Annotated in this window: 82 protein-coding genes and 1 pseudogene; 38 read left to right on the top strand and 45 right to left on the bottom strand. The window is 61.3% G+C overall.

Annotation, left to right across the window (positions count from 1 at the left end; genetic code table 11):
- Nucleotides 1-1,011: 1,011 nt before the first annotated feature.
- Nucleotides 1,012-1,353: a hypothetical protein gene (locus Aeroheme_RS08295; RefSeq protein ID WP_411167060.1), complete on the bottom strand. Its 342-nt coding sequence runs from the start codon at nt 1,351-1,353 to the stop codon at nt 1,012-1,014.
- A 9-nt stretch (nt 1,354-1,362) separates the two neighbouring features.
- On the opposite strand from Aeroheme_RS08295, the gene Aeroheme_RS08290 reads away from it, so the two are divergent.
- The 4 genes from Aeroheme_RS08290 to Aeroheme_RS08275 all read left to right on the top strand — a co-directional run bounded on the left by Aeroheme_RS08290 (nt 1,363) and on the right by Aeroheme_RS08275 (nt 5,542).
- Entirely contained in the window at nt 1,363-1,647 is a 285-nt protein-coding gene (locus Aeroheme_RS08290) for a hypothetical protein (protein WP_411167059.1), read from the top strand.
- A 342-nt stretch (nt 1,648-1,989) separates the two neighbouring features.
- Nucleotides 1,990-2,646, top strand: a complete 657-nt coding sequence (locus tag Aeroheme_RS08285; RefSeq protein ID WP_111911540.1) for a Bax inhibitor-1/YccA family protein — start codon at nt 1,990-1,992, stop codon at nt 2,644-2,646.
- 249 nt (nt 2,647-2,895) lie between these two features.
- Nucleotides 2,896-5,031 (top strand): YccS family putative transporter, encoded by a 2,136-nt coding sequence (yccS, locus tag Aeroheme_RS08280; RefSeq protein ID WP_411167058.1) that lies wholly within the window; start codon nt 2,896-2,898, stop codon nt 5,029-5,031.
- Between the two features lie 154 nt (nt 5,032-5,185).
- Nucleotides 5,186-5,542: a TusE/DsrC/DsvC family sulfur relay protein gene (locus tag Aeroheme_RS08275; RefSeq protein WP_043132186.1), complete on the top strand. Its 357-nt coding sequence runs from the start codon at nt 5,186-5,188 to the stop codon at nt 5,540-5,542.
- Between the two features lie 113 nt (nt 5,543-5,655).
- Here Aeroheme_RS08275 and dedD read toward each other — a convergent pair whose 3' ends face one another.
- From dedD to Aeroheme_RS08240, 7 genes are all read right to left on the bottom strand, one after another.
- Complete coding sequence (dedD, locus tag Aeroheme_RS08270) at nt 5,656-6,441, bottom strand: cell division protein DedD (protein ID WP_163148642.1); 786 nt, start codon at nt 6,439-6,441, stop codon at nt 5,656-5,658.
- Nucleotides 6,442-6,618: 177 nt separating this feature from the next.
- Entirely contained in the window at nt 6,619-7,875 is a 1,257-nt protein-coding gene (folC, locus tag Aeroheme_RS08265) for a bifunctional tetrahydrofolate synthase/dihydrofolate synthase (protein ID WP_411167057.1), read from the bottom strand.
- A 2-nt stretch (nt 7,876-7,877) separates the two neighbouring features.
- Nucleotides 7,878-8,741, bottom strand: a complete 864-nt coding sequence (accD, locus tag Aeroheme_RS08260; protein WP_025327347.1) for an acetyl-CoA carboxylase, carboxyltransferase subunit beta — start codon at nt 8,739-8,741, stop codon at nt 7,878-7,880.
- 118 nt (nt 8,742-8,859) lie between these two features.
- Nucleotides 8,860-9,669: a tRNA pseudouridine(38-40) synthase TruA gene (gene truA / locus Aeroheme_RS08255; RefSeq protein WP_171276364.1), complete on the bottom strand. Its 810-nt coding sequence runs from the start codon at nt 9,667-9,669 to the stop codon at nt 8,860-8,862.
- Nucleotides 9,670-9,817: 148 nt separating this feature from the next.
- A complete protein-coding gene (locus Aeroheme_RS08250) occupies nt 9,818-11,917 on the bottom strand; it encodes a FimV/HubP family polar landmark protein (RefSeq protein WP_411167056.1) in 2,100 nt (699 codons plus the stop codon).
- 315 nt (nt 11,918-12,232) lie between these two features.
- Complete coding sequence (locus tag Aeroheme_RS08245; RefSeq protein WP_111911552.1) at nt 12,233-13,249, bottom strand: aspartate-semialdehyde dehydrogenase; 1,017 nt, start codon at nt 13,247-13,249, stop codon at nt 12,233-12,235.
- Nucleotides 13,250-13,402: 153 nt separating this feature from the next.
- A complete protein-coding gene (locus Aeroheme_RS08240; protein WP_411167055.1) occupies nt 13,403-14,524 on the bottom strand; it encodes a 4-phosphoerythronate dehydrogenase in 1,122 nt (373 codons plus the stop codon).
- A 292-nt stretch (nt 14,525-14,816) separates the two neighbouring features.
- On the opposite strand from Aeroheme_RS08240, the gene Aeroheme_RS08235 reads away from it, so the two are divergent.
- Nucleotides 14,817-15,539 (top strand): phosphatase PAP2 family protein, encoded by a 723-nt coding sequence (locus Aeroheme_RS08235; RefSeq protein ID WP_411167054.1) that lies wholly within the window; start codon nt 14,817-14,819, stop codon nt 15,537-15,539.
- A gap of 84 nt (nt 15,540-15,623) precedes the next feature.
- On the opposite strand, the gene Aeroheme_RS08230 is transcribed toward Aeroheme_RS08235, so the two are convergent.
- Nucleotides 15,624-16,445, bottom strand: a complete 822-nt coding sequence (locus tag Aeroheme_RS08230; RefSeq protein ID WP_171276369.1) for a MetQ/NlpA family ABC transporter substrate-binding protein — start codon at nt 16,443-16,445, stop codon at nt 15,624-15,626.
- 336 nt (nt 16,446-16,781) lie between these two features.
- On the opposite strand from Aeroheme_RS08230, the gene Aeroheme_RS08225 reads away from it, so the two are divergent.
- Nucleotides 16,782-17,516 (top strand): NYN domain-containing protein, encoded by a 735-nt coding sequence (locus Aeroheme_RS08225; RefSeq protein WP_411167053.1) that lies wholly within the window; start codon nt 16,782-16,784, stop codon nt 17,514-17,516.
- Nucleotides 17,517-17,524: 8 nt separating this feature from the next.
- Nucleotides 17,525-18,064, top strand: a complete 540-nt coding sequence (locus Aeroheme_RS08220; RefSeq protein ID WP_411167052.1) for an isochorismatase family protein — start codon at nt 17,525-17,527, stop codon at nt 18,062-18,064.
- A 2-nt stretch (nt 18,065-18,066) separates the two neighbouring features.
- Here the strand turns inward: Aeroheme_RS08220 and modF are convergent, their stop codons facing one another.
- The gene (gene modF / locus Aeroheme_RS08215; RefSeq protein WP_411167051.1) at nt 18,067-19,530 is read right to left on the bottom strand and encodes a molybdate ABC transporter ATP-binding protein ModF; all 1,464 of its coding nucleotides are present in this window, start codon (nt 19,528-19,530) and stop codon (nt 18,067-18,069) included.
- Between the two features lie 302 nt (nt 19,531-19,832).
- Between modF and Aeroheme_RS08210 the strand changes: the two genes are divergently transcribed.
- Nucleotides 19,833-21,710 (top strand): S8 family serine peptidase, encoded by a 1,878-nt coding sequence (locus Aeroheme_RS08210; protein ID WP_234570874.1) that lies wholly within the window; start codon nt 19,833-19,835, stop codon nt 21,708-21,710.
- 18 nt (nt 21,711-21,728) lie between these two features.
- Nucleotides 21,729-22,190, top strand: a complete 462-nt coding sequence (locus Aeroheme_RS08205) for a serine protease chaperone (RefSeq protein ID WP_234570876.1) — start codon at nt 21,729-21,731, stop codon at nt 22,188-22,190.
- 247 nt (nt 22,191-22,437) lie between these two features.
- Here the strand turns inward: Aeroheme_RS08205 and ppsA are convergent, their stop codons facing one another.
- A complete protein-coding gene (ppsA, locus tag Aeroheme_RS08200; RefSeq protein WP_411167050.1) occupies nt 22,438-24,810 on the bottom strand; it encodes a phosphoenolpyruvate synthase in 2,373 nt (790 codons plus the stop codon).
- 308 nt (nt 24,811-25,118) lie between these two features.
- Here ppsA and Aeroheme_RS08195 point away from each other — a divergent pair, with 308 nt between their 5' ends.
- The gene (locus tag Aeroheme_RS08195) at nt 25,119-25,931 is read left to right on the top strand and encodes a pyruvate, water dikinase regulatory protein (protein ID WP_106886479.1); all 813 of its coding nucleotides are present in this window, start codon (nt 25,119-25,121) and stop codon (nt 25,929-25,931) included.
- A 110-nt stretch (nt 25,932-26,041) separates the two neighbouring features.
- Here Aeroheme_RS08195 and Aeroheme_RS08190 read toward each other — a convergent pair whose 3' ends face one another.
- A complete protein-coding gene (locus tag Aeroheme_RS08190) occupies nt 26,042-26,335 on the bottom strand; it encodes a hypothetical protein (RefSeq protein ID WP_411167049.1) in 294 nt (97 codons plus the stop codon).
- 355 nt (nt 26,336-26,690) lie between these two features.
- On the opposite strand from Aeroheme_RS08190, the gene Aeroheme_RS08185 reads away from it, so the two are divergent.
- Nucleotides 26,691-28,067: an amino acid permease gene (locus tag Aeroheme_RS08185; RefSeq protein WP_307764868.1), complete on the top strand. Its 1,377-nt coding sequence runs from the start codon at nt 26,691-26,693 to the stop codon at nt 28,065-28,067.
- A 227-nt stretch (nt 28,068-28,294) separates the two neighbouring features.
- Here Aeroheme_RS08185 and Aeroheme_RS08180 read toward each other — a convergent pair whose 3' ends face one another.
- The 9 genes from Aeroheme_RS08180 to Aeroheme_RS08140 all read right to left on the bottom strand — a co-directional run bounded on the left by Aeroheme_RS08180 (nt 28,295) and on the right by Aeroheme_RS08140 (nt 56,430).
- Entirely contained in the window at nt 28,295-28,996 is a 702-nt protein-coding gene (locus tag Aeroheme_RS08180; RefSeq protein WP_139744668.1) for an SIMPL domain-containing protein, read from the bottom strand.
- Nucleotides 28,997-29,051: 55 nt separating this feature from the next.
- On the bottom strand, nt 29,052-29,609 hold the full coding sequence (locus tag Aeroheme_RS08175; RefSeq protein WP_411167048.1) for a hypothetical protein: 558 nt from the start codon (nt 29,607-29,609) through the stop codon (nt 29,052-29,054).
- A 90-nt stretch (nt 29,610-29,699) separates the two neighbouring features.
- Nucleotides 29,700-47,135: a retention module-containing protein gene (locus tag Aeroheme_RS08170; RefSeq protein WP_411167047.1), complete on the bottom strand. Its 17,436-nt coding sequence runs from the start codon at nt 47,133-47,135 to the stop codon at nt 29,700-29,702.
- A gap of 269 nt (nt 47,136-47,404) precedes the next feature.
- Entirely contained in the window at nt 47,405-49,330 is a 1,926-nt protein-coding gene (locus Aeroheme_RS08165; protein ID WP_106886470.1) for an EAL domain-containing protein, read from the bottom strand.
- A 3-nt stretch (nt 49,331-49,333) separates the two neighbouring features.
- Nucleotides 49,334-50,104: a transglutaminase-like cysteine peptidase gene (locus tag Aeroheme_RS08160; protein WP_404839001.1), complete on the bottom strand. Its 771-nt coding sequence runs from the start codon at nt 50,102-50,104 to the stop codon at nt 49,334-49,336.
- A 99-nt stretch (nt 50,105-50,203) separates the two neighbouring features.
- Nucleotides 50,204-51,535, bottom strand: coding sequence for a TolC family outer membrane protein (locus tag Aeroheme_RS08155; protein ID WP_139745157.1), 1,332 nt, complete (start codon nt 51,533-51,535; stop codon nt 50,204-50,206).
- 35 nt (nt 51,536-51,570) lie between these two features.
- Complete coding sequence (locus tag Aeroheme_RS08150; protein ID WP_025327371.1) at nt 51,571-52,986, bottom strand: HlyD family type I secretion periplasmic adaptor subunit; 1,416 nt, start codon at nt 52,984-52,986, stop codon at nt 51,571-51,573.
- On the bottom strand, nt 52,979-55,123 hold the full coding sequence (locus tag Aeroheme_RS08145; protein WP_106886467.1) for a type I secretion system permease/ATPase: 2,145 nt from the start codon (nt 55,121-55,123) through the stop codon (nt 52,979-52,981). The genes Aeroheme_RS08150 and Aeroheme_RS08145 overlap by 8 nt, the downstream gene beginning before the upstream one ends.
- 371 nt (nt 55,124-55,494) lie before the next feature.
- The gene (locus Aeroheme_RS08140) at nt 55,495-56,430 is read right to left on the bottom strand and encodes a TIGR01212 family radical SAM protein (protein WP_111912630.1); all 936 of its coding nucleotides are present in this window, start codon (nt 56,428-56,430) and stop codon (nt 55,495-55,497) included.
- A gap of 600 nt (nt 56,431-57,030) precedes the next feature.
- Between Aeroheme_RS08140 and gltB the strand changes: the two genes are divergently transcribed.
- Entirely contained in the window at nt 57,031-61,488 is a 4,458-nt protein-coding gene (gene gltB, locus Aeroheme_RS08135) for a glutamate synthase large subunit (protein WP_411167046.1), read from the top strand.
- Between the two features lie 12 nt (nt 61,489-61,500).
- Nucleotides 61,501-62,916, top strand: coding sequence for an FAD-dependent oxidoreductase (locus Aeroheme_RS08130; RefSeq protein ID WP_139745159.1), 1,416 nt, complete (start codon nt 61,501-61,503; stop codon nt 62,914-62,916).
- Nucleotides 62,917-62,998: 82 nt separating this feature from the next.
- Here the strand turns inward: Aeroheme_RS08130 and Aeroheme_RS08125 are convergent, their stop codons facing one another.
- The 4 genes and pseudogenes from Aeroheme_RS08125 to soxR all read right to left on the bottom strand — a co-directional run bounded on the left by Aeroheme_RS08125 (nt 62,999) and on the right by soxR (nt 66,055).
- Complete coding sequence (locus Aeroheme_RS08125) at nt 62,999-63,760, bottom strand: amino acid ABC transporter ATP-binding protein (RefSeq protein WP_411167045.1); 762 nt, start codon at nt 63,758-63,760, stop codon at nt 62,999-63,001.
- A complete protein-coding gene (locus tag Aeroheme_RS08120; protein WP_193353976.1) occupies nt 63,757-64,413 on the bottom strand; it encodes an amino acid ABC transporter permease in 657 nt (218 codons plus the stop codon). The genes Aeroheme_RS08125 and Aeroheme_RS08120 overlap by 4 nt, the downstream gene beginning before the upstream one ends.
- A gap of 57 nt (nt 64,414-64,470) precedes the next feature.
- Nucleotides 64,471-65,192: pseudogene (locus Aeroheme_RS08115) on the bottom strand (amino acid ABC transporter substrate-binding protein).
- A gap of 404 nt (nt 65,193-65,596) precedes the next feature.
- Nucleotides 65,597-66,055 carry a redox-sensitive transcriptional activator SoxR gene (gene soxR, locus Aeroheme_RS08110; protein WP_411167231.1) on the bottom strand — a complete coding sequence of 153 codons (459 nt, stop codon included), beginning with the start codon at nt 66,053-66,055 and terminating at the stop codon, nt 65,597-65,599.
- A gap of 72 nt (nt 66,056-66,127) precedes the next feature.
- On the opposite strand from soxR, the gene Aeroheme_RS08105 reads away from it, so the two are divergent.
- A complete protein-coding gene (locus Aeroheme_RS08105) occupies nt 66,128-67,120 on the top strand; it encodes a questin oxidase family protein (protein WP_411167044.1) in 993 nt (330 codons plus the stop codon).
- A 141-nt stretch (nt 67,121-67,261) separates the two neighbouring features.
- On the opposite strand, the gene Aeroheme_RS08100 is transcribed toward Aeroheme_RS08105, so the two are convergent.
- From Aeroheme_RS08100 to Aeroheme_RS08090, 3 genes are all read right to left on the bottom strand, one after another.
- A complete protein-coding gene (locus Aeroheme_RS08100) occupies nt 67,262-67,915 on the bottom strand; it encodes a DUF2913 family protein (RefSeq protein WP_139745161.1) in 654 nt (217 codons plus the stop codon).
- A 91-nt stretch (nt 67,916-68,006) separates the two neighbouring features.
- Nucleotides 68,007-69,302: a DEAD/DEAH box helicase gene (locus Aeroheme_RS08095; protein ID WP_162520135.1), complete on the bottom strand. Its 1,296-nt coding sequence runs from the start codon at nt 69,300-69,302 to the stop codon at nt 68,007-68,009.
- Between the two features lie 274 nt (nt 69,303-69,576).
- A complete protein-coding gene (locus Aeroheme_RS08090) occupies nt 69,577-70,227 on the bottom strand; it encodes a DedA family protein (RefSeq protein ID WP_411167043.1) in 651 nt (216 codons plus the stop codon).
- Between the two features lie 387 nt (nt 70,228-70,614).
- Between Aeroheme_RS08090 and Aeroheme_RS08085 the strand changes: the two genes are divergently transcribed.
- Both Aeroheme_RS08085 and Aeroheme_RS08080 read left to right on the top strand, forming a co-directional pair.
- Nucleotides 70,615-71,544 (top strand): autotransporter domain-containing protein, encoded by a 930-nt coding sequence (locus Aeroheme_RS08085; RefSeq protein ID WP_234569368.1) that lies wholly within the window; start codon nt 70,615-70,617, stop codon nt 71,542-71,544.
- A gap of 41 nt (nt 71,545-71,585) precedes the next feature.
- On the top strand, nt 71,586-72,482 hold the full coding sequence (locus Aeroheme_RS08080; protein ID WP_411167042.1) for an NERD domain-containing protein: 897 nt from the start codon (nt 71,586-71,588) through the stop codon (nt 72,480-72,482).
- A gap of 66 nt (nt 72,483-72,548) precedes the next feature.
- On the opposite strand, the gene Aeroheme_RS08075 is transcribed toward Aeroheme_RS08080, so the two are convergent.
- The 6 genes from Aeroheme_RS08075 to dapB form a co-directional block, all read right to left on the bottom strand.
- Nucleotides 72,549-73,718 carry a DUF1615 domain-containing protein gene (locus Aeroheme_RS08075; protein ID WP_163137951.1) on the bottom strand — a complete coding sequence of 390 codons (1,170 nt, stop codon included), beginning with the start codon at nt 73,716-73,718 and terminating at the stop codon, nt 72,549-72,551.
- Nucleotides 73,719-73,860: 142 nt separating this feature from the next.
- A complete protein-coding gene (locus tag Aeroheme_RS08070) occupies nt 73,861-74,766 on the bottom strand; it encodes a diguanylate cyclase domain-containing protein (protein ID WP_411167041.1) in 906 nt (301 codons plus the stop codon).
- Between the two features lie 270 nt (nt 74,767-75,036).
- A complete protein-coding gene (leuA, locus tag Aeroheme_RS08065; RefSeq protein WP_411167040.1) occupies nt 75,037-76,695 on the bottom strand; it encodes a 2-isopropylmalate synthase in 1,659 nt (552 codons plus the stop codon).
- A gap of 527 nt (nt 76,696-77,222) precedes the next feature.
- Entirely contained in the window at nt 77,223-80,447 is a 3,225-nt protein-coding gene (gene carB / locus Aeroheme_RS08060) for a carbamoyl-phosphate synthase large subunit (RefSeq protein ID WP_163149216.1), read from the bottom strand.
- Nucleotides 80,448-80,463: 16 nt separating this feature from the next.
- The gene (gene carA / locus Aeroheme_RS08055; protein WP_408752756.1) at nt 80,464-81,600 is read right to left on the bottom strand and encodes a glutamine-hydrolyzing carbamoyl-phosphate synthase small subunit; all 1,137 of its coding nucleotides are present in this window, start codon (nt 81,598-81,600) and stop codon (nt 80,464-80,466) included.
- 668 nt (nt 81,601-82,268) lie between these two features.
- Complete coding sequence (gene dapB, locus Aeroheme_RS08050) at nt 82,269-83,081, bottom strand: 4-hydroxy-tetrahydrodipicolinate reductase (RefSeq protein WP_411167039.1); 813 nt, start codon at nt 83,079-83,081, stop codon at nt 82,269-82,271.
- 313 nt (nt 83,082-83,394) lie between these two features.
- Here dapB and Aeroheme_RS08045 point away from each other — a divergent pair, with 313 nt between their 5' ends.
- The 4 genes from Aeroheme_RS08045 (at nt 83,395) to serA (ending at nt 88,086) form a co-directional block, all read left to right on the top strand.
- Nucleotides 83,395-84,741, top strand: coding sequence for a Na+/H+ antiporter NhaC family protein (locus Aeroheme_RS08045; RefSeq protein WP_139745169.1), 1,347 nt, complete (start codon nt 83,395-83,397; stop codon nt 84,739-84,741).
- A gap of 337 nt (nt 84,742-85,078) precedes the next feature.
- The gene (locus Aeroheme_RS08040; RefSeq protein ID WP_411167038.1) at nt 85,079-85,675 is read left to right on the top strand and encodes a 5-formyltetrahydrofolate cyclo-ligase; all 597 of its coding nucleotides are present in this window, start codon (nt 85,079-85,081) and stop codon (nt 85,673-85,675) included.
- 171 nt (nt 85,676-85,846) lie between these two features.
- The gene (rpiA, locus tag Aeroheme_RS08035) at nt 85,847-86,500 is read left to right on the top strand and encodes a ribose-5-phosphate isomerase RpiA (protein ID WP_025327396.1); all 654 of its coding nucleotides are present in this window, start codon (nt 85,847-85,849) and stop codon (nt 86,498-86,500) included.
- Between the two features lie 353 nt (nt 86,501-86,853).
- Nucleotides 86,854-88,086: a phosphoglycerate dehydrogenase gene (serA, locus tag Aeroheme_RS08030; protein WP_025327397.1), complete on the top strand. Its 1,233-nt coding sequence runs from the start codon at nt 86,854-86,856 to the stop codon at nt 88,084-88,086.
- A gap of 84 nt (nt 88,087-88,170) precedes the next feature.
- On the opposite strand, the gene Aeroheme_RS08025 is transcribed toward serA, so the two are convergent.
- Entirely contained in the window at nt 88,171-88,551 is a 381-nt protein-coding gene (locus Aeroheme_RS08025; protein WP_106886448.1) for a diacylglycerol kinase, read from the bottom strand.
- A 141-nt stretch (nt 88,552-88,692) separates the two neighbouring features.
- Between Aeroheme_RS08025 and Aeroheme_RS08020 the strand changes: the two genes are divergently transcribed.
- Together Aeroheme_RS08020 and aac(6') are read left to right on the top strand one after the other, a co-directional pair.
- Nucleotides 88,693-89,757, top strand: a complete 1,065-nt coding sequence (locus Aeroheme_RS08020; protein WP_408779300.1) for a 3-deoxy-7-phosphoheptulonate synthase — start codon at nt 88,693-88,695, stop codon at nt 89,755-89,757.
- A gap of 6 nt (nt 89,758-89,763) precedes the next feature.
- Nucleotides 89,764-90,222 (top strand): aminoglycoside 6'-N-acetyltransferase, encoded by a 459-nt coding sequence (gene aac(6') / locus Aeroheme_RS08015; RefSeq protein ID WP_408779299.1) that lies wholly within the window; start codon nt 89,764-89,766, stop codon nt 90,220-90,222.
- Nucleotides 90,223-90,244: 22 nt separating this feature from the next.
- Here the strand turns inward: aac(6') and Aeroheme_RS08010 are convergent, their stop codons facing one another.
- The 3 genes from Aeroheme_RS08010 to Aeroheme_RS08000 all read right to left on the bottom strand — a co-directional run bounded on the left by Aeroheme_RS08010 (nt 90,245) and on the right by Aeroheme_RS08000 (nt 92,860).
- Entirely contained in the window at nt 90,245-91,030 is a 786-nt protein-coding gene (locus Aeroheme_RS08010; protein WP_411167037.1) for an ATP-binding cassette domain-containing protein, read from the bottom strand.
- Nucleotides 91,017-92,024 (bottom strand): vitamin B12 ABC transporter permease BtuC, encoded by a 1,008-nt coding sequence (gene btuC / locus Aeroheme_RS08005; protein ID WP_139745173.1) that lies wholly within the window; start codon nt 92,022-92,024, stop codon nt 91,017-91,019. The genes Aeroheme_RS08010 and btuC overlap by 14 nt, the downstream gene beginning before the upstream one ends.
- A gap of 86 nt (nt 92,025-92,110) precedes the next feature.
- Entirely contained in the window at nt 92,111-92,860 is a 750-nt protein-coding gene (locus Aeroheme_RS08000; RefSeq protein WP_168235349.1) for a substrate-binding periplasmic protein, read from the bottom strand.
- 112 nt (nt 92,861-92,972) lie between these two features.
- On the opposite strand from Aeroheme_RS08000, the gene Aeroheme_RS07995 reads away from it, so the two are divergent.
- From Aeroheme_RS07995 to glgC, 3 genes are all read left to right on the top strand, one after another.
- Nucleotides 92,973-93,329, top strand: a complete 357-nt coding sequence (locus Aeroheme_RS07995) for a DMT family protein (protein ID WP_010675200.1) — start codon at nt 92,973-92,975, stop codon at nt 93,327-93,329.
- Between the two features lie 55 nt (nt 93,330-93,384).
- Entirely contained in the window at nt 93,385-94,524 is a 1,140-nt protein-coding gene (gene tapW, locus Aeroheme_RS07990; protein WP_106886444.1) for a type IVa pilus ATPase TapW, read from the top strand.
- Nucleotides 94,525-94,835: 311 nt separating this feature from the next.
- Nucleotides 94,836-96,107 (top strand): glucose-1-phosphate adenylyltransferase, encoded by a 1,272-nt coding sequence (gene glgC / locus Aeroheme_RS07985; protein ID WP_111912664.1) that lies wholly within the window; start codon nt 94,836-94,838, stop codon nt 96,105-96,107.
- 103 nt (nt 96,108-96,210) lie between these two features.
- Here the strand turns inward: glgC and Aeroheme_RS07980 are convergent, their stop codons facing one another.
- Genes Aeroheme_RS07980 through Aeroheme_RS07970 form a run of 3 tightly spaced genes read right to left on the bottom strand, consistent with a single transcriptional unit; the run spans nt 96,211 to nt 98,991 of the window.
- On the bottom strand, nt 96,211-96,453 hold the full coding sequence (locus Aeroheme_RS07980; protein WP_163153777.1) for a FeoC-like transcriptional regulator: 243 nt from the start codon (nt 96,451-96,453) through the stop codon (nt 96,211-96,213).
- A 43-nt stretch (nt 96,454-96,496) separates the two neighbouring features.
- Nucleotides 96,497-98,767, bottom strand: coding sequence for a Fe(2+) transporter permease subunit FeoB (feoB, locus tag Aeroheme_RS07975; protein ID WP_411167036.1), 2,271 nt, complete (start codon nt 98,765-98,767; stop codon nt 96,497-96,499).
- Nucleotides 98,764-98,991: a FeoA family protein gene (locus Aeroheme_RS07970; RefSeq protein ID WP_025327407.1), complete on the bottom strand. Its 228-nt coding sequence runs from the start codon at nt 98,989-98,991 to the stop codon at nt 98,764-98,766. Before Aeroheme_RS07970 ends, feoB begins: the two co-directional genes overlap by 4 nt.
- 119 nt (nt 98,992-99,110) lie before the next feature.
- On the opposite strand from Aeroheme_RS07970, the gene Aeroheme_RS07965 reads away from it, so the two are divergent.
- The 7 genes from Aeroheme_RS07965 to Aeroheme_RS07935 all read left to right on the top strand — a co-directional run bounded on the left by Aeroheme_RS07965 (nt 99,111) and on the right by Aeroheme_RS07935 (nt 104,486).
- Nucleotides 99,111-99,440: a translation initiation factor gene (locus Aeroheme_RS07965; RefSeq protein ID WP_163149208.1), complete on the top strand. Its 330-nt coding sequence runs from the start codon at nt 99,111-99,113 to the stop codon at nt 99,438-99,440.
- Nucleotides 99,441-99,696: 256 nt separating this feature from the next.
- A complete protein-coding gene (locus tag Aeroheme_RS07960; protein WP_234568446.1) occupies nt 99,697-100,254 on the top strand; it encodes a TMEM165/GDT1 family protein in 558 nt (185 codons plus the stop codon).
- Nucleotides 100,255-100,464: 210 nt separating this feature from the next.
- Complete coding sequence (locus Aeroheme_RS07955; protein WP_408752749.1) at nt 100,465-101,403, top strand: DUF2157 domain-containing protein; 939 nt, start codon at nt 100,465-100,467, stop codon at nt 101,401-101,403.
- Entirely contained in the window at nt 101,396-102,403 is a 1,008-nt protein-coding gene (locus Aeroheme_RS07950; protein WP_411167035.1) for a DUF4401 domain-containing protein, read from the top strand. Before Aeroheme_RS07955 ends, Aeroheme_RS07950 begins: the two co-directional genes overlap by 8 nt.
- Nucleotides 102,400-102,897, top strand: coding sequence for a GDYXXLXY domain-containing protein (locus Aeroheme_RS07945; RefSeq protein WP_139744178.1), 498 nt, complete (start codon nt 102,400-102,402; stop codon nt 102,895-102,897). Before Aeroheme_RS07950 ends, Aeroheme_RS07945 begins: the two co-directional genes overlap by 4 nt.
- Nucleotides 102,898-103,060: 163 nt before the next feature.
- Nucleotides 103,061-103,834: a substrate-binding periplasmic protein gene (locus Aeroheme_RS07940; RefSeq protein ID WP_411167230.1), complete on the top strand. Its 774-nt coding sequence runs from the start codon at nt 103,061-103,063 to the stop codon at nt 103,832-103,834.
- A 373-nt stretch (nt 103,835-104,207) separates the two neighbouring features.
- Entirely contained in the window at nt 104,208-104,486 is a 279-nt protein-coding gene (locus tag Aeroheme_RS07935; RefSeq protein ID WP_408752747.1) for a hypothetical protein, read from the top strand.
- 263 nt (nt 104,487-104,749) lie between these two features.
- On the opposite strand, the gene Aeroheme_RS07930 is transcribed toward Aeroheme_RS07935, so the two are convergent.
- Together Aeroheme_RS07930 and Aeroheme_RS07925 are read right to left on the bottom strand one after the other, a co-directional pair.
- Nucleotides 104,750-105,037, bottom strand: coding sequence for a hypothetical protein (locus tag Aeroheme_RS07930; RefSeq protein ID WP_139751440.1), 288 nt, complete (start codon nt 105,035-105,037; stop codon nt 104,750-104,752).
- Between the two features lie 113 nt (nt 105,038-105,150).
- Nucleotides 105,151-106,191 (bottom strand): sensor domain-containing diguanylate cyclase, encoded by a 1,041-nt coding sequence (locus Aeroheme_RS07925; RefSeq protein WP_171268873.1) that lies wholly within the window; start codon nt 106,189-106,191, stop codon nt 105,151-105,153.
- A 1,417-nt stretch (nt 106,192-107,608) separates the two neighbouring features.
- On the opposite strand from Aeroheme_RS07925, the gene Aeroheme_RS07920 reads away from it, so the two are divergent.
- The gene (locus tag Aeroheme_RS07920) at nt 107,609-109,462 is read left to right on the top strand and encodes an ATP-binding protein (RefSeq protein WP_411167034.1); all 1,854 of its coding nucleotides are present in this window, start codon (nt 107,609-107,611) and stop codon (nt 109,460-109,462) included.
- A gap of 692 nt (nt 109,463-110,154) precedes the next feature.
- Here Aeroheme_RS07920 and cysS read toward each other — a convergent pair.
- Nucleotides 110,155-111,531 (bottom strand): cysteine--tRNA ligase, encoded by a 1,377-nt coding sequence (gene cysS, locus Aeroheme_RS07915; RefSeq protein WP_411167033.1) that lies wholly within the window; start codon nt 111,529-111,531, stop codon nt 110,155-110,157.
- 203 nt (nt 111,532-111,734) lie between these two features.
- Here cysS and Aeroheme_RS07910 point away from each other — a divergent pair, with 203 nt between their 5' ends.
- From Aeroheme_RS07910 to Aeroheme_RS07895, 4 genes are all read left to right on the top strand, one after another.
- A complete protein-coding gene (locus Aeroheme_RS07910) occupies nt 111,735-112,232 on the top strand; it encodes a peptidylprolyl isomerase (RefSeq protein WP_025327420.1) in 498 nt (165 codons plus the stop codon).
- The gene (locus tag Aeroheme_RS07905) at nt 112,222-112,935 is read left to right on the top strand and encodes a DUF4269 domain-containing protein (RefSeq protein ID WP_411167032.1); all 714 of its coding nucleotides are present in this window, start codon (nt 112,222-112,224) and stop codon (nt 112,933-112,935) included. The genes Aeroheme_RS07910 and Aeroheme_RS07905 overlap by 11 nt, the downstream gene beginning before the upstream one ends.
- Entirely contained in the window at nt 112,932-113,660 is a 729-nt protein-coding gene (gene lpxH / locus Aeroheme_RS07900) for a UDP-2,3-diacylglucosamine diphosphatase (RefSeq protein WP_411167031.1), read from the top strand. The genes Aeroheme_RS07905 and lpxH overlap by 4 nt, the downstream gene beginning before the upstream one ends.
- Nucleotides 113,661-113,779: 119 nt before the next feature.
- Nucleotides 113,780-114,028, top strand: a complete 249-nt coding sequence (locus Aeroheme_RS07895; protein ID WP_106887912.1) for a GlsB/YeaQ/YmgE family stress response membrane protein — start codon at nt 113,780-113,782, stop codon at nt 114,026-114,028.
- Nucleotides 114,029-114,235: 207 nt separating this feature from the next.
- On the opposite strand, the gene Aeroheme_RS07890 is transcribed toward Aeroheme_RS07895, so the two are convergent.
- Nucleotides 114,236-114,859 (bottom strand): glutathione S-transferase family protein, encoded by a 624-nt coding sequence (locus Aeroheme_RS07890; RefSeq protein ID WP_411167030.1) that lies wholly within the window; start codon nt 114,857-114,859, stop codon nt 114,236-114,238.
- Between the two features lie 240 nt (nt 114,860-115,099).
- On the opposite strand from Aeroheme_RS07890, the gene Aeroheme_RS07885 reads away from it, so the two are divergent.
- Nucleotides 115,100-115,249 carry a hypothetical protein gene (locus Aeroheme_RS07885; protein ID WP_163135033.1) on the top strand — a complete coding sequence of 50 codons (150 nt, stop codon included), beginning with the start codon at nt 115,100-115,102 and terminating at the stop codon, nt 115,247-115,249.
- Nucleotides 115,250-115,343: the final 94 nt, after the last annotated feature.

The following is a 115,343-nucleotide window of genomic DNA, read 5'->3' as shown; positions in this document are numbered from 1 at the left end:
GTTCCAATTCATGCCCTCACCTCGATTTAAATAACTCCAATCGAGACTCGCAAACAGCATTAAACTCTGACATCCACATAATATCCATCAAATAGATGAATTAAAAGACAAGAACACAGATCAAAAAACCACAGCGGCATTAAAAACAGCATTAAATCCAAATGAAGTATCAGTGGCGACAGATAATCCGTTCATGGGAACGATCCCTCGATATATTCGATCGAGATTGGCCGACAAAAAAAAGTTTGCGATCATAAAAAAAACTTTTTTTATAAGTAATAACTGAACTCTGACTTAATGAAATTTAAATTAAGATATTCAGAAGCTGGCTCATGGATATAATGATTGGTTTATTGTTGATTTACATTTAAATAACACTTTTCCAATAAAATATATCGCCTCAGAATGAGGGAGCATTTGAGGCCTTAGTTCGACAGACTCAATAACCTGCACCACCGCCCATTTTCCTTTCTCCATCGCTTGCGGCTGTTCTTGTCATCCATATCAGGGGCCGGCTGGCGAGTTTCTTCCTTGCATGACGCCATACAGCGGCTCGTACTAAAAACGGCTTCAGGCGACATCCAATGGGGGGTTATCGGGGAGGCGAGATTGGGCGATCAAGCGAGGCTTGGGCGTGAGAGATCAGGACCCTCATCGCTCTGCATATATACGTCGGTTGCACCTCGGTGATGGGCGCCGACAAGAAAAAGGCCCTTTGCGGGTCTGTCTGAGCAGCAGGCCAAGCGGCCTATGCGGGGAGCGGCGGACACAGCAAAGCCCGGACAACCTCGGCCGGGTCTATGAGTGAAGCGGCGCCTGCCCTGGCGCCATCCGACAAGACAAGAAGGCCGGATCCCGCGCCCGGTTGCGTGCAAACGGCCACCCGAAAATGGCCGGGCCCAACCCCGCAGGGCGTCGCTGTCCGCCTCCACTCTTCACCTTCACTCTTCGCCTCCACTCTCCACCTTAACTGCCCGCCTTCATTACCTTTATTGATTGCCCATCCCCTGCTCATTGCCCGTAATAGTGTTCCAGCAGCGCGTCGGCTTCGGCCACGGAGATCTGCATCTGGGGCCAGCGCTCGCCCTTCTCCCTGATAGTCAGCAGGCTCTCCTTCTGGGGGCGAAGCTGGCTGCCAAGCCGCCGGTTCAGGGCCTCGTAGTGGGCGATGACAGCCTGCCGGCTGAAGAGGCCCGGGGTCAGATCCAGCCGGTAGCCCCGAAACAGCTGCTGCAACCCCTGATAGACCGCCAGGTGATAGACAGAGTGGTGGTCTTCTTCCTCGAAGTAGCGGCTGGTGACGTGCAGGTTGTAACCGGGGCGCGCCGCCACGCTGCGGGCAAACTGCCGCAACTGATCCCGGTGAAACTCGGATCGACCAAATCCCGACGTAAAGGGGTTGTTGGCTACAGCGACAAACGGCGAGGCGGGGTGCTTGAGCGGGGCAAGCAAGGCCCGCTCGATGCGCTGGTAGTTGGCCGGATAATCGAACCACAGGCTGGCCTCGATGGCGATCTAGCCCTGGAACTGGCCGCTGTCTCTGGCCACCGCATCCAGTGTCAGCAGGCCGCCGAGGGAGTGGCCCACCAGCAGGGCTGCGGAGGCGGTGCCATAGTCCCGCTCGATAAGCGCAGCATCTCCCTGTAGGAGGCCGCGAGCACGCGGGTTACAGCCATGTCGCGAACTTCATCACGGCGTTTCGCAAGCTGTTTGGCAATTCGCCCAGACAGGTCTCCCTGCACGGGCGGGCACACACTGAGTCGCCGCCGTAGCCAACCGGCACCAAGGTCTGTACATCCACCCGCCCCTTGCCGCTCGCGCTGCTTCATCCTCTTGTTCATGCGCAATACATCTTTGCTCTGGAATAGTAGAGGCGACACAGTTGGGGGGCGCTTGAAATCAGCGCTCGTCATCCACACATTCAGTGCATACAATGCGTTAACGAAGCGGAATCTGCCGCCTCACCCCGGAAATCAAGAGGACACCAAGATGGATACCCGTTCTATCTACACTGGCACCCAGAGTGCCGCGCGTGACACCAACAAGGTGCTGCGCAACACCTATATGCTGCTCTCCCTCACTCTTGGCTTCTCTGCCGTGGTGGCCGGGGTCGCCACCGTGATGAACATGCCGCCCCTGCACTGGGCCGTGTTCCTCATCGGTGTCTATGGTCTGATGTTCCTGACCGAGAAGAACCGTGACAACGGCATGGGGCTGGTGTTCACCTTCGCCCTGACCGGCCTGCTCGGCTACAGCCTGGGCCCCATCATCAACATGTACATGAACAATGGTGGTGGTGAGATAGTGATGACCGCGCTCGGCGGCACGGCGCTCACCTTCTTCGGGCTGTCTGCCTATGCCCTGACCACCAAGCGTGACCTCTCCTTCATCGGCGGCATGCTGTTCGTCGGTTTCTGGGTGCTGCTGGTGGCCATGGTCGCCAACATCTTCCTGCAGATGAGCGCCCTGAGCCTGGCCCTGTCTGCCATGTTCATGCTGTTCTCCTCTGGCGCCATACTGCTGACCACCCAGCAGATAGTGCGCGGCGGCGAGACCAACTACATCTCCGCCACAGTGACCCTGTATGTCTCCATCTACAACATCTTCCTGAGTCTGCTCAGCCTGCTTGGCGGCAACCGCAACTGATGAAAAACCCCGCTTCGGCGGGGTTTTTATTGGCTCCTGTTTCTGTCAGGATAAGTTGCAAATCAAGGATATGAAGCAAAGTGGCCCTGATCCAAATCAGGGCCACTTCGTTACCGACGAGTTATGCTGTCACTTTCGTTTCGCTCAAGGGTTGCGTCTATCCCATGCCCATGGACTTCTCCAGTTTGCTGCGTCGCCTGCTGACCGACAGCCATATCCATTTCATTTCGCTCAAGGGTGGTGCCTAGCATGCCCATGGATTTCTCAGGTTTATTGCGCCGTCTGCTGACCGACAGCCACATCTACTTCGCTCTCAAGGTGCTGCTGGCCATCCTGGGGCTGCTCGCCTTCGCCCTGGTCACAGGGGACATCCAGCTCACCGTGCTGCTCTCCCTCGGGGTAGTGGCAGGGGCCATCGCCGAGACAGATGACAGCCTGTGGGGCCGGGTCAAGAACCTCGCCATGACGCTGGTCTGTTTCCTGTTTGCCTCCCTCTGCGTGCAGTATCTCTTCCCCACCCCCTGGCTGTTTGCCCTTGGGCTCGCGGGCTCCACCTTCATCTTCGTGATGGTGGGGGCGCTGGGGCAGCGCTACGCCACCATCAGCTTCGGCTCCCTGCTTATCGCCATCTACACCATGCTGGGTGCCGCCAAGGCGCCGGATCTCTTCTACCAGCCGCTGGCGCTCGGTGCCGGCGCCCTCTGGTACGGACTGGTGTCGCTGGTCTGGCTCTGGCTGCTGCCCTACAAGACACTGCACGAGCAGCTCGCCCAGAGCTATTTCGCCCTCGGCCGCTACCTGCTGGAAAAATCCCGCTTCTTCCCGGCGGACGAGCACGGCGCACAGGCCATTCGCCACAACCTGGCCCAGCTCAACATCAACCTGGTCAATGCCCTGAACCTGACCAAGACGGCGCTCAATGCCCGCCTCAGCACCCGCCATCAGGCGGCGCCCGAGCTCGCCGGCCTGCTGCGGCTCTACCTGCTGGCGCTGGAGATCCAGGAGCGGGCCACCTCCAGCCACTACCCCTACAGCAAGCTGGAGGAAGAGCTCAAGCAGGGCATAGTGCTGGACGGCTTCCAGGAGGTGTTCCTGCAGCTCTCGGAGGCGTGTCAGCGGCTCGGTTACGCCATCCTGGTGCACAAGCCCTATGCCCATCACAAGCGCATCCACTGGACCCTGGAGGCCCTTGGCGATCAGCTGGAGTTCACCCATCTCAAGCAGCACTATCCCAAGACCCTGCTGACGCCGATGAAGTTCCTTCGCCGCAACCTCTCCAGCATCAACGAGCTGCTGGCCAGTGCCGAGGAGCTGCAAAACCCCGCCTCCCCTCCCGCCAGCCTGCCGCCCCTGGCGAGGCCTGCCTCCTTGCCGCTGCTGACCCTGCTAAAACAGCACCTGACCCCGAACTCCATGGTGTTTCGCCACGCCCTGCGGCTGTCGCTGGGCCTGGTGGTGGGTTACGGCATCTTGCAGGCCTTCAGCCTGGACAAGGGCTACTGGATACTGCTGACGGTGCTGTTCGTCTGTCAGCCGAGCTACAGCGCCACCCGACGCCGTCTGGTACAGCGGATGCTCGGTACCTTCGCCGGCATATTGATAGGCGTGCCCGTGCTCTGGCTCTTCCCCGAGCTGCACCTGCAACTGGGGATCATGGGGCTGGCCGCCTTCCTGTTCTTCACCCAGGTGCGCAGCAACTACAGCGCCGCCGTCTGCTTCATCACCCTCTATGTGCTGATGGCGTTCAACCTGCTGGACGGCATCGGCTTCGCCATCCTGGGACCACGCCTGCTCGATACCCTGCTCGGTTGTTTGCTCTCCTACGCCCTGGTGGCCTGGCTCTGGCCGGACTGGCAATACAAGCGGCTGCCGACCCTGATTGCCAACTCCCTCTCCGCCAATGCCCGCTACCTGTCGGCTGTGCTCGCCAGCCTGCACCGCCAGCGCGACGAGTCCCTCGACTACCGGGTGGCCCGCAAGTGTGCCCACCTAGCCGACAGCGAGCTGGCCATGGCCTGGCAGAGCATGCTGGTGGAGCCGAGCAAGCGCCGCCGCTTCCTCGATCTCTGCTTCACCCTCACCTGGCGCAACCACGCCCTGCTCTCCTACATCTCGGCCCTCGGGGCCCATCGGGACAGGCTGGAGCCCATTGAGGGCCTTGACGAGATCAGCCGCCACATCAGCCATACCCTGGAGCGGGCCGCCGGCCATCTGGCGGGGGAGATGCCGGCCCAGCTCGAAGGATCATGTCCGGCCATAGCCCCGGACAGCAGCGAGGAGCAGCTGATGCTGACCCAGCAGCTCAATCTCATCAGCCAGCTGGCGGATGAACTGCTGATGCTGGCCAACGACGGCCAACTGCTCACCCGGCAAGGCAACGCCTGAGGGGTGAAGGAAGACAGCAGTCCAGATAGCGCTCACCAGGCGGGGCGACGGCCCCGCCTGGTGAATTCTGTGCCTTGGCGCGCCTTGGCCGGTTGCTCGCCGAAGATCAAGGCGCTACCATGCCCGCCCAATCCCGACAGCCCGAGGAGCCTCCATGTCCGAGCACCCGTCCGAACACCATCAGCTGCATTTCAACGGCCAACTCATCGAGACCGATGCCAAGGGCTATCTGCGCCACAGCGAAGAGTGGAGTGAAGCGCTGGCGCTGGTATTGGCCGAGCAGGAGGGCATAGTGCTGGAGGAGCCGCACTGGGAAGTGGTGCGCTTCGTGCGGGCCTTCTATCTGGAGTTCAACACCTCCCCCGCCATCCGCGCCCTGGTCAAGGCGATGGAGAAGCAATACGGCCCCGAGAAGGGCAACAGCCGCTATCTCTACAAGCTGTTCCCCGAGGGGCCTGCCAAGCAGGCCACCAAGATTGCCGGCCTGCCCAAGCCGGTGAAGTGCATCTAAAAACCCGCCCGGCCTCTCGCCACGAGAGACCCTGAACGGGCGCCAAAAAAATACCGCGCCCATCTGTGAAATGAGGCGCGGTATTTTTCTGTTCGGCGTTCGTCAAACCCGCCTTAGGGGTTGTAGGCCACCACTGAGCCGCTCAGCCCCGTCATCTGGCTTATCCTGCTCTGCATGCCCTGCAGCTTGGCCTTGGAGACATCCGGCCCGATAAAGACCCGGTTGATCTGCCCCTGCACCGGGGTTCTCGGCGAGGTCTGGGCCGAGTAGCCGGCCGCCCTCAACTTGCCCACCAGGGCATTGACGCTGTCAGCATTCTTGAAGGCGCCAAGCTGCAGGATCCAGCTGCCCTGGGCCGGGGCTGCCGCCGCGGGTGCCGGGGTCGCCGCCTGGGTCGTCATCTTGCTCGCGATTAGATCGTCCATGGACTTGATCTGACCCACCTGCGGCTTGCTCTCCACCGGCTTCTTCACCTCGACCGGCTTGGGGGGCACCGGCTTGGGCTTGGGTTGCTCCACCGGTTTCTTGGCCACCACCTCGGGCTTGGGCACGGGTTTGGGCTCAGGCTTGGCCGCAACCTGGGTCGCTGGTTGTGCCTGGGCGGCAGCAGAGGCCTGATTGGCGGCCAGGGTCACCGTATCCCCAATCTCTTCTACCTGCCACTGGGTGGCGGCAGAGGCCTGCTGCTGGCTCGCTAGGTGATCGGCCGGCAGGGTGCTGGCGGCAGAGACCTGCAAGGCGGGCTTGGCGGGCTCAAGCTCAGGGCGCAGCGGGATCTTGGCAAACGCCTCTTCCTTCTGCTCCAGCTTGTTGCCGTCCATCAGGTCCGGCAGAAAGATGACAACCAGGGCGACCAGGATGACGGTCCCCACTAATCTGTTTTGAAACTTCGAAGCCAAGTTAATTTCCACCCATGTTACTTAAACTCAACTGCAATCTTGCGGACATCCACGATGAACGGTCCCCAGCAGCCATGCTGTTTTGCAACCTCGCAGCCAAGTTAATTTCCACCCATGTTACTTAAACTCAACTGCAATCTTGCAGACATCGACGATGCGAAGAGCAGGTCGGGCAGCTCAGGCGCTCGCCGCCAGCACGTCGGCGACAGTGTAAAACGAACCAAAGACGATGACCATATCATCAGGACTCGATGCGACCAGGGCAGCCCGATAAGCCGCGCTCACGCCGTCAAAGGTCGCCGCCGGGCCCTGCCCGTCCCCGAGGGCAACCGCAAGCTGCTCTGCAGTGGCGGCGCGCGGGCCTGTGAGGCTTGCCAGGAACCACTGGTCGATGAGGCCATCGAGTTCGGCGAGCGACCCCGCCATGTCCTTGTCTTTCAGCATGCCGACCACGGCGCGGCGCACGCCGGTACAGGGCATCTTGCGCAATTGAGCTGCCAGATAGGCCGCCGAATGGGGATTGTGGGCCACATCGACGATGACCAGCGGCTCGTCTTGCAGCCGCTGCATCCGCCCCGCCAGCCGGGCATTGGCCAGCCCTTCACGGATCGCGGACTCCGCCAATGGCAAACCGAGGGATTCCAGCGCCGCCAGCACGGTCACCGCGTTCATCAGCGGCAGGGCCGGTTTGGGCAGCCCCAGCCAGTGGTTCAGACCGTGGTAATCCCAACCGGAATCCTGCTCATCGCCGTGGAAGTCGCGGCCGACCTGACGCAGACAGGCACCGAGGCGCTGCGCCTCTGAGGCTATGGTCGCTGGGGGATTGGGCTCGCCGCTGATGGCAGGTTTGCCTGCGCGGTAGACGCCGGCTTTTTCCACCGCCACAGCTTCTCGGGTATCCCCGAGCCAGTCGCAGTGATCGAGCGCAATGGAGGTAATCATGGCCACATCGGACTCCACCACATTGGTGGCGTCGAGCCGGCCGCCCAGCCCCACTTCCAGCAGCAGCACATCGGGGGCGGCGCGGCAGAAGAGCCACAGGCCCGCCAGGGTGGCGAACTCGAAGAAGGTGAGCGCTATCTCGCCGCGAGCGGCTTCCACCTCGGCAAAGGCGGCGCAGTGCTCGCTGTCAGAGAGCTCGGCCCCGTCGATACGCACCCGCTCGGTAAAGCGCAGCAGGTGCGGCGAGGAGTAGACCCCTACCTTGTAACCGGCGGCCATCAGTATGCTGGCGGCCATGGCACAGGAGGAGCCCTTGCCGTTGGTGCCCGCCACAGTGATCACCTTGAACGGCAACCGGGTGAGACCCATGCGCCGGGCGACGGCGCCGACCCGCTCCAGCCCCATGTCGATATTGACCGGGTGGATCTGTTCCAAATAAGAAAGCCAGTCGACCAGCGACCGGCTTTGAGATTGTTGCATGTGCGAACTCATGTTCAGTCTTCGATGACCTGAGTGTTCATCAGCTTGGCCAGCAGGCCGGCCAGACGGTTGCGCATTTCGCGCCTGTCGATGATGAGATCGATGGCGCCCTTCTCCAGCAGGAACTCGGAGCGCTGGAAGCCTTCCGGCAGCTTCTCGCGCACTGTCTGCTCGATGACGCGGGGACCGGCGAAGCCGATCAGCGCCTTGGGCTCGCCCACGTTGATGTCACCCAGCATGGCCAGACTGGCGGAGACGCCCCCCATGGTGGGGTCGGTCAGCACAGAGATGAAGGGCAGGCCCGCCTTGGTGAGGCGATCGAGCGCCGCACTGGTCTTGGCCATCTGCATCAGGGAGAAGAGCGCTTCCTGCATCCGCGCCCCACCGGAGGTGGAGAAGCAGACCAGGCCGCGGCCTTCCTTGATGCACTCCTCGACGGCGCGCACGAAGCGGGCACCGACCACGGAGGACATGGAGCCACCGATGAAGGAGAACTCGAATGAACAGGCGACGACCGGCACCCCCTTGAGGGTCCCCTTCATCACCACCAGCGCATCTTTTTCTCCCGTCTCTTTCTGAGCGGCAGACAAACGATCCTTGTAGCGCTTGGAATCCTTGAATTTCAAGATGTCCTGCGGCTCCAGCTCGGCACCGACTTCGGTGCGGCCCTGCTCGTCGAGGAAGCTCTCGAGGCGGGCGCGGGCGCTGATCCGCATATGATGATCACACTTGGGGCACACTTCGAGATTGCGCTCCAGTTCTGCCCGGTAGAGCACCTGTTCGCAAGCGGTACACTTGGTCCACACCCCTTCCGGAATGTTGTGACGACGCGGTGTAGTGATCTTGCTCTTGGGAAGGATCTTCTCAAGCCAGCTCATGGAATTCCTTAATGCTTTTGTGCCTGACAAAACGCATCGGGCCTTGATTGTTCAATGACTTACGGCTCGATGGCAATAAATGACGGATCATTAAACCACAAATTTTCGGGCCCAGTTACTAAAAACTGGTCGTACCCGGTGCCGAGTCCGGCAGCCACAGCGGGCCGAGCGGCAACTGCGGCAGGCCAAACTCTGCCGGGTAATCCACGTCCACCAGATAGAGCCCCCCCGCCTTGGCGGTCGGCCCCGCCAGATTGCGATCCTTTGCCGCCAGCACCTCGGCTATCCACTCCACCGGTTTGAGGCCCTGCCCCACCAGCAGCAGGGAGCCGGTGATGTTGCGCACCATGTGGTGCAGGAAGGCGTTGGCCTTGATGTCGAGCACTATGTAGGGGCCGGAGCGGCTGACGCACAGGTGGGTCACATTGCGCCAGGGGGTGTTGGACTGGCAGGCGATGGCGCGGAAAGTGCTGAAGTCGTGCTCCCCGAGCAGGCTCTGGCCCGCCTGGTGCATCAGCTCGGCGTCTATGGTCTCGTGGTAGTGGCTGACGCCGCTGCCGAGAATGGCCGGGCGGAAGTTATGGTTGTAGATGACATAACGGTAGCGACGGGCGGTGGCGCTGAAGCGGGCGTGGAAGCTCTCGTCCACCTCCTTGACCCAGCGCACGGCGATGTCAGGGGGCAGGTTGGAGTTGAGCCCCAGGGTCCAGGCGCCCTCGGCGCGGTTCGCCTCGGTATCGAAGTGGATCACCTGACCGGTGGCGTGCACCCCGGCATCGGTACGGCCGGCGCACTGGATGGAGACGGGATGGTTGGCGATGCGGCTGAGGGCTTTTTCCAGTTCGGCCTGCACGCTGATCACTTCGCGCTGACGCTGCCAGCCGAAGTACCGGCTGCCGTCGTATTCAATACCTAGGGCAATTCGCATGGATGAATCTTGTCTTGTGGGGAAGGGATGAAAGAAACGGGCCGGATTATACGCCCTTGGGCCCAAAAGTCCCAGTTCGTACCGGCGACCAAAATGAAAGAGGGCAGCCCGCGGGCTGCCCTCTGTGTTCATCAGCGGCAAAGGGAGATCACCCCAGGCGCCTGAGCAGCTTCTCGGCTTCGCTGCGCTGGTGCTCGCTGCCCTGGGCCGCCGCCTCTTGCAGCAGCTCGCGGGCGCTCTCCTTGTCGTCGATCTCGAGGTAGGCCCGGGCCAGATCCAGCTTGGCCCCCACGCCGCCGTCATCGGCATCCACATCGAACCCGGTGGACTCCGGCAACACCTCGGGGAAGCCATCCAGCCCCACATCCAGGGAGAAGCCCTGGTAGGGCTCCTGCTCGGTGCTGCTGGCGTTGGCCTCGGCCAGGAGCTTGTCTATCTCCACGTAGTCGTTCGCCTGCGCCTGTTCACGGGGTGTCAGATCGCCCTGATGGGACTCCACCTCGGTGAAGGCATCCTCGAAGTCGGCCAGGGCCAGCTCGTTGGGATCCCAGGCCGGCGGTTGGGCAGCGCCCTTGGCCTGCGTCGGTTCGAGTCCGAGCTCGGCCAGCATGTCATCGATATCATCCTTGCCATAGGCGTCGTCGCCTCGGGCGTCGGTGGCAGGCTCGTGGAAGTCGGTCTCGAGATCGCTGAGATCAAAGTTGGCGAGGGCCCCATCGCGCTGGCTTCTGCTCTGCGCCTGCGCCTGGCTGAGATCGGCCTCGAGGTCGGCATCCAGCTCGGCAAACAGGGCCGCTTGCAGCTCCTCCTCGCTCATGATCTCGTCGCTGGCCCGGGCCTTGGCCTCGGACTCGCCGGAGAGATCCAGCTCAGGGGCCAGGGGCAGACCGAAGTCTCCCTCGTGGGCCAAGTCGAGCTCGGGCACCAGATCCGGATCCCGGTTGGCCGTCGTCACCGCAGGCTCCACATCGAAGGCGGACAGGGCCATCTCATCATCGCTGAAGATGACGTCAGTCGGGGCCTTGGCCCCCTCCTGGCTGCCATTGCCACCCGGCTCATTGAGATCCGGCATGGGGTGCATGGGCTCGTCATCGGCGATGCCGACCGTCATCAGCTGGTCAAACTCGCTGCTCTCCTCCCCCATTACCATGGAGGTGGACTCCGACAGGCTCTTCTCCTGCTCTTCCAGCTCGCGGCGGGCGCGGGCCCGCAGCCAGAGCGTCACCAGCGCCAGCACCAGCAGTACGGGCAGCAAAATGATCATGGCGAGGTTCAGCGGCGAGGCGAGCAGCTCCATCACCCAGTTCTGCTTGGGTTCGGGGGCCACCACGGGCGGCACCGGCTTGGCCTTGAGCTCTGCCACCTCTTTTTGCAGCGCGGTCTGATCCTGCAACTGGGCCTTGAGGGTCTCCACCTCTTCGGTCAGGGACTGCAGCCGCAGCTTGAGCCTGTGGTTCATCTCGGTGACCTGACCGAGCTGCGCGTTGGCATCTTCCAGCGCCAGCGCCATCTCGGTGGAGGGTTTGCCCACCACGGTCGCGGCACTGACCGGCAAGGGGGCCGGGGCAGCGGTTGGCGCGGCAGTACTTGCCGCCGGGGCCGGCTCGACCGCCTTGGCGATCGCCGTCACCTCGGTCGCCGCCTGGGGCGCGCTCACCTTGGGGGCGGCCGTCGGAATGGGGGCCGCCTTGGCCACGGCCTTGGCCGGCGCGCTGGCCGCCGGCTTGGTCGCCACCGGATGGGGCTGCTTCTCGGCCAGGTATTTGGGGCTCAGCCCCTTCCAGCTGGCGTTGTCGCTGTTGAAGCGGCGACGGGCCTCGGCGTCCGTGATGCGGCCCGCCTCGGCGGCGCTGGGCAGCAGAATGCGGGATCCCACCAGGATGTGGTTGATGTTGCCGTCGGCAAAGCTCTTGGGATTCTTGTCATAGATCGCCACCATGGTCTGGTAGACGGTCACCCGATTGGAGGGGCGATGCTTGCTCGCCAGACTCCAGAGGGTATCGGTAGAACGGACAGGGCCATAGCTGCCTGCCGCCGCGCTGGGCGCCTGACGCACCATGGGCTGTGCCCTGGGAGCCGGCTGGACCGGTGCCACGGGCTGGGCCTGAGGTTGAACGACAGGAGGTGCGGCACCGTCCGGGCCCTTGAGCTCGACAAAGAAAGGCTCTCGCCCCGCCTCATCGGCCTGAGCCGTGCCCAGAAGACCCAATGCGAGTATCGTTGCCAGCGTTATGCGGGAATGTCCCATATTCGTTCCTTCGTATGATGGCCCTATCACATTGAAAAATCTGGATAGTTACCCCAAAACAATCGGCTCAATATAAATCAGGCGCCGGTCTCAAGCCAGCGATCCGACATATTTCCCGTCCGGCGCCTATCAGGTGCGAGCCCGATCCAGGCCAGACATGAGTCCCAGATCTGAACCCGAGTGTAGAAAAAAACCTAGCTCACTGATATCACGCGACATTCTTAAAACCGGAGAGTGCGCCCCCGGTCACATCCCTAGCCTCTCAGTCACCTCCTAGGGCAGGGTTCCCTCCCCGCCACAGGCCACAACAGGGCCTCAGAGGTAGTCGCGCACCAGCAGTTCGGCGATCTGCACGCTGTTGGTCGCCGCGCCCTTACGAACGTTATCGGCCACGATCCACATATTGATACCGCTCGGATGAGAAATATCCTGGCGTACCCGGCCGACCAGCACCTCGTCCTTGCCGGTGCCGTCGCGCACCGGGGTCGGGTAGTCGGCATCGTCTTCGAACAGGGTGACACCCGGGGCATTGCGCAGCAGCTCCTTGACCTGCTCGGCATCCAGCGGCTGGTGCAGCTCGACGTGGACCGCCTCGGCGTGACCGTAGAAGACGGGCACCCGCACGCAGGTGGGGTTCACGGCTATGCTGGCATCCCCCAGGATCTTCTGGGTCTCCCACACCATCTTCATCTCTTCACGGGTGTAACCGTTGTCGGTGAAGCTGTCGATCTGCGGGATCAGGTTGAAGGCGATCTGCTGCGGGTAGAGGGTCGGCTCCACCGGACGGCCGTTGAGCAGATGGGCAGTCTGACCGGCCAGCTCGCTCACCCCTTCCTTGCCGGAGCCGGAGACGGACTGGTAGGTCGCCACGTTGATGCGGGCTATGCCCACCTCGTCCTGCAGGGGCTTGAGGGCAACCAGCATCTGTATGGTGGAGCAGTTGGGGTTGGCGATGATGTTGCGATTGCGAAAATCCGCCAGGGCATCCGGGTTCACTTCCGGGATCACCAGGGGGATGTCTTCGTCGTAACGGAAGCAGGAGGTGTTGTCGATGACGATGCAGCCCTGCTCGGCCGCGATGGGCGCCCACTTGGCAGAGACCTCGGCCCCGGCGGAGAAGAGGGCGATCTGCACCTGGCTCCAGTCAAACTCCTCGACATCCTTGATCTCGATGTTCTTGCCGCCAAAGCGCACGGTATCACCGGCGCTGCGGCTGGAGGCCAGGGGATAGAGGGTGGCGACCGGGAAGGCACGCTCCTCCAGGATCTCGATCATGGCCTGACCCACGGCGCCGCTCGCGCCCAGTACAGCTACGTTGAATTGTTGACTCACTGATGTTCTCTCCTGTGATATTGCCCGCCGATGAGGCCGACCGGGTCGGCATCAGGGGTGGCAAGCGTGATCTGTCTGATGGTCGGCCGGCAGGGTGCCGGGCCGAAACGGATGGCCCCGATTTGGTGATCGGAGCCCCGCATGAATTCCGGTTTATTTTTGCGAGATGGCAAAGCCCAGCCGGGCCAGCCTGTCGCAGGCGAAGGGGCCGCTGACCTGCAAGGAGGAGAGCTCGCGCCGCTCCGGATAGTCCTTGCGCTGCCCATCGAAGCTGCCAGGCACCCCAATCCGGTTGCGAAAGCGGGCATCGTCCCGGCGCACGTCATAGATGAGGTGGACCAGCTGCTTGATCAACCCCTGATCGGCGGGCTGACCCGGCGTCAGCTCACGCACCTCGGGGGCGGGCAGCAGGGATTGCAGATCCTGGCGCGGCATACGCCCCAGCTGCTGGCAGAGCGCCTGATAGAGCATCCAGGTGCCGCGGGCCTTGCCCTCTAGGCTGTAGCCCGCGATGTGCGGGGTCGCGAGCTCGGTATGGGGCACCAGGGCCTTGAGCGGCTCAGGCTCCCCTTCCCACACGTCCATCACCAGCCGCAATGGCTCGTCACCCAACTGGCGGGCGAGCAGCGCCTGGTTGTCCCACACCTCCCCCCTGGAGGCATTGATGAGGATCTGCCCGGCCGGACGGGCGACTATCTCGCGCTCCCCCAGCAAGTGGAAGGTGGCGTCCTGCCCCTCCCGGGTCAGGGGCACATGGAAGCTGACGATGTCGGCCGAGAGTGCCGTGGGGTAGTCAACGAAGCCGGCGGCGTCTTCCAGGCGGGCCCGCGGCGGATCGCAGCGCAGCACCCGCATACCGAGCGCCTCTGCCTTGCCCGCCACGCACTCCCCTGTGTTGCCAGCGCCGATAACGGCGAGGCTCATCTGATCGAGGCTGAGCTCATGGCGCTCCGCCAGCACCAGCAGGGCCGAGAGCACATAGTCGCCGACCGAATACTTGTTGCAGCCGGGGGCGCTGAAGAAGGGGATGCCCCGCTCGGCCAGGAGCGCGGTGTCGATGTGATCCGTGCCTATGGTGGCGGTACCGACGAAACCAAGCCGCGGGCAGTCGGCGAGCAGCCCGGCATCGACCCGGGTCACCGAGCGCACCAGCAGCACGTCGGCATCCTGCAGATCCGCCGCCCCTATCTGCCGCCCCGGCAGGGGGACGACCTCGCCAAATTCGGCAAACAGCTCGCAGGCATGGGGCATATTTTCATCAACGACGATCTTCATCGGCTCTCTTCTCATCCACAACCGGCCACAGGCGCGCCATTCTAGCCCAAGCGGGCCGATTTTTCAGAGACTTGTTCTCGGGCTGCCATAGATGAAGGAAGCACGCTTTCTTGGGGCCACAGGTTGCCAGGGCGTCGAAGGGGCTTCCCGGGCATCCACAGTTGGGGCGCGGCACTCATATGTAACAACATGTTGCCCTCGCGCACCCCGGCTTGACCAGGGGGGCCGGGCTGGCACAATGACGCCTCCTTATCATCTGCCCCTGTCATGCGCACCTGTTACGAGCCCTCTCATGCCGACTCATGCCTCTTCGTTGCCACGCCGTCAGGTGCTAGGTTTCAACGCCATACTGCTGCTGCCGCTGTTGCTGCTCGTCTGCCTGCCCTGGCAACCCTTCATGACGAGTGCCCTGCAATCGGACTGGCTCTGGTGGCCCTATGCCCTCACCCGCATGGTGGACCTGCCCGGCCTTGCCATCACCATCGCCGCCCTCTTGCTGCTGACCCGACACAAGCTGACGCTCGGCCACACCGCCCTGCTGGCCCTCGCGGGCGCCCTCTTTGCCGCGCTCGCGAGCGACTGGCTCATCAAGAGCCTCATCAAGCAGCTGACCGAGGAGCCAAGGCCCTATCTGCTCTGGCTGGAGAGCAAGGAGCTTATCCCCGCCATCCGCCAGTTCTATGCCGGCAGCAGTACGCTTCGCAGTGAACAGGTCCACGCCGCGACCCAGTTGCTGGCGCTGCCCGCCTGGCTAGGCCACCACTGGCAGACGGAGGTGAACTACGCCTTCCCCTCCGGCCACAGCATAGCCGCCATGAGCCTGGCCCAGTTCTTCGGGCTGATCTGGCTGGCCCGCGCCCCCACCGGGGTCTGGCTGCTGCCGCTCTGGGCCATCGGCATCGGCCTGTCGCGCACCCTGATCGGCATGCACTGGCCCCTGGACGTGCTGGCGAGCGCCCTGCTTGGCAGCCTCACCGCCCTCGTCGCCGCCCGCTGGTGGCTGCACCACTACTGATTCTCCCAGATAAAAAAACGGGCACCCTGGTGCCCGTTTTTTTATCGCAGGTGCTGCTTTCAGCCCTCAGCCCTGGCTCTGCTCTCAGCCCTGGCTCTGCCAGCCCTGAGGGTACTTGTAGCCGACGAAGCGCTTGGCGGCATAGGCCTTGAACTCGGGGGAGTTGTAGGCGGCCGCCACATCCTTGGCGAATGGCTTGTCCGCATCGGCCCCTTTGACCACCACCCAGTTGATGAAGTCATAGCTGCGCTCGAGGAAGAGCCCGGAGCTGAAGGGGATCCCGCTCGAGGCGGCGAAGTTGCCGTTGATGACGGAGAAGTCCACATCTTCACGGGAGCGGGGCAGTTGCGCCGCCTCCAGCAGCACCAGCTTGATGTCGTGTGGATTGCTCACCACATCGAACTCGCTCGCCTTGAGGGGGTTGATCCCCTCTTTCAGGGTGAGCCAGCCCAAGTCCTGCAGCATCAGCAGGGCCCGCGCCTGGTTGGTGGGGTCGTTGGGAATGGCGACTGTGCTGCCCTCTTTCAGGGCCTTGAGATCCCCCAGCTTGCCGGCATAGAGCCCCATTGGACCGGTCGGCACCTGGGTGATGGGGGCCAGGGAGAGGCCCCTGTCTTTGGAGAAGCTGTCCAGATAGGGTTTGTGCTGGAAGCAGTTCACATCCAGCGAGCCGTCCGCCAGGGCGATGTTGGGGGTCACGTAATCGGTGAACTCCACCAGTTTGACCTTGTAGCCCTTGGCCTCCAGCTGCGGCTTGATGGAGTCGGTCACCATGTCGGCAAAGTCCCCGACAGTGGTGCCAATCACTATCTCTTTCTTCGCCTCATCGATGGCAAAGGCTGACAGCGGCAGGCTGCTGGCGAGCAGCGCGAGGGCGGAGAGGGTGAAGAAGGAACGACGCTGCATAGAAACTCCCTGTCAAAATGGTCATCAAAGTGGTGGGGCTGCGCTGTCATCATCAAGGTCGACACCGCAACCATCTAGCCATCCAAACGGCTAATTGAGGACACCATAACAGAGCTTTTCCCCTTCGCCAAGCAACAAAACCGGGCAAGCTTGGCCAGATGGCGGTGAAGTCCCTCCGGCCCCGAGCTGAAAATCTTTGATAACGCACGCAGTTATCGCGTTTGCCCCCTCCCCGCTTGAGGCACAACTGGCCTATTGTGGTGGTGTGATGTTGGAGTTGCAGTATGAGGCGGGATAATTCTAGATTTTTATAAAAATTAAATGACAGGAGGCCATTTGAAAGATAAGGAAAAAATCGCGGTGTTTATTGATGCCGATAATGCTCCAGCGAGCAAGATCGAGAATGTATTGTCTGAACTCGCTCGCTATGGCGTCGTCAATATTCGAAAAGCATATGGCAATTGGAAAAACCCGACACTCAAAGGGTGGGAGGAAATACTGCATGAATTTGCCATTCAGCCAGTACAGCAGTTTGATCTGACCAAGGGAAAAAATGCCACAGATATGGCCTTGGTTATTGATGTGATGGACGTACTCTATACCAAGGATGTCGACGTCATATGCCTCGTCTCTTCAGATTGCGATTTTACTCCTCTAGTCACTCGCTGTCTGGCTGATGGTAAATTTGTGATTGGATTTGGTGAGCGCAAGGCATCAATGCCATTCGTCAATAGTTGCTCTCGTTTCCTCTATTTGGATACAGAACTTCAGGAGACTCAAGAAGAACAGCCGATTCCAAAGCAGGCTAAAAATCTAAAGAGTGATACACGACTAATTAATTTACTGAGACAAGCGATAGAGGCCGTAGAAGAAGGTGGTGGCTGGGCAAGACTAAGCCCTATTGGTAGCCATATATCAAATCACGCCTCATTTGATCAACGAAATTATGGTTTCAAAAAACTCAGTGACCTTTTTCTAGCTATTGATCTATTCGAAATGAAGAAGACTGACAATTCAGTATTATGGGTCAGAGACAAGAAACGGGCGACTCAGCTAAGCAAGCCAAAATAGGAGCAACCATGCTGACCATTTCTACCACCGGCCTGTTGGTCGTCGATATCCAGGGCAAGCTGGCCCGTCTGGTCGAGGGGAGCGAGTCGCTCATCGCCAACACGGCCCGACTGGTGCAGGGAGCCAAGGCGCTGGGGTTGCCGGTTGTCTGGCTGGAGCAGAACCCGGACAAGCTCGGGGCCACAGTGCCCGAGTTGCAGCCGCAGCAGGCAGACGCCCTTGTGCTGCCGAAGTACAGCTTCGGCGCCCTGGGGGAGCCGACGGTCGCCGCCGCCCTGGCCGGAACCGGGGTCAGTCACTGGCTGGTATGCGGCATCGAGGCCCATATCTGTGTCTACCAGAGCGTGCTGGGGCTGCAGGCAAGCGGCGCCCGGGTCTCTTTGGTGGTGGATGCGGTGTCATCCCGCACCGCCGCCAACCGGGATCTCGCCATCAGCCAGCTGGCGGCCCGAGGCGCAGCCCTCACCTCGGTGGAGATGTGCCTCTTTGATCTGATGGGAGATTGCCGCCATCCGGCATTTCGCCAGATACTGGCACTCGTCAAATAGGCCTAGGCAGACCCCTTCCCCAGCTTCTCCTGCAGATAGCGATAGCCCCCGGCGCCGTTTGGCACGAAACTCAGCCGGTGGCTGAGGCCGGGGGGCGCATCCTCGGGGTGGTGGGAGACGAACAGCAACTGGGTGCCTTCCCCTATGAGGCGCACCACCATCTCCCGCACCAGGTGGCGGTTCAAAGGATCCAGCCCCTGCAGGGGCTCATCCAAAATGAGCAGCGGCGGATGCTTGACCAGGGCTCGGGCAATCAGCACCAGGCGCTGCTGACCAAAGGAGAGGGCGTGGAAGGGCAGCGCCCCCTGATCCTTTAGCCCCAGCAGTGCCAGCCACTGGTTGGCGAGCGCCAGCTGGCGATCCCCCGGGCGGGTATAGAGGCCGATGGAGTCATAAAAGCCGGAGAGGATCACCGTCTGCACCGAACAATGGACGCGATAGTCCAGGTGCAGGGCCGGGCTGACCAGGCCGATGTGGCGCTTGATCTCCCAGATGCTCTCGCCACTGCCCCGGCGCACCCCGAACAGGCGCAGATCATTGCTGTACCCCTGCGGATGATCCCCTGTGATGAGGGCGAGCAGGGTCGACTTGCCGGCGCCGTTGGGCCCCACCAGTTGCCAGTGCTCCCCCTCGGCAATGGTCCAGTCGAGCCCGTCGATGATGACTTGCTCCCCGTAGGCGACGCGCAGGGCGCGCATCTGCACCCGGGGGCCGGCGGGCAGGGGCGTGGGTGCCTGGAGCGGCGGGGGCAGCTGCGGACTCTGCCCCTCGGCCCGTGCCAGCTGGGCCACCTCCTGACTGCCGAGCACGGCGTCACGCTCCCCCGCCAGCAGCAGGCGGCGTTCCCCGAGCAGGCCGAGGTGACTGGCGAAGGGGGGGATCTCGTCGAAGCGGTTGACGATCACCACCAGACGTTGCCCCTGCGCCACCAATTGCGCCAGCAGCGACATCAGATCCCTGCGCGAGCCCTGATCCAGGCCATCGAAGGGCTCGTCCAGCACCAGCAGCTCGGGTTGTCCCAGCAGGGCGCGGGCCAGCAGCAGCTTGCGCCCCTCCCCGCTCGAGAGATGGCGATAGGGGCGATCCCACAGGGACTCGATGCCGAAGCGCGCCAGCAGTGCGCGTGCCCGGGTCTCCTCTCCCCCTTCCTCCAGCATCAGGGTCGACACCCGATAACCCGCCTCCTCCTCTTCCCCCAGCATGTCGGTGTTGCGCCGCTGCCAGTCCAGCTCCCCCAGCCGCTGTTGCGACTCAAACGAGAGGCGCTCGGCCCTCACCCCGCCAGTCACCCCCCCTGCACGGACGGCCAGCTCGCCGCACAGGGCAGAAGCCAGCGCCGTCTTGCCACTGCCGTTGCTGCCGACGAAGGCCCAGCACGCCTGAGGCGCCAGGGTGAGGTCGGGGATGAAGAGGGTCTGGTCGCCGTGAAGAGCCAAGCTGGCTGATTGCCACTGCAAAAGAGTCATGGATCCGTCCTGAGTGCTGTTTGCCCTTACCTTAACAGGGATAGCGACCAGCGGCAGCCTTGGCAGGTGGTGAGGGGCGCTTGACAACAGGCCCTTCTATCGACAAAAAGATCATTAGCATTGAATGCGAATGACTCTCAATGAAACACGTAATCTGCCCCATTGATACCCCCATATGGGCTCGAATGAGATTTCTTTGAGCCCCATCTCAACTCCGAAATGAGAGCCTTTTGAATCGTCTTTTCTCATGTATAGATGCCCGTCGCACCTCGGACGGTGCGCCCTTAAGATGGAGTTTATCAATGAGAAAAACATCGTTAGCATTGGCAATCACGGCCCTGCTCTCGGCCCTGCCTGTCGTCTCGGCTCAGGCTGCCGAGAGTTGTACCCCCCTCACCGGCAGAGAAGTCGACATGGATACCGGCCGCACCAGCGCACAGCGCTGCCTGCCCGGCATCAACCCCTTGCAGGACCAGCAGTGGCACCTGCTCAACAGTGGCCAGCATGCCTTCAGTGCCCGTGGCGGCGTGGCGGGCAATGACCTCAACCTCTGGTGGGCCCACCGCACAGAGGTGCTCGGCCAGGGGATCAATGTGGCCGTCGTGGACGACGGTCTGGCCATAGCCCACCCGGATCTCGCCGACAACGTCCGCCCCGGTTCACGTAACGTGGTGACCGGCAGCGACGACCCGACGCCGACCGATCCGGACAGTGCCCACGGCACCTCTGTCTCCGGCATCATAGCCGCGGTCGACAACGTCATCGGCACCCGGGGCGTGGCCCCCCGTGCCCAGCTGCAAGGCTTCAACCTGCTCGACGACAATAGCCAGCAGTTGCAGCAAGACTGGCTCTATGCCCTCGGCAACAGCCAGGCCAGCCGCGACAACCGCGTCTTCAACCAGAGCTACGGCATGAGCCTGGTCGACCCCCAGGGGGCCGGCGGGCTCAACCAGGTGCAACTGGATCGCCTGTTCGAGCAGATGACCCTGAAGGCGCAAGGGGCCGCTTACATCAAGGCCGCGGGCAACGGCTTCAGCCGCATTGCCGCCGGCAACTATGTGCTCAACCGCACCGGCGGCGAGCTCAGACTGCCGTTTGAAAACAGCAACATAGATCCTTCCAACAGCAACTTCTGGAACCTGGTGGTCAGTGCCAGCAACGCGGACGGCGTGCGCTCCTCCTACTCCAGCGTCGGCAGCAACGTCTTCCTGACGGCCCCGGGCGGCGAGTATGGCACCGCCTCACCGGCCATGGTCACCACGGATCTGCCCGGCTGCGACCTGGGCTACAACCGTACCGATCGTCAGAGCGCCAACCGGCTGCACGGCAACCTGGCGCTGGATGCCGGCTGTGACTACAACGGCACCATGAACGGCACCTCTTCGGCCACCCCCAACACAGCTGGCGCCATGGCGCTGCTGATGTCAGCCTATCCGGACCTGTCGGTGCGGGATCTGCGGGATCTGCTGGCACGCAACGCCACCCGCATCGATGCCAATCAGGCAGCGGTCACACTGAGCTACACAGCCGCCAATGGTCAGCAACGCCGGGTGACAGGGCTGGAAGGCTGGGAGCGAAACGCCGCCGGGTTCTGGTTCAACCCGACCTACGGCTTTGGCCTCATCGATGTGAACAAGGCCCTGGCGAGCGCCGCCACCCACAACCCCTTGCCGGCGCTGGTACAGCTGCCGTGGCAGAAGGTCACTGTGCAAGGTAACGCCCAGGGCGCCATCCCGGATCTGGGCAGCAGCCCGACCACCTCCAGCACCCGGGTCGAGCAGGCGCTCACGGTGGAAGCGGTGCAGGTGCAGGTCACCCTTGATCACCAGCGACTGCCCGATCTGCTGATCGAGCTCATCTCGCCCTCCGGCACCCGCAGCGTGCTGCTCAACCCCAACAACAGCCTGGTGGGTCAATCCCTCGACCGGCAGCAACTGGGTTATGTGCGCACCAAGGGGCTGCGCGACATGCGCATGCTCTCCCACAAGTTCTACGGTGAATCGGCCCAGGGCGAGTGGCAACTGGCGGTGACCGACGTCGCCAGCGGCACTCGTCAGGTCTCGCTGCTCAATCGCAGCACCAACACCCGCACAACACTGACCGAGCGCAACAACAGCCAGCCGGGTCAACTGCTCAACTGGTCCCTGCGGGTGATCGGCCATGAAGCAGCTTCCCTCTAATCGCACAGGAGTCACAACATGAAACACAGCTTACTCAGCCTTGCCCTGGCAAGCCTGCTGGCCTCGGTTTCCGCTCAGGTCACGGCCCAAGAGTCGGTGGTTATCGAGGGCAAGCAGTACAGCACCATAGAGGTGAACGGCCAGACCTACCTCACGCCGGACAACGGCAGCAAGAAGCGCGTCGCCCGCAGCCTGGATGGCAAGGCGGCACAACCTGGCCTGCGCAGCGGTGACGTCTTGCTGCAAGGGGTCGCCAGCCCTGAGCTCACAGTCAGCGGAACCCTGCTGATCGAAGCCGACGAGCCTCAGGCCAGGGCACTGGCCACGCGCCACGGTCTGAGCTTCAAGCAGAGCAGTGGCGGCATCGCCCTGCTGGAGGCCAAACCCGGCACCGATCTGAACGCCATCAGCGCCCGGCTCCAGCAGGAAGGCGTGAAGGTGCAGATCGAACTGGCCGGCGCCGAGCAGCAGCCCAGGTGAAGCACGCCTCGCACTGAAGGCGTCATCTCATCGAGGGGGCCATGGGCCCCCTCGTCTTTAGCCACTACACCGCCGCAACCTCATCCTCCAATGCCCACCCAGCGATAACACTCCCATATAGAGCGAGAGAGATTAGGTCCAATTCATCTTGCATGAACGCATCATCAACACAGCACCATATTGGTAATAAAAAACGGCACCGAGAAGGTGCCGTCATGGATTATGGTAGGGAGCTGCCTGTGCTGGCTCAGCCAGCCTTATTCTGCTCGGCCAGATAGAGCCAGGTGTCGACCACGGTATCCGGGTTGAGCGACACAGAGTCGATGCCCTGCTCGACCAGCCAGGCGGCGAAGTCCGGGTGATCCGACGGGCCCTGGCCGCAGATGCCGACGTACTTGCCCGCCTTGCGTGCGGCCTGGATGGCCATGGCCAGCAGCGCCTTGACCGCCTCGTTGCGCTCATCGAACAGGTGGGCGATGAGGCCCGAATCCCGATCCAGACCCAGGGTCAACTGGGTCATGTCATTGGAGCCGATGGAGAAGCCGTCGAAGTGTTGCAGGAACTGATCCGCCAGCAGGGCGTTGGAGGGCAGTTCGCACATCATGATGACCTTGAGGCCCCGCTCGCCGCGGCGCAGGCCGTTCTCCGCCAGGATATCCACCACCTGCTCCGCCTCGCCCACGGTGCGCACGAAGGGGATCATCACCTCGACGTTGGTCAGGCCCATGACGTCACGCACCCGCTTCATCGCCTCGCATTCGAGGGCGAAGCAGGGACGGAAGCTGTCGGCGATGTAGCGGGACGCGCCACGGAAGCCGATCATGGGATTCTCTTCATGTGGCTCGTAGCCACGGCCCCCCACCAGGTTGGCGTATTCGTTGGACTTGAAGTCCGACATCCGCACTATGACCCGCTCCGGCCAGAAGGCGGCGGCCAGGGTGGCGATCCCTTCACTCAGCTTGGCCACGTAGTATTCACGGGGGCTGTCGTAACCGGCGATCATCTTGGCTATGGTGGCCTGCAGCTCAGGGCTCTGCTTGTCGAATTCCAGCAGCGCCTTGGGGTGCACCCCTATCATGCGGTTGATGATGAACTCGAGACGGGCCAGACCCACACCGGCGTTCGGCAACTGGGCAAAATCAAAGGCCCTGTCCGGGTTGCCGACGTTCATCATGACTTTGATGGGCAGGCGCGGCATGTTGCCCACCTCGGTCACCGCCACGTCGAAGTCGAGCTCGCCGTCGTAGATGAAGCCGGTATCCCCTTCCGCGCAGGAGACGGTGATGAGCTGACCCACCTCGATGCGGTCGGTGGCATCGCCACAGCCGACCACGGCCGGAATGCCGAGCTCACGGGCTATGATGGCGGCGTGGCAGGTGCGGCCACCCCGGTTGGTGACGATGGCGGAGGCCCGCTTCATGATGGGCTCCCAGTCCGGATCCGTCATGTCGGTGACCAGCACGTCGCCGGGCTGTACCTCGTCCATCTGGCTGATGGAGGAGATGACCCGCGCCGGGCCCGAGCCAATCTTGTGGCCGATGGCACGCCCCTCGATCAGCACATTGCCGGATTGCTTGAGTGCAAAACGCTCGAGCGTATTCGCCTCCTGGCGACTACGCACGGTTTCCGGACGGGCCTGGACTATGTAGAGCTGACCGTCCTGACCATCCTTGGCCCACTCGATGTCCATGGGGCGGCCGTAGTGCTGTTCTATGATGAGGGCCTGCTTCGCCAGCGCCATCACTTCCTCATCCGTGATGCAGAAGCGGTTGCGCTCGGCATCCTGAGTGTCGACTATCTTCACCTGACGGCCGTGACCGGCGTCCTCGGAGTAGGTCATCTTGATGAGCTTGGAGCCCAGCGTCTTGCGCACCACGGCGGGGCGACCCGATTTCAGGGTCGGCTTGTGGACATAGAACTCGTCCGGGTTGACAGCCCCCTGCACCACCATCTCGCCGAGACCCTGGGCGCCTGTGATGAAGACCACATCGTTGAAGCCGGATTCGGTATCCAGGGTGAACATGACGCCGGAGGCGGCCAAGTCCGAGCGCACCATGCGCTGCACCCCGGCGGAGAGGGCCACGCCCTTGTGGTCATAGCCCTGATGCACCCGGTAGGAGATGGCGCGGTCGTTGAAGAGCGACGCAAACACATGCTTGATGGCGGTCATGACAGAGTCTATGCCGCGCACGTTGAGGAAGGTCTCCTGCTGACCGGCGAAGGAGGCGTCCGGCATGTCTTCGGCCGTGGCGGAGGAACGCACCGCAAAGGAAGCCTCGAGGCCAGCGCTCAGCTTGTCATAGGCCTCGCGCACCGCCTGCTCCAGCGCAGGCTGGAAGGGGGCGTCCACCACCCAGTCACGGATCTGCTGACCAGCCCGGTTGAGGGCGGCGATGTCGTCTACATCCAGGCTGTCGAGCAGGTCGTGGATCTTGCCGTTGAGGCCGCTTAACTCCAGAAACTCGTTAAACGCAAAGGCGGTGGTCGCAAAGCCGCCCGGCACGGACACGCCGGCACCGGAGAGGTTGCTGATCATCTCGCCAAGGGATGCATTCTTGCCGCCGACGCGCTCTACGTCCTGCATACCGAGCTGTTCGTACCAGAGTACGTACTGTTGCATTTGCATGTCTCCAGGTTGGTGGGCCAGGGTGTCAACGCACCAGCTGTGCCAAGTCGTGTGTTTTTGTTAGTGTCTGTTGCCAACGACCATGAAAACGTTTTCTACTTATTGTCAAAAAAATCCCCGAGCAAGAGTTGGGGATGGCCGTTTGACACAGGCATTCTACAATACCGACACAAAAAGGTAACGACTCAGGTTTGCAAGCGAGTTCACAACTTGGGAATGGCAGACCTGTTGACAAAAGAGATATGGTTTCGAGAGATACTGATTGCTCGCAACCCCCCAGGAGCACACCACAGGAGTCCGCTGTGCACACCGTATTCTATGTATCCGACGGCACCGCCATCACCGCCGAGGTGTTCGGTCATGCCGTATTGAGCCAGTTTCCACTGGTCTTCGAACAGGTCACCATCCCCTTCGTGGAGACCCTGGAAAAGGCGCGCCAGGTGCGGGCCCGCATTGATGAACAATTTCGCCAGACCGGGGTGCGCCCCATACTGTTTCACACCATAGTCGACCCCCAGGTGCGGGAAGAGGTGCTCAAGGCCCAGGCCAGCAGCCACGATTTTCTCAACACCTTCGTGAGCCCCCTCGAGCAGGAGCTCGGGATCAAGGCCGAGCCCAGGCTCCACCGCACCCACGGCATGGAGAACCGCAAGCTCTATGACGATCGCATAGAGGCAGTCAACTTCGCCCTCAGCAATGACGACGGCATCACCACCAAGGAATATGACGAGGCCGACATCATCCTCATCGGGGTCTCCCGCTGCGGCAAGACGCCGACCAGCCTCTACCTGGCACTGCAGTTTGGCATTCGTGCCGCCAACTACCCCTTCATCGAGCAGGACATGGGCTCGCTGGAGCTGCCCGCCCCCCTCAAGGCCAACCGCCACAAGCTGTTCGGTCTCACCATAGCCCCCCAGCGGCTGCACGAGATCCGCAACCAGCGCCGCGCCAACAGTCGCTACTCCTCTCTCGAGCAGTGCGAGCAGGAGCTGGCAAGCGTGGAGCGGCTGTTCCGCCAGGAGGCGATCCGCTTCCTCGACACCAGCTCCCACTCGGTGGAGGAGATCAGTGCCAAGATCCTGGAGGCAACCGGCCTTCGCCGCCAACTCTGCTAGCCCGCATGAAAATAGCCATATCAAGCACTAATCAGATTGGCGAGTGGCAAGATAATAAGACAGCAAGACAGGGAGAAATGACACCGGCGGAACCGTCGGCGTCATGAGGATCAGGGGCGAGGACGGGAGCCGGGCTTGTTGAGCTCCCGGTTGTTCATCAAGAAGCCATGAAAACGCAGCAAACCGTGGTGTTTGCGTACCCGCTCGCTCAACCAGCAGGCGGGTAGCAGGCCAAGCCCGGCGGCGAGCGTCAGCACCATGGCGACGTTGTTAACCAGATAATCCGCCCCCTGCCATCCCCAGACCATCAAGCAGGCCGCTGTCATGGTCAACAACATAGGGGAGAGCCAGATCCCCAGCCAGAGCGTGGCGAGCAGCAAGCCACCGACAATACCTTCGATCATATGAGTCCTTCCTTGAAAAGGGCTACTAGCTCATCAAACCACCACCAGGTCAATAGCACCAAAACCAACTGACCATAAAACCAGCAATCACTTCCAAAACCCCTTCCCAGATCATGAAAAACCTGAACATTGGCCACAAAGCAAACCAATGATGAGGAAAACAGGTGCACGAGCGGTCAATTATCACTATTCTGCTCGGGTTGGTAGCCGCCATAAAAAACAGTGCGCGGCAAACCGTAACGATATTAATACGGATTTCGTCACGTTTTCGGCACAAGATGCCGTGCCGGGCACAGGAAGTGCCATGGCAGACGAGGCGCGAGACGAGTGAATTCAGCGACGTAAGGAAGGAAGAATGGATCTTCAACAAGACGGCGAAGAGCTCAAGCGCGGCCTGAAAAACCGCCACATCCAGCTCATCGCACTGGGCGGTGCCATAGGTACCGGCCTGTTCCTCGGCATTGCCGACACCATCAAGATGGCAGGCCCCTCGGTGCTGCTTGGTTACGCCATCGGCGGCTTTATCGCCTTCCTCATCATGCGCCAGCTCGGCGAGATGGTGGTGGAAGAGCCGGTGGCCGGTTCATTTAGCCACTTCGCCTACAAGTATTGGGGTGACTTTGCCGGCTTCGCCTCCGGCTGGAACTACTGGGTGCTCTATGTGCTGGTGAGCATGGCGGAGCTGACGGCGGTCGGTATCTATGTGCAGTACTGGTGGCCCGAGATCCCGACCTGGATGTCGGCGGCCTTCTTCTTCGTGCTGATCAACGCCATCAACCTCTCCAACGTCAAGGCGTTCGGCGAGATGGAGTTCTGGTTCGCCATCATCAAGGTCGTGGCCATCCTCGGCATGATAGGTTTTGGTGGTTACCTGCTGTTCTCCGGCACCGGCGGTCCCGAGGCCACGGTCAGCAACCTGTGGGCCCAGGGCGGCTTCTTCCCCAACGGGGTGGGCGGCCTGGTAATGGCCATGGCCTTCATCATGTTCTCCTTCGGTGGTCTGGAGCTGGTCGGCATCACGGCGGCAGAGGCGGACAATCCCGAGAAGAGCATTCCCAAGGCCACCAATCAGGTGATCTACCGCATCCTCATCTTCTACATCGGCGCCCTGACCGTGCTGCTCTCCCTCTATCCCTGGGGCAAGGTGGTCGAAGGCGGTAGCCCCTTCGTGATGATCTTCCATGCTCTCGACAGCAACCTGGTGGCCAACGTGCTGAACCTGGTGGTGCTGACTGCCGCGCTCTCCGTCTACAACAGCTGTGTCTACTGCAACAGCCGCATGCTGTTTGGCCTGGCCAAGCAAGGCAACGGTCCCAAGGCCCTGCTCAAGACCAACAAGAGCGGTGTTCCCCTGACCGCCATCACCATATCGGCAGCGGCCACCTTGCTGTGCGTGCTGATCAACTACCTGATCCCGGGCAAAGCTTTCGGCCTCTTGATGTCCCTGGTGGTCTCCGCCCTGGTCATCAACTGGGCCATGATCAGCCTCGCGCACCTCAAGTTCCGCAAGGTCAAGGCTGCCGAAGGGGTGACGACCAAGTTCAAGGCGCTCTGGAGCCCCTTTGGCAACTACCTCTGCCTCGCCTTCATGGCCGCCATCCTGGTGATCATGTACATGAACGACGGCACCCGCATCTCGGTCGAGCTGATCCCGGCCTGGGTACTGGTGCTGGGTCTGGGCTATCTGTTCAAGCAGAAGCGCCAGGAACGGGTCGCCACCAATCTGGGCTAAGCCTCCCTGCTCCTCTTGCAAAAATGCCGGTCAGTGACCGGCATTTTTTTATGCGTCAGATCCCCTGGCATGGGCGAAGTCGTCCATCACTCCCCTGCCCCGGGCCTGCCCAGATAAGAGCGTCCTCTGGGCGTTGCCATTCAGCTTCCATGATCAGGGCCTCCATAACGACAAACCCGAGGCAGAAGCCTCGGGTTTGGAGAGATCAGGGCCGGTTGAAGGGTCCATCATTCCAGCAGGAATACGGCTTCCACGTTGTCCGTGATGCTGATCTGCTGCTGTTGGTAGCTGTTCTCCGCCATGTCGGCGGCAGGGGCCGCTGCAGCCTTCATGGCTCGGCTATAGACCGGCATGGGGGAGCTGTTGCGATACTCGACGCTGTACACCTTGCCAAGCTTCATGCCAAAGGCCTTGGCCAGGGATTCCGCCTTGCTGGTGGCATCTGCCACAGCACCAAGACGCGCCTGCTCCTTGATGACCTGTGGCGACTTGAGGCCGTACTCAATCTGGGAAACGGATTCCAGACCCGCCTTGAGGGCGGTGTCCATCAGCTGGCTCAGCTTGTCGAGCTGGTAGAGTTTGACCGCCAGCTGGCGCTGGGCACGGTAACCGACCATCTCGGGCTGCTTGTTCTGCGGATACTGGTACTCGGGGGAGATCACCAGATTGCCGGCCTCCACATCGCTGCGCTTGATGCCGAGGCTCTCCAGTTGACCAAAGAAGGCGGCAACCTTGGTATCCACCTGCTGCTTGGCCTTGATGCCCTGTTTCTCCAGGGCGGTCACGGCGACGTTGAGCGTCAGCATGTCGGGCTCTGCCTTCTGCTCAGCGTAACCGCTGACCACCAGATGGGGAGCCTGGGGCACCTCGATGGCAAGCAGCGGGGCACTGACAACGAGCGCAGACAGGGTAAGAAGGGGACGCCACATAGAAAAAACCTCCATCGATTAGATGGAGGTCATTATGCACGTCGTCGATTGGGATTCATATATCGTGCAATGGAGGGATCTGCTCCAGCACCTGATTGGTCATGTCGATATTGATGCTGATCTCTCCTCCAAGGGGATTGCCATGGCTCGCGATCACGGACGACGGAACTTCGGCCCCGAGCAGAGACTCATCCTCGAAATGGAATGAATCCCACGACAGAACGTGACCCTGGGATGGCATGCTCGGCTCGGAAGCCGTCACCACCGCCAGACTACTCCAGTCAAGCTCTTCACCATGGCTGAGCAGCCCCTGCAAGGAGTTGTCGCTCAAACTCTGCAGTGAATATTCCTGCTGCCCCCACTCATGGCCAACCAGCACCACCATGTGAGGCAAGGGAGCATCCTCTGCCGGCGTGAAGCTGATGTTGGAGGCGGCAAAGTCCACATTGAGCAGCCCCGCCACATCGCCATCCTCACTCTCCAGCTCCAGACCATTGAGCTTGTCACCCGTCATCGCGGCCTGATAGCCAAAGCGGCCGGAGCAGACGATGTTGTCCTGCCCGTCCCAGCTATAGCGAATGCCATCGATGTCGACCCAGTTGAATGGCCCCATATCTTCCTCACTACGTCAATGTTGCCTATCTTAACGTCCTTCCCGTGTCAGCAACAGAGGGCAGGCAAGCCCGCCCTCTGTACATGCTGTCTACGGATGTGGATCCACCTTGAGGTTACCATCATCGAGCAGTTGCTTGATGATGTCCTGGTTGGAACCAGATGAGAAGCTAGGTGCATTCTGGAAGAGCACAGTCAACTGATCCCCGCCAGCAGTACCACCATTGGTGTCTATGGTCAGCGTGTTATTTGCCGTATCAAAGGTCAGATAACTGTTGAGCGTACCGGCCAAGACACTGTTGTTGGCGCTGGCAGGCACATCGACCAGCAACTGGGACAAGTCCAGCACATCGCTGTTGGCATTGCTGCCACTCAACCCCAGAGTGAAGTCGGCTATCTTGTCGATGCTGCCATCGGCCTCGCCAGCCAGCCACTTGAAGGTATCGTGCCCGGCGCCACCGGTCAGGGTATCTGGACCCAGGCCACCGATCAGCGTATCGTTGCCGATGCCGCCATCCAAGATATCGGTACCCACCCCTCCCAACAGGGCATCATTGCCTGCATCGCCATACAGGGTATCGTTCCCAGCGCCCCCTTCTATGTGGTCATGACCCCCATTGCCATGAATGGTGTCATTACCGCCATAACCCAACAGCACATCATCGCCTGCCGTTCCGTTAAGGTTGTTATCAGCACCGGTGCCTTCTATCGGAGTCGGCACAGCGGCAGCTGTGGCTCCAATGTTGATGGTCAGCTGGGCGGTGTCCTGATCACCATCGTTTTGCATGACCTGATAGGTGAAGACATCAGATTGGCCGACATTACTCAGGTTCGAGAGCGGAGTGTAGGTATAGGCACCATCACTGTGAATCTCGAGGGAACCATAGAGCCCGGCAACCGTCTGACTGGTGGTAACAGAGGTATAACTGCTGCCATTCCAGATCTTGAGCACAGCGTTCTCGCTGCCCAGAGCATCTACCGCCCCCCAGGGATCGCTGCTGTACGGGTTGTGATTGGGGTCGGTCAGCACATTGCCCTGAGCAGCCATGATGGCAATGGCGGCGGTGGCGGCGGCTGTGATGTTGAGTCTGATATTGTCCAGTTGCAAGGTTGAGTCACTGTTTCCAGAACCATCATTGACCGAGAAATAGACCCGATAACGAGTGTTTGCATCCAGTGTTGCTGTTGTGACCGTTGTCATTGAAGCGGGGTTGCTAGACAGATTGCCACTCAAACCTGCACCGGAAAGCTGGATCCAGTTAGCACCATCAAACTTGTAGAGGTTCCAAGTCACTGTATCGCTATTATTCACATTGTCTCTGTCGTACTGGAAGCTTAGCGTTGTCGCCAGTGTCGAACTCGTGACAAACTCCGGGGTCAAAAGCTGCGCTGCCCCTGCGCCATCATCATTCGAGTCGACCAGTAGCAATACACCACCGTTTACGCTGCCATCTAACGTTGAGCTGTTTAAGGTACTGACGACCCACTTGTCTCCATTACCTGCAACCGCCGTAGCGATAGTGCTTGACCCCAAATCGATCACACTGGTGCCGGTGCTGTCAGTGTCATATATCCAGGGATTATACCCAGCCCCGCTGTTGTTCGAGTTGGTGACATCACCGAAGTCAGCAAGGGTTGTTGTAGTCACCGCCCCTGGCACCATGATCTGATACACCAGCGCCTCATTGCTGTTGTCATAGACGGTGACCTCACTGGAATCCGTGGTGATCATATTCAACACCCCTGTCTTCACATCCCCATCGGCATCGCTGATGGTGTAACGGAAGGTTTCGGTGTAGTCATTGGCCACATCCAGCGACAGGCTGTAACTGTAAGCCCCGGTTAACAAATTGACCGAGAGAGTGCCCCCCCCATGAGTCGGAATAGTCAGCACATGGGTAGTAGCGTTATAGCCGGAATAAGCCGTGGTGTAGATAACATCCGGTGTCGCCGGGTTACCATCGGCATCGTGGGAAATACTGGTAATGGGCAAGGCGGCAGGACCGTCCGCACCAAAGGCCACCCCAGCATCGATCAGCAGGTTGCCCGTAGTCGGCACTTGCACAGTCCCCGAGAGGGTGCTGGCCAACTGACTCAGGTCCGTCACTATGATGGCAGGCTGATCTGTTCCCGTAGCGCCGTTGTAGGAAATAGGCTCCAATGCTGGCGCCGTCGCCCCGCCCCCCATCCCCAATGCATAGGCCTGGACATCATTGTTGGTCAGGAAATTCTGCCAAGCAGTCTGTTCAGCCGCATTGATACCGTTGTTTCCCGTCCCGACCACACCGGGCCAGCTGGTGCTTTCGGTAGGCTCACCATCGGAGAGGAAATAGAGCACGCTCTGTCCGCCAATGATCTTCCCTGCCGAATCATATGCCGCCATCGCCTTGATCAAAGCATCGTCATAATCAGTGCCGCCGTTACCCAAGGTATCGGTAATGTCATCGATCACATCCAGTGCCTGAGCTGCCGTCAACCAGATATCCCCCGAGCCGAGGAAGTTGGTGGTCGCCGTACTGGCAAACCCCACCAGACGCACCATCACATTGCCCAAGTCATCATAATCGTTGATCAACTGCAGGATGGAGGCCCTGGCAACGGCCATCCGGGTAGCAAATCCAGGTGCCTCTGCATCGAAGTCCATACTGCCCGAGGTATCCAATATGATCATCAGATTGGTACCAGGGTTAGAAAACTCTTCTACCCGGGTATTCAGCTCTACCGGTTGAACCGGCACGTCATCCACGATACGCACGATGAGCTGGTCGCTGCCACTGGTGCCACTCACCCCGTTCACCGTGATGGTCACGCTGTCGTCAAACTCCGTCAGCGTGGCGCCTGCCTTGCTGTCGTTGTCGATGGTCGCGCTCAAGGTGTAGCGGTAGTTCACCGTCCCGCCGCTGGCTGTCCCGCTGTAGCTCAGCAGGGTCAGTATTCCCTCCCCAGTGTTCACACTCTGCGTGCCATTGAAGCCCTGCAGTTGCGCCAGGGTGTACGTGGTGCCTCCTATCACCACGTTCAAGATGCCGTCCGAGGCCGATACCGTGAAGCTACCCGTCACCGTTTCAGTCGTGGCCCCCGCATTCGACCCGTTCGGATTGAGACCCGATTCGTATACCAGGTGGTCAGGACCGCTCGCTACCGCCGTCACCACGCTAGAGGTGTCGTTCGACCCCTTGATATTAATGGTCAGCTTGGCGATGCTCTCGTCACCGTCCGCGTCCTTCATGGTGTACCAGACGTCATAGCTCTGGTCGAAGGCCGACGTCAGCGCCTGGGTCGCCGGACGGCTGTTGTCCAGCGCATAAGTCCAGCTGCCATCGCCGTTTTGCACGAAGGTACCGTAGGTCGTCAGCGCGGTGACTGCCGCACTGTTGTTGTGCCCGGTAGCGCTCCAGCCCACGAAGGCCGCCGGGGTGTCTGCCCCCACGGTGTCGTTGCTCAGCACGTTGCCGTTCAGGCTGCCCGCCACGTCTTCGGTGACGCTACCGCCGTTCTCATCCTTCGCCGTCGGAGTGTCATCCACGATACGCACTATCAGCTGGTCGCTGGCACTGGTGCCACCTACCCCGTTCACCGCAATGGTCACGCTGTCATCAAATTCCGTCAGCGTGGCGCCTGCCTTGCTGTCGTTGTCGATGGTCGCGCTCAAGGTGTAGCGGTAGTTCACCGTCCCGCCGCTGGCTGTCCCGCTGTAGCTCAGCAGGGTCAGTATTCCCTCCCCAGTGTTCACACTCTGCGTGCCATTGAAGCCCTGCAGTTGCGCCAGGGTGTACGTGGTGCCTCCTATCACCACGTTCAAGATGCCGTCCGAGGCCGATACCGTGAAGCTACCCGTCACCGTTTCAGTCGTGGCCCCCGCATTCGACCCGTTCGGATTGAGACCCGATTCGTATACCAGGTGGTCAGGACCGCTCGCTACCGCCGTCACCACGCTAGAGGTGTCGTTCGACCCCTTGATATTAATGGTCAGCTTGGCGATGCTCTCGTCACCGTCCGCGTCCTTCATGGTGTACCAGACGTCATAGCTCTGGTCGAAGGCCGACGTCAGCGCCTGGGTCGCCGGACGGCTGTTGTCCAGCGCATAAGTCCAGCTGCCATCGCCGTTTTGCACGAAGGTACCGTAGGTCGTCAGCGCGGTGACTGCCGCACTGTTGTTGTGCCCGGTAGCGCTCCAGCCCACGAAGGCCGCCGGGGTGTCTGCCCCCACGGTGTCGTTGCTCAACACGTTGCCGTTCAGGCTGCCCGCCACGTCTTCGGTGACGCTACCGCCGTTCTCATCCTTCGCCGTCGGAGTGTCATCCACGATACGCACTATCAGCTGGTCGCTGGCACTGGTGCCACCTACCCCGTTCACCGCAATGGTCACGCTGTCATCAAATTCCGTCAGCGTGGCGCCTGCCTTGCTGTCGTTGTCGATGGTCGCGCTCAAGGTGTAGCGGTAGTTCACCGTCCCGCCGCTGGCTGTCCCGCTGTAGCTCAGCAGGGTCAGTATTCCCTCCCCAGTGTTCACACTCTGCGTGCCATTGAAGCCCTGCAGTTGCGCCAGGGTGTACGTGGTGCCTCCTATCACCACGTTCAAGATGCCGTCCGAGGCCGATACCGTGAAGCTACCCGTCACCGTTTCAGTCGTGGCCCCCGCATTCGACCCGTTCGGATTGAGACCCGATTCGTATACCAGGTGGTCAGGACCGCTCGCTACCGCCGTCACCACGCTAGAGGTGTCGTTCGACCCCTTGATATTAATGGTCAGCTTGGCGATGCTCTCGTCACCGTCCGCGTCCTTCATGGTGTACCAGACGTCATAGCTCTGGTCGAAGGCCGACGTCAGCGCCTGGGTCGCCGGACGGCTGTTGTCCAGCGCATAAGTCCAGCTGCCATCGCCGTTTTGCACGAAGGTACCGTAGGTCGTCAGCGCGGTGACTGCCGCACTGTTGTTGTGCCCGGTAGCGCTCCAGCCCACGAAGGCCGCCGGGGTGTCTGCCCCCACGGTGTCGTTGCTCAACACGTTGCCGTTCAGGCTGCCCGCCACGTCTTCGGTGACGCTACCGCCGTTCTCATCCTTCGCCGTCGGAGTGTCATCCACGATACGCACTATCAGCTGGTCGCTGGCACTGGTGCCACCTACCCCGTTCACCGCAATGGTCACGCTGTCATCAAATTCCGTCAGCGTGGCGCCTGCCTTGCTGTCGTTGTCGATGGTCGCGCTCAAGGTGTAGCGGTAGTTCACCGTCCCGCCGCTGGCTGTCCCGCTGTAGCTCAGCAGGGTCAGTATTCCCTCCCCAGTGTTCACACTCTGCGTGCCATTGAAGCCCTGCAGTTGCGCCAGGGTGTACGTGGTGCCTCCTATCACCACGTTCAAGATGCCGTCCGAGGCCGATACCGTGAAGCTACCCGTCACCGTTTCAGTCGTGGCCCCCGCATTCGACCCGTTCGGATTGAGACCCGATTCGTATACCAGGTGGTCAGGACCGCTCGCTACCGCCGTCACCACGCTAGAGGTGTCGTTCGACCCCTTGATATTAATGGTCAGCTTGGCGATGCTCTCGTCACCGTCCGCGTCCTTCATGGTGTACCAGACGTCATAGCTCTGGTCGAAGGCCGACGTCAGCGCCTGGGTCGCCGGACGGCTGTTGTCCAGCGCATAAGTCCAGCTGCCATCGCCGTTTTGCACGAAGGTACCGTAGGTCGTCAGCGCGGTGACTGCCGCACTGTTGTTGTGCCCGGTAGCGCTCCAGCCCACGAAGGCCGCCGGGGTGTCTGCCCCCACGGTGTCGTTGCTCAACACGTTGCCGTTCAGGCTGCCCGCCACGTCTTCGGTGACGCTACCGCCGTTCTCATCCTTCGCCGTCGGAGTGTCATCCACGATACGCACTATCAGCTGGTCGCTGGCACTGGTGCCACCTACCCCGTTCACCGCAATGGTCACGCTGTCATCAAATTCCGTCAGCGTGGCGCCTGCCTTGCTGTCGTTGTCGATGGTCGCGCTCAAGGTGTAGCGGTAGTTCACCGTCCCGCCGCTGGCTGTCCCGCTGTAGCTCAGCAGGGTCAGTATTCCCTCCCCAGTGTTCACACTCTGCGTGCCATTGAAGCCCTGCAGTTGCGCCAGGGTGTACGTGGTGCCTCCTATCACCACGTTCAAGATGCCGTCCGAGGCCGATACCGTGAAGCTACCCGTCACCGTTTCAGTCGTGGCCCCCGCATTCGACCCGTTCGGATTGAGACCCGATTCGTATACCAGGTGGTCAGGACCGCTCGCTACCGCCGTCACCACGCTAGAGGTGTCGTTCGACCCCTTGATATTAATGGTCAGCTTGGCGATGCTCTCGTCACCGTCCGCGTCCTTCATGGTGTACCAGACGTCATAGCTCTGGTCGAAGGCCGACGTCAGCGCCTGGGTCGCCGGACGGCTGTTGTCCAGCGCATAAGTCCAGCTGCCATCGCCGTTTTGCACGAAGGTACCGTAGGTCGTCAGCGCGGTGACTGCCGCACTGTTGTTGTGCCCGGTAGCGCTCCAGCCCACGAAGGCCGCCGGGGTGTCTGCCCCCACGGTGTCGTTGCTCAACACGTTGCCGTTCAGGCTGCCCGCCACGTCTTCGGTGACGCTACCGCCGTTCTCATCCTTCGCCGTCGGAGTGTCATCCACGATACGCACTATCAGCTGGTCGCTGGCACTGGTGCCACCTACCCCGTTCACCGCAATGGTCACGCTGTCATCAAATTCCGTCAGCGTGGCGCCTGCCTTGCTGTCGTTGTCGATGGTCGCGCTCAAGGTGTAGCGGTAGTTCACCGTCCCGCCGCTGGCTGTCCCGCTGTAGCTCAGCAGGGTCAGTATTCCCTCCCCAGTGTTCACACTCTGCGTGCCATTGAAGCCCTGCAGTTGCGCCAGGGTGTACGTGGTGCCTCCTATCACCACGTTCAAGATGCCGTCCGAGGCCGATACCGTGAAGCTACCCGTCACCGTTTCAGTCGTGGCCCCCGCATTCGACCCGTTCGGATTGAGACCCGATTCGTATACCAGGTGGTCAGGACCGCTCGCTACCGCCGTCACCACGCTAGAGGTGTCGTTCGACCCCTTGATATTAATGGTCAGCTTGGCGATGCTCTCGTCACCGTCCGCGTCCTTCATGGTGTACCAGACGTCATAGCTCTGGTCGAAGGCCGACGTCAGCGCCTGGGTCGCCGGACGGCTGTTGTCCAGCGCATAAGTCCAGCTGCCATCGCCGTTTTGCACGAAGGTACCGTAGGTCGTCAGCGCGGTGACTGCCGCACTGTTGTTGTGCCCGGTAGCGCTCCAGCCCACGAAGGCCGCCGGGGTGTCTGCCCCCACGGTGTCGTTGCTCAACACGTTGCCGTTCAGGCTGCCCGCCACGTCTTCGGTGACGCTACCGCCGTTCTCATCCTTCGCCGTCGGAGTGTCATCCACGATACGCACTATCAGCTGGTCGCTGGCACTGGTGCCACCTACCCCGTTCACCGCAATGGTCACGCTGTCATCAAATTCCGTCAGCGTGGCGCCTGCCTTGCTGTCGTTGTCGATGGTCGCGCTCAAGGTGTAGCGGTAGTTCACCGTCCCGCCGCTGGCTGTCCCGCTGTAGCTCAGCAGGGTCAGTATTCCCTCCCCAGTGTTCACACTCTGCGTGCCATTGAAGCCCTGCAGTTGCGCCAGGGTGTACGTGGTGCCTCCTATCACCACGTTCAAGATGCCGTCCGAGGCCGATACCGTGAAGCTACCCGTCACCGTTTCAGTCGTGGCCCCCGCATTCGACCCGTTCGGATTGAGACCCGATTCGTATACCAGGTGGTCAGGACCGCTCGCTACCGCCGTCACCACGCTAGAGGTGTCGTTCGACCCCTTGATATTAATGGTCAGCTTGGCGATGCTCTCGTCACCGTCCGCGTCCTTCATGGTGTACCAGACGTCATAGCTCTGGTCGAAGGCCGACGTCAGCGCCTGGGTCGCCGGACGGCTGTTGTCCAGCGCATAAGTCCAGCTGCCATCGCCGTTTTGCACGAAGGTACCGTAGGTCGTCAGCGCGGTGACTGCCGCACTGTTGTTGTGCCCGGTAGCGCTCCAGCCCACGAAGGCCGCCGGGGTGTCTGCCCCCACGGTGTCGTTGCTCAGCACGTTGCCGTTCAGGCTGCCCGCCACGTCTTCGGTGACGCTACCGCCGTTCTCATCCTTCGCCGTCGGAGTGTCATCCACGATACGCACTATCAGCTGGTCGCTGGCACTGGTGCCACCTACCCCGTTCACCGCAATGGTCACGCTGTCATCAAATTCCGTCAGCGTGGCGCCTGCCTTGCTGTCGTTGTCGATGGTCGCGCTCAAGGTGTAGCGGTAGTTCACCGTCCCGCCGCTGGCTGTCCCGCTGTAGCTCAGCAGGGTCAGTATTCCCTCCCCAGTGTTCACACTCTGCGTGCCATTGAAGCCCTGCAGTTGCGCCAGGGTGTACGTGGTGCCTCCTATCACCACGTTCAAGATGCCGTCCGAGGCCGATACCGTGAAGCTACCCGTCACCGTTTCAGTCGTGGCCCCCGCATTCGACCCGTTCGGATTGAGACCCGATTCGTATACCAGGTGGTCAGGACCGCTCGCTACCGCCGTCACCACGCTAGAGGTGTCGTTCGACCCCTTGATATTAATGGTCAGCTTGGCGATGCTCTCGTCACCGTCCGCGTCCTTCATGGTGTACCAGACGTCATAGCTCTGGTCGAAGGCCGACGTCAGCGCCTGGGTCGCCGGACGGCTGTTGTCCAGCGCATAAGTCCAGCTGCCATCGCCGTTTTGCACGAAGGTACCGTAGGTCGTCAGCGCGGTGACTGCCGCACTGTTGTTGTGCCCGGTAGCGCTCCAGCCCACGAAGGCCGCCGGGGTGTCTGCCCCCACGGTGTCGTTGCTCAGCACGTTGCCGTTCAGGCTGCCCGCCACGTCTTCAGTGACAGAACCACCCAGCTCATTAGTGGCCTTGGGCACATCGTCTTCGACATGGATCAGGAAGCTGCCGGCCAGGGTGCCACTGCCGCCTGTGGCCTTCAGGATGCTGGTGAAATCCAGGGTCAGCAGTTCGTTGTCATCGCCATTACCCAGCGGATGATCCAGCGACTTGACCAGGTTGAACTGATAGCTGCCATTTGAACCGACCTGAAGTGTGAACACAGTCGCCCCATTGGCCGTGGCAGTCAGGGTATCACCCACTACCGTATAGACCAGCGCCACGCCACCCGAACTGGCCGGGGTTACACCACTGGTATTAGTGTTGAGGCTGATGGTCGCGGAATTGTCCGGGCCGACAATCAAGGGGGCAACGGTGCCACTGACGCTATTGGTGACGCTGTCACTATCGGTGATCCCGCTTGGCAACTCATCCTCATCGACATAAGCCTCCACCGAGCCCACATCTTCGACATACAGATGCAGGGTGGCCGTGGCCGGATCGCCGTCCTTATCGATCAGGATGTATTGGAAGTCTTCGGTGAGATCACCATTCACATTGGCGGGAGCCTGATAACTCCATGCCCCAGTGGAGAAGTTGAAGCTCAGCTTGCCACCCGCGGGAGTAGTGACGGCCGTCAGCTGCTGATCGCCATCGAGCACCCCGTCCCAGCTGTAGGTGGTCGCGCCAATCTTGATGGACTGGATATAACCTGGACCATCAGCGCCATAGGCATCATCGTCCCCACCACCCACGACATTGTTTGAGCCGCTGAGCACATTGCCTTGCACCAGGCCGCCTATCACCTGATTGAGCAGGGTGTTGACCAGGTCACTGAAGTTATTAACCCGCAGCGGCATGTTGTTCGGGCCGGCATCCAAGTCGACTTCTTGCAGGCGGACATCATTGATCCCATTGCCAATGCCTATGGTGGTGACATTGACCAGGTTGGTATCGACGAAATTGTTCCAGTTGGTTGCCACCGTGTTGGTGAGTGAAGCACCACCTGGGCCGGTTTGTTCATTGGGGTCACCATCGCTGATGAAGACAACCTGGTTACTCCAACCCGGGATCGGCGTGTAAGAGATCATGGTCTGCTCAATGGCATCGGTGAAGTCGGTGCTGCCATTGAATGGACGTATACCGCCGGGCTCCTGCGGGTTCAACGAATTAACCAGATTAGTGAACGCGGTGACATTATCGGTTGGCAAATACGCGATGGAATCGCCGGAAAATGCCACTATCTGGATCTTGACTTGGCCACCAGAGGTATTGAACAGCGCCTGTCCTGCAGTACGTACTGCATCCAGCATGATGTTCAGCTCGCTATTGTCGATACTGCCGCTGAAGTCGAGCACGAATACCATATTGATGTTCTGAGACTGACCGGCAAGCACGGTAGCGTAGTCATCTTGGGCCACAGGAATATCATCCTGCACATCGATGACGAATGACCCTTTCGTGAAGCCCTGGACCCGATCACCATCCCCATCGGTAGCAACCAGGACACCCGAGAAGTCGATAGGTACCGGCAGCAACTCATTATCGCCATTCGGCAACCCTTCCTTGACAGGATGATCCAGCGGTCCCTTCAGGGTGAAGGAGTAATCACCGTCAGCAGCCACCGTCAAGGTGAAGATCACTGTCCCGCCTGCAGTTGCTGTCAACACATTGCCCGCCACGCTATAACTCAGCGCCACGCCACCGCTGCTCAGCCCTTGTGAGACCAGTGAACTGACGTTATTCGACAGACTGAATACGCCAGGACCATCGGCCCCGAATTCCACCAAGGTATTCAGAGAGCCCGAAGTATCACTGACCGTGGTGGTCTGCCCGGGCCCTTCATGGTTGCCCTCATGGGGAGCACCGCCAGCCAGTGTCAGGGCATCCTCCTGTACCGAGCCATGCACAGTGGGGCCTTGCCCATTACCAGACTGCACGGGGCCATCGTCCTCGAAGCGGAACACGCCGCCGGTCCCCAGATCGATGCTGGCCTTGGCGTTGTCGCCATCGGCATCGGTCACTGTCTGCACCAGGGTCAGCACACCGCTGTTCAGGGTCAGGCTGACGCTGTCATCGTGACTGCCGGTATTGCCGTGCCAGACATTGTCCAGCAGGTTCAGGGTCACGGCGCCGGTGGCCGGATCTATGGTGAGGGTGAAGTAGCTCACCCCGTTGGCGCTGCCGGTGATGACATTGCCCACTTGGTTGAGCACTATCTGAGTGCCCTGGCCATTGGCGGCCAGCGGATCAACCGCATAGAGGCCGCTCGCCACATTGCTGCCATTGAGGGCCAGGTTATAGCCGATGTTGCCGGCCCCGTCCGCACCGAAGGCATGGCTAAACTGGGCTTGCACCGTAGCAGCTGCCAGAGTCGCGCTGACGATACCGTCACCGCCCACGCCGCCCAGCGCCGGCAGACTCTCATCCACCTTCACCGACCCCAGACTCGGGGCCTGAGTTGCCAGCCCTGCAGTCGGACCATCGTCCTCGAAGCGGAACACACCACCAGTCCCCAGATCGATGCTGGCCTTGGCGTTGTCGCCATCGGCGTCGGTCACTGTCTGCACCAGGGTCAGCACACCGCTGTTCAGGGTCAGGCTGACACTGTCATCGTGACTGCCGGTATTGCCGTGCCAGACATTGTCCAGCAGGTTCAGGGTCACGGCGCCAGTGGCCGGATCTATGGTGAGGGTGAAGTAGCTCACCCCGTTGGCGCTGCCGGTGATGACATTGCCCACTTGATTGAGCACTATCTGAGTGCCCTGGCCATTGGCGGCCAGCGGATCAACCGCATAGAGACCGCTCGCCACATTGCTGCCAGTGAGGGCCAGGTTGTAGCCTATGTTGCCCGCCCCGTCCGCACCGAAGGCGTGGCTGAACTGGGCTTGCACCGTAGCGGCGGCCAGGGTCGCGCTGACGATACCGTCACCGCCCACGCCGCCCAGCGCCGGCAGACTCTCATCCACCTTCACCGACCCCAGACTCGGGGCCTGAGTTGCCAGTCCGGCCGTCGGACCATCGTCCTCGAAGCGGAACACGCCGCCGGTCCCCAGATCGATGCTGGCCTTGGCGTTGTCGCCATCGGCATCGGTCACTGTCTGCACCAGGGTCAGCACACCGCTGTTCAGGGTCAGGCTGACGCTGTCATCATGGCTGCCGGTATTGCCGTGCCAGACATTGTCCAGCAGGTTCAGGGTCACGGCGCCAGTGGCCGGATCTATGGTGAGGGTGAAGTAGCTCACCCCGTTGGCGCTGCCGGTGATGACATTGCCCACTTGATTGAGCACTATCTGAGTGCCCTGGCCATTGGCGGCCAGCGGATCAACCGCATAGAGACCGCTCGCCACATTGCTGCCAGTGAGGGCCAGGTTGTAGCCTATGTTGCCCGCCCCGTCCGCACCGAAGGCGTGGCTGAACTGGGCTTGCACCGTAGCGGCGGCCAGGGTCGCGCTGACGATACCGTCACCGCCCACGCCGCCCAGCGCCGGCAGACTCTCATCCACCTTCACCGACCCCAGACTCGGGGCCTGAGTTGCCAGTCCGGCCGTCGGACCATCGTCCTCGAAGCGGAACACGCCGCCGGTCCCCAGATCGATGCTGGCCTTGGCGTTGTCGCCATCGGCATCGGTCACTGTCTGCACCAGGGTCAGCACACCGCTGTTCAGGGTCAGGCTGACGCTGTCATCATGGCTGCCGGTATTGCCGTGCCAGACATTGTCCAGCAGGTTCAGGGTCACGGCGCCAGTGGCCGGATCTATGGTGAGGGTGAAGTAGCTCACCCCGTTGGCGCTGCCGGTGATGACATTGCCCACTTGATTGAGCACTATCTGAGTGCCCTGGCCATTGGCGGCCAGCGGATCAACCGCATAGAGACCGCTCGCCACATTGCTGCCAGTGAGGGCCAGGTTGTAGCCTATGTTGCCCGCCCCGTCCGCACCGAAGGCGTGGCTGAACTGGGCTTGCACCGTAGCGGCGGCCAGGGTCGCGCTGACGATACCGTCACCGCCCACGCCGCCCAGCGCCGGCAGACTCTCATCCACCTTCACCGACCCCAGACTCGGGGCCTGAGTTGCCAGTCCGGCCGTCGGACCATCGTCCTCGAAGCGGAACACGCCGCCGGTCCCCAGATCGATGCTGGCCTTGGCGTTGTCGCCATCGGCGTCGGTCACTGTCTGCACCAGGGTCAGCACACCGCTGTTCAGGGTCAGGCTGACACTGTCATCGTGACTGCCGGTATTGCCGTGCCAGACATTGTCCAGCAGGTTCAGGGTCACGGCGCCAGTGGCCGGATCTATGGTGAGGGTGAAGTAGCTCACCCCGTTGGCGCTGCCGGTGATGACATTGCCCACTTGATTGAGCACTATCTGAGTGCCCTGGCCATTGGCGGCCAGCGGATCAACCGCATAGAGACCGCTCGCCACATTGCTGCCAGTGAGGGCCAGGTTGTAGCCTATGTTGCCCGCCCCGTCCGCACCGAAGGCGTGGCTGAACTGGGCTTGCACCGTAGCGGCGGCCAGGGTCGCGCTGACGATACCGTCACCGCCCACGCCGCCCAGCGCCGGCAGACTCTCATCCACCTTCACCGACCCCAGACTCGGGGCCTGAGTTGCCAGTCCGGCCGTCGGACCATCGTCCTCGAAGCGGAACACGCCGCCGGTCCCCAGATCGATGCTGGCCTTGGCGTTGTCGCCATCGGCATCGGTCACTGTCTGCACCAGGGTCAGCACACCGCTGTTCAGGGTCAGGCTGACGCTGTCATCATGGCTGCCGGTATTGCCGTGCCAGACATTGTCCAGCAGGTTCAGGGTCACGGCGCCAGTGGCCGGATCTATGGTGAGGGTGAAGTAGCTCACCCCGTTGGCGCTGCCGGTGATGACATTGCCCACTTGATTGAGCACTATCTGAGTGCCCTGGCCATTGGCGGCCAGCGGATCAACCGCATAGAGACCGCTCGCCACATTGCTGCCAGTGAGGGCCAGGTTGTAGCCTATGTTGCCCGCCCCGTCCGCACCGAAGGCGTGGCTGAACTGGGCTTGCACCGTAGCGGCGGCCAGGGTCGCGCTGACGATACCGTCACCGCCCACGCCGCCCAGCGCTGGCAGACTCTCATCCACCTTCACCGACCCCAGACTCGGGGCCTGAGTTGCCAGTCCGGCCGTCGGACCATCGTCCTCGAAACGGAACGTCCCGTTGACGCCCAGATCGATGCTGGCCTTGGCGTTGTCGCCATCGGCATCGGTGACGGTCTGCACCAGGGTCAGCACACCGCTGTTCAGGGTCAGGCTGACACTGTCATCGTGACTGCCGGTATTGCCGTGCCAGACATTGTCCAGCAGGTTCAGGGTCACGGCGCCAGTGGCCGGATCTATGGTGAGGGTGAAGTAGCTCACCCCGTTGGCGCTGCCGGTGATGACATTGCCCACTTGATTGAGCACTATCTGAGTGCCCTGGCCATTGGCGGCCAGCGGATCAACCGCATAGAGACCGCTCGCCACATTGCTGCCAGTGAGGGCCAGGTTGTAGCCTATGTTGCCCGCCCCGTCCGCACCGAAGGCGTGGCTGAACTGGGCTTGCACCGTAGCGGCGGCCAGGGTCGCGCTGACGATACCGTCACCGCCCACGCCGCCCAGCGCTGGCAGACTCTCATCCACCTTCACCGACCCCAGACTCGGGGCCTCACCGGCCAGTCCTGCGGTCGGGCCATCGTCCTCGAAACGGAACGTCCCGTTGACGCCCAGATCGATGCTGGCCTTGGCGTTGTCGCCATCGGCATCGGTGACGGTCTGCACCAGGGTCAGCACACCGCTGTTCAGGGTCAGGCTGACGCTGTCATCGTGATTGCCGGTATCACCGTGCCAGACATTGTCCAGCAGGTTCAGGGTCACGGCGCCCGTGGTCGGATCTATGGTGAGGGTGAAGTAGCTCACCCCGTTGGCGCTGCCGGTGATGACATTGCCCACTTGGTTGAGCACTATCTGAGTGCCCTGGCCATTGGCGGCCAGCGGATCAATCGCATAGAGACCGCTCGCCACATTGCTGTCAGTGAGGGCCAGGTTGTAGCCGATGTTGCCGGCCCCGTCCGCACCGAAGGCGTGGCTGAACTGGGCTTGCACCACGGCTGCCGCCAGGGTCGCGGTGACGATACCGTCACCGCCCACACCGCCCAGCGCTGGCAGACTCTCGTCCACCTTCACCGACCCAAGACTCGGGGCCTCACCGGCCAGTCCTGCGGTCGGGCCATCGTCCTCGAAGCGGAACGTCCCGTTGACGCCCAGATCGATGCTGGCCTTGGCGTTGTCGCCATCGGCATCGGTGACGGTCTGCACCAGGGTCAGCACACCGCTGTTCAGGGTCAGGCTGACGCTGTCATCGTGATTGCCGGTATTGCCGTGCCAGACATTGTCCAGCAGGTTCAGGGTCACGGCGCCAGTGGCCGGATCTATGGTGAGGGTGAAGTAGCTCACCCCGTTGGCGCTGCCGGTGATGACATTGCCCACTTGATTGAGCAGGATCTGAGTACCCTGGCCATTGGCGGCCTGCGGATCAACCGCATAGAGGCCGCTCGCCACATTGCTGCCATTGAGGGCCAGGTTGTAGCCGATGTTGCCCGCACCATCCGCACCGAACGCATGGCTGAACTGGGCTTGCACCACGGCTGCCGCCAGGGTCGCGGTGACGATACCGTCACCGCCCACACCGCCCAGCGCTGGCAGACTCTCGTCCACCTTCACCGACCCAAGACTCGGGGCCTCACCGGCCAGTCCTGCGGTCGGGCCATCGTCCTCGAAGCGGAACGTCCCGTTGACGCCCAGATCGATGCTGGCCTTGGCGTTGTCGCCATCGGCATCGGTGACGGTCTGCACCAGGGTCAGCACACCGCTGTTCAGGGTCAGGCTGACGCTGTCATCGTGATTGCCGGTATTGCCGTGCCAGACATTGTCCAGCAGGTTCAGGGTCACGGCGCCAGTGGCCGGATCTATGGTGAGGGTGAAGTAGCTCACCCCGTTGGCGCTGCCGGTGATGACATTGCCCACTTGATTGAGCAGGATCTGAGTACCCTGGCCATTGGCGGCCTGCGGATCAACCGCATAGAGGCCGCTCGCCACATTGCTGCCATTGAGGGCCAGGTTGTAGCCGATGTTGCCCGCACCATCCGCACCGAACGCATGGCTGAACTGGGCTTGCACCACGGCTGCCGCCAGGGTCGCACTACCTATGCCATCGCTGTCTGCACCATCCAAGGCAGGCAAGCTCTCGTCCACGCTGACCACACCCAGCTCACCGGCCCCAGGGAGCAGGCGCACGCTGGGTACGTCATCCAGTATCACCACATCCAGACTGGCACTGGTGCTGTCACCGTCGCTGTCCGTCAGCACAACATTGAAACTGTCGGTCAGGGCAGTGTCATTGGCAGGCTGGGTGTGAGCCTCGTTATCGCTCAGGGTATAGCTGTAAGTCACAGTGCCGGCGCCTGTCACCGGGTTGTAGCTGATGCCTGTCACCAACAGCTGATTGCCCAGAGGGCTCGGGATCGCCTGCGGGAAACTGCTGATGACCTGACCGTTACTGATGAGTACCACGCCACCCAGAGTCAGGCTCTGGATGCCATCTGCCGCATTGAAGGTGAAGGCGCCGCTCTTGGTCAGGCCAGCAGCATCCGGGCTGCTGCCATCGGCCAGTGCCGCTTCATTCAGAACAAGCTCGCCCCCTTCGACCTGCAGCCCGCCCAAGGAGACTGTCTCATCCGTAGGGGTAATGGTGATGGTCAGAGTGGAGTTATTGGTGTCGTCGCCATCGGTCACTATGTAGTTGGCTGGCGGCACAGGGCCTGTGTAATTGAGTGCCGGAGTGAAGGTGTAGGAGCCGTCGGCATTGATGATGAGGGTGCCTATCCCATCCAATGAGCTCTCGACACCGGCTAGAATGCCGATGTTGCTGCCCCAGCTATAGGAGACAATGGATGCGTCGAAAGGGCCGTCGGAGTTGCTGCTGTTGAGCAGCAGGTTGCCACTGATGGCTTGGTCTTCCTGGGTGACTTCAGATTCATCCAGATCATCGAGCTCATTCTCTGGCAGAAGATCGTCTTCCTGCAGCACATTCTGATCGAGCAAGGCATCATAGCTGGTATCAAATCCGGCCTCGGCTATGGTCGCATCACCGACACGATCGATGACGACAAAGCCGCCGTTGCCACTGGCCCCCGCGACCCCGCCGATGCCGCCACCCCCACCTGCGGCAGGCGCCCCGCCGGCTGCGGCGGCTTCAAAGTCCTTGGTCGGGTCGACCCCTTGCAGGATGGATTCTTGCAAGGCCGCAATTTCTGGAGGAAGGTTGCTGTTCTCGGCCGATGATGAGGGTTGCCCTTCGGCCGGTGTATCTGTCTCGGCGGGGGCGGCTGCGGCCTGCCCGGGGTTGTCATCGTAGGGTGCCAACATCAATTTCGCATCGTCGGCAATATTGAGCTTGGCGCCTGGTTGCAATATCTCGCCAGGCTGGAGAGGACGGCTGCTGCCATCGGCAAGCAGGATCTGAACATTGCCTTCCACGGAAGAGACGACGACGGTTTTGTCGATGATTTGGGTGCGCATATCCATTGCTCCAGGGTGACAGATCTTGATGCCTACACTCTAGATGCGCGCCCATCGAGCTTCAGTTGCAAAAATGTACAACATTGAATCTGTTTGGCTTCATCCGATGCAGCGAATCGAATGAATGTTTTTTACACAGACAAATCAATACACTAACAACTCGCCTTTCAGCCCTTCTGCATGTTCATCGCAGCAAAGCACCTTCATATATTCTAAATGGATATAAAAAAGGGCCCTCATTGGGGCCCTTTTCAATATGATTGCGTGATTCACGGCAGTGGGAATGCCGGATGAACGAAGCCTTGATAACCGTCTATATGCAGACTGGCCAGCACCTCGACCTGCTGCTGATCCTCCACTCGAGTGGCGATGGTCGTGACACCCGCATTGTGGGCGGCCCGGCAGACCGCTGCCAGGAAGGAGGTATCGGCTCCCGGCTCCATGACCTGGCTGGTATAGCCGTGATCCACCTTGACGTAGGCAGGGGCCAGTTCCTCCAGATATCCGAGGGACTGGAAGTGGCGACCATAGTGATCGACCCCCCACAGGAAGCCCTGCTCTCGCAGCACCTCGACCAGGTTGGTCACATGCTGCTTGTGTTTCATGATGGCGGCCTCAGGGATCTCGAACAACAGTCTCTCCTTCAACTCGCCATTCACAGCCAGATAGCCGCTCAGCCAGGTCAGGAACTCATCCGAACAGAGCGACCCTGCGGTGATGTTGACCGCCAACACCAGCTCGGATTGTTGCTTGAACAGGGGCACGCAGGCTTCCAGAACGGCCTTGTCAAACTCGGCCCCCATCTGGAACTGCTCGATGGCGGGCAAGAACTGGCCTGCGAAATAGTCGGTCCCATCCCGCGAGATGGAAGCGAACAGCTCGGCATGCAGGCGCGTACCATCATCGAAGCGACAGGCAGGCTGCGCCTTGAAGCGCCACAAGTTTCGGGCCATTGCATCCTGTACCAGATCACGCCAGGCCAGGCGCCCCATCAACCCCTGATCCGAGCCCCCTTCCATGACGACGGCACCCCGTCGCTCGTTGCGCGCCTTGCCCAGCGCATTGTCCGCCTTGGTCAGCAGGGCGGAGAGGTCATCATCGCCATCACGGCCGGCGATCCCGACCACGGAGAGCGCACCGCTCTCACCCATGGGATTGACCACCAGATCGGCGATACGACTATTGATAAGCTCCGCCAGATCCTTGAGCTGTGACAGATCATCGGTAGGACAGAGCAGGGCGTATTCGGTGGCCGAGATCCGGGCCAGCGCCGCACCATCCCAGCCGTCCAGCAGCTCCCTGAGCACCTGGGCGATAGACTTGACCATGTTGTCCCGCGCCGCATAGCCTTCCTCACGATAGAGATCGTCCAGCATGTCGACGGCCACCAGCATGACGCCCCCCTGTCCCGCTTCGGCGATCCAGGCATTGACCTGTCCCACGAAGTAGGAGCGGTTACCAAGCCCGGAGACAGCATCCACATAGACCCGGGCGCGCAGATTCTCGGCTTCATCGGCCTGCTCCTTGAACTGCACCGCCAGCTTGCTCGAGAGGGTGTTGATGGCCTGCACCACCTGTTTCAACTCGCGGCTCTTGGGCTCGGGAATGGTGTGTCCGAAGTGGTGCAGCTCTATCTCGACCGCCTGCTCGCAGATGAGCTTGAGCGGTTTGAGCAGGTAGTTGAGTGCCCGCATCAGCAGAATGGTGGTGATCAGGAAGCCCACCAGGAACCAGGTCGCCAGCTCGCTCATCCCCTTCCAGAGCTCGTAGTAGGCCTGTCCCGGATGGCCCACTATCTTCAGCTTGCCCAGTTGCAACCAGCCCGAGGTCAGAATGGATTCGTTGGATACCTCAGGGAAGAGGCCCAGCTCGATGAACCACTGCGGCACTCCCTGTATGTTGCTGCTGTTTTCCAGTTCGATGACATCCTTGGAAGCCAGCAGATCGAGGCGGACCAGTCGATAGTAGCCGCCGTCGAACACGGCCTTCATGACGGATTCGGCACTCACCTTGTCCCCGTTCTCCAGATACGGCGTCAACGCCAGACCCAGGGCGGTGGAGGTGTTGATGACTGTGGTCTCCTGCTGTTGCGCCAGATAGTTGCGGGTCGAATTGAACTGTACCCAGTAGGTGGCGGCAAACAGCAATCCGAACAGTAACAGCATGGTTGCCAATAGTTGTCTGTAGAGCGTCATAGGTTAATCATCCAAATTCACCACAGGCCGAGCCAATCGCCCTGAAGTCATGCGATTGCGTAAGTCAGTCCATAATCCCAAGCGGGATGATTGCCCGGCCAGTTCCCCTTGACCACGCGCCTTCATCAACCACAAGTGACTACCGTTAAAGCTGTAAATTGGCACCAGATCCGCCCGCTGACTGGCCGGGCGAATGGCACCGACGAGATTGTCCAGAATGAGAGGCACTGATGCGGGCGTCTCATAATAGGCAACAACCATATGAAACTGGTTATAATCCAATGCCTTGACATATACCATCCGCATTTTTTCATCCGGGATGCCAAGCTCCAGCAGCGTAAAGTATTTGGAAATGCTGAAGTCTTCACAATCTCCGCCAGCCGCCCCCAAAAACTCCAGCGGGGTAGCCCAGTAATCCTTCTTGCGCCACAGCTTGATGTCATCGATAAACCGCATCTGATTGAAAAACTGGTTCACCTTCTCCAGCTTCTGCCGCTCCGTCAGACCCGCAGCCCGGTTCTGCATGGCCAGCGTGCGCCAGCTGGTGACCCGCTTGCCTGCACGAGGGCCATAGGTCTCCTCCGCCCGCTTGACCAGCTTCAGATCTTCCGACGACAAGGGCTGGCTGGCGCTGAGCAGCAGAGGGATAGACAGCAGCACCAGCCACAACAGCTGGAGCCGCCAACGCTGCACGGGGCTGATGAGCCATGCTGGCCAGAAGAGCCTGCGGCTCCCTGCCTTGCACCACGATGTCACATGTTTCCCCTGCGGCATGCCATTGCAATCTTCAGTTGAAAGCCAAATACATAAAAGAATGACTGCAGCAAGCTGCAGCCATTTCTTCTGACTGATATGGCATCAGCACGATGACCATCAGTTGTTGTTGGCCTGCCAATCAGCGGGCTGCTGTACATTCATGGCATTGAGCAGTCCCCCGGTGGCATTGAGGATACGGTAATCCGCCAGCAGGGAGTCATACTCGGCCGTGATGTAGCTGCGGCGAGCCTCGAACAGTTCGTTCTCCGTGTTCAGCACGTCCAGCAAGGTCCGTTGTCCCAGACCAAACTGCTTCTTGTACGCCTGTACGGTGTCGTAGCTGGCGTCCACGTGCTCTTTCAGGAAGACTTTCTGCTTGGCCAGCGACTCCTTGGCATTCCAGGCGAGGCGGGTCCCCTCTTCCACCTGACGGAAGGCATTCAGGTGAATGTCTTTTGCCTGGGAATAGAGTGCCGAGGTGGCCTTGCTTTCAGCCAGATCGGAGCCGCCACGGAACAGGTTGTAACGCATCCGGACCATGGCGGTGAGGTCGTCGTTGCGTCCTTTGACCGCATCGATGTCCTCGTTCCAGTTCTGATCCACCTCGAAGGCCACGTTCGGGTAGAACCCGGACTTGGAGCCTTCATGCTGATACTTGGCCTCTTCGATGTCTTGCAGGGAGGACAGCAGGGTCGGGTGAACCTCGGTGGCCGTCTTCAGCGCGTCCTCCAGAGTGGCCGGGATCAACTGGCTGTTGGGAGCTGGCTGCACCAGATCCTTGGGCACCTCATTCACGACCCGGATGAACTCGCTCTCGGCATCCCGATAGTTGTTCTCCGCGGCCGCCTGGTTGGAATAGGCACGTGCCACACGACCATCGATCTGGGTCTGGTCCGCGGTCGAGCCCAAACCTGAGTCTGTCCGTTTCTGGATGTCGCTGCGGATCTGCTCGTGGGTTTCCAGGTTCTGCTTGGACAGCTCCAGGATCTCCTGCTGACGCAGCATGTTGAGGTACACCTCGGCCACACGCAGCGCCGTGTTCTCCGCCTCGGAGATCATGGCCAGACGCTGGGCCTGGGCTGCGGCATCGGTCCGGGCCACGTTGCTGCTGACATCGAAGCCGTCAAACAGCATCTGGCGCAGGCTGATCCCGGCCTCTTTACGAGTCATGGAATCATCGATCGTCTGCGAGTTGGCAGGTGCCGCACGGGTCGAGGGGCTGTCGGTCTTCTCGTAACCAACGCCGCCACGCAGATCTATGGTGGGATAGTAGCCGCCCTTGGCTCCATCATGCTGGTACAGTCGTGCCTGATAGAGATCAAAAGCTTCCTTGATTTTCGGATGGGTAGCCAGTGACTGTGCCACTGACTGTTCCAGTGTCTGTGCCTGGCTCAGGCCCGGGAACAGTATGGTGCCACTAACCAGCATGGCAACAATCGTCTTCTTCATGGTATCTCCAGTCATGTTGTTTTTAGATTGTTGGCTTATCGTTCTCTCAGTGCCGACTGCTTAGCCCGCAGGATGGGCTTGAGCAAGTAGTCTAGGACACTTTTTTTGCCAGTAATGATATCTGCACTGGCTAACATACCGGGGATGATGGGAAGTGCATTAAGCTCATCGCCCAGATAACTCTTCTCGGTACGCACCCGAACCAGATAGAAGGAGTTGCCCTCCTCATCCTGGATCGAGTCGGCACTTATCTGTTCAACCTTGCCATGTAAACCTCCATAAACAGTGAAATCATAAGCGGTTATCTTGACCACGGCCTCCAGCCCGGGTCGCAGGAAAGCTATGTCCTTGGGTGATACCTTGGCTTCCACCAGCAGGGTATCCTCCAGCGGCACTATCTCCATCAGATCCATGCCAGGCTGCACGACCCCTCCCAGGGTATTGATCTTGAGCTTCTTGATGGTGCCCTTGAGCGGTGCTATCACGCTGGTACGATCGACCCTGTCCCGCAGACCGACCTGGCCTTCGGACAACTGGCTCAGCTTGCCCTGACGTTCATTGAGCTCGGTCTGGGAGTCCGCTCTGAACTTCAAGGCGATGTCATTGCGCTTGGAGATGGTCTCCCGCAGCACCGAGTTGAGTTTGGGGATGAGCAGGCGGTTGGCTTCCAGCTCGCCCTGCATCTCGTTGACCTGCCGCTCCAGTTTAATTAGCTCCACTTGAGGAACTATACCCTCTTTTGCGAGAGGCCGGCTGATGTTCAGCTCCTGGCGGGCCAGATCCACGCTGCGACTCACCGTCCGTATCTTGGCATTAAGCTCTATGGTCTCCTGCTCCTTCTGCTCGATCTGCTGACCGAGAATGTAGAGCTGGTTGTTCAAATTGTTGAGCCGCTCGTCCTGTACCGACTTTTCACGGGCCACGTATTCCGCAAAGACGTTCTCGAACCCTTCGGGGAAGACGATGGGCTGCTTGTCGATGACCACCTGCTCACGCCAGCCGAGGTTGGGTTCTCTCTTGACTACCACACTGCGGATCTCGGCACGCAGGCGGGCGATGTCGCCCTTGAGGATCACCAGCTCCTGCTCACGCTCGCGAAAATCCGACTTGAAGCGGGTATCGTCTATGCGCAGCAGCGGCTGCCCCTCCTCGACTATGTCACCCTCTTTGACGAAGATCTCCTTGACGATCCCCCCTTCCAGGTTCTGGATCACCTGCAGTTGGCGGGACGGAATGACCTTGCCCTGGCCGACGGTGACCTCGTCAAGCTCGGCCCAGGCGGCCCAGATGATGGCACTCATGAAGAACAGGAAACAGGCCCAGAGCAGCACCTTGGCGCGGGTTGGCGTGCTCAGCAAGACGGCGGCGGCACCATCGTCGACATACTCGAGGTGCTCGGGGGCGGGCAACACTGTGTCTGGTGCCGTTTTCTTGAACCAGTTGTTAGCCATTGGCCGTCTCCTGCACCCGCACCTTGCCTTCCTTCAGTTGTTGCAGCACCGTCTCCTTGGGGCCGTCAGCCACTATCTTCCCCTGTTCCACGACGATGACCCGGGAGGCCACATCCAGCATGGAGGTCTTGTGGGTAATGAGGATCAGCGTGGTTTCAGGACCCAGCCTTGCCAGCTCCTGCTTCACATGCATCTCTGACTGGTTGTCCATGTTGGACGTTGGCTCATCCATCACCAGGATGGGGGGATCGTTGAGCAGGGCACGGGCCAGCAAAATGGCCTGGCGCTGACCACCTGAGAGCTGACGCCCCCCCTCGCCTATCTGCCGGTCCAGCCCATTGGGATCCCGATTGGTAAAGTTGGTGACGCCGGCCCGCTTGGCGGCGCGCACGACCCGGGCATCATCCACCAGCGGGTTGCCCAGCATGATGTTGTCTCGCACCGAGCCAAAGAAGAGTGTTACGTCCTGCGGCACACAGCCGATGTTGCGACGGATGGCGGCCGGCGCCAGCTGATCCAGCTCGAAGCCATCGAGGCGCACCAGACCGTCGGTCGGTCGATAGAGCCCCATCAGCAGCTTCTCAAGGGTGGTCTTGCCCGCCCCGATCCGCCCTATGATGGCCACCTTCTCCCCCGGCTCGATGCGCAGGTTGATGTTGTGCAGTGTGCTGCTTTCCATGCCCGGGTATTTGAAGGAGACGTTTTCGAACTCGATGCGGCCCTGGATGATGGGGTGGTGAATGTACTGCTTGCCCTCCTCCTGCTCGCCCGGCGTCATCATGATCTTCTCTAGGATCTCCAGGGCGGACTTGGCCTGGTTGTAGCGGGTCGACAGCACGGAGAGCTGCACCATGGGGGCGATGGCGCGGCTGGACAACATGACGGCGGCGATCATACCCCCCATGGTCACCAGCCCTTCGGAGATCTGGTAGACCCCGACGATGACCAACCCCACAGTCACCACCTGCTGGATATAGCTCGCCAGAGAGGACATTGAGTTGGTGATGCGACGGGTCTGCACGCCCCAGGTCGAGATGTGGGACACCGCCTGCTCCCAGCGGTGCTGGAACATGCTCTCGGCGCCGAAGATCTTGACGGTCTCGAGGCCTGAGATGCTTTCGATCAGGTTGGCGTTCTTCTGGGAGGCCAGGCGGGAGCCCTCCTCGATGGACTGCTTGAGCGGTGCCTGGATATAGAAGCTGTAGGCCACCAGGATCAGCATGGCGACGATGGGCACCACCACCATGACGCCGGCAAACAGCCAGATGATAAAGAGGAAGAAGACCGCAAACGGCAGATCAATCAGGGTCGATACGGTGGCGGAGGTGAAGAACTCCCGTACCGATTCAAACTCCTGCAGATGCTTGGCGAACGCCCCTGTCGAGGCCGGGCGGGACTCCATCTTCATCCCCATGACCTTGGCAAAGATCTTGGCCGACAGCAGCACATCCGATTTCTTGCCGGCAATGTCGATGAAATAGCTGCGCAACTGGCGCATCACGAAGTCAAAGGTGAACACCACCATGGCCCCTACCGCCAGCACCCAGAGGGAGTCGAACGCCAGGTTGGGCACTATCTTGTCGTAGACATTCATGGTGAACAGGGGGCTGGCCACCGCAAAGAGGTTGATGAGGATGGAGGCAATCAGCACATCGCGATAGATGCCGCGGGATTCAAACAGCGTGCTCCAGAACCAGTGACCGTCCCGGGTCTCCAGCACCTTGGGGGAGCGTTCATCGAACTTGAACTGCTTCTTGACGAAGAACAGCCGGCCGTTGTACTCGTCGCCCAGCTGGGCTGTGCTGACCCACTGCGCCGCATCACCGGCCTGGGGGAAGATGACCTTGGCCTGGCTCCTGTCCTTGTTCCACTCCAGCAGGATGCAGGCGCCGCCCTGCCGCGTCTGCAAGACGCAGGGCAACAGCAGGGGAGAGATGTTTTCGAGTGGCTGGATCACCTCACGGGCGGACAAACCGCCACGCTCGGCAGCGCGACTGAAGAGTGCCGTACTCAGACGGCCCGAGACCAGTGGCAAGCCCGTGGTGAGGGCATCCTGACTATTGGGTACGCCATAAAAACGGGTCAAAAAGACCAAGCATTCCAATAGTTCATCTATATGGCTGGTTTCTGCTTGCATAGCATCCTGTCAAAACATGATTCAGACGGTTGTCGCAGGGAAATCATCACCCGGAACCTGGTGGCGACCTGTGAATGCAGAGCAGATCCCATCATCGCGAACCGACAACCCAATTAGCGCACTGGGCAATGACATCCAATGCCATCGCCAGACTCACACATCGTCAAGCCGGGAAGAGAGGAGCCACGCACGTCATCTGATGACGGCAAGGAGTGCGAGATATCCTGCCCGGTCCATTAATTACTAAAGAGTTATTGATAACAATATCTTTTTCAAGCCGACCATCTTATCAAGGCGACTTGAACGAAACTATACTGCAAAGACTGAATTTCATCTAATAACCCTCTGTTTTTTTAATGAAATTAGAGTCGTCACTCATTAAAAGGAGCGAGCGAGAAGGGTCGGCCCAGGGCAGCTCCCTGGGGGCCTGATCGAGTCAGTTCAGCGGCAATTTCTGCCATGGCGGTCCAGCGATTTTCACACCAGGCTGGGGCCAGCAGGGTCGGACGGCGTGCCGACGCAGAGATCCGGTGATAGACCACCTCGGGGGGCGTGTGCTGGATCATGGCCACAGCCGCCTCCACATAGTGTTCCAGCGTCAGCACCTCCAGCCGCCCTGCCTGCCACGCCTTGCCGAGGGTGCTCCCCTCCACCACGTGGAGCGGATGCAGCTTGATCCCCTCGACCCCGGTCGCAACGATGCGATGCAGGGTATCGAGGCTGTCCATGGGCACCTCGCCCGGCAGGCCAACGATCAGATGGGCACATACCTTGATACCGCGCTGATGGGCACGTCTTACCGCATCCTCATAAGCGGCATAACCGTGGCCGCGATTGATCCGTTGCAGTGTCTTGTCGCTTGCACTTTGCAGCCCCAGCTCCAGCCACACCTCGTAGCCACGGGCCTGATAGCCCGCCAGCAGATCCAGTACCGCATCCGGCACGCAATCGGGCCGGGTCCCGACACAGAGCCCCACCATGTCGCTGACCGACAACGCCTCCTCATACATGCGCTGCAGGTATTCCACCTCGGCATAGGTGCTCGTATAGGCCTGAAAGTAGGCGAGATAGCGCTTGGCACGGGTCACTTCGTCCCGGCGCGCCAGCAGTTGTTGCACCACTGAGAGCTGCTGGGTCGATTCGTCGGCGAAAGAGGAGACATTGCAGAAGGTGCAGCCGCCGCGGCCCAGGGTGCCGTCCCGGTTCGGGCAGGTGAAGGCGCCGTGGATGGAGAGTTTGTGGATCTTCTGGCCGTGGCGCTGCTTGAGATCCTGGCCGAATGTATTGATGAGTTCGTGTAACTGCATGACACCTCCGATATGAGCTGTCATTGTACTGGCAGAGGCTCCCCGCCAGGCTGAGCTGGATCAAGCCGCCCCGCCCCCAAAAACCATATAAATATTCACATTGCGTGCGATAAATACCCACAGACAGGGTTTTAAGGTTACTTTTGGAAACCACAGACCTTCGACAAAGAGGGGAAAGTGGAACTATGCCTCCCCTCTAACCGGCTGTTAGCACTGCAAAAATCTCGCTTAGCCCGCAACCGGATAAATGCAAGACGCAGGATCCTGAAATGTGATCACCGCCCGCCCCCGACGGGATGAATTGGTAAAATTACTACAGTTCAGCGTCGCAAAGCAGTCAACCACCAAATCCATCATTATCAGTTCAATCAACTTTAAAAAATAAATTTCATGGATTTTTGTATAGCAAAAACTGGATTGAGTCTCTGAAACCCGCATTTTGTTATGGCGGTGTAACATTGCAAACAAGCGGGATGTCCAATTGACCTTGCCCGAAAATCCCATTAGTTTGGAGATTCGCCACCTCAGGCGGACGGAACCACAAGAGCCAATCGCAATTTATGCAGTTTGCGGTGGAAGGCCGAGCAAGGGAGAAATGCAATGTCACTATATGATCCAAAGCTGGAGAGGGATAACTGTGGCTTCGGCCTGTTGGCCCACATGGAAGGGGAAGCCAGCCACAAGCTTGTCCGTCTCGCGATGTCAGCCTTGGCTCGCATGCAGCACCGCGGCGGTATCTCCGCCGACGGCAAGACCGGCGATGGCTGTGGTCTGCTGCTGCAAAAACCGGACAGCTTCTATCGCGCTGTCGCCGAAGAGAAGGGATGGCACCTGGGCCGCAACTATGCGGTCGGCATGCTGTTCCTGAACCCGGATCCCGTATTGGCCCAGCAGACCCGCGACATCATCGACGAGGAGCTGGAAAGAGAGACCCTGAGTCTGGTCGGTTGGCGCAAGGTGCCCATCGATACCAATGTGCTCGGTCCCATCGCCAAGGCGTCCCTGCCAAGCATTGAACAGGTCTTTGTCAACGCGCCGCCAGGCTGGGTCGACAAGGATCTCGAGCGCCGCCTCTATATAGTGCGCCGCCGCATCGAGAAGCGCATCAGCGACGACTACTTCTATGTGGTCAGCCTCTCCAACCTGGTCACCGTCTATAAAGGACTGTGCATGCCGGTGGATTTGCCGCGCTTCTATCTGGATCTCGCCGACATCCGCATGCAGGCCGCCATCTGCGTGTTCCACCAGCGTTTCTCCACCAACACCAGCCCACGCTGGCCGCTGGCACAGCCATTCCGCTACCTCGCCCACAACGGCGAGATCAACACCATAGCCGGCAACCGCCAGTGGGCCAAGGCGCGCAGCTACAAGTTCGCTACCCCGCTGATCCCGGATCTGCAAGAGGCGGCCCCCTTCGTCAACACCACGGGGTCGGATTCCTCCAGCCTCGACAACATGCTTGATCTCTTCCTGGCCGGTGGCATGGACCTGTTCCGGGCCATGCGCCTGCTGATCCCGCCTGCATGGCAAAAACACCCGAACATGGATGACGACCTGCGCGCCTTCTATGACTTCAACTCCATGCACATGGAGCCCTGGGATGGCCCCGCCGGCATCGTCATGACAGATGGCCGCTACGCCACCTGTGCCCTGGACCGTAACGGCCTGCGCCCGGCCCGCTACGTCATCACCAAGGACAAGTTCATCACCCTCGCGTCTGAGGTCGGCACCTGGGACTACACCCCGGACGAAGTGCTGGAGAAGGGCCGGGTCGGTCCGGGCGAGCTGTTCGTGGTGGATACCAGCAACGGCAAGGTGTGGACCAGCTTCGAGATCGATGACGATCTCAAGAGTCGTCACACCTACAAGCAGTGGATGGACAAGCACTGCAAGCGACTGGTGCCGTTCGAGCAGATGGATGACGCCAGCACAGGCGCCCGCGAGCTCCCTGACGATCAGCTTAAGACCTATCAGAAACTGTTCGGTTACTCCTACGAGGAGCTGGATCAAATCATCCGCGTGCTCGGCGAGAACGGCCAGGAGGCGGTAGGCTCCATGGGGGATGACACCCCGATGGCGGTGCTCTCCTCCAGCCAGCGTACCCTGTACGACTACTTCCGCCAGATGTTCGCCCAGGTGACCAACCCGCCCATCGATCCGCTGCGGGAAAACCACGTCATGTCGCTGGCCACCTGTATAGGTCGCGAGCAGAACGTGTTCAACGAGACCTTCGGCCACGCCCACCGGGTGCTGTTCCAGTCGCCTATCCTGCTCTACTCCGACTTCCACCAGTTGCTGGCGCTGGAAGGGGAACACTACCGCCATGCGGTGCTGAGCCTCAACTATCAGCCCGAAGAGGGGCTGCAGGCAGCGCTGGAGCGGCTCTGTGCCGACGCGGCCGACAAGGCCCGCAATGGCACCGTGCTGCTGGTGCTGTCTGACAGAGACATCAGTGCCGACACCCTGCCCATTCCGGCCGCCATGGCGGTGGGGGCGGTGCAACGCACCCTGGTGGACAACAACCTGCGCTGCGACGCCAATATCCTGGTGGAGACCGCCAGCGTGCGCGACCCGCACCACTTCGCCGTGCTGCTGGGCTTTGGCGCCACCGCCATCTATCCCTATCTCGCCTACGAGACCCTGGCCAAACAGGTCGAGGAAGGGGTGCTGAAGATGAGCCTGCGCCAGGCCATGCTCAACTACCGCAACGGCATCAACAAGGGCCTCTACAAGGTGATGTCCAAGATGGGCATCAGCACTGTGGCAAGCTACCGCTGCTCCCAGCTGTTCGAAGCCGTGGGTCTGTCCAAATCCGTGGTCGAGCTCTGCTTCCGCGGCGTCTCCAGCCGCATTCAGGGCGCCGATTTCACCGACATCCAGCAGGATCAGGTCAATCTGGCCCGTCAGGCCTGGCTCGGCCGCAAGCCACTGACTCAGGGCGGGCTGCTCAAGTTCGTCCACGGCGGCGAGTACCACACCTACAACCCGGACGTGGTGCAGACCCTGCAAGTGGCGGTGCGCTCCGGCAACTACGCCGATTACAAGGAGTACGCCCGCCTGGTGAACGAGCGCCCCGTCGCCACATTGCGCGATCTGCTCGTCCTCAAGCAGGGAACGACGCCGGTTGCGCTGGAGCAGGTTGAGCCCGTCGCCAAGCTGTTCCCCCGCTTCGACTCCGCCGCCATGTCCATAGGCGCGCTGGGCCCTGAGGCGCACGAGGCGCTGGCGGTGGCCATGAACCGCCTCGGCGGTCAGAGCAACTCGGGCGAAGGCGGTGAAGATCCCAAGCGCTTTGGCACCGAGAAGAATTCCCGCATCAAGCAGGTCGCCTCGGGGCGCTTCGGCGTCACCCCCCACTACCTGATGAACGCCGATGTGGTGCAGATCAAGGTGGCCCAGGGCGCCAAGCCCGGCGAAGGCGGCCAACTGCCCGGTGACAAGGTGACGGCCCAGATCGCCAAGCTGCGCTATTCCGTGCCCGGCGTGACCCTGATCTCCCCGCCGCCGCACCACGACATCTACTCCATCGAGGATCTGGCCCAGCTCATCTTCGACATCAAGCAGATCAACCCGGACTGCCTGGTGTCGGTCAAGCTGGTCTCCGAGCCCGGCGTCGGCACCATCGCCTGCGGCGTGGCCAAGGCCTATGCCGACTTCATCACAGTCTCCGGTTATGACGGCGGCACCGGTGCCAGCCCGCTGAGCTCGGTCAAATATGCCGGCTCCCCCTGGGAGCTGGGGCTGGCCGAAACCCAGCAGGCCCTGGTGGCCAACGGCCTGCGCCACAAGGTGCGGCTGCAGGTGGATGGCGGTCTCAAAACCGGTCTGGACATCATCAAGGCGGCCATCCTCGGCGCCGAGAGCTTCGGTTTCGGCACCGGCCCCATGGTGGCGCTCGGCTGCAAATACCTGCGCATCTGCCACCTGAACAACTGCGCCACCGGCGTCGCCACCCAGGATGAGAAGCTGCGCCGCGAGCACTTCACCGGCCTGCCGGAGATGGTGATGAACTACTTCAAGTTCATCGCCGAAGAGACCCGGGAGCTGATGGCAGAGCTCGGCGTCACCCAGCTGACCGACCTCATCGGTCGTACCGACCTGCTGGAAGCCCTGCCCGGCCTCACCGCCCGTCAGGCCAAGCTGGACTTGTCCGGCATTCTGGCAAGCCCGGTGGCACCGGCAGGCTCCAGCCTGTTCAGCCAGCAGCACAACCCGACTTTCGACAAGGGCCCGCTCAACCTCAAGATGGTGGACGACCTGCTGGAGGCGGTGGAAAACATGAGCGGTGGCGAGTTCCGCTACGACATCCGCAACACGGATCGCTCGGTGGGTGCGCGCCTGTCCGGCGAGATAGTCAAACGTCACGGCAACCAGGGCATGGCCGCCGATCCGGTACGGGTGCACTTCAACGGTACCGCAGGCCAGAGCTTCGGCGTCTGGAACGCCGGCGGCCTCGAGATGATACTCACGGGTGACGCCAACGACTACGTGGGCAAGGGGATGACCGGCGGCAAGCTGGTGGTCAAACCCCATGTCGGTGTGGCCTTCAAGTCCCACGAGGCGGCCATCATAGGCAACACCTGCCTCTATGGCGCCACCGGCGGCAAGCTCTACGCCGCAGGCACCGCGGGCGAGCGCTTCGCGGTGCGCAACTCGGGGGCCCTGGCGGTGGTCGAGGGGATTGGCGACAACGGCTGTGAATACATGACAGGCGGCATCGTCACCATACTCGGCACCACGGGCGTCAACTTCGCGGCGGGCATGACAGGGGGCTTTGCCTATGTGCTCGACGAGTGCGGCAACTTTGCCAAGCGTACCAACCCCGAGCTGGTGGAACTGCTGGACGTGGCGGACCTTGCCATCCATCAGGAGCACCTGCGCGGCATCATCACGGCGCACCTCAATGAGACAGGCAGCTCGCGCGCCGAGGAGATACTGGCCAACTTCGACTCCTATGTGCCCAAGTTCAGGCTGATCAAACCCAAGTCCAGCGACGTCAAGTCCCTGCTTGGCCACACCAGCCGCTCTAGTGCAGAACTCAGAATCCAGGCGCAATAAGGAGGGAACCCTATGAGCCAGAACGTATTCCAGTTTATCGATGTCCAGCGGGTCGACCCGCCCAAGAAGCCGCTCAAGATCCGCAAGATCCAGTTTGTGGAGATCTACGAGCCCTTCAACCAGGCCCAGGTCGGCATGCAGGCGGATCGCTGCCTCGACTGCGGCAACCCCTATTGCGAGTGGAAGTGCCCGGTGCACAACTACATCCCCAACTGGCTGAAACTGGCCAACGAGGGACGCATCCTGGAGGCGGTGGAGCTCTCCCACCAGACCAACAGCCTGCCGGAGGTGTGCGGCCGGGTCTGCCCGCAAGACAGACTCTGTGAGGGTGCCTGCACCCTGAACGATCGCTTTGGCGCCGTGACCATAGGCAACATCGAAAAATACATCACCGACAAGGCGTTCGAGATGGGCTGGCGCCCGGATCTCTCCAAGGTGGTGAAGACCGACAAACGGGTCGCCGTCATCGGCGCAGGCCCCGCCGGCCTCGCCTGTGCCGACGTCCTGGCGCGCAATGGCGTCACCCCTGTGGTGTTTGACAAGTATCCGGAGATCGGCGGCCTGCTCACCTTCGGCATCCCCTCCTTCAAGCTGGAAAAAGAGGTGATGCAGCGCCGTCGCGAGATCTTCGAGGGCATGGGGGTGGAGTTCCGTCTCGAGACCGAAGTGGGTCGTGACGTCACCTTCGCCGACTTGCTCGGCGAGTTCGATGCCGTCTTCCTCGGGGTCGGCACCTACAAGTACATGAAGGGCGGCTTTGCCAATGAAGAGGCGCCGGGAGTCTACGACGCCCTGCCCTACCTCATCTCCAACGCCAACCGCTTGCTGGGCTTTGAGAAGGCGCAAGCCGATTACATCGACTTCGCCGGCAAGCAGGTGGTGGTGCTGGGCGGCGGCGATACCGCCATGGACTGCGTGCGCACCGCCATCCGCCAGGGGGCCGATCGGGTGATCTGCGCCTACCGCCGCGATGCCGAGAACATGCCGGGCTCCAAGCGGGAGGTGAAGAACGCCCAGGAGGAAGGGGTGGAATTCATGTTCAACCTCCAACCCGTCGGCGTTGAGCTGGACGCCCAGGGCCGCACCTGCGGCATCAAGGTAGTGAGCACCGAGCTCAGTGCGCCCGATGCCAACGGTCGTCGCAATCCGGTGGTGATCGAGGGCTCCGAACAGGTGCTGGCCGCCGATGCAGTGGTGATGGCGTTCGGCTTCCAGCCCAACCCCCAGCCCTGGATGCGTGATCACGGTATCGAGCTCGACAGCCGGGATCGCATCAAGGCCCCCGAGCAGGCCGAACATGCCTTCCAGACCAGCAACCCCAAGGTGTTTGCCGGTGGCGATGCGGTGCGCGGCTCGGATCTGGTGGTGACTGCCATCTACGAGGGCCGCAAGGCCGCCGAAGGGATCATGGACTACCTGGCCGTGTAAGCTGCCATCCAAGCCTCACCAAGCAAACAGCCCCGCAGATGCGGGGCTGTTTTTTATATGGCTGTCGTCCGGGCAAGCGCCGCTAGATGCTCCAGCTCTCCGGCAGGCGCTCGGTCAGGGTGGAGATGTATTCGAAGGTGCGCGCCCGCTTGGGGGTGGTGAACATCTGGCGCGCACTGCCCGCCTCCACCACCTCCCCCGCTTCCAGAAAGATCACCTGTTGCGCTATCTGGGCTGCGAGGCGCAAGTCGTGGGTGGCGATCAGCATGGTGGTGCCTTCCCGGGCCAGCTGGCGCAGCACGGCCACCACCTCCTGGGCCAGCTCGGGATCCAGCGCCGAGGTGGGCTCGTCACAGAGCAGCACCTTAGGCGCGGGGGCCAGGGCTCGGGCGATGGCGACCCGCTGCTGCTGGCCCCCTGAGAGGGTGGCGGGCACCGCCTCGGCCTTGTGGCTGAGCCCCACCTTGTCGAGCAGTTGCAGGCCACGCGCCTCCGCCTTCTCCTTTGGCCACTTCAACACTGTCACCAGTCCCTCCATCACGTTTTCCAGCACCGTCATGTGGGGGAACAGCTGGAAGTTCTGAAACACCATGCCGGTCTGCTGGCGCAGGGCCAGCACGCATTGCCGTGACAGATGATGGGAGAAGTCGAGCTCGCTCCCCCCCAGCACCAACTGCCCCGCATCCGGTCGCTCCAGAAGATTCACGCAGCGCAGCAGTGTGCTCTTGCCGCTGCCGGAGGGTCCTATCAGGGCGGTGACGCTGCCCGCCGCCATCGCAAGCCCTATCCCCTTGAGCACAGGCTTGCCACCAAAGTGTTTCTCGATACCGCTCAACCGGATCATAAGGCGACCTCCCGGGTCTCTTTATGGGTCAATCTGCGCTCCAGCCGGTCTTGCAAGGTGGAGAGCACTGAGCTGAACAGCAGATAGATGAGGGCCGTCTCTATGTAGAGGATGAGCGGCTCATAGGTGACCGAGGCGAGCCGCTGGGCCGCCTGAAACAGCTCAGGTACTGTCACCGCCGCCGCCAGCGAGGTGTCCTTGACCAGGGAGATGAAGGTGTTGGAGAGGGGCGGCACTGCGATGCGCGCCGCCTGCGGCAATATCACCCGCCACATCGCCTGGGGCCAGCTCATGCCGATGGAGTGCGCCGCCTCCCACTGCCCCTTGGGGATGGCCGCCAGGGTGGCGCGGATGATCTCCGAACTGTAGGCACCTATGTTGAGGGTGAAGCCGATGACGGCGGCGGTAAAGGCATCCAGCACTATGCCGGCGCTCGGCAGGCCGTAGAAAATCAGAAAGAGCTGAACCAGCAGCGGCGTGCCCCGAACAAGCCAGACATAGAAACGGACCAGGGCCACAAGCGGAGTGGGGCCATACAACCTTGCCAGGGCCACCAGGAAACCGAGCAATATTCCCAGCACGAAGGTGATCAGGGTCAGCGGCACGGTAAAAATAAGCCCCGCACTGAGCAGGGGCCAAAAAGAGTCGATCATTAACTGCAACCAGGCTGGCACGTTAATTACCTCTGTCGTTATTATGTTGCCGCAATATTATTGCGAGACGTCAGTGCCAAAATATTTAACCGATATTTTTTGATAGCTGCCATCCTGCTTGGCGGTGCGCAGCGCCTGATTGATGGCGGCCAGCAATTCCGGCTGCCCCTTGGCCAGCAAGGCGGCGGATTGATCCCCCTTCGCCTCGGTGGCCGCCACCTTCAGTCTGGCGTCCGGTTTCTGCTTCTTGAAGTCCAGGAAGGAGAGACTGTCGTTGATGGTGGCATCCACCCGCCCGGTCAGCACCAGCTCCAAGGACTGGTTGAAGCCCTCGGTGGCCACCACCTCGGCGCCCGATGACTTCGCCAGCTGGGCGAAGTTGCTGGTCAGAGACTGGGAGGATTTCTTGCCCTTCAGATCCGCGAAACTCTTGATGCTATCGTTGTCGCTGTGCACCACTATCACCGCCTTGGAGGTGATGTAGGGATCTGAAAAATCATATTTTTCAGTCGCTCCGGCGTGATGGCCACTTCGTTGAGCACCAGATCGTAGCGCTTGGCATCCACCCCGGCGATGAGCCCGTCCCACTTGCCTTCGACGAACTCCGGCTTGACACCGAGACCGCTTGCTATCAGCTCGCCAATCTCCACATCAAAGCCCACCAGCTTGCCGCTCTTGTCGTGATAGGTGAAGGGAGGATAGGCCCCTTCGGTCCCTATCTTGATCACCCCGGCGCTCTGGATGGCGGCGAGGCTGGATTGGGCCTCGGCCGAGGTCATCAGGGCCAGCGGAAGCGCCGCCAGCAAAAATAGGGAGCGTACTTTATTCATGATCCGCCTCGTTATATTTATAAACACTTGGAACGCTTGCCAAATAATATTGATTGGCGCCATGCAATTGTTATTTTTAAAACCTGAATCCGTAGCGGACCGATTAATATTCTTCACTGCAATATCGAAGGTTAATCCGGCTGACTATCGGCATGGACAAAACATATCCCGGGACCTTTCATCTCCCAACCATGAAATACGAGGATATTTAGCGAAATATTGGATAACGCCAACAGACGTGGCGATGCGCTGGCAGAGGGGCAGAGCAAGGGGCAGAAAAAGAGGAACCAGAAAGAGCAAAGAGAGAAGACGAAGGCACCGGGAGGCCCCAGGATCAGGGGCTCACCCGCACGCTATTCATCGACGGGGGACAAATCCCCCAGCAAGTAACGAGGGCCGCACCCCTGGCCTGCGGCACTGTCCCCCGGGTTGTAGAGGGCGCAATGCTCGAGCGACAGGCAGCCACAGCCGATGCAGGCGCTGAGCTTGCGCTTCATCAGTTGCAGGGCGGCGATGCGGCTGTCCAGCAGCGTTTGCCACTGACCGGCGATCCGCTCCCAGTCGTGGCGATCCGGCGTGCGACCATCGGGCAGTCCGCTGAGGGCCCCGGCTATCTCCTCGAGGCTTAAGCCCATCCCTTGCGCCACCCGGATAAAGGCGATACGACGAAGGACATCCTGCGGGTAGAGACGTCGGCCGCCTTCGCTGCGCAGGCTCTGGATCAGCCCCTTCTGCTCGTAGAAGCGCAGGGCGCTGGCGTTCACGCCGGCACGTTTGGCTATCTGGCCTATGGCCAGCCACTTACGATCCAATCTCATCCTTGATCTCAAGTTAACTTCAACTTGCATAATCCTGTCTCCCCTGACAAAAGGAGTCAAACGCTAATGGATCATCTCTACGCTCTGCTCGATGCCAACCAGGCCTTCCCCCTCAATGGTCGCGGCACCACCAACCACTGCCCCATGGCGTTGCACGCCCTGCACGAGATGGGGGCCAGCCCCCGGCAGTTGCAGCGCTTCTTTACCCACTGGCAGACCACTCAAGCCCTGCCCGCCGGGGAGAACAACCAGGGCGAAGAGGAGGAGGCCCTGTTCGTGGCACTGCGCCAGCAACTGCTGACCCGATTCGCCGAAGAGGGCTGGCTGCCATGCTTCGAAGAGCTGCTGGCGCAGCGTTTCTCCCCGGCAGGAGGCGCCTTTCATCCCCTCATTCGCTTCGCCTGTGCGCTGGAAAACGGCCACTTGGGGGAGCAGGCGGCGGCGCTGGCCGCCTGGCAGTGCAAGGCCCTGATCCTGCCTGCCGGAATGGGTACCCCCTGCCGGGACATCACCCGCCTGCTGGCGGGGCTGGCGGCCCATTGGGAGGGGTCACGCTGGGAAGGAGACTGGATCAGCGCCCGCCTGCGGCAGGTGGCGGCCGATCCCCGCTGGCCGGAGTCGCTGCCGCAAAGCCTCGATAACGGGCAAGATGTGCTGGCACAGCTGGCCGAGGCCGCCCTGCCCCTCTACTGGCAGACCGGCAACTTCACCGTCTTGCATCTGGTGACCGGCAGCCGGGCCGCCGCCATCGTCGACCGCCATCTGCCGGATGAGCTGAAAGACGCCTGGCAGCGCCTGATGTGGCAGGCGGTGGCCGCAGCCTATGTCACAGTCGGGGCGCCAGAACTGCACGCCCAGCGCTGGCCGGATACGGCAGGGCTGGATTGGGCACAGGTGTTGCCGCGGGCGATCGAGAGCCTGGACGATCACCTGATCAAGCTGGTGCACTGCTGCTGGCGGGAGCAGGCCCGCTCGCCCCATTATCTGGCGATCGCCGCCCGCGCTGTGGGATTGCTCGGCGCGGCGTCTTCCTCTCCCCTCCCCCAGGGCGCCTCATAGCACTGGCGACAAGTCGCGGCGGATCCTGGATCAGAGTCAGCTCACCCTGCATCCATGGCCTGTACGACGATCAGCCATAAAAAACCCCGGCACAGGGCCGGGGTAGTGAGAGAGGCATGAGCGTCAGGGCCCTGATCAGGCTCAGCCCTCGGCCAGCAGCGCCAGGGCGGGCTGGGCATTGCCCGGCACCAGACGGTAGGCCTTGTGGTGCTTGACCAGGGTGGCCTTCTTGTCACCCTGGCTCAGCAGCAGGCCCTGCTTGAAGGCCGCCTCGGCCAGCTGTTTTTCATCCCCGCGCACATAGAGGGTAAGAGGCTTCACCAGCTCTCCCCCCTCGATATGGCCCTGATACTCGCTGGCCGAGATGACCAGGCTGGATTGACCCTGGCTCAGCAGCCGCTGTTTGGCGCTCAGTTCGCTGTCGGTAAACACCAGCCAACCCGCGCTCTCCAGCTCGGCGACCAGGGTGGCGAGCCTGGCGCCCAACTGCCCGGGCTCGGCCATGGCCCGGCCGTACTGGCAGACGATGCGCGACAGCAGCCCCTTGAGATCGGCTCCGGCTCCCAGGGTGCGGCCCAGCTGCACCCAGGCTTTCAAGTCCTCCATCACCAGACGGGAGAAGCGCTTCTCCTTGAGGGAGTCCGCCATCCAGGTGCAGAGGAAGTGGCTCTCTTGCGCCGGGGTGCGCTTGCCCGCCTTCTGCTCTGCGGTACGGGCCAGCTCGGCCAGGCTCTGGGTGGCCATGTCGAGCAGGGCCTGATTGTAATCTTGCGGGTTCTTGACTGGCGGGATCATCGCACGTCCTCTGGGTGATCGGTAAACAGCATCAAGGCGCCAACGGCGCCTTGAGTCGGGAGCCAAGGCTCCCCTGCATCATCTTGTCCGCTTACTTCGACTGGCGAGGCTTCTTGGCGGCCGCCAGACGCTTGAGACGCTGGCCCTGCAGCTTGGCCTCGGCCATTACCTGGGCGGCGGCGTTGTCTTCCCGCTGCGGGCGCTTGCCGAAACGGCGGCGCTCCTGCAACTGCTTGATCAGCTCGTCACGGCTGCTCACCTCGTAGCCCGGCACCATGATGCGGCGGATCTTCTGGCCGATCAGCGCCTCGATCTCCAGCAGGGTGCGCTCCTCTTCACGGCTGACGAAGGAGACGGCCATGCCGCTCTTGCCGGCGCGGCCGGTGCGGCCGATGCGGTGGACGTAATCTTCCGCCAGGAAGGGCAGATCGTAGTTGACCACGTACTGCAGATCCGGGATGTCCAGACCACGGGCGGCCACTTCGGTGGCGACCAGCACCCGTACCTTGCCTTCCATGAATTCGCGCAGGGCGCGGCGACGGCTGCCTTGCGCCTTCTCGCCATGGACCACGGCGGACTTGATGCCGTCGAGGTTCAGCTCTTCCACCAGCACATCACAGCTCTCGCGGGTACTGGCGAACACCAGCACCTGTTGCCAGTTCTGCTTGCCGATGAGCTCGGAGAGCAACTCGCGCTTGCGCTTCTGCTCCACCGGATAGACGGTGTGGCTGACGGTATCGGCGGTGGAGTTCTGCTTGTTGACGCTGATGATCTGCGGTCTGTCCAGCATCAGGTTGGCCAGCTTCTTCACGGCGTCGGAGAAAGTGGCGGAGAACAGCAAGTTCTGACGGGTCTTGTTCACAGCCTGCAGGATCTGCTGCACATCGGCACTGAAGCCCATGTCGAGGATGCGATCCGCTTCGTCCAGCACCAGGGTCTCGACACCGGAGAGGCTGAGGTTGCAGGCAGTCAGGTGCTCGAGCAGACGGCCTGGGGTCGCCACTATGATGTGCGCACCGGCCTTGAGTTTGCGGGCCTGCACGTCCTGTTTGCCACCACCGACCAGGGTCAGTACGCTGATGTCCAGATACTTGGCGAAGTCGTTGATGTTGCTCGCCACCTGGGCAGCCAGCTCGCGGGTCGGGGTCAGGATCAGCACCCGGGCGTTGGAAGGCTGGGCCGGGGCAGGGTTATCCACCAGACGTTGCAGTATGGGCAGCGCAAAGGCCGCCGTCTTGCCGGTCCCGGTCTGGGCGCTGGCCAGCACGTCGCTGCCACGGCGTATGGTCGGGATCGCCTGCTGCTGCACAGGGGTCATCTCCTGATAACCGCACTCTGAGACGGCACGCAAAATCTCGGGGGCAAAATCGAACGATTCAAATCTCATAATGGGTTCCTGTGTTCCAGCTGAGCTGTAGTTGGCTTAAGTGGCCTGGGCCGGCATGTGGCACGGCCGCGGCGAGGCTTGGGGCCAAGGACGGCTGGGTCTGACATCACATCAGAAGATGAGCCGGAAAATGGCGGGCGCGAAGTGTAACAGATAGGCATCAGGATTTCCGCCTCAAATGGCCTGTATTTTTACGCCACCGGTGCGAGCCGCCTGAAGCAGGCAGCCTGGGGACAAGGGACAGGCCCCTCCCCCCTATATCCCCGTGCTTAGCTCAGCGCGCTCTCTTGGTCGAGCGCTTGAGCAGTCGCATGCCGATGGCGGCCACGGCGATGACGAAGAGGGTGAAGGAGGTCACCAGCAGGCACTTGGTCAACAGCTCGTGATGATCGGCCAAGAGCGGCGTCGCCATCATGAACTTGCCGACCATGCTGAGGGCCAGGGCCCAGAGGAAGGCGCTGGCAAAGCTGGTCATAGCCACCCGCAGCAGGTTCAGGCGGGAGATCCCCATCAGCATGGGCGTCAGCACCCGTACGAAGGGGATGAAACGGGAGACGAACATGGCCCAGAAGCCATAGCGTTCGAGCAGCCGGGAGGCGCGGGGCAGGCTGCCTTCCGGGATCACCCGCTCCACCTGGCCCATGAAGCGGGTACCGTGGAGCGCATGGCCCTGCCAATACGCCATCACGCTGCCGACGCCGGCGGCCAGGGGCAGATAGAGGAACACCACTTCGGGCCCGAGCACTCCCATGCCCACCAGACCACCGGCCAGCAGCACCAGGCTGTCCCCCGGCAGCGGCAAAAAGACGAAGCTCGATTCGAGAAAGAGGATCACCACCAGACAGGTGACGAGCAGACCGACCGCCTGCAGTTGTATTAATTGCTCAAAGTCCTGATGCCATATGGCAAGCAGCATGTCCTGCATCTGGTATGACTCCCATCAACGTAATGCGCATCCGTCATGACGGCCCAAAGGCCCGGTCTGGCCACCCCTCCCTGGTACCACCCCCATAAGTTCCTGCGGGAGGCCCGTTATACACCCGGGGAACTGAACAATAAATTAATGTCTGCCATTTATGTGGATACTCTGTCATCCGGCCCCGCCAGCCCGGTACGCTGGCGGCAAGGTGATCTCGCCCCGGGAGTCCCCTTGGGCCTTAGCCGCAAAACTGCAAAGAATATAGTCAGTTGGCACTGAGCCGGGCTGCCATGGCGCCAGAAAAAACGTTACAGTGTAAGGACTCCTCAGTGGACGAGGAGGTCCACGGAGCTAGGTATGGCGCATCCCCCCTCTTCTTATCTTCATGCAAGCATGCTTCTGCTGAGCGGGCTCGGGCTCTTCAGCCAGGCCGCTCAGGCCAATGACGGGACCCTGGTTCAGCAGCGGGCCAATGCGGTCGTCTCCCTGATGAGCTTCACTGTGGTGCCGGACATCACCGCCAGCAACCTGGACATAGGGGGTGGCACCAACGAAAGTTCGGCCCTGACCATCACCCAGCTCGGCGGCGGCGCCACCATGAGCGAGGGCTTCCCCATCTATCTGGAGGGCACCCTGGGTTACAGCCGCTACGATCCCCAGTTCGTGTTCACCGATGGCAACGAGACCCGCACCATCCCCACCAAATGGAACAGCCTGAGCGCCACCGGCGGCATCGGCTGGGACTTCAGCCTGCACCGTGACCGCTTTGGCGGCAACCTGGTGCTGCGCCCCATCGCCAACTTCACCCTGGGCACAGTCGCGAGCGATCTGCGCATCGGCGCCGCCTTGATCCAGCACAGAACGGGCAGGAACCTCGACTTCCTCGACGGCGGCCGGCTCAATGTGTATGGCCTGGGGGGATCCCTGATGCTCGACTACGAGCTCTTCTCCAAGCCACAGGACATAGATGTCGAGCTGCGCTACTCCTATCAGCACCTGCAGAGCTTCACCGGCACCGCCGACAGCATCACCGGCCAGGCCGAGGCGGAGAACCTCGGCCTCTACCTGCGCCGCCGGGCTCCGCTCTTCACCTGGACCCTGCTGGATCGCCCGCTGCGCTATGTGCTTGAGGGGGCCAGAACCGAATACCTGGGAGAGCAACGAGGCCTGCTCGGCTTCAACAGCCTCAACTCCCTGGGCCTCGGGTTCGAGCTCGACAGCAGCAAGTACGACATCTTCATCACCCGCACCCGGCTGGTGGCCCGCTATATGTTCAGCCACAACACCAGCGGCTACTCCATCGGGCTGGCGATGAGTTTCTAGCGATACCGTCACTCGAACAGTTGGCATCATGGAGACATGAAATGGACTTCTTTGCCGTTATTTACCCCTTGCTGGGCCAGCTCTGGTATCTGTTGCCACTGCTGTTGCTGGCGACCCTCGTCAAAAGCCCCTGGTTCAAGGGCATGATCGGGGAGTGGTTTATCAACCTCAGCATCCGGCTCTTTCTCGACCAGCGGGAATATCACCTGCTCAAGGATGTGACCCTGCCCATCCCTCAGGGAAGCACCCAGATAGACCATGTGATCGTCTCCCGCTTCGGGATATTCGTGATTGAAACCAAGAACATGAAGGGCTGGATATTCGGCAATCCGGCTCATAAAAGCTGGACCCAGCAGATCTATCGCCGCAAGCACAGCTTCCAGAATCCCCTGCACCAGAACCACCTGCACATGATGACCCTCAAATCCCTGCTGGGGGTGGAGGATCATCAGCTCCACTCCGTCATCTACTTTATCGGCGACTGCACCTTCAAGACCCCCATGCCGGACAACGTGATGAACCGCGGGCTGATCCGCCATATCAAAGGAAAAACCACCCAGGTATTTACCCCGGCCGAGGTCATGCAAGTGGTCGAGACCATCCAGCAGGGGCGGCTGGCAGCCAACTGGCAGACCCACAGACAACACGTGGCCCAGCTGAAGGCGCGTCACGGTGAATCGCCATGCAAGCCGTTATCCGCCAAAGCAGTTCCTGACGAAAAGAGGGCCGCGCCCTCCCCTGTCACCGCCCAACCGCTCGGTGATCAAAGTCCGACTTGCCCTAGATGTGGCAATGCCATGGTCTTGCGTACCGCCAGACGGGGAGAAAACAGAGGCAATCAGTTTTGGGGGTGCAGCGGATACCCGACATGCCGGGGGATGCTGACCCTTGGGAAGACGCGCCATGGGACGGCGACGACTCAGGACACCAGGGCCTGACCCCTGAACATGCAGTTGGAACTGAAACAAGGGCGGCCACTTGGCCGCCCTTGTTGTCTCTGACTGTCAGCGAATGGTCGCCATCTTCCTGACGCAGGCCTGCTCCCTGTCATCCACCCGCTTGGCAAACCAGGCGGTGGTGAGGTTGCGGGTGATCTTGGGGCTTTTCAGCTGGATGCCGGGCAGCACGGCGCGGGGTTGGCGCTTGCCCGCCTGCTTGTCGGCCAGGGTAAAGACCCTGTGATAGAGGTCGGTCTGGGCAAAGTCGCTGCTGTCTCCCTTGAGCAGACTCTGATGGATGGCCTGCTTGCTCATGTTGACGCGGCTGGCGATGCTGTGCACCGCAAGCTCCGTCTTGCCGGGCAGGTCGGAGTCGTAGCGAACCAGATCCCCGTCCAGGGCCAGGGGCTTGCCGCTGACCCGGCTCACCGCGGCCTGGAAGGCGGCGTTGCGGCTCGCATACCAGCCGGCATTGAAGTCGGCGAAACGGTAGAGGGTGTCCGGGTAGTCGGCGGGATAGCCGAAGATGTGTTTGGTACCAAACCAGATGCCGCCCCGGCGGGTAAAGACTTCGTGGCGGATGGACTCCTTGACGGGATAGGGGTAGCCGCGGGCGTTGGCCTCGGCGAAGGCCACGCTCACCTGCATGGGGCCCCCGGTGCGTACCGGATTGAGGTTGCCAAAGAGCTGCTTGCCCATGGGCACGGCCCCTATCATGTCCTCGAAGATCTCGCTCATCTCCCGCTCGGTGCGAAGGGCATCGATGCGCGCGGCGTAGGATTTGCCCGTGGGGGACTTGATGGAGAGGGCGGTGCGCACCACGAACTCGGGGATGAGCAGCTTGGCGGCCCGGGCGTTGATCTCCTTCCAGGCTATCTTGCCAAGGCCGGGCACCACGGGATCGGCCTGATAGGTGGCCTCCTGCTCCGCCACCGCCAGCACTGAGCAGACATTGTGATCGTTCACCGTCAGCCCCTGGGTGCTGAGCGCCGTCACCACGTCGTTGGCCCAGCCCTGCTTGTCTTGTACCTGGCGCGGCAGGAAGCGCACTATGCGGCTCTTCATGTCCGCAGGCTTGCGCGGCTGCATCGCCTTGGGTTGTTTGGCGATGGCGGCGGCCTCCTCGACAGTAGGAGTAGGGGGTGTCGGTTCACTGGCGCAGCCCGCCAGCACGGCGGCAGCCAGCAGTGCGCAGAGGCGCCAGGGGGAGAAAGACAAAGGGCGAGAGGGGATCATGAGGGCTTCCGATAAAGTGCGGGCCCCTCATGCCGGATGACGGGCCCCGAATGCAAACAGGTGGCCATTGTAGTGGATGGTGCGGGCAATCTGAAGGCGGCAGAGCGGCCGGGGCCCGGGGCTGCGGCATCCCCTGGCGTCATCACGCCAGCTCGACCCGGTTGCGCCCCAGGTGTTTGGCCCGGTAGAGCGCGAGATCGGTGCGTTTGACCAGCGCCTCGACCGCCTCCCCCGCCTGGCCTATGCCGACGGCGATGCTCACGGTGAACCTTATCTCCTCGCAGGCGACCAGAGCCTCGGTGGCGGCTCTTATCTGCTCCGCCAGTGCCTGGGCCTTGTCGCTCAACATGCCGGGCAACCAGATGGCGAACTCCTCGCCCCCCAGGCGCGCCACCACCCCATCCGGCGGACAGTGCTGACACAGCAAGGCGCTGAATTCCTGCAGCACATTGTCACCTATGCCGTGGCCGTAGCGATCGTTGATCTGCTTGAAGTGATCGAGATCCAGCAGCAGCAGCGGCGTCCCCTGATCCACATGGGTTTCCAGCACGGCGCGAAACGCGCGGCGATTGGAAAGACCCGTCAGTTCGTCGGACATGGCAAGCGAGGCCAGCCGGGTCTGGACGCCATACATCTGTTGCACCATCAGCAGCACGCCCCAGGCCGTGGCCAGCATGCCGAGGGTGCGCAGGCTGTCTTCCACCGTGGAGAGCCACCAGGGCTGGAAATAGGCCTCGTCAACCAGATCTATGGTCCCCGACACCAGCCAGCTCCCCAGACCGGCGCAGAGAAACAGGTAGGTCCGGTTCGAGATCTGGGCACACTGCACCACCCAGAACATGAACAGCAGGGTCAGCACATTGATGGCCTCGGCCAGGGCGCCGATGGTGTAGAGGTTATGTTCGGGCAGGCGCTCGAAGCTGGCGGCATCCAGGCCCCCCGTCAGCAGCAACAGGCAGAGCAGGCTCAGCAGGGCGAGGCGGCGACCAGGGGAGAGCGAGAATAACCTGGCGGGGTGTACGGATAACCTGAGGGGAGTCTTCATCATCGTTATGGCTCCAAACCTGCATTGCCTCTATCCCTGGCGGCTGCACTCGGCCGCCAGCACCCAATGAACCGCAAGGCCAATTCTGGCCGCACGGCGCTCGTATTGTGAGCCGATTTTTCCATAAAAAACAATCCCCTCAGCACAGTGCTGAAGGGATCCTGGTACCATTTTCCACTATGCGCCGCCCTGTTAACGCCGGCTACCCCCTGGCACAGGCGGTGTGGAGAACGTCCTTCAGGGGGCTGTCCTCATCCTATACATGCCCGCCCCTCATGCACTCTGGCGCAGGGCGCGGATCTGGGCGGCGCCATTGATCACCGCCTGCAAGGAGGCGTTGACCACATCGCGGCCGATGGCGACCCCGCACATGCGCACTCCGTCGACGCTCAGCAGCACATAGGCGGCGGCGCGGGATTCGGTGCCGGAGGAGAGGGCATGCTCGGAGTAATCCAGCACGTCTATGTGCATGCCGGTCTGGCGCTCCCAGCCGTTGACCAGGGCGGTGATGGCCCCCTCCCCCTCACCACAGAGCTGCAAGCTGCCGTCCGGGGTCTGCAGCTCGAGGCGCAGTGTCTCCTGACTGTCGTGGCCGAGCTGGAAGCGGCCGATGCGATAACCGTGCAGCGGCTCGAGGTAGTGCCGCTCGAACAGGGCGCGGATCTGCTCCGGGCTGATCTCGCTGCTGCTCGCCTCGGCTTGCGCCTGTACCCGGCGGCTGAAATCGATCTGCAGCCAGCGCGGCAGTTGCAGGCCAAGGTCGCGCTCCAGCAGATAGGTGACGCCCCCCTTGCCAGACTGGCTGTTGATGCGGATCACCGCCTCGTAGCTGCGGCCGAGGTCTGCAGGGTCGATCGGCAAATAGGCCACGTCCCAGTAGGCATCGGGCTTTTCGGCCGCCAGGGACTTGCGAATGGCATCCTGGTGGCTGCCGGAAAACGCCGTGTAGACCAGCTCGCCCGCGTAGGGGTGGCGCGGATGCAGGGCTATCTGGGTGCAGGCGCCCACGGTGGCGACGATGGCATCCATGTCCGACAAGTCCAGCTCGGGATCTATGCCCTGGCTGTAGAGGTTCATGGCCATGGTGACTATGTCCATGTTGCCGGTACGCTCGCCGTTGCCGAGCAGGGTGCCCTCGATGCGGTCGGCCCCCGCCAGCACCGCCAGCTCGGCGGCGGCCACGCCGCAGCCCCTGTCGTTGTGGGTGTGGATGGAGATGCTCACCTCGGGGCGCGCCTTGAGGTGGCGGCAGAACCACTCCACTTGATCCGCGAACACATTGGGAGTGCTCACCTCGACCGTGGCAGGGAGGTTGAGGATCATGGGGCGGCCAGCAGGGCGCCACTCGTCGATTACGGCGTCGCACACCTCTACCGCGAACTCCACCTCTGTGCTGCTGAAGCTCTCCGGCGAATACTGGAAGCTCCACTCTGTGCCAGGATTGCGCGCCGCATGGTCTCGCACCCAGCGAGCGCCCTGTACGGCGATGGCCTTGACCCCCTCGCGCCCTGTGTTGAACACATAGTTGCGCTGGGTCGGGTTGACCGAGTTGTAGACATGAACGATGGCGCGTTTGGCCCCCTTGAGCGATTCAAAGGTGCGGGCGATGAGATCTTCCCGGGCCTGCACCAGCACCTGGATGGTCACGTCGTCCGGGATGAGATTGCGCTCGATGAGTTCCCGCACGAAGTCAAAGTCCGGCTGGGAGGCGGCGGGGAAGCCGACCTCGATGTGTTTGAAGCCGACATGGGTCATCAGGGCCCACATTTGCAGCTTCTGGGCCACCGTCATGGGCTCGACCAGCGCCTGGTTGCCGTCCCGCAGATCCACGGCGCACCAGAGCGGTGCCTGCGTCATCACCCGGTTGGGCCATTGACGGTCCGCCAGAGCGATGACGGGGGCAGGGCGGTATTTGCGATGATCGAAGCTCATATTCAGATTCCCTTGGCAGATATGCTGAGGTGCCAGGCGACCGGGCAGGTAACAGAGGGGGCAAGGAGGGGGAGCGGGCTGGCGCGATAACGCTGGCCCTGACTGGCGGTGCGGCGGTTACCCCACAGCCGGTTTCCATTGGTCCCTATCGGTGGAAGGGGCCGGCCAGACTGGCTGGATAAGCCGCTGGCCCTGATCCTCTCGCAACCCTCTGACACTGAATGCTTGCCGGTGCGGACGACCTTGTTTGCTCACGCATGTGATGAGAAACCAGTATAGGGAGGCGTTCGGGGTGAGTGATTGCGAAGATTGTTATTAATGGCACTTAATAGGCAATTTATGATTTCGTTTAGTCTATTTAAGGGCGTTTATCACCCTTCACCCTCACTATTTACGTCACCTCGTGCATAAGGTGCCCATGCGCTCGGGATCCGCCGCCCCCGCCAAAAGAAACACCCCGCCATCGCTGGCGGGGTGTTGGCAGGCTTGCATCAGGGCCGGAAGAGTCGGCCCTGACTGCGTACACCTTAGCGGTGCTTGACCTTGTGGTGCAGCTCCTGCACCGAGTTCACGTTGGCGGTGGCATCGACGCTGATGGCCATGCAGGTGGCGAAGGCCGCGTGCAGTGTGGTGGTGTAGGCCACCTTGTGCTGCAGGGCGCCGCGGCGCAGCTGCTTGGAATCCTGAATCGCCTGACGGCCCTCGGCGGTGTTGACTATGTAGGTGTACTCGCCATTCTTGATGCGATCCAGAATGTGCGGACGGCCTTCATGCACCTTGTTCACCAGACGGGGGTTGATGCTCGCCTCACCCAGAGTCACGGCGGTGCCGTGAGTGGCGTCGAGGTCATAACCCAGCTCCAGCAGCTTGGCAGCCAGGTTGACCACCCGCTCCTTGTCGCCGTGGCGCACCGAGAGCAGGGCGCGGCCTTCGCTCGGCACCTGGTGGCCGGCACCCAGCTGCGCCTTGGCATAGGCCTCGGCGAAGCTGCTGCCCACCCCCATCACCTCGCCGGTGGAGCGCATTTCCGGCCCCAGCAGCGGGTCGACACCCGGGAACTTGGCGAAGGGCAGTACCACCTCTTTCACCGAGTAGTAGGGCGGGATGATCTCGGTGGTGAAACCTTGATCCTGCAGGCTCTGGCCGGCCATGACGCGGGCGGCAATCTTGGCCAGCGGCGCGCCTGTGGCCTTGGAGACGAAGGGCACTGTCCGGGCGGCACGGGGGTTCACCTCGATGAGGTAAATCTCGTTGTCCTTGACCGCGAACTGGACGTTCATCAAGCCCACCACGCCGAGCTCCAGCGCCAATTTCCGTACCTGCTCGCGCATCTCGTCCTGGATGGCCTTGGACAGGGTGTAGGGCGGCAGGGAGCAGGCGGAGTCACCGGAGTGGATACCGGCCTGCTCGATGTGCTCCATGATGCCGCCGATGACCACGTCCACGCCGTCGCAGATGGCGTCCACGTCCACCTCGGTGGCGTCGTCCAGGAAGCGATCCAGCAGTACCGGTGACTCGTTGGAGACGCTCACGGCTTCGGCGAAGTAGCGGCGCAGATCCTGCTCGTCATAGACGATTTCCATGGCGCGGCCACCCAGCACGTAGGAGGGGCGAACCACCAGGGGGTAGGTGATGCGGGCGGCTACCTGTACCGCCTGCTCCAGGGCAGTGACTGTGCCGTTTTCCGGCTGCTTGAGGCCGAGGCGCTCGACGGCAGACTGGAAACGCTCGCGGTCTTCGGCGCGGTCAATGGCATCCGGACTGGTGCCGATGACAGGCACGCCGTTCGCTTCCAGGGCACGGGCGAGCTTGAGCGGGGTCTGGCCGCCGTACTGGACGATGACACCCTTGGGCTGCTCGACCCGCACGATTTCCAGCACATCTTCCAGGGTCACCGGCTCGAAGTAGAGACGGTCGGAGGTGTCGTAATCGGTGGAGACGGTTTCCGGGTTGCAGTTGACCATGATAGTCTCGTAACCGTCTTCGCGCAGGGCCAGGGCCGCGTGCACGCAGCAGTAGTCAAACTCGATGCCCTGACCGATACGGTTCGGGCCGCCACCTATGATCATGATCTTGTCGCGATTGGTCGGGGCCGCTTCGCACTCCTCGTCATAGCTGGAGTACATGTAGGCGGTGTTGGTGGCGAACTCGGCGGCGCAGGTATCGACCCGCTTGTAGACCGGGAAGATGTTGTGACGGGCACGGGCCTTGCGCACCTCGCCCTCGGCCACGCCGAGGATCTTGGCCAGACGTGCGTCGGCAAAGCCCTTGCGCTTCAGGGCGCGCAGGAAGTCGGCGTCCAGCCCGGCCATGCCGCGCTCTTTTACCTCTTCTTCCAGCTTCACCAGCTCTTCAATCTGCACCAGGAACCAGGGGTCAATCTTGGTCAGCTTGAAGATGCCGTCCATGGAGAGACCGGCGCGGAACGCATCGGCTATGTACCAGATACGGTCGCAACCGGCATCCTGCAGCTCGTGGCGGATGCGGGTCAGGGAGTCGGGGGCATTGAGGTCCACCATGGGGTCGAAGCCGGTCTTGCCGGTCTCGAGGCTGCGCAGCGCCTTGTGCAGGGACTCCTGGAAGTTGCGACCGATGGCCATCACTTCACCCACGGACTTCATCTGGGTGGTGAGACGGTCGTTGGCACCGGCAAACTTCTCGAAGTTGAAGCGCGGGATCTTGGTCACCACGTAGTCGATGGCCGGCTCGAAGGAGGCCGGAGTACGACCGCCGGTGATGTCGTTCATCAGCTCGTCCAGGGTGTAACCTATGGCGAGCTTGGCGGCGATCTTGGCGATGGGGAAGCCGGTCGCCTTGGAGGCCAGCGCGGAGGAGCGGGAGACCCGCGGGTTCATCTCTATGATGACCATGCGGCCATCTTTCGGGTTGATACCGAACTGGACGTTGGAGCCGCCGGTCTCGACGCCGATTTCGCGCAGCACCGCCATGGAGGCGTTGCGCATCAGCTGGTACTCCTTGTCGGTCAGCGTCTGGGCTGGCGCGACCGTGATGGAGTCACCGGTGTGGATGCCCATGGGGTCGAAGTTTTCGATGGCGCAGACGATGATGCAGTTGTCGTTGCGATCCCGCACCACTTCCATCTCGTACTCTTTCCAGCCGATCAGGGACTCATCGATGAGCAGCTCCTTTGTCGGGGAGAGATCCAGGCCGCGCTCGCAAATCTCGACGAACTCTTCGGTGTTGTAGGCGATGCCGCCACCCGAGCCGCCCATGGTGAAGGAGGGACGAATGATGCAAGGGAAGCCGACCATCTGCTGCACCTTCCACGCCTCTTCCATGTTGTGGGCGATGCCGGCACGGGGGCACTCCAGGCCAATGCTCTTCATGGCGATGTCGAAGCGACGACGATCTTCCGCCTTGTCGATGGCATCGGCGGTGGCACCTATCATCTCCACACCGAACTCCGCCAGCACGCCGTGCTTCTCCAGATCCAGCGCGCAGTTGAGCGCGGTCTGGCCACCCATGGTGGGCAGCACGGCATCCGGACGCTCTTTCTTGATGATCTCGCGCACCACTTCCCAGGTGATGGGCTCGATGTAGGTGGCGTCCGCCATCTCCGGGTCTGTCATGATGGTGGCCGGGTTGGAGTTCACCAGGATGACGCGGTATCCCTCCTCGCGCAGGGCCTTGCAGGCCTGGGCGCCGGAGTAGTCGAATTCGCAGGCCTGACCGATGACGATGGGGCCGGCGCCGAGGATCAGGATGCTCTGTAGGTCGTTACGTTTTGGCATGGCTCTCTTTATCCTCTTAGGCGCGATACTGCTTAATCAATTCAATAAAGTGGTCGAACAGACCGGCACAATCGTGGGGGCCCGGGCTTGCTTCGGGGTGACCCTGGAAGCTGAAGGCCGGACGATCGGTGCGATGTATGCCTTGCAGGGAGCCGTCGAACAGGGAGACGTGAGTGGCACGCAGGCACTCGGGCAGGCTGTTCTCGTCCACCGCAAACCCGTGGTTCTGGGCGGTGATCATCACTGTGTTGTCATCCAGACTCTTCACCGGGTGGTTGGCACCGTGGTGGCCGAACTTCATCTTGACTGTCTTGGCGCCGGAGGCCAGACCCAGCAGCTGGTGACCCAGGCAGATGCCGAACACAGGGGTGTTGGTATTGAGGAAGGTCTTGATGGCCTCGATGGCGTAGTCGCACGGCTCGGGGTCACCGGGGCCGTTGGAGAGGAAGATGCCATCGGGATTCATCGCCAGCACCTCGGCGGCCGGGGTCTTGGCCGGTACCACTGTCAGGCGGCAGCCGCGGTCCACCAGCATGCGCAAGATGTTACGCTTGACGCCAAAGTCGTAGGCCACCACGTGGTACTTGAGCTCGTCGGCCGCCGGGGTGACGTGCCCCTTGCCCAGCTGCCAGCTGCCTTCGGTCCAGGCGTAGGCCTCGGCAACCGTCACTTCCTTGGCCAGATCCATCCCCTTCAAACCGGGGAAGGCGCGGGCCTGGCTCAGGGCATGGGCTTCATCGAGCTGCTTGCCGGCCAGGATGCAACCGGCCTGGGCACCTTTTTCGCGCAGGATACGGGTCAGTTTGCGGGTGTCGATGTCGGCGATGCCAACGATGTTGTGAGACTTGAGGTAATCGGAGAGGGATTGCTGATTGCGGAAATTGGAGGCAAGTATCGGAAGGTCCCGGATGATCAATCCCTGCGCGTGGATTTGACTGGACTCTTCATCTTCGCTGTTGGTGCCGGTGTTGCCTATATGGGGGTAAGTGAGGGTGACTATCTGACGGGAATAAGAGGGATCGGTGAGGATTTCCTGATAGCCCGTCATCGACGTATTGAAAACCACTTCACCAACGGAACATCCCTCGGCGCCTATCGACACGCCTTTGAACACAGTTCCATCTTCCAGCACTAGCAATGCAGTGTGATTCAAGACAACCTCCAGTTATTTAGCTTTAAATTCAGCAATTTACCTGGGTGTTGCGGGTCCGGACGCTGTTTGAAACAGGGCTCAAACCCGGCAGATTTCTGGCAAATTGGGCGCATTCTACTTAAAAACGATCGCATTTCAACGTCTTTTCTCGTTTGAAATGCATCTAAATTCAATAAACAAGCAACATTACCCATTATCTATGCACTAAGGCGCTTTGCAACCCCCTCCCCCAAAAGAAAAGCCAAAACCCGAAACAAAAGCACCCACCCATGCCACCCAACAGACAAAAATCGATATTTTATCGTTAATAAACAGATGAATATGAATTTAAAAAACAAGCAACGAAAGCCAAAAAGTGCCATTTGACGATAGAAAACTGACCAGGAAAAATAGAAAACGTTTTTCTTTGATTGCATTTTTAGTCTGTTTGGCTGGATGTGAAAAAAGCGGACTACAGGGGAGATTGAGACCCAATCCCGTTACCCTCTGATGACATTTTTGTCGCAGGAGTGTGGCGAAGAAATGGGAAGGGGGCGATTTAGACAGGTTCACCACAAAAGCGGTGCATAACGCTTGTTTTTACAAAAACCATAAACAAAACCCCGGCGAGCCGGGGTCTGACAACCTGAACGTAGAGAGGAGAGCCCTGGTCGGGCTCCCGCTGTGTACTATTTCAGGTCGAGCACGTCCTGCATGTCGTAGAGACCCGCCCCCTGCTGGCCAAGCCACTTGCCAGCCCGCACGGCGCCATTGGCAAAGGTCAGGCGGCTCGAGGCCTTGTGGCTTATCTCCACCCGCTCGCCGATGTCGGCAAACATGACGGTGTGCTCCCCCACCAGATCCCCGGCGCGAATGGTGGCAAAGCCGATGGTGTTGCGATCCCGCTCGCCGGTGATCCCTTCGCGGCCATAGACGGCGCACTCTTTCAAGTCACGTCCGAGGGTCCTGGCCACCACTTCCCCCATGGAGAGCGCGGTGCCGGACGGTGCATCCACCTTGTGCCTGTGGTGCCCCTCGATGATCTCGATGTCGGTGTAATCCCCCATCACCTTGGCGGCCTGCTCCAGCAGCTTGAACACCAGGTTGACGCCGACCGAGTAGTTGGACGCGAAGACGATGCCGATCTGCTTGCCCGCCTCGTGCAGCGCGGCCTTGCCTGCGTCATCAAAGCCGGTGGTGCCTATCACCATCTGCTTGCCATGGGCCAGGGCGAAGGCCAGGTTGGCCAGGGTCACCTCGGGACGGGTGAAGTCGATGATGAGATCAAACTCATCGCGCACCTTGTCCAGGCTGTCGCTGATGATGACCCCAAGTCGGCCCAGGCCATTGAGTTCACCCGCATCCAGGCCTATCACGGCAGAGCCGGGCCGCTCCAGCGCCGCACCGACCACGGCGCCCTCGGCGTTGGTGATGGCCTCCAGCAGCACCTTGCCCATACGACCATTACAGCCCATCACGGCCACACGGATCGGATTGTCCATCTCCACCCTCTCATCTGTTTTTATGGAAAGATGACCGTTTTACCAGCCTGTGCCCCCTTTGAAAAGCCCGGCGTGGCCGTCGTTATGACACCGACGAATAGACGGCGCTTTTAATAAAATCCGAATATCAAACAGGTTTAATTAAAAACACAGAATCACAACACAAAAACAGTTATCCATCTGGACGTCTATCTTGACCGACAGGCCCCGACTCACTACTGTGGGCGCCCCATAGCGGCAGGAAGCCCGCCACGCTCACCCATTATCCGGGCTGGCTGCGACAGGGAGGTCATGTTCAACCACAGAGGAACACATGATCCAGACCCAACCCAGTGCCAGAGCCCTGCTGCCCCTCCTGGTCTTTCTCGCTCTCTTCATCGGTACCGGTACCTGGCTCACCCTGCAGGGGGTCGAATTCGCCTTCTATCAACTGCCCGCCCCCGTGGCCGCCCTGCCCGCCGTCATGCTGGCGCTGATGCTGGGCAAGGAAGGCTTCAACCGCAATCTGGAGACCTTCTTCAAGGGGGTGGGTGACAGCAACATCATGGCCATGTGCCTCATCTATCTGCTGGCGGGCGCCTTCGCCACCGTGGCCAAGGCCACCGGCGGGGTAGATGCCACTGTCGCACTGGGCCTCTCCCTGATCCCCGGCTGGTTCCTGCTGCCCGGCCTGTTCCTCATCTCTGCCTTCATTGCCACCGCCATGGGCACCTCCATGGGCACCATAGGGGCAGTGGCCCCCGTGGCCCTCGGCGTCGCCCAGGCCACCGGCATAGATCCCGTGCTGATGGCGGGCACCATTCTCTCCGGCGCCATGTTCGGCGATAACCTCTCCATCATCTCGGACACCACCATAGCGGCGACCCGCAGCCAGGGCTGCGAGATGAAGGACAAGTTCCGCGAGAACGTCAAGATTGCCACCCCCGCCGCCGTGCTGGTGATCCTGCTCTACCTGCTGCTGGGCTCCACCGGTGATGCCCCCACCGCCACCGCCAGCGCGGATCTGCTCAAGGTAATGCCCTACCTGCTGATCCTGGTGCTGGCACTCGGTGGCATGAACGTCTTCGTGGTGCTCGGCCTTGGCATACTGGCCGCCGGTGGCGTAGGCATGATCGGAGGCTATCCCCTGGGCCAGTTCAGCAAGGACATCTACCAGGGCTTCACCAGCATGCAGGAGATCTTCCTGCTCTCCATGCTCATCGGTGGCCTCGGCGCCCTGATGGAGCGTCAGGGTGGGCTGGCCTGGATCAGCGCCCGCATCGCCGCCCTCATCGCGCGCTTCACCCGTCATCATGACGGCGAGCAGAACGAGAAGGCGGCCGAGCTCGGCATCGCCGGCGTAGTGGGGCTGACCAACCTCTGCACCGCCAACAATACGGTGGCCATCATAGTCGCCAGCAAGGTGGCCCGGGATCTGGCTGAGCATCACGGTGTCACCCCGCGCCGCGCCGCCTCCATGCTGGATATCTTCTCCTGCGTGGTGCAGGGCTTGATCCCCTGGGGCGCCCAGGCGCTGCTGCTGGGCTCCATCTTCGCCCTCTCCCCCCTGGCCGTGGTGAGCATGAGCTTCTACCCCATGGCCCTGGCCCTGGCCGCTCTCATCGCCGTCTTTATCAAGCACCAGGTGCGCGGCGGCGCCGATAACCGACAAGTCGCCTGATCATCAGCTTCTACCGCTGATGGGCAATGGGGCTCACCGCTCTCGTCGCCGTCTTTATCAAGCACCAGGTACGCGGCGGCGCCGATAGTCGACAGATCGCCTGATCATCAGCTTCTACCGCTGAGACCTGGGGCTGGCCGCCATAATCGCGGTGTTCGTCAAGCATCAGCTGCGTACGGCGGCCGAGCCCTCCCCCCAGAGCTGAGTCAGGGCCCTCGCTGGCCGGGGACGATCCCATCGTCCTCGGCCAGATCCCGACACAGTCCCTTCCCACTTTTCATCCCGATGGCCCCTTGTTAAGGTAACCCTGCCCTTTAGCCCCACCACAGGAGCCCCCATGCCGGATACCCAACTCGAGCGGCAGAGCCTGCGCCAACACATCCGCCAACGCAGAAAGAGCCTGAGTCAGGCCGAGCAGCAGGCGGCGGCCCAGCAACTGGTCACGCGTTTTCAGGAACACCCCGAGATCCAGGCGGCCAGACGCATCGCCCTCTATCTGGCCAATGACGGCGAGCTCGATCCCCTGCCCGCCATTCACTGGCTCTGGAGCCAGCGCAAGGAGGTCTACCTGCCGGTGCTGCACCCCTTCACCCCGGGTCACCTGCTCTTCTTGCGCTACACCGCCACCAGCCCCATGACCCGCAACCGTTATGGCATCGCCGAGCCCGAACTCGATGTGCAGCAGGTGCTGCCCCACAGCATGCTGGATCTCATCTGCACCCCGCTGGTGGCCTTCGATGCCGAGGGCAACCGGCTCGGCATGGGGGGCGGCTATTACGATCGCACCCTGGCCTGCTGGCACGAACACGGGCTGGGCCCAAGGCCGCTGGGGCTCGCCCACGACTGCCAGCAGGTGGAGTCAGTGCCCCAGTCGCAGTGGGACGTGCCGCTGCCCCAGATCATCACCCCCGCCCGTTGCTGGCGCTTCTCCTAGCAGGCACTGCCCTGCTGCCGGGGGACAGGTTCCCCTTCCCCCGCACATTGGTTCAATAAACAGGCAAACGATTTACATCTTGGGGCTTTTTGCCCCGGAACGTGACCGCCATGGTCGCTCTGGGCAGGATGCTTGGATATAATGCGCCCGCTTTTTCCATAAGGATCCATCATGACTCAAGATGAAATGAAGAAGGCGGCCGGTTGGGCTGCGCTCAAATACGTGGTACCCGGCACCATAGTCGGGGTGGGCACCGGCTCTACCGTCAATCACTTCATCGACGCACTGGCGACCATGAAGGACGAGATCAAGGGCGCGGTATCGAGCTCCATCGCCTCCACCGAGCGTCTCAAGGGTTTCGGCATCCCGGTGTTTGATCTCAACGACATCGATGCCCTCTCCGTCTACGTGGATGGTGCCGACGAGATCAACGGGACCCGCGACATGATCAAGGGCGGTGGCGCCGCCCTGACCCGCGAGAAGATAGTCGCCGCCGTGGCCGACCAGTTCATCTGCATCATCGACAACACCAAGACAGTCGAGGTGCTGGGCCAGTTCCCGCTGCCGGTCGAAGTGATCCCCATGGCCCGCGAATACGTGGCCCGCGAGATCAGGAAGCTGGGTGGCAACCCAGTCTGGCGTGAGGGTGTGGTGACCGACAACGGCAACATCATTCTTGACGTCAAGGGCATGGCCATCACAGACGCCAAGGGGCTGGAAGTTCAGCTCAACGCCATCGTTGGCGTGGTCACCAACGGCCTGTTCGCCCACCGCGGCGCTGACGTGGTACTGATCGGTACTCCGGATGGGGTCGTCACCCAATAAGGCATCTGCCATGGTCGGCGTGGTCACCAACGATCTATCTTCCGCCCATCGCGGCGCTGACGTGGTATTGATTGGCACGCCAGAGGGCGTAGTCACGCAATAAGGCTGACTGTCGGAGGGCACGCGGGGTCACCAGACCCCATTATTGCCCCCGCGAATGGACAACGGCGCCTGATGGCGCCGTTTCTATTTATGGCTCAATGGGTTGCACCAAGCAGGCTGCAAAAAACGTTGATAACTTCAAAGAATTTGACTTTCGTCACAAATATTCCCTCTCCCAAACGTTTTTGCTACTTTACGGTTTTCTTCACACCGCAAGCCTGAACGCATTTTCAAACAATAGAGGGAACGTCATGACAGCCAAGTTTTCGCTGGACAAGGATAAGATCAAAGTACTGCTGCTGGAGGGAGTGCATCCCAACACGGTAGAGACCTTTCGGGCAGCCGGATACACCAATGTTGAGTATCTGAAGACCTCACTGTCGGAAGAGGAGCTGATCGAGCGCATTCGTGACGTGCATTTCGTGGGCCTGCGTTCACGCACCCAGATCACCGAGAAGGTGCTGGATGCCGCTGGCAAGCTGGTCGCCATCGGTTGCTTCTGCATCGGCACCAACCAGGTCTCCCTGGATGCCGCCCACGTGCGCGGCATCCCCGTCTTCAACGCCCCCTTCTCCAACACCCGCTCCGTGGCCGAACTGGTGCTGGGTGAGATACTGCTGCTGCTGCGCGGCATCCCCGAGAAGAACGCCAAGTGCCATCGCGGCGTCTGGGAGAAGCTGGCCAACCGCTCGGTGGAAGCCCGCGGCAAGAAGCTCGGCATCATAGGCTACGGCCACATCGGCACCCAGCTTGGCATCATCGCCGAGATGATCGGCATGAAGGTCTACTACTACGACATCGAGAACAAGCTGTCGCTGGGCAACGCCATCCAGGTGCCAAACCTGGTGGAGCTGCTCAACATGTCTGACGTCATCAGCCTGCACGTGCCGGAGACCGCCTCCACCAAGGATCTCATCGGCGCCGAGCAGCTACGCATGATGAAACCGGGCGCCATCTTCATCAACGCCTCCCGCGGTACCGTAGTGGACATCGATGCCCTGGCCGACGTCATCAAGAGCGGCCACCTCTCGGGCGCCGCCATCGACGTCTTCCCGAGCGAGCCCAAGTCCAACGACGAGGAGTTCCTGACCCCGCTGCGCGGCCTGGACAACGTCATCCTGACCCCCCATATCGGCGGTTCGACGCAAGAGGCCCAGGAGAACATAGGTCTGGAAGTGGCCAACAAGCTGGTCAAATACTCAGACAACGGCTCCACCCTCTCCGCCGTCAACTTCCCGGAAGTCTCACTGCCGGGCCACAAAGGCTCCAGCCGTCTGCTGCACATCCACCGCAACCAGCCGGGCGTGATGAACCAGATCAACCAGATCTTCGCCGACGAGGGGATCAACATCGCCGGCCAGTATCTGCAAACCAGCAGCGAGATCGGTTATGTGGTGATCGACGTGGAGACTGAGCACAGCGAGAAGGCACTCTCCCGTCTCAAGGAGATCAACGGCACCATACGTGCCCGGATCCTGCACTGATGCCCTGAGCTCGGCGCTCGGCCAACAAAAAGCCCGTCTCGATGACGGGCTTTTTTATGTCAGGAGGAAGCTTGCTCTCGCAAGCTACCACCACCCCAGCAGATTACGGCCAATCAAGGCGCCCCACACCAGGGCATTGAGGGCCAGGGCGATAAAGACGGCGGCGGAGCCGAGATCCTTGGCGCGCCCCGACAGCTCGTGATGCTCTGAGCCGATGCGATCCACCACCGCCTCTATGGCGGAGTTGAGCACCTCGACGATCACCACCAGCCAGCTGATGCAGATGAGCAGCAGGATCTCGTTGAGGGAGTCGCCGAGCCAGCCGGCCAGCGGCATCAGAGCCAAGACAAGCACCAGCTCCTGACGGAAGGCCGCCTCGTTAATCCAGGCCGATTTGAGACCCTTCATGCTGTAACCGGTTGCGTTGATGATGCGGGTGACCCCGGTCGCGCCTGGCTTTGCCACGATAACTACCTCATTTGAAATGGCTTTTAGGCTCACATCCTATCAGAGCCTCCCAAGGTTTCCATCGGGGGAGTTTTGCTTTATTTTATCCCCTTGCATTTTGGCATCCCGCCCCCCTTATTCACTCGAGAATAGAGTCGTATGTCCATTCACACCGATGAATTGCGCACCCGTCGCCTGGAGTCTCTGATCACTCCGAGCGAGCTGGCGCACGCCTTCCCGTTAAACGACACCGTCGCCCAGAATCTGCTGGATGCCCGCCACGATGTAGAAGCCATTCTGGCCGGTGAGGATCAGCGCCTGCTGGTCATCGTCGGCCCCTGCTCCATCCACGATCCGGCCGCCGCCCGCGAATACGCCCAGCGCCTCAACACCCTGCGCGAGCAATATAAAGAGAGCCTGTGCATAGTGATGCGCACCTACTTCGAGAAGCCGCGCACCATAGTCGGCTGGAAGGGGCTCATCAACGATCCGCGCCTCGACGGCAGCTTCGACGTGAATGAAGGGTTGAAGCTGGCCCGCCAGCTGCTGGTGGACATCAACGAGATGGGCATGCCCACCGCCACCGAATTCCTCGACATGGTGACCGGCCAGTACATCAGCGACCTCATCACCTGGGGCGCCATAGGCGCACGCACCACAGAATCCCAGGTACACCGCGAGATGGCCTCCGCCCTCTCCTGCCCGGTGGGCTTCAAGAACGGCACCGACGGCAACACCCGCATCGCCATCGATGCGGTGCGCGCCGCCCGCCACAGCCACATCTTCTATTCCCCGGACAAGGACGGCAAGATGACCATCTACCGCACCGCCGGCAACCCCTATGGCCACGTGATCCTCCGTGGCGGCCACAGACCCAACTACGACACCGCCAGCATAGACGAGGCCTGTGAGGCCCTGGCCGATGTCGGCCTGCCCGAGCGGCTGGTGGTGGATTTCAGCCACGGCAACAGCATGAAGGATCACCGTCGCCAGCTGCTGGTGGCGCAGGATATCTGCGATCAGCTGCGCCGCGGCCGCACCGGCATCGCCGGCATCATGGCCGAAAGCTTCCTGGTGGAAGGGCGTCAGGATGTGGAGAACGGCTGCGCCGTCACCTTCGGTCAGAGCATCACCGATGCCTGTCTGTCGTGGGAAGACACAGAGACCCTGTTGGCCATGCTGGCCGAAGCGGCCCAGGTGCGGCTTGCCAAGCGGCAGGCCTGAGTGCTGATGACGAACGCCGACTGGCGGATAGTGCCCCTCGACGAGACGCTGCTGGCGCAGTGGGCAACCCTGCGCCAGCAGCTGTGGCCGCACCATGCACTCTCAGCCCATCTGCAGGACGGTGCCGAACTGCTGGCCAATGCCCATCTCAGCACCTTTCTGGTGCTGGATGAGCAGAGCCAGGCGGTGGCCTTTGCCGATGCGGCCCTGCGCCACGATTACGTGAACGGCTGCGAGAGCAGCCCGGTGGTCTATCTGGAAGGGGTCTATGTGCAGCCGGCTTCACGCCGGCGCGGATTGGCCCAGGCGTTGATTGCCCGGGTGGCGCAGTGGGGCCGCGAGCTGGGTTGTCGCGAACTGGCCTCCGATGCCGCCATCGACAACCTCGCCTCACAGCAGTTGCACCAGCGACTCGGCTTTGCCGAAACGGAGCGGGTCGTTTTCTTCAAAAAGGCCCTCGGCTGACGCCAAGGGCCTTTCTTGTTTCTCACAGGCTCGGCATAAACCAGACCCGGCCACCGGCCTCGACGCGATCCGTCCTTATCTGGAACACCCGCTCCAGCAAGGCTTCGTCGATGACATCGACGCCCCCCTCGCTTACCACCCGACCCTGTTGCAGGCAGAGGATGCGATCCGCCCAGTCGATGGCCAGGTTGATGTCGTGGATGGCGATCACCACCAGCAGGCCTTGCCGGGAGAGGCGCTTGAGCAGCCGCAGCAGGGCCAGCTGATGGTGCAGATCCAACCCCGCCAGGGGCTCGTCCAGCAGCAGCACCCGTCCATCAGTGTTGAGGCCGGGCCACAGTTGCAGCAGGGTGCGGGCGATCAGCACCCGCTGCTGCTCACCGCCGGAGAGGCGGCTGAAGTCCCGCGCCAGCAGGGCATCCAGCTCGAGCGCGGCGCAGATCTCGGCCACCGCCCGACCCTGTGCCTCGGGCAGCCCCCCCTCCTCCAGCCCCAGGCTCAGCACCTGGAACACCGGAATATGGAACAGCTGGGGCTGGCGCTGGGGCAGCATGGCGCGGCGCCTGGCAAGCTCGGGCCAGCTCAGGTCAGTGAGCACTTCCCCCCCCAGCAGCACGGCGCCTTCGGCGGGCAGAATGCCCGCCAGAGCACCGAGCAGGGTCGATTTGCCGCTGCCGTTGGGGCCGAGCAGGGCGACCAGTTGGCCCCCGGCCCAGGCGAGATCCAGGGGCGCGAGCCGCGCGGGGATCCCGAGGGCCCGCGCCTCCAGCAACCAGAGGGGATCGGGGGAGGACTTAACGGGAGACATCGGCATCTTGCCTCAGCAGCAGGTAGATAAAGAGCGGCGCCCCGACCGAGGCGGTGATGACGCCGATGGGCAGCTCACCGGCACTAAGGGCCGAGCGCGCCACCAGATCGGCACCCAGCAGCAGGGCACCGCCCCCCAGCGCCGAAGCGGGCAGCAGGAAGCGCTGATCGCTGCCGCCGCACAGCCGCAGCAGGTGAGGCACCACCAGGCCGACGAAGCCGATGACACCGCACAGGGACACCGCGACCCCGGTGAGCAGGCAGACCGCCAGCACCAGCCGCACCCGCATCCTGTCCACGTTCATCCCCATCAGCCGGGCCTGGGTCTCCCCCAGCAGCAGTTGTTGCAGCGCCCTGCCCTGCCAACAGAGCCAGCCGAGGGTCAGCGGCAGCACCAGCCACCACCAGGCGAGCTGCTGGCTGCCATAGGAGAGGCTGCCCATCATCCAGAACATGAATTCCCGCAGGGAGCCGTCGTCGGCAAAGTACATCAGCCAGGTCATGGCCGCATTGGTGAGGATGCCGATGGCCACCCCGAACAGCAGCAGCCGGGTATGGCCAAGCCTGGCCCGGCGCGCCAGGTGGATGAGCAGCATGGTCACCACCAGGGCGCCACCAAAGGCCGCGAGCGACAACCCCCAGCCCGGCAGATAGACGCCGAGGGACTTGGCCACCGCCATCGCCACCATGGCGGCGAGGCCAGCCCCGCTCGAGACGCCGAGCAGGCCGGGCTCGGCCACAGGGTTGTGCAGCATCACCTGCAGCACGGCCCCGCCACAGGCGAGCGCCGCCCCCGCCAGCAGGGCCAGCAGGGCGCGCGGCAGGCGCAGATCCAGCAAGATGCGCAGCTCCAGCTCCCCCAGGGGCTGCCAGGGCAGCAGCACGAACTCCCCCAGGGCAAGGGAGAGCAGGAAGAGGGACAGGACCAGCAGCGACAGGGCGAGCAGCCAGTGGCGCTGCCAGCGCTGCTGGCGGTGGATAAGAGCGAGATACACGCGGGATCCCCGAAATGAGACAGGTGCCGCCCCGAACCGGGGGCCAGCAGGAAAGCAGCATGATAACAGCGCGTTACCACCCAAGGTCAAGGCTGGTAAGGCTTGGCCAGCGCCTCTATCTCGCCGCTCTCCACCATGGTCTGCAACGCCTGCGCCAGTGCGGGCCCGAGATCATGGTGGGGTGAGTGCTTGCTCATGCCCAGATAGAGCACCACAGGATGGGGCGGGCGGTAGTCCGCCTTGATGAGACCGGCGTCGTTGCGCTGGCTCAGGGCGTAATCCACCTGGCAGTCGGTGCCTATCATCAGGGGCAGATGGCCCCGCTCCACCATGCGCTGCAACTGATCCTCGGTGGGCACCCCGTGCTTGTCGAGCTGGCCGTCATCGTCGAAGGGGGCGAAATAGGCGGAGTTGAGCACATAGCCTATCTCCCTGCCGCGCAGATCCTCGTAGGTTTTCAGGGTGGCCACCGCCGCCGCCTTGCCGTAGAAGGCTGGCCGGCACTGGTAATAGGCAGGTTGCAGGTAATCGATGAAGGCCGCCCGCTCCGGGGTGTGGGCCAACCCTATCATCAAGTCCGCCTGACCTGTCTGCATCTGCTTGAGTGCCCGTCCCCAGGGCACCCGCTTGAGGGTGAGCGCTATGCCGCTGCGAGCCTGCAACTGGCGCAGAATGTCGATATCCAGACCATGGAACTCGTCGTTCTGCGCGAGCATGCGAAACGGGGGCCAGACATCGGTCACCACCGTCAGGGTTGGCGCCCCGTTTGCCATAGCGGTAACGGGCGCCATACAGGCAAACAACAGACAAAGCACTCCCCAGCTTGTCTTGCCCATCCAGTTTCAACCTTCTGTTGTCACATCCTTGTGGGTTAAAAATACCCTCATGTGCCACTTATGAAAACCCATGGAGTCGAGATAAAATGCATTGATTTCAAAGGAGAACCTAATGAACCCTATCATGACCAGTATCGGTCTGCTGATCTGCAGCAACGTCTTCATGACCTTCGCCTGGTATGCCCATCTCAAGAGCATGAACCACAAACCCTGGATCATCGCCGCCCTGGTGAGTTGGGGTATCGCCCTGTTCGAGTACCTGTTGCAGGTGCCCGCCAACCGCATCGGCCACACCGTGCTCTCGGTCGGTCAGCTCAAGATACTGCAGGAGGTGATCACCCTCACCGTGTTCGTTCCCTTCTCCATCTTCTATCTGAAAGAGGACCTGAAGTGGGACTACCTCTGGGCCGGCCTGTGCATCCTGGGCGCGGTGTTTTTTGTGTTTCGCGAGAAACTGACCGGTGCCTGAGGCTGTACACTCAAGCACATTGCTCCCCCTATTTCTTTGAGTGACGAGGCAACACATGGAATTGCGAGACATGCTACAGATCCTGGCCAAGCAGGATGGCTCCGACCTCTATCTCTCCACAGGGGCGCCCCCCTGCGCCAAGTTCAACGGCGCCCTGCGCCCCCTGAACGAGGTGCCGCTCGAGCCGGGCGAGGTGGCCAGGATAGCCGCCGAGCTCATGGACTCGGAGCAGAAGCAGCAGTTCGAGAAGGAGCTGGAGATGAACCTCGCCATCTCCCTGCCCCAGATAGGCCGCTTTCGGGTCAACATCTTCAAGCAGCGCAACGAGGTCTCCCTGGTGGCGCGCAACATCAAGACAGAGATCCCCCGCTTCGAGGACTTGAAGCTTCCCCCGGTGCTGCTCGACACCATCATGGAGAAGCGCGGCCTGGTGCTCTTCGTCGGCGGCACCGGCTCGGGCAAGTCCACCTCGCTCGCGGCCCTCATCGACCATCGCAACCGCAACAGCGGCGGCCACATCATCACCATCGAGGATCCGGTGGAGTTCGTCCATCGCCACCGCAAGAGCATCATCAACCAGCGGGAGGTGGGGGTGGATACCCGCAGCTTCCACGCGGCCCTGAAGAACACCCTGCGCCAGGCGCCGGACGTCATCCTCATAGGTGAAATTCGCGACCGGGAGACCATGGAGCATGCGCTGGCCTTCTCCGAGACCGGGCATCTGGCCATCTCCACCCTGCACGCCAACAACGCCAACCAGGCGCTGGATCGCATCATCAACTTCTTCCCCGAGGAGCGCAGGCCCCAGCTGCTCAACGATCTTGGCAACAACCTCAAGGCCTTCGTCTCCCAGCGACTGGTGAAGACCACAGACGGCGGCCGCCGGGCGGCGGTGGAGGTCATGCTCGGCACCCACACCATTCGCGATCTCATCAAACGCGGCGAGTTTGGCGGCCTCAAGGAGATCATGGAGAAATCCAGGGCCCTTGGCATGGTCACCTTCGACAGCACCCTGTTCGATCTGGTGGTGGAGGGGGTGATAGACGAAGAAGAGGCGGTCAAGAACGCAGATTCCCAGAACAACCTGCGCCTCAAGATCAAGCTGTGGAGAGAGAAGGGGCAGATAGGCAACAGTGCGGCGGCCAGCGGCTGGAGCCTGGAACCCACCAAGGATGATAACAACGATCTCTTCTAGTCTGGCGCCCCCTCCCCCGCTCAACACCCGGCCACCCTCGCGGCCGGGTGTTCAACAAGAGCGCGGCAGCCCCCCCTTCGCTCTGCCCTCTGCCCTCTGCCCTCTGCCCTCTGCCCTCTGCCCTCTGCCCTCTGCCCTCTGCCCTCTGCCCATCATTCGACCACAAACCTAGCCATCTTCCTGATTGGCAATGGCGCTCGCTCACATAAATGACAAAAAAATCAATTTGAATCCCCTGCTGATTGAAAGCCCTTTCAAACAGGCCTCAAAAGAGGCACCATTGAGGAGGTATATCAATAAAGGGGTATTCAATGTTGTTACAACCAGCCAACACAGCAAGGTCCAGGCAGTTATTGAACGAGACCATGGCGTTGGTGTTAGCCGGGGGGCGAGGCAGTCGGCTCCAGCAGCTGACGGACAGCAGGGCAAAACCGGCCGTTCATTTTGGTGGCAAGTTCCGCATCATCGACTTCGTTCTCTCCAATTGCATCAACTCCGGGATCCGCCGGATCGGCGTGGTCACCCAGTACAAGTCCCACAGTCTGCTGCGTCACCTGCAGTCGGGCTGGTCCTTCCTGCGCTACCAGATGAACGAATTCATCGAGCTGCTGCCGGCCCAGCAGCGCATTGACGAGGTCAGCTGGTATCGCGGCACCGCCGATGCCGTCTACCAGAACATGGACATCATTCGCGAGCACGGCCCCAAATATGTGGTGGTGCTGGCGGGGGATCACATCTACAAGATGGATTACGCCGCCATGCTGCTCGATCACGTCAACCTGGGCAGCCGGGTGACGGTGGCCTGCATAGAGGTGCCGCGCCAGGAGGCCAGCGCCTTTGGCGTGATGGCGGTGGATGAGAGCCGCAAGATCAACGCCTTTGTCGAGAAGCCCGCCGACCCGCCCGCCATGCCGGGCAAACCCGACACAGCGCTGGCCTCCATGGGGGTCTACATCTTCGACGCCGACTACCTCTATCAGCTGCTGGAAGAGGATCTTGCCAACGAGCAGTCCCACCACGACTTTGGCATGGACGTGATCCCGCGGGTGGTCAAGGAGGGTACCGCCTATGCCCATCCGTTCAGCCTCTCCTGCGTCGGCTGCTGCCCGCAGAAGCGCCCCTACTGGCGCGATGTGGGGACGGTGGACTCCTTCTGGGAGGCGAACATGGATCTCGCCTCGGTGACGCCCGAGCTCGACATCTACGATCAGGACTGGCCCATCTGGACCAGCCAGAAGATGACGGCCCCCGCCAAGTTCGTGCAGGATCAGAACGGCCAGCACGGCATGACCATCAACTCCCTGTTCGCCGGCGGCACCATAGTCAGCGGCTCCTTCATCGTGAGCTCCGTGCTGTTCAACAACGTGCGGGTCGACTCCTTCTGCACCCTGGATCAGGCGGTGATCTTCCCCGGGGTCGAGATAGGGGCCGGTTGCCGGTTGCGCCGGGTGGTGATCGACAAGGGCTGCCGGTTGCCGGAAGGGCTGGTGGTGGGGGAAAACGCCTGCGAGGATGCCCGCCGCTTCTACCGCTCCGAGCAGGGCATAGTGCTGGTCACCCAGGAGATGCTGGCCAGGCTGTGATGGCCACATCTGCCCACCCCGCCTATCGGCAACAGACGCAAAAAAGAGACCCGCCAATGGCGGGTCTCTTGTTGTCATATGACGCTCTCTGGTGACAGCGCGTTCAGCGCTGCTGTACCAGGCCGATCCGGCCGGGTTCGCACCACTCGAACATCACCTCCTCGCTCTTGCCGCAGCAACTGCCGCCGCACACCCGGGTCTCCCGCTTGGTGACGCGGCCCTTGCGCATCCAGACGCCGAGCATGGCCTCCACCGCATCCTCCGAGGTGTGGAAGTGGCGGGCCAGATCCCGCCGGCTCACCCTCTGCTGCGCCGCCAGATAATCACCCAGCTCTCGCAATATCATGGCGTGACCTCCCCTCGATGGGTCCATCTCCTCTCTTGCGCCGTCACAGGGTCACCACCTTGCGGGCGACTATGTCCCCGTGGCGGCGGCCGAACCACCACAGCAGCAGCAGGGAGAGCCCGTAGCTCAGGGTCCAGAGCAGGCTCTGCTCGGGGTGAGCGGCAAAGGTCGCCAGCTGATAGAAGAGGGTGGCGCACATGAAGGCCATGTAGTTGCACCAGGCGGCGGTGAACAGGGCCCACTGGCGGCCGGTCTCCCGCACCAGGGCGCCCATGGCGGCGGCACAGGGCATGTAGAGCAGCACGAACAGCAGGTAGGCGAAGGCACCGGCCGCCCCGTCGAAGTGGGTCTGCATGTTGCCGTAGGTGGAGGTATCCACCTCCTGGGCCTCGGCGGCCGCCTGCTGATCTGCCAGCTCCCCGACCTTGAGCCCCATGGGATCGGCGGGATCTATGTCCGCCAGGTTGGCGGGAATGGTGGCCAGCGCCTCCTTCAGGCTCCCGAGCAGGGAGTATTCACTCTCCTCCTCGTCACCGGCGCTGCCGGCGTAGAGGCTGTTGAGGGTGGCCACTACCGCCTCCTTGGCGAAGATGCCGGTGAGGATGCCGACCGTGGCCTGCCAGTTCTCCTCCCGGATCCCGATGGGGTGCAGCACAGGGGTCACCGACTGGCTGATCTTGCTCAGCACAGAGTTTTCCTGATCCTGGTTGCCGAAGCTGCCGTCGGTGCCCAGCGAATTGAGCACGCTCAGCACGGCCACCATCAGTACTATGGTCTTGCCCGCGCCGAAGATGAAGGCCTTGAGTTTTTGCCAGGTTCGCAGCCCCACGTCCACCGGACGGGGCCACTCGTAGTCCGGCATCTCCATCACCATGGAGTCACTCTTGCCCGGCAGCAGGGTGCTGCGCAGGAAGAGGCCGGTGAGCACGGCCACCAGTATGCCAAGCAGGTAGAGGCCGAACACCAGGTTCTGGCCCGACTCGGGGAAGAAGGCTACCGCAAACAGGGCATAGACCGGCAGCCGGGCGCCGCACGACATGAAGGGCGCCATGGCCGAGGTCATCAGCCTCTCGCGCTCCGACCCCAGAGTGCGGGTCGCCATCACCGCGGGCACTGTGCAGCCAAAGCCCATCAGCATGGGGACGAAGGCCTTGCCGGGCAGCCCCAGACGGCGCATCAGGGCATCCACCACGAAGGCGGCGCGGGCCAGGTAGCCCGAGCTCTCCAGCACGGCGAGGAACAGGAAGAGGCAGCCCACCACGGGGATGAAGGTCGCCACCGTCTGCAGACCGGCGCCGACGCCGTCCGCCAGCACGGCCCCCAGCCAGTCGGGTGCCGACACCAGCCCCAGCAGGTGATGCACCCCGTCCACGAACAGGGCGCCCCCCAGGATGTCGAAGAAGTCGATGAAGGCGCTGCCCACCTTGATGGCGAACATGAACATCAGGTACATCACCAGCAGGAAGAAGGGGATGCCCACCCAGCGGTTGAGCAGCACCCTGTCCAGCCGCTCGCTCTGGGCGACGGTGAGTTTGTCCTGATGGCGGCACGCCTGCTGACACCAGTGGTGGATGTGGCCGTAGCGCAAGTCAGCCAGTTGCAGATCTATGTCCTGGGCGTGGTGGGCCCGGCTCACCACGTTGTCGGCCGCCGCCTGCTGACCCGCCGCCAGGGTCTCCTGCATGACAACGTCCTCCTCCAGCAGACGCAGGGCACGGCCGCGGTCATTGAGGTGGTGGGGGGCGAGCAGGGTCTCAAGCTCCGCGATGTCGGCTTCCAGCGGCTGACCGTAATCGAGCACCAGGGCGGGCTGGGGCTGGCCGATGAACTGGTGGATCTGCTCCTTGAAGGCCGCCACCTGCTGGCGATTGTGGGCCGAGAGCGACACCACGGGGCAACCGAGTGCCTGACCGAGCAACCCCTCGTCTATGGTGATGCGGCGCTTTTGCAGCAGATCCATCTTGTTGAGCACCACCACCATGGGCAGGCCCAGCTCCCGCAGTTGCAGGGTGAGATAGAGAGAGCGCTCCAGGTTGGCGGCGTCGATGACGTTGAGCAGCAGGTCCGGCTGCTGGCCCTGCACGAAGCGACTGGCGATCTGCTCGTCCAGGCTCGCCTCCTGATTGGCCAAGGAGTAGATACCGGGCAGGTCCACCAGGGTGTAATCCTGCCCCTTGGCGGAAAACTCGCCCATCTTCTTGTCGACGGTGACCCCGCTCCAGTTGCCCACCTGCTGGCGGGCACCGGTCAGGGCGTTGAACAGGGACGTCTTGCCGCTGTTGGGGTTGCCTACGGTTACCAGGGAGTAGTTCATACCGGTTCGACCTCGATTTGCTGGGCCAGGCTCTTTTGCATGGAGAGGCAGATGCCCTGACACTGGATCTGGAGCGGATCCCCCAGGGGGGCCGCCCGCAGATAGAGGATCTCGGTCTGGGGCAGGAGCCCCATCACCATCAGCTTGCGTCGCAAGGTACGGCCAAGATGGTTCATGTTCTTGATGCGAGCACGCTGCCCCGGCGACAACTCTGTGAGTACCATGACGGGCTCCTGAAGTTAAACAAGAATAATTCGCTTTTAGTGGGAGGATTATAAGCTGTGCCCTCAACATTTATTTGCGTAAAATCAAACTCCGCTTAGCTAACCGACAAAGTATTGCCATGAGTCACGACAACAACAGCCGCCTGGTCTACAGCACGGACGGCGGCATGATCAAGGAATCCGCCCCCACCCAGAGCGCCTCCCCCTTCCCCGCCGACGGGGTCGTGCGCATCCGCCGCGAGACCAAGGGGCGCAAGGGCGCCGGTGTCATCACCATCCACGGCGTGCCAGCCGACCAGCAGAAAACCATCGCCACCCTGCTCAAGAAGAAGTGCGGTACCGGCGGCGGCCTCAAGGAGGGGATCATCGAGATCCAGGGGGACAAACGGGACCTTATCAAGGCCGAGCTGGAGAAAGCCGGCTTTCAAGTCAAGCTGGTGGGCGGGTGATCCCCCAGCCACACGCCTTGCTTCAGAGGACGTTTTTCCCTAGAATGCCGGCTCCCATCGAGGGGGAGTAGTCTCGCCACGGGTGCCAACCCGGTGCGCGACCCTGATCAACATACTTGGTGCCAACTCACCATGGTCAGGGTGATCCGGGCAATGCCGGATTTGACAAGACCTTTGACGGGCCAGTGCCAATACCGGGGACGGATGGCGCAGGCTTGTCTCTGGTTTATAACAATTCCGTCCCCCGGTCATATTTATGGAAGCCTTGTTAACCTCAACCCTGAGCGTGGCCATCGCCGAGATCGGCGACAAGACCCAGCTCCTGGCGTTGCTGCTCATCTGTCGTTTTCGCAAACCCTGGCCCATCATCGCCGGCATGCTGGTCGCTACCCTGCTCAACCATGCGGGTGCCGCCTGGATAGGGGAGTTCATCAGTCGCTGGATGGATCCCAAGGTGATGACCTGGCTGGTCGCCGGCGCCTTCATCGCCATGGCGGTCTGGATCCTGGTGCCGGACAAGATGGACGATGAAGAGAGTTCCCTCGACAAATACGGCCCCTTCATGGCCACCTTCGTGCTGTTCTTCATCGCCGAAATAGGCGACAAGACCCAGATAGCCACTGTGCTGCTGGCGGCCAAGTACGACTCTCTCACTCAGGTCATCACGGGCACCACCCTCGGCATGATGCTGGCCAACGTGCCCGTGGTGCTGCTTGGCAAGCTGGGGGCCGACAAGCTGCCCCTCCAGGGGATCCGCATCGCCTGCGCCATCCTCTTCGTGGGCCTGGGCGCCAGCACCCTGATCTTCGTCTGACGCGCCAGCAACGAGGGGGATGGGACTGGCGTGAGCACCCAGCCATATCCCCCTCTGCCCGTCATCAGAGCCCCCTCCTCCCGGTCGGGGCTTTTTTGTCGTCTGCGTCCTGCCTCCTTGTCGCATCAGCGCCACCGGGGTCTGCCCCGGGACGCGGCGCCGTGCCATAATGCCTTACCATTCAGGCACGACGGCACCAGGAGCCTCGCCATGCTCGTCACCTCAAGACAGACCCTGCTCGACTGGGTCAGACGCGGTCGTCTCCCCCGGGAGTCATTGCCCGCCGCCCTCGCCCTCTGCGATCTGCCCCCGGCCCCCGTGCGCTGGCAGTGGCTGTTCGACAGGCTGCTGCTCTGGCTCGGCTGCCTCTGCCTGGGGGCTGGCCTGGTGTTCTTCGTCGCCTTCAACTGGCAGGCGCTGGGCCGCCTCTCCCGCCTCGCCCTGCTGGAGCTGCCCCTGCTCGCCATGCTGCTGGTGCTCTGGCGCAAGCCCCTGGCCGACACCCCGCGCCAGGCCCTGCTGCTGGCGGTGGCCCTCAACATAGGTGCCCTGCTGGCCCTGGTGGGTCAGACCTACCAGACAGGTGCCGATCCCTGGCAACTCTTCGCCACCTGGGCCCTGCTGCTGTTGCCCCTGGCGGCGCTCGGCAGGAGCCCCCTGCTCTGGACGCTCTGCTGGCTGCTCGGCCAGCTGGCGCTGGTGCTCTATTGGCGGCTCGGCCTCATCGATCTCTTCTTCTCCTTCAATGAGGAGGCCCTCGGCTGGTGCCTGACCCTGCTCAACGCCGCCCTCTGGGGGGCGCTCATCCTGGCCCCCGCGCGGCTCGGGCTCATGCCCTCCTGGCTCCCGGGGCTGGCCGCCGGGCTCGGGGTCACCCTGCTGGCCCTGCTGGCGCTGTTCGATGCCGCCTCCCCCTGGGTCTGGCCCGCCTGGCTCGCATGGCTTGGCGCCGCCTACCTGCGCTGGCACCACAGGTTTATCGCCGGGCTCGCCATGGGGTGCCTGAGCCTTATCGCCGTGATCCTGGCGGCCCTTGGCAAGTGGATGGAGCCCGACATGAACGGCTTCCTGCTGCTAAGTCTGATTGCCATCGGCCTCTCGGTCGCGGCCAGCCGCTGGCTGCAACAACAACGGAGGCAGCATGTCTGATCTGAGTCCTTGGGAGAGGCTGCGGGCCGCCCATCTGGTGGAGGGCGACGCCCCCCAAGACGAGCAACCCCACTGGTCGAGCCGCTTTCTGCTCGGCATGGTGGGCTGGCTGGCCGCCCTCTTCCTGCTGTTCTTCCTGTTCATGGCCTTCGAGAGCCTGATCCGCGAAGCGAACCACGCCCTCCTCATGGGCACCCTGCTGATGGCCGCTGCCCTCGGCCTCAACCGCCTGGCCCCGCGTAGCGATCTCTGGGATCAGTTCGTGCTGGCGCTCGCGCTCGCGGCCGATGCCTGGCTGCTCTATGGCCTCATCGACCAGATTGACCCCCACTCGGCCCCGCTCTGGCTGGGACTGGCCCTGCTGTCGCTGGCCATCGCCGCCCTGTTCGAGCACTGGCTGGTTCGCCTCTTCCACAGCTTCGCCGTCGCCATCCTGCTGACCATGGGGCTCGCCTGCCTCGGCCTGCAACTGCTGGCCCTGCCGCTGGTGATGGCCGCTCTCACCTTCTGCTGGCTGCAGGCCGAACGCGACCCAGAACGCCATTCGCTCTATGAGTCCCTGACCCTGGGGTTGGCGCTCTCCCTGCTGGTGCTGGGCCGGTTGCACCATCCACTCTGGGACGGCGGCACCAGCGCGCTCGATGAGCTCGGGATCTCCCGCCTGCCGCTTATGCTCAATCCCCTGCTCTGCGCCGCCCTGCTGCTCGGGGTCATGGTGAAACTGAAACTGCCGTTGCTCTACGGCCTGCCCCTGGTGGTGATCAGCGCCATCATCCCCGGCATGGGGGCCGGCGCCCTGGTGCTGGTGCTCGGCTTTTATGCCGGGAGCCTGGGGCTCATGACCCTGGCCGGCCTGCTGCTGCTCGGCTTTGGCTCCCTCTACTACTACGATCTCGGGCTGACCCTGATGACCAAATCCTGGCTGCTGCTTGGCTCGGGGGCCCTGCTGCTCGGCGCCCGCCAGTTGTTGAACATCCTCGGCAAGGAGATCGCCTCATGAGACGCCTTGGTTTCTTGCTGACCGGCCTCGCCATCCTGGTAGGCATCAATGTCACCGTCTGGCGCTTCGAGCATGCCATGAGCAGCGGCGAGACAGTGCTGCTGGAGCTGGCCCCGGTCGATCCCCGCTCCCTGATGCAGGGGGATTACATGCGCCTGAGCTACGCCCTCGCCCGCCAGTTGGGGAGCCCGCGTCAGGAGGGCGCCGCCACTCAGACCCTGGTCATCCGCCTCGATGAGCAGCAAGTAGCGCAGCGGGTGGAGGGGGGCACCCCCGACGCCCTGGCCCCGGATCAGCGGCTGCTGCAGGCCCGCTGGCAGCAGGGCCAGTGGTGGATAGGGCCGGATGCCTTCTTCTTCGAGGAGGGGACAGCCGTCCAGTACGAGCAGGCGCGCTATGGCGAATTCAGGCTGCAACCGGACGGCGCAACCCTGCTGGTCGGCCTGCGCGATCAGGCCCTCAAGCCCATAGGCCATACCCGCCCGGCCTGGTGATGGGCAGTCCCAGGAGCGCGCTGCCGCCCCCCTGTTGCGCCACGCCTTGGCACAGCAACGGCGATGGCTCGCCCCTTCGGGTGGCGAAACCCCGTGGCTTGGCAACACTTGAAGCTGGGCACTCGGCAGCAGGACGGTCAGGATGAGCGCAGGAATAGGAAGGATCAGGAACAGAACCGCCCTCTTGGCCACACTTTTAGCCACACTCTGGGGCGGGCCGGGGGAGATGGGGCAGGCCAGCGCCAGCCCGGCCCTTGGCAAGCTTCACTACCTCACCGAAGAGTACAAACCCTATAACTTCACCGGGGAAGATGGCAGCCCCAGCGGCTTTGCCATCGAGCTGCTGCACCAGGTGTGGCAGAAGACGGGCACCCCGCCCCAGGAGATCAGCATCCTCCCCTGGGCCAGGGGCTACTACCTGCTGACCCAGAAGCCCAACGTGGTGCTCTTCGCCACCGCCCGCACCGAGGCGCGGGATCCCCTGTTCAAGTGGGCCTGCCCCATCGGTTATGCCGAAATCGTGCTGATGGGGCTGGCCAGCCATCCCCTCAAGATCGCCCGGCTGGAGGATGCCCAGCAGCACACCATAGGCGCCGTGCGCGCCGATGTGGGGGAGCAGCTGCTGCTCAACAGCGGCTTCGACGAGCAAAAGATAATGACAGCCAACCGCCTCCCCCAGGCGCTGCGGATGCTCACCTCGGGCCGGGTCGACCTCATCTCCAGCAACAAGGCCACCCTGATGGATCTCATCCAGGCCCAGCAGCTGGATCCCGCCCAGTTCGAGGTGCGCTGGGTGCTGAGTTCGGAGCAGTTCTGCTTCGCCTTCAGCCATCCGGTGGACGATGCCCTGGTCAAGGAGTTCCAGCACGGCCTGACCCAGGTGCTGGCCAGCAGCGAGTTCCAGCGGATCCAGCACAAGTACTTCCCGGTGCCCTAGTGCCCTTCGATGCCAGCAGAGAGGCCCGCCATGTGCCTCTCGCTTGCCGGGCACCGCTCTCCTTGCCCAGCCCCGCTCTCTTCACTCAGCCCCGCTCAACCCTTGACCCCCATCACGAACACCATTGAATGTCTGACGCCGGTCGCCCCCAGGGGTGACAGGGGGCGCTCTGGGTCCGTAAAATGACGCCGGGAGTCTGTTGGCCCTCTCTTCGGGCAAGGGGACGGGGCACAATGGCGGCCAAGCCGTTGCGGCAACGCCCCTGGTGGCGCGCACGACGGCAAGCCGCCGGGCACCCTTCCCCCAGGCACCATCTCCCTATACCCCGGAGCCCATGGCACCGGCATCTCGTTTGAACAGATCAGGATTGAAGATGCAAGGCACAGTGAAGTGGTTGATGAGTATCTCGGTTTGCGCCCTGTTGATGGCGTGCGGTGGCGACAAGACCACGGGCAAGGCCTGTCTTGGCGCCAACAATGACTCTCTGGTGGAGGGGATGCAGGACAAATGCAAGGCGGGTGACACTGTGGCCACCAAGCACCCGGCCTATTTCTGCGACTTCAACTACGCCGTCGCCTACAACAGTTACAACTCCGCCATCTGCGTCTACTCGGGGGCATTGAAACCGGAGCGCACCACCGAGAAATCATGACCCGGGCAACCCCGCCAGGGGTTGCCATCAGGCAGCAGAATGAGTGGCCCGAACCTTATGGTTTGGGCCCTTTGGGCCAAAAAGGGTCGTTATTTGACCCGCATCAGGCGGTGGCACTGCCCACCGAGCTCCAGCTGGACCACCAGGGAGAGGGCCATGGCATCGACCCGGGCCATCTATTTGACCCGCATCAGACGGTGGCACTGCCCACCGAGCTCCAGCTGGACAACCTGGGAGCGGGCCATGGCATCGACCCGGGCCATCTATTTGACCCGCATCAGACGGTGGCACTGCCCACCGAGCTCCAGCTGGACAACCTGGGAGCGGGCCATGGCATCGACCCGGGCCAGCATCTCGGCGCTGTAGCCTTTGCGGTGCATCCACTGCATGGGCTCCTCGAAGCTGCCTTCGTTAACGATGAAGGTGTCTGTGTAGGCATCCTTGATGATGCTGACCACCCAGATGCGCTGCTGAAACTCGGAAAGCTCCGCAAAGAGGGTGGCCACTTTCGCCGCCAGGGCGCGGAGCTGGCCGATAACGCGGTTTGCCATGGTAGAGAGTGCCTGTGTTGAGGGAGACGCATCCTAGCATCCCGGGCGCGGGGGCAACAATGCGCGGCATCAAAGCCGCGGCCCCTGGCCCCCTTGCCATGGGCAGGGGCGCCTCAGATGCAACCTGCCCGCCCCTCCAGCGCGCGGCGCTGGCGCTTGACCGCATACATGCGCGCATCGGCCTGGCGCAGGGCGTCGTCTATGCTGGTGTGCGCCGGATCTATGGCCACGGCCCCCACGCTGGCGCCGGGATAGTCCAGCACCCGGGAGGGGATAGGCACTTGAAAAACGCTCTGCTCGAACAACCGGCGCTGGAAACCCTGCACCGCCCCCTCGACCGTCTCATGCCCCTGATGAGGCCCCATGCCCACCACGACGAACTCGTCCCCCCCGACCCGCGCCAGCAGATCGCCGCCGCGCAGGGCCGCCGACAGTTGCTGCGCCATAGTGATCAGCAGCTTGTCCCCCGCCTCGTGACCGTGGGTATCGTTGATCTGCTTGAAGCCATCGAGATCGATAAAGGCGATGAGCACAGGGTGCCCGGCCCGCTCCGACAGGGAAAACAGGCGAGTCAGCTCCTGCATCAGCGCCCGGCGGTTCGGCAGGCCGGTCAGGGGATCGCTGAGGGCCTGGCGCGCCAGCTCCTGGTTGGCCTGCTGCAACTGCTGCAGCAACTGCTCCCGCTCCACATGCTCGGCGATCAGCCGGGCGAAGAAGCCGATAAGCTGCTCTGAGCCCGCCACGAAGGGCTTGCGCTCGGCGCTGGCGGCGCACAGGGTGCCATAGAGCGACCCCGATGGGGTGCGCACCGGGCTGCTCAGATAGGTGCGAATGCCCATGATCCTGGCCGCATCCGAATCGCCCCAGCACTCGGCCACGTTGTCGGTGAACATGCGTCCCTCATCGATGGCGCGCCGGCACAGGGTATCGCTCCAGTCCACCGTGATCCCCTCCGGGATCTGCAGCCCGGCGACCTCGTTGGCATTCTTGGCATAGCGGATGCTCTGGGTGCCCTGCTCGACATCAATCTGGGTGAGATAGGTCGACTCCAGCCCGGTCACCGCCTCGAGCATTTCCAGCAAGGGCCGGGTCAGGCTCTCCAGATCCCGCGCCTGCGTGACCCGCTCCGACAGGGTCTGCAATATCTTGTCCATGCCTCTCTCCACTGCCTGCATGTGATGGGCGACCACCTTAGCCAACCCGGGGCACGCCAGACAAGTGCGAGAAAGGGGTAGGCCGGGGAAATACCACCCCGTTCACACTTTGGCAGGTCACGCCTGAGACCCCGCCCCACCCCAGGCGTGCGACCGTAACTTTGAACCAGCGCAAAAAACCTGTCGATTCTGACACTTGAGTCAGCAATATCCATGGATCGGGCCCCGTCGGCTCCGTAGGATGGGGGTGGGTGCCCGTTGGCCCCTGTTTTGTCCCATCGGGTCAGCGGCGCATTGTGGTAGCGAGAGCCAGGGGCGGTAGCGTCGTTGGCGGATGCCAGCCCGGCATCCCGCGCCTGCGCCAAGGTGCGAGGGTTCCACCCTCGACGGGGTTTCCGACGGCCCCGGGACAAGTAGGGTCGAGTAGGGTCGATTAGCGAAGCGTAATCGTCCGCGGTAACAATCCCCTCTCCCCTTGCGGGAGAGGGTTAGGGTGAGGGGTCGCCAACCTCTTTGGCATGGCTTCGCCAGTAAGGTCGAGTAGGGTCGATTAGCGGAGCGTAATCGTCCGCGGTAACCATCCCCTCTCCCCTTGCGGGAGAGGGTTAGGGTGAGGGGTCACTAGCCTGATTGGCATGGCTTCGCCATGCAGGACACGAGGGCGTTGCCCTCGACGGGGTTTCGCCCGCCCTTCGGGCTTGGGCGAGTGACTTTTCTTTGCGTGGCCAAAGAAAAGTCACCAAAAGAAAGGCCACCCCCGCTTGTTCGCCCTCCTGCGTCGGGTGCCCTCGGTTCCCCCCTTTGTCCGACGGCACGCGCCGATGGGCTTTGACCTCCACCATCCCTGGCGTCGGTCAAAGTCCGCTGTGGACATCCTTGTCCTTGCGCCAAACCGGGCCGAGCGTTGCTCGTCCAATTCCGGTTTGGCCCCTAGCCCAGCGGCGCTCGCTCGTCGTCCTGCCTCGCAGCCTGGCCAAACGGGCTCACCTCGGCGAACAACAGGGGGCAACACCCAACCCGCAGCCCCGAGACCAGTTAACAGATAGCTCGCAGGTCGGGAAAGACGTTATCTCTTATTCAGCCCCTCAATCGCCAGCAAGGTGAGATCAGATTGTCGCGCCGATGCAATAAGCTAAATCAGCTTGGCTGCATTGGTGCAAAAATGAATTGAGTACAACAAAAGCGGCAAACCGAAATATCGGGAAATAACTTTATATTGAAGGCCAGGTTGTGAGCATTTAGCCGTGATATAACGTTATTTTTCGAACATCCGATCACTCTTCACTAATCTACGAACTACGAGCTACGAGCTACGAGCTACGAGCTACGAGCAGAGTCAACAATCATGACTCACATGATGGAAAATTAAAAACACCGCAGTTATTAACCATTTGTTTTTGCATAAGGAAATTAAAAAATGAAAATATCAAGACTACAACTTAATAATTTCCGCGGCTATAAGGATCTACTTGTTGAGTTTGATGATAGTTTTAATGTCATAATTGGAAGAAATGATATCGGTAAATCAACGATACTTGAAGCATTAGAGATTTTCTTTAACAATGAAACTGTCAAGATAGACATTGATGACCATAATGTTTATGTAATAGACGATCCATTTATGTCTATCCAAGTTTCTTTCAAGCCTGATGATAAAGAATATACTATTGATACTGTACCCACGAATTTAAGAAATGAGTTTCTTTTAGACTCTCAAAAAAATCTGACCATAATAAAACGATGGGACTGCTCCAAAGATAAGTTGACTGCAGCGTCATTAAAAACGTTCATTGTTGCTAACTATCCTTCAGGATTCCCTGAGCCCTTGATTACAATGAGAATTACAGACCTCAAAAAAACGCTAGACTCATACAAAGACTCATTAGATGTGGACGCAGTGAAAAAGAATAAAAGCTCATCAATTAGAAAGGCAATCTATGATGTTGCACAATTAGGAGAGTTGAAAGAAATAGAAATTTCCATAGATAAAGAGGACGGTAAAAATATATGGGATTCTCTAAAATTCGACTTGCCACTTTTTTTCCTGTTCCAGTCCGACAGAGCAAACAAAGACTCTGATAAAGAAGTACAAGACCCACTAAAAGCCATAACCAAATCAGCTATTGGCCAACTTGAAAAAGAACTAGAGGAAGTAAAGGAAAAGATAAGAGTAAAGGCAGAGCAACTTGGCTCGGATACGTTAAAGAAGCTCAAAGAAATGAATCCTGATATAGCAGATGTACTTACCCCCGAGATGACAAATAAACCATGGGATTCATTATTTTCATTCTCATTTAACTGCGATGACGGCATTCCAATCAACAAAAGAGGTAGTGGTGTAAGAAGGCTAATACTACTAAATTATTTCAGGGCTGAAGCAGAACGTAAAAATGCTGAGTCAAGAAATGTAATTTATGCCATAGAAGAACCAGAGACATCACAACACCCTATATGGCAGATTGAACTTTTAAATGCTCTGCTAGAGCTATCTGAAAACAAAAATACACAAGTTTTAATTACTACACACAGTCCATCCCTTGTTGGCTTAGTAAAAACAGATAAAGTACTATTTATCGACAAAGTGGATGGAGTCACAGTAGTCAAAATCGGTTCAGAAGACAACTTATCAAAAATTGTAGAAACCTTAGGAATACTTCCAGACATATCTTCATCGGCTAACGAACCTAGCATACAAGTAATATTGTGTTTAGAAGGGCCGACTGACGTCGACTTTTTTAACAATATAGGGGATTGCTTTGATTTAGATCTAAAAAATGATAATAGAATATTAGCCATTCCTCTTGGTGGTGGGACTCTAATGCACTGGGTTAATAAAAACTATCTTGCGAAATTAAATAAGCCTGAAGTACATATTTATGATAATGATGTTAAAAAATACATGCAGGCAGTTGAACAAGTCAACCAAAAACATGGATGTTGGGCAGCCTTAACAACGAAGTATGAACTTGAAAATTACATTCATCCTAAGCATATTAAAAACGTGTATGGCATCACTGATGACTTTGTTAAAACCGAGGGGGATTGGCTGAATGATTGGAATAATAAGAATATTCCAAGTGATTTGTCTGAGTTTTTGAAAGCTCTCAAGAGAAATGGCAATCCTCACATAATCGGAGAAGGGCAAGGAACTATCAAAAATATACTATCCCAACAGGCAGCAAAACTCATGAGCATTGACGACTTTAAAGAATTAGATGCATATAATGAAATTTCAGGATGGTTTGAAAAAATTAATGAGCGATTGAACTAATAATATTCTAATGACTGCAGTGTTTTACTCACAGTTCAGCTTTCACAAGTAATATTTAAATTTTTTCCACTATAAGGACCGCCGCCTTGGGCTGCGGTCCTTATTTCTATGTCCCAAACCGTTATCTACCCAAATTAGAACTCTCTTATCCAACCCTTTTCGCAGCAAGGAAAGATAGATAGTCAAAGTGTCAACTAAAGCCACGCGCGGGCACGGTATTGGTCCCCCCTGCAAACCGCCGAGTCGAGCTCAACGGGTCAGGAGCGCCATCAGGGATGATGGCGCAGCCGCAGTCGGCACAGGGATGTGCCGTCTGCGGCGCTCCGTCCGACCCGTTGGACGAGAGGAGGGAACCCGCGAAGCGGGCGGTTTGTCGGGGGAGAAGACCTTTGGTGTTATTTGCCAAAGAGAGCGGGTCTTTCCAAAGTCACTCACCCCAGCCCGAAGGGCGGGCGAAACCCTGTCGAGGGCACCGCCCTCGCGTCCTGCATGGCGAAGCCATGCCATTCATTGGCTGGCATTCAGCCGACGAATGACGTTAGCTCCCCTCACCCTGGCCCTCTCCCGCAAGGGGAGAGGGAAGCAGACCGAAAGCCGCTGAGGCTTCACGGCAGGCCACAAACAAAAACCGCAGCCCAAGGGCTGCGGTTTTTTATTGGGTCAACCGGTTGGCTCCAACAGAGCCACCGATCTTACGCACGGCGCCAGCTGGTCTTGCCGGCGCTGTCTTCCAGCACTATGCCCATCTCGGTGAGACGGTTGCGGGCGGCGTCGGCGGCGGCCCAGTTCTTGTCGGCGCGGGCCTGATTGCGCTGGGCGATCAGTTGCTCGATCTCGGCCACTTCGTCGTCCGCTTCGCCACCCTTGAGGAAGGCGTCCGGGTCTTGTTGCAGTATGCCGAGCACGGCGCCGAGTTCGCGCAGGCGGGCACCCAGGCCTGCGGCGACATTGATGTCTTCGGCCTTCTGGCGGTTGATCTCGCGCACCAGGTCGAACAGGGCGGAGTAGGCTTCCGGGGTGTTGAAGTCGTCGTCCATGGCATCGACGAAGCGAGCCACCTGCTCGTCACCACCGGCGGCGACAGCCACCGGCAGGTCGCGCAGGGCGGTGTACATCCGCTCCAGGGCGGCGCGGGCCTGCTTCAAGTTGTCTTCCGAGTAGTTGAGCTGGCTGCGGTAGTGGCCGGACATCAGGAAGTAGCGCACGGTTTCGGCGTCAAAATGGGCCAGGACGTCGCGGATGGTGAAGAAGTTGCCAAGGGACTTGGACATCTTCTCCTTGTCCACCATCACCATGCCGCTGTGCATCCAGGTGTTGACGTAGTCGCCACCGTGGGCGCAGCAGGACTGGGCTATTTCGTTCTCGTGGTGGGGGAACTGCAGATCCGAGCCGCCGCCGTGGATGTCGAAGTGGTTGCCAAGGTGCTTGGAGTTCATGGCGGAGCACTCTATGTGCCAGCCGGGGCGACCCGGGCCCCAGGGGCTGTCCCAGGTCGGCTCGCCGGGCTTGGACATCTTCCACAGCACGAAGTCGAGCGGGTTGCGCTTGGCTTCGACCACGTCGACCCGGGCGCCGGCCTGCAGTTGCTCCAGATCCTGACCGGACAGCTTGCCGTAGTCGGCATAGGACTCGACGATGAACATGACGTCGCCGTTGTCCGCCACGTAGGCGTGCTCTTTCTCCAGCAGGGTTTCGACCAGGGCGATGATTTCATGGATGTGCTGGGTGGCGCGGGGCTCGATGTCCGGGCGCAGCATGCCGAGGGCATCAAAGTCCTGATGCATGTCGCCGATCAGGCGCTCGGTGAGGTCGTCACAGGTGACCCGGGTCTCGGCGGCGCGCTTGATGATCTTGTCATCCACGTCGGTGATGTTGCGCACATAGGTGAGATCGTAACCGGCGTAACGCAGGTAACGGGCCACCACATCGAAGGAGACGAAGGTGCGACCGTGGCCGATATGACAGTGATCGTAGATGGTGACGCCACACACATACATGCCCACCTTGCCCGGGTGGATAGGTTTGAATTCTTCTTTTTGACGAGTGAGTGTGTTGTATATCTTCAGCATCTTATGACCACTGCCTGTGAGTAAAATGGCCTGACATTCTAACCGCATCCGGTGGAGAAAACGAGGCAGAAAAAGCGCCGGATCCCCCATGCCATCTATGCCGCAGCCCCTTGATGGGCTAGAATTGCCACCACTTTAGGCCATAGCCCATGCAACAGCCGCGAGCCGGCTTCGTGCTCGCGCAACATTTGAAAGGACATATCATGGTTACTCTGCACACCAACCACGGCGACATCACCCTGACCCTGAACGCGGAAAAAGCCCCCGAGACCGTGGCCAACTTCCTGCAATACTGCCGTGACGGTCACTACGACAACACCATCTTCCACCGCGTCATCGACGGCTTCATGATCCAGGGCGGCGGTTATGCCCCTGGCTTCGAAGAGAAAGAGACCCGCGCCTCCATCAAGAACGAGGCGGCCAACGGCCTGTCCAACAAGATTGGCACCATCGCCATGGCCCGCACCTCGGAGCCGCACTCCGCCAGCGCCCAGTTCTTCATCAACGTGAACAACAACGACTTCCTGGACTTCAAGTCCCCCACCACCCAGGGCTTCGGCTACTGCGTGTTCGGTGAAGTCACCGCCGGCATGGACGTGGTCAACAAGATCAAGGGCGTCAAGACCGGCAACTACGGCCGCATGCATCAAGACGTGCCGACCGAAGACGTCGTCATCACCAAGGTGACCCTTGCTGAGTGATTGTCGCCTTCTGCGCACTGATATAACTGCGGCCCCGGCCGCAGTTTTTCCATCTGCGCAGGCCACCCCCGCCAACTGGCGCCGCCTCGACTATCTGGCCCTGGGCAATCCCCGCCAGCGTTCCGCCCATGCCCTGCTCAGCGCAGGCTGCTGGGATGCGTTGGGGCGCCTGTGCCAGGACCTGGCGCTGGTGAGCACTGTCGCCATCGGGCTCGATCGGCCCGGCAGCGATCTCGACATCCTCTGCCAGCACCCTGATCCCGCGCGCCTCGCCGCCCTCTTGCGTGAGCAGGGCTGGACGGCCAGCGACAAGGGGCACCAGGTGTGGCTGCTGGAGCAGACCCTGACAGGCCCGGACCAGGTGCGCTGGCCGGTGGAGCTCTATGTCACCCAAGCACCGCTTGAGACGCTCAACGGCTGGCGTCACCTCAGCCTGATGGCCGCCCTGCTGGAGCACTTTGGTCACGACTTCTATCAGGCCGTGCTGCGCCTTCGCCTCGAGGCAGGGCTCAAGGGAGAGGCAGCCATCTGCCGTCTGCTTGGCCTTGGCGGCGATCCTTACGCCGCGCTGCTGACCCTGGAGGGGCGCGACCTTGCCGAGCTCCACTGGCAGGCACAGTCCCAGTGCGACTCGTCCACCCCGGCAGACTCCCCTGCCCTCCTTTGCCCGGATCCCATCAAGAGCACTCATCCCACATCATGAGCACCCTTTTTATCAGTGACATTCACCTGTGCGCCCAGCGGCCCGACATGACAGCCGCACTGGTGCGTTTTCTCGAGAGCGACGCCCCCAAGGCCGATGCCCTCTATGTGCTGGGAGATCTGTTCGAATTCTGGATTGGCGACGACGATCCCAACCCGCTCCACCACCAGGTGGCCGAGGCCTTCCTGGCCCTGAGCCGGCAGGACGTGCCCATCTACTTCATCCACGGCAACCGCGACTTCCTGCTGGGCAAGGCCTTCGCCAAACGGGCGGGCATGACGCTGCTTGGCGACCCCTGCGTCATCGATCTCTACGGGGAGCGGGTGCTGCTGAGCCACGGGGACCTGCTCTGCACCCTGGATGAGGGCTATCAGAAGTTTCGCCGCATCACCCAGCAAAAATGGCTGCGCTGGCTCTTCCTGCGCCTGCCGCTGGCCCGCCGCCAGGCCATCGCCTGCAAGATGAGGGGCCAGAGCCAGATGGAGAATGCCGGCAAACCACAGACCATCATGGATGTGACCCCGGCGGCGGTCGATGCGCTGCTGCGCCAGCATGGCTGCCAGCTACTTATCCATGGCCACACCCACAGACCCGCCGTCCATGACTTCATGCTGGACGGCAAGCCGGCGCGGCGCATAGTGCTGGGAGACTGGTTCGAGCAAGGATCCGTGCTGAGCTGCTCCCCGCAGGATCAGCGCCTCGAGAGTCGCCCCCTCCCCGAGTGACGGTCCCCCTCGGGGATGAGGGGTGCCCATATGACAACGTCTGTCCCCCTCCCCGAGCAGGATGCAACGCAGAACCCTGCATATACTCTGTGTCTGTGCACACAAATGAGGACTAAATGATGGGATTTCTTACTTGGGTTGTATTGGGATTGATCGTCGGCATCCTGGCCAAATGGATAATGCCGGGCAAGGATGGGGGCGGTTTCTTCATGACGGTGATCCTGGGGGTCATAGGCGCCATGGTGGGTGGCTATGTGGGCACCCTGCTGGGCATGGGAACGGTGACCGGCTTCAACCTGCCGAGCATACTTATCGCCACAGTGGGTGCCTTGATAGTGCTGTTTTTCTACAACAAGATCCGCAGCTGAGCCGCTGAATCCGTTTCTTTCAGCACTCGATGTGTATGCCCCCCGGGCCAGGATCCGAAACCTTGGGTTTCGGATTTTTTATGGGCGCTCCGCCCCTTTCGCCTCCGGCGCAGCTGGCAGCCCAACCCAGGCGCCGGGGTTCTGGCGCGAGGCGCTGATCTATCGAGGTTGGCGGGTGCGGCATTGGTGCAAACCTAGTGCTTCCGTCTATGGCATCCCGTTATTGCCATACAGACAGAAGCCGGGGCGCTCGCTCAATCGCTTGTAGTAATCGCTCACCGCCGCGAGTGGCGGGCGCTCGAAGGGGGTATGGAACCAGCGATTCACCGACAGGCCGACGGGAATGTCCGCCAGCGAGAAGCGGCTCCCGGCCACATAGCCGCCGGTGGCCTCGAGCTGCCTGTCCAGGATCTGCATATACCTGGACCACTCGGCACAACTCGCCTCCATCGCCTGGCTGTCCTGATGGGCGGGGGAGAGCCTGACCAGCGACATGAAGGCGTAGCTCCAGGCGCGGTTCAAGTCCGACGACTGCCAATCCATCCATTGATCGACCCTGGCCCTTGCCCGCGCCTCGGCGGGATAGAGCGCGCCGTCACCATAGCGCGTCGCCAGATATCGGATGATGCTGTTCGATTCCCACAGGGTGAAGTCCCCATCTATCATGACCGGCACCATACCGTTGGGATTCAACGCCAGGAACTCGGCACTCCGGGTGGACTGATAACCGCTCCCCCACTCCTCCCGCTCGAAAGGGAGATCCAGCTCGGCGCAGGTCCACAACACCTTGCGCACATTGATTGACGACCCCTTGCCCAGTATCAGTACCATGTCTTCGTCCTTGTGTGAGAAGGACCCCAGCTTCCATCAAGGGGAGAGCGCCGGTCAAGGGGAGAGCCATGACTGCAGTTGACCCATGGAACTGGCTCATGGGCCGCCCTGGGGCATGGCCTGAGCGGGCTGAGCCACAGATGAAAAAGAGGCGGTGGGCTAAACTCATGCTTGCTTGCCCGGCTTGACCGGCTCCTTCAGAGCGGCCGCGGGACAGGCCAAGCAGTAAAGGACAACATCATGAAAATATGGAAAATCTGCCTGATAGCAGCGCAGCTCATGCTGGTTGCCTGCGCCTCCTCCGACGGCTCGGGCCCTCCCCCGACCGGGGACGACGGCAGCAACGCCGGCGGCAAGAGCGGGGGTGGCAGCAGCTACCTGACCTATTAACGCGGCCATCTCCTGCAAGCCGAGGCTCAGTCAGACCCCAACGTCTAATACGACAAGACCAGAAAGCGCCGGCAGCCCGCCGGCGCTTTTCGTC

This window comes from Aeromonas sp. DSM 116730 (assembly GCF_046581335.1).
In the GTDB taxonomy this organism is placed as follows: Bacteria; Pseudomonadota; Gammaproteobacteria; order Enterobacterales; family Aeromonadaceae; genus Aeromonas; species Aeromonas rivipollensis.
Note: the sequence above shows the minus strand (reverse complement) of the source record. Positions and strands in the feature narration are given on the sequence as shown.

Coding starts and splice junctions, on each gene's coding strand:
- Aeroheme_RS08285 (WP_111911540.1), top strand. CDS start 1,990: ATGGATACCCGTTCTATCTACACTGGCACCCAGAGTGCCGCGCGTGAC.
- yccS (WP_411167058.1), top strand. CDS start 2,896: ATGCCCATGGATTTCTCAGGTTTATTGCGCCGTCTGCTGACCGACAGC.
- Aeroheme_RS08275 (WP_043132186.1), top strand. CDS start 5,186: ATGTCCGAGCACCCGTCCGAACACCATCAGCTGCATTTCAACGGCCAA.
- folC (WP_411167057.1), bottom strand. CDS start 7,875: ATGAGTTCGCACATGCAACAATCTCAAAGCCGGTCGCTGGTCGACTGG.
- accD (WP_025327347.1), bottom strand. CDS start 8,741: ATGAGCTGGCTTGAGAAGATCCTTCCCAAGAGCAAGATCACTACACCG.
- truA (WP_171276364.1), bottom strand. CDS start 9,669: ATGCGAATTGCCCTAGGTATTGAATACGACGGCAGCCGGTACTTCGGC.
- Aeroheme_RS08250 (WP_411167056.1), bottom strand. CDS start 11,917: ATGGGACATTCCCGCATAACGCTGGCAACGATACTCGCATTGGGTCTT.
- Aeroheme_RS08240 (WP_411167055.1), bottom strand. CDS start 14,524: ATGAAGATCGTCGTTGATGAAAATATGCCCCATGCCTGCGAGCTGTTT.
- Aeroheme_RS08235 (WP_411167054.1), top strand. CDS start 14,817: ATGCCGACTCATGCCTCTTCGTTGCCACGCCGTCAGGTGCTAGGTTTC.
- Aeroheme_RS08230 (WP_171276369.1), bottom strand. CDS start 16,445: ATGCAGCGTCGTTCCTTCTTCACCCTCTCCGCCCTCGCGCTGCTCGCC.
- Aeroheme_RS08220 (WP_411167052.1), top strand. CDS start 17,525: ATGCTGACCATTTCTACCACCGGCCTGTTGGTCGTCGATATCCAGGGC.
- modF (WP_411167051.1), bottom strand. CDS start 19,530: ATGACTCTTTTGCAGTGGCAATCAGCCAGCTTGGCTCTTCACGGCGAC.
- Aeroheme_RS08210 (WP_234570874.1), top strand. CDS start 19,833: ATGAGAAAAACATCGTTAGCATTGGCAATCACGGCCCTGCTCTCGGCC.
- Aeroheme_RS08205 (WP_234570876.1), top strand. CDS start 21,729: ATGAAACACAGCTTACTCAGCCTTGCCCTGGCAAGCCTGCTGGCCTCG.
- ppsA (WP_411167050.1), bottom strand. CDS start 24,810: ATGCAACAGTACGTACTCTGGTACGAACAGCTCGGTATGCAGGACGTA.
- Aeroheme_RS08190 (WP_411167049.1), bottom strand. CDS start 26,335: ATGATCGAAGGTATTGTCGGTGGCTTGCTGCTCGCCACGCTCTGGCTG.
- Aeroheme_RS08185 (WP_307764868.1), top strand. CDS start 26,691: ATGGATCTTCAACAAGACGGCGAAGAGCTCAAGCGCGGCCTGAAAAAC.
- Aeroheme_RS08180 (WP_139744668.1), bottom strand. CDS start 28,996: ATGTGGCGTCCCCTTCTTACCCTGTCTGCGCTCGTTGTCAGTGCCCCG.
- Aeroheme_RS08175 (WP_411167048.1), bottom strand. CDS start 29,609: ATGGGGCCATTCAACTGGGTCGACATCGATGGCATTCGCTATAGCTGG.
- Aeroheme_RS08170 (WP_411167047.1), bottom strand. CDS start 47,135: ATGCGCACCCAAATCATCGACAAAACCGTCGTCGTCTCTTCCGTGGAA.
- Aeroheme_RS08165 (WP_106886470.1), bottom strand. CDS start 49,330: ATGACGCTCTACAGACAACTATTGGCAACCATGCTGTTACTGTTCGGA.
- Aeroheme_RS08160 (WP_404839001.1), bottom strand. CDS start 50,104: ATGCCGCAGGGGAAACATGTGACATCGTGGTGCAAGGCAGGGAGCCGC.
- Aeroheme_RS08155 (WP_139745157.1), bottom strand. CDS start 51,535: ATGAAGAAGACGATTGTTGCCATGCTGGTTAGTGGCACCATACTGTTC.
- Aeroheme_RS08150 (WP_025327371.1), bottom strand. CDS start 52,986: ATGGCTAACAACTGGTTCAAGAAAACGGCACCAGACACAGTGTTGCCC.
- Aeroheme_RS08145 (WP_106886467.1), bottom strand. CDS start 55,123: ATGCAAGCAGAAACCAGCCATATAGATGAACTATTGGAATGCTTGGTC.
- Aeroheme_RS08140 (WP_111912630.1), bottom strand. CDS start 56,430: ATGCAGTTACACGAACTCATCAATACATTCGGCCAGGATCTCAAGCAG.
- gltB (WP_411167046.1), top strand. CDS start 57,031: ATGTCACTATATGATCCAAAGCTGGAGAGGGATAACTGTGGCTTCGGC.
- Aeroheme_RS08130 (WP_139745159.1), top strand. CDS start 61,501: ATGAGCCAGAACGTATTCCAGTTTATCGATGTCCAGCGGGTCGACCCG.
- Aeroheme_RS08125 (WP_411167045.1), bottom strand. CDS start 63,760: ATGATCCGGTTGAGCGGTATCGAGAAACACTTTGGTGGCAAGCCTGTG.
- Aeroheme_RS08120 (WP_193353976.1), bottom strand. CDS start 64,413: ATGATCGACTCTTTTTGGCCCCTGCTCAGTGCGGGGCTTATTTTTACC.
- Aeroheme_RS08105 (WP_411167044.1), top strand. CDS start 66,128: ATGGATCATCTCTACGCTCTGCTCGATGCCAACCAGGCCTTCCCCCTC.
- Aeroheme_RS08100 (WP_139745161.1), bottom strand. CDS start 67,915: ATGATCCCGCCAGTCAAGAACCCGCAAGATTACAATCAGGCCCTGCTC.
- Aeroheme_RS08095 (WP_162520135.1), bottom strand. CDS start 69,302: ATGAGATTTGAATCGTTCGATTTTGCCCCCGAGATTTTGCGTGCCGTC.
- Aeroheme_RS08090 (WP_411167043.1), bottom strand. CDS start 70,227: ATGCAGGACATGCTGCTTGCCATATGGCATCAGGACTTTGAGCAATTA.
- Aeroheme_RS08085 (WP_234569368.1), top strand. CDS start 70,615: ATGCTTCTGCTGAGCGGGCTCGGGCTCTTCAGCCAGGCCGCTCAGGCC.
- Aeroheme_RS08080 (WP_411167042.1), top strand. CDS start 71,586: ATGGACTTCTTTGCCGTTATTTACCCCTTGCTGGGCCAGCTCTGGTAT.
- Aeroheme_RS08075 (WP_163137951.1), bottom strand. CDS start 73,718: ATGATCCCCTCTCGCCCTTTGTCTTTCTCCCCCTGGCGCCTCTGCGCA.
- Aeroheme_RS08070 (WP_411167041.1), bottom strand. CDS start 74,766: ATGATGAAGACTCCCCTCAGGTTATCCGTACACCCCGCCAGGTTATTC.
- leuA (WP_411167040.1), bottom strand. CDS start 76,695: ATGAGCTTCGATCATCGCAAATACCGCCCTGCCCCCGTCATCGCTCTG.
- carB (WP_163149216.1), bottom strand. CDS start 80,447: ATGCCAAAACGTAACGACCTACAGAGCATCCTGATCCTCGGCGCCGGC.
- dapB (WP_411167039.1), bottom strand. CDS start 83,081: ATGGACAATCCGATCCGTGTGGCCGTGATGGGCTGTAATGGTCGTATG.
- Aeroheme_RS08045 (WP_139745169.1), top strand. CDS start 83,395: ATGATCCAGACCCAACCCAGTGCCAGAGCCCTGCTGCCCCTCCTGGTC.
- Aeroheme_RS08040 (WP_411167038.1), top strand. CDS start 85,079: ATGCCGGATACCCAACTCGAGCGGCAGAGCCTGCGCCAACACATCCGC.
- rpiA (WP_025327396.1), top strand. CDS start 85,847: ATGACTCAAGATGAAATGAAGAAGGCGGCCGGTTGGGCTGCGCTCAAA.
- serA (WP_025327397.1), top strand. CDS start 86,854: ATGACAGCCAAGTTTTCGCTGGACAAGGATAAGATCAAAGTACTGCTG.
- Aeroheme_RS08020 (WP_408779300.1), top strand. CDS start 88,693: ATGTCCATTCACACCGATGAATTGCGCACCCGTCGCCTGGAGTCTCTG.
- Aeroheme_RS08010 (WP_411167037.1), bottom strand. CDS start 91,030: ATGTCTCCCGTTAAGTCCTCCCCCGATCCCCTCTGGTTGCTGGAGGCG.
- Aeroheme_RS08000 (WP_168235349.1), bottom strand. CDS start 92,860: ATGGGCAAGACAAGCTGGGGAGTGCTTTGTCTGTTGTTTGCCTGTATG.
- Aeroheme_RS07995 (WP_010675200.1), top strand. CDS start 92,973: ATGAACCCTATCATGACCAGTATCGGTCTGCTGATCTGCAGCAACGTC.
- tapW (WP_106886444.1), top strand. CDS start 93,385: ATGGAATTGCGAGACATGCTACAGATCCTGGCCAAGCAGGATGGCTCC.
- glgC (WP_111912664.1), top strand. CDS start 94,836: ATGTTGTTACAACCAGCCAACACAGCAAGGTCCAGGCAGTTATTGAAC.
- Aeroheme_RS07980 (WP_163153777.1), bottom strand. CDS start 96,453: ATGATATTGCGAGAGCTGGGTGATTATCTGGCGGCGCAGCAGAGGGTG.
- feoB (WP_411167036.1), bottom strand. CDS start 98,767: ATGAACTACTCCCTGGTAACCGTAGGCAACCCCAACAGCGGCAAGACG.
- Aeroheme_RS07970 (WP_025327407.1), bottom strand. CDS start 98,991: ATGGTACTCACAGAGTTGTCGCCGGGGCAGCGTGCTCGCATCAAGAAC.
- Aeroheme_RS07965 (WP_163149208.1), top strand. CDS start 99,111: ATGAGTCACGACAACAACAGCCGCCTGGTCTACAGCACGGACGGCGGC.
- Aeroheme_RS07960 (WP_234568446.1), top strand. CDS start 99,697: ATGGAAGCCTTGTTAACCTCAACCCTGAGCGTGGCCATCGCCGAGATC.
- Aeroheme_RS07955 (WP_408752749.1), top strand. CDS start 100,465: ATGCTCGTCACCTCAAGACAGACCCTGCTCGACTGGGTCAGACGCGGT.
- Aeroheme_RS07950 (WP_411167035.1), top strand. CDS start 101,396: ATGTCTGATCTGAGTCCTTGGGAGAGGCTGCGGGCCGCCCATCTGGTG.
- Aeroheme_RS07945 (WP_139744178.1), top strand. CDS start 102,400: ATGAGACGCCTTGGTTTCTTGCTGACCGGCCTCGCCATCCTGGTAGGC.
- Aeroheme_RS07935 (WP_408752747.1), top strand. CDS start 104,208: ATGCAAGGCACAGTGAAGTGGTTGATGAGTATCTCGGTTTGCGCCCTG.
- Aeroheme_RS07930 (WP_139751440.1), bottom strand. CDS start 105,037: ATGGCAAACCGCGTTATCGGCCAGCTCCGCGCCCTGGCGGCGAAAGTG.
- Aeroheme_RS07925 (WP_171268873.1), bottom strand. CDS start 106,191: ATGGACAAGATATTGCAGACCCTGTCGGAGCGGGTCACGCAGGCGCGG.
- Aeroheme_RS07920 (WP_411167034.1), top strand. CDS start 107,609: ATGAAAATATCAAGACTACAACTTAATAATTTCCGCGGCTATAAGGAT.
- cysS (WP_411167033.1), bottom strand. CDS start 111,531: ATGCTGAAGATATACAACACACTCACTCGTCAAAAAGAAGAATTCAAA.
- Aeroheme_RS07910 (WP_025327420.1), top strand. CDS start 111,735: ATGGTTACTCTGCACACCAACCACGGCGACATCACCCTGACCCTGAAC.
- lpxH (WP_411167031.1), top strand. CDS start 112,932: ATGAGCACCCTTTTTATCAGTGACATTCACCTGTGCGCCCAGCGGCCC.
- Aeroheme_RS07895 (WP_106887912.1), top strand. CDS start 113,780: ATGGGATTTCTTACTTGGGTTGTATTGGGATTGATCGTCGGCATCCTG.
- Aeroheme_RS07890 (WP_411167030.1), bottom strand. CDS start 114,859: ATGGTACTGATACTGGGCAAGGGGTCGTCAATCAATGTGCGCAAGGTG.
- Aeroheme_RS07885 (WP_163135033.1), top strand. CDS start 115,100: ATGAAAATATGGAAAATCTGCCTGATAGCAGCGCAGCTCATGCTGGTT.